Genomic DNA, 115,343 nt, shown 5'->3' with positions numbered 1-115,343 from the left:
GAATTGCGCTTTTCCGACCATTTCATTAATACTTCGGAATCCTAATTCAGCCATGATCTCTCGCATTTCTTCGGCCAAGAATCGGAAGAGATTCACAATATCCTCCGGTTTACCTGAAAATAGTTTTCTCAATTCAGGGTCTTGCGTCGCCACACCAACAGGACAAGTATTTAGATGACATTTGCGCATCATGATGCATCCACCAGCTACTAAAGCAGCGGTTGCCACACCCCATTCTTCGGCACCTAATAAGGTGGCAATGATCAGGTCACGACCAGTTTTCATTTGACCATCAGCCTGTAAAAGCACTCGTGAGCGAAGTTTATTGTGCACCAATGTTTGATGAGCTTCTGCAAGACCTAATTCCCATGGGAGACCAGCATGTTTAATGGAACTGATTGGTGAAGCACCGGTTCCACCATCATAGCCAGCAATCAGTATCACATCTGCATGAGCCTTGGCGACTCCAGCAGCGATTGTACCAACACCAGCCTTAGATACCAATTTGACATTGATACGAGCAGCCCGATTGGCATTCTTTAAATCAAAAATCAATTGTGCTAAATCTTCAATGGAATAAATATCGTGATGTGGAGGAGGGGAGATTAATCCCACTCCGGCAGTAGAATGCCTTACTTTAGCTATCCAATCGTCTACCTTGTCTCCTGGTAACTGACCACCTTCGCCCGGTTTAGCTCCCTGAGCCATCTTGATTTGTATCTCATCTGCCTGAGTCAGGTAATTCGCTGTAACCCCAAACCTTGCAGAAGCGACTTGTTTAATAGCCGAACGCATGGAATCTCCATTTGGTAATTTTTGATAGCGGATTTCATCTTCACCACCTTCTCCAGTATTGGATTTTGCACCAATACGGTTCATGGCAATAGCCAAGGTGCTGTGTGCCTCATGAGAAATGGAACCAAATGACATTGCTCCAGTAGCAAATCGTTTCATAATTGCTTCTGCTGGTTCTACCTCTTCAAGAGGAACCGAAGTGCGATGTTTTGCAAAATCTAATAATCCACGTAAAGTAAACATACGTTCCTTCTGTGTATTGATTAGACTTGCATATTTTTTATAGGATGCATAGTCGTCATTTCGACAAGCCTGTTGTAGTAAATGCACTGTTTGAGGATTCCATAAGTGTCCTTCTCCACGGCGCTTCCATTGATAAAGACCACCTTCTGGCAAGAGTTCTTGTGTAACTCGACTATGTTCAAATCCTCTTTTATGCTTAGCTAATGCCTCTCGGGCTAAATCATCTAGATTAAGACCTCCGATCCTTGAAACTGATCCGCAGAAGTATTTATTCACCACCTCGCTATCAATTCCCAATACTTCAAATATTTGGGCTCCATGATAAGATTGAAGAGTGGAGATTCCCATTTTTGAGAAGATCTTCAATAAGCCATTGCAGATAGCTTTCACATAATTCTTTTTCAATTGCTCCCAATTCAATTCCGTATCCAGATGTCCAGAAGATTTCATGGTACGGATACTTGCTAGGGCCATATATGGGTTTATAGCTGTTGCACCGAAAGCCAATAAGCAGGCAAAGTGATGAACTTCCCAAGCATCACCAGCTTCTACTACTAAGCCTACAGCTCCTCTATTACCGGTTTTTATGAGATGATGATGGACAGCGGATACCGCTAATAAGGATGGAATAGCACAGTGCTGCGAATCTATTGCTCGATCTGATAAGATAATTACTTCGAAACCATCCTTAACAGCATCATCAGCATAGCGGCATAGACGTTCTAAGCCTGCCTCCAATGAGCCTTCCTTTCCATCAGCACGGAAGTAACTTTGAATAGTCTTCGCCTGGAACACCCCAGTATCAATTGAACGTAGTTTCTCCAATTCAGAAGATGTCAATATAGGATGCTCCAAGGTCACACAATGACAGAACTTCTGGTCTTCTATCAGGATATTCCCCGCATTCCCGATAAAAGTTGCCAGACTCATCACCAACCGCTCACGAATAGGGTCGATAGGTGGATTGGTTACCTGTGCGAAGAATTGTTTGAAATAACTGGAAATATGCTGTGGCTGATCGGATAGAATGGCTAAAGGTACATCAGTACCCATGGAGCCAATAGGTTCATATCCTGTTAATGCCATTGGCGTTAATATTGTTTCAATATCCTCTCGGCTATAACCGAAAGACTGTTGATATTTGAATACGGACTCTGGCGACAAATAAGTGAATGTCACTCTAGGCTCTGCCAATTCATCCATGCGGATTTTGTATTTATTGATCCAATCTCCATAAGGCTGTTGTCGGATCAATTCACCTTTAACCTCTTCATCGCTTAGGATTTTGCCAGCTTCCATATCGACTAAGAAGATTTTGCCAGGTTGTTGTCTACCTTTTTTGATAATAGTCGACTCATCGATTGGCAATGCACCAGCTTCAGAAGCTACAATAACGCGGTCATCATCCGTTACAGCATAGCGTAAAGGACGAAGACCATTACGGTCTAGGGTTGCCCCAATGATGTTGCCATCGGTAAAACAAAGTGCAGCAGGACCATCCCAAGGCTCCATTAGTGTGGCGTGATATTCATAGAAAGCCTTTTTCAAAGGATCCATTTGTTCATTGCCATCCCATGCTTCAGGTACTAGCATCAGCATCACATGAGCTAAGCAACGACCGCTATGTAACAGTAATTCCACTACATTGTCTAAACAAGCTGAATCCGATTGTCCTCTATCCACAACTGGTAAAAGGATGTCCATTTCCTCAGCCGTAAAGTAAGGCGAAGAATAAGCCCGAACACCAGCATAAAACCAATTGAGATTACCTGTTAAAGTATTGATTTCTCCATTGTGAGCTAACATCCGGAAAGGTTGAGCCAATGACCATGAAGGAAAGGTATTGGTTGAAAATCTGGAGTGCACCAATCCGAATGCAGATACTACTCTTGAATCTTTTAAATCTGTAAAATAGCTTCCAACTTGGTAAGTTGTCAACTGACCTTTATAGATTATTGTTTTGCATGATAGAGAGGCGATGTAGAGTGGGAGAGGGTATTCTTGTACTTTTTTTACTTTTTGGATAATTAGGCGTCGAAGAACATATAATTTCCGTTCGAAGTCTGCCGTATTTTTTACATCCTGTGGCCGTGCAACAAAGAACTGGACGATCTCAGGCTCGGCACTTAAAGCAGTTGGACCAATACCTTCTCGATTAACAGGGACGGTTCTAAAACCTAAAAATTCCATTTTCCTATCAGTAGCAGCTTCCACTATTATATCCCGACAAATTGAATTCATTTCTAAATCCTTTGGGAGGAACAGCATACCAACACCATAATAGCCTGGTTCCTGAAGTTGAATGCCCAATTGTATACATTCTTCCCACAGAAACTCGTGTGGTAATTGAATCATGATTCCAGCACCATCACCAGATTCTGGATCACATCCACAAGCACCTCGGTGTTCCATGTTTTCCAACATGGTCAAGGCATCTTGTACTTGGGCATGATTCTTTTGCCCTTTAATGTGGGCTACGAAGCCCACACCGCAGGCATCGTGTTCAAATTCGGGATGGTATAGTCCTTCTTGCTGCATGATATTTTGATAATTAGAATTGCTTAAGTTGAGATTGCTAATATATGAATAAAAATCATATAATATTATTAAAATGATAATAATTATTAAATTATATTGATTATAATGTAAATTATGCGCTGATTAATAATTGATATTGTATTTGTTTCGTTATATGGTTAGATAATTGAAATATCATTCGTTACATTTGTTAATCCAACAAACGAATTATGTTAATCAAAGAAATTGAAATTTATAGACTGCGTATTCCTATGGAGCCATTTGTTATTGCAACTGGCGTTATGGATTATGCGCAAAACACCTTTATTCGAATTAAAACCGATGAAGGCTTATATGGAGTAGGGGAATGTTCCGCTTTTCCAATGATCGTTGGGGAAACACAAAACACCTGTATTGCAATTGCGCAGGACTTTGCTAAAATATGGATTGGTAAGGATCCTTTGGCAATTGAGGAACGAATGGCCGAGTTGCATCTCTACATTGCGAAGAATAACACCATCAAATCTGCCTTTGATATGGCATTATATGATTTGGCGGCTAAACATGCCAATTTACCATTGTACCAATTCTTAGGTGGAAAACCACGAGAAATTATTACGGATATAACTTTAGGGATAGCTTCTCCAGAGGAGATGGCCACAAAAGCCAAAGCCTTACATGATGGAGGTGCATTTGCCTTGAAGGTTAAACTTGGTAAGAAGCCTCAAGAAGATATAGCTCGCATGAAAGCTATTCGTCAAGCTGTAGGTTTTGATATTCCTATTCGCATTGATGCTAATCAAGGATGGACTTTCGAAGAGGCTGTAGAGGCTTTACAAGGTCTTGAGCCATTGAAGATTCAATTCTGTGAGCAACCTATGCGAACCTATAACGATCACTTGCTTGCACAGTTACGTACTGAAACCATTGTTCCTATTATGGCAGATGAATCGGTTTATGATCATCATGATGCGGAACGCCTTTGTCGTACAGATTCTTGCGATTACATCAATATCAAATTTTCAAAATCTTCCGGTATTGCTGAGTCCTTAAAGATTCAAGCTGTTGCTGCCGAATACCATATTCCATGTATGATCGGTGGCATGTTGGAAAGTCGCCTAGCATTAGCAGCTAAAGCACACTTTGCTTATGCAGCTCCGAATGTTAAATTCTTTGATTTAGACACCTGTATGGTTGGGCACTTAGTCGATCCAGTTATAGGAGGGATACAATATGATGGTTATTCCATTAAATTAACTGATGGTCCTGGAATCGCTGCTGATATCACACCAGACTTCCTAGAAACCTGTGATAAATGGACAATTTCTTAATGATGATATTACTCCAATTAAACAACGATACTTGGAATCTAGGTACTTCTGAGATCTTGATATTAGGCATTCTTCTGATCATAGTCATCTTTTTCTTGTATATTTTCAAGAAACTATTGAAGCGAAAGTAGCCCACTGGACCTCGCAAATTAGCGTTTAAATAAGTACCTTTGGGAAGATTTATCAGAATATATTATTATGAGTACACAAAGAGGACCTATTTCTCAATTTATCGAGAAAAACTACCTTCATTTTAATGCTGCTTCCTTGGTAGATGCAGCTAAAGGTTATGAAGATCATTTAGCGGCAGGTGGTAAAATGCTAGTATCATTGGCAGGTGCTATGAGTACTGCTGAGTTGGGTATTTCACTAGCTGAAATGATCCGTCAGGATAAAGTAGCTATTATCTCTTGTACAGGTGCTAACCTAGAAGAGGATGTGATGAATTTGGTAGCTCACTCACACTATAAACGTGTTCCAAATTACCGCGATTTAACACCTCAAGACGAATGGGAATTATTAGAAAATCACTATAACCGAGTTACGGATACTTGTATCCCTGAAGAAGAAGCATTCCGTCGTTTGCAATCTCACCTTGAGAAAGCATGGAAAGATGCAGAAGCTAATGGCGAACGTTATTTTCCACATGAATTCTTATACAAAGTGGTTCTTTCAGGTGACCTAGAACAATACTATGAAATCGACCCTAAGAACTCTTGGATTTTAGCAGCTGCTGAAAAGAATATTCCTATTATCGTACCGGGATGGGAAGACTCCACTACAGGTAATATCTTCGCATCTTACGTGATAAAAGGTGAATTAAATGTACATACTGTGAAAACAGGTATTGAGTACATGATTTACTTGACGGAGTGGTACCGTGCGAACTCAGGTGGTAAAGGAGTAGGTTTCTTCCAAATCGGTGGTGGTATTGCTGGTGACTTCCCTATCTGTGTGGTTCCTATGATGTACCAAGATTTAGAGTGGCATGATGTACCTTTCTGGTCTTACTTCTGTCAAATCTCTGACTCTACTACATCTTTTGGTTCTTACTCAGGTGCAGTTCCAAATGAAAAGATTACATGGGGTAAATTAGATACCGAATCACCTAAATTCATCGTGGAATCAGATGCAACTATCGTTGCTCCATTGATTTTTGCGTGGGTATTAGGACAATAGTATAATTATTAAATATCAAGAGGATTAGCAATTAAATTGGAAAAGCCATTACATACGACGAATCCAGTAGCGCTTCAAGCTTTACTGTCGGAGACTATATTTTCCATACCTGAAGAAGGACTTCCAGTTACGGAAGTTATTCACGCTAGTCCTATCCAACATCATATTCAAACTCCTTCTGAGGTAGCAACTAATGCTACCCAGGAGGAGTTTATTTTTAAAGGTGATAAATCCACGGGAGTCTTATTCATCTTACGTTATCCGGAATATCCCTATTTTTCTCCAAAGGCAGAAGAGGCCTTTCTCAAAACCATTGGAGCTTTACAATTGAATGCGGATAATGTGGCTGTAGTCAATTTGGCAAATCCACACAATCCTAATGATTGGAAAAGAATCATGACATTCTTCCAGCCAAAGAAAATTACCCTTCTAGGTGTAGAACCCCTTAGCTTAAATTTGCCAGCTATTGCACATAACTCCTATATGCATGGCAGAATTGCTACTGTTTTTAATACCTTCTCCTTTGAAGAAATGTTTGCTGATGTGCAAAAAAAGAAACTCTTCTGGACGGAATTCAAGAGTTTTATCGGAGGATAATTAATTACTTAGTAAATAGCTTAACTAAGTGATATTCTCAAAAACCTTCCATATCTATTTTACCATTTTTATATAATTCCAATAAGTTAATTCCTCTAATTGGAAACTCTTTCCTGTAATTTGTCGTTATCTATTAAGATTCATTTAGGCATTTAGAAAGATCATGTCTAGTACTTTTATACAAATAGCGATGAAAAATATCCTGATACAATTATTTATCCTTTTACCTTTTTTGTCTTCATGCCAATTAAATGAAAAGGCAGCAGCATCAACAGATTATATAGAAGCAAGTGCTTGGATTTCATATGGTAAGTATAGTCCAAAGGGTAAGATCTATGTCGATAAACGTCTTCAGGAAGTTGATAAATCCAAGGCGAGCTATTACCTAGAGAAAGAAACTTTAGGCCGAGAAATTATTCCACGTTTTGAATATAGGGGTAATACAGGAGACCATCATGAGGATAATAAGAAGTATGAAGACACCCCAATAATTAAGTATTTATATAAGTATAAGGGGATTCAAGATGATAAGATTGCCATTGTTACTACAGCTTCCGAATTGGTGGATGCACCGGGAGAATTTCTGTTTGATGGAAAAGCATTTTCGGTCTATCCCAATGAGCAAGTACATGAAGTATTTCGCTTTGAAGTTGCCAGGATAAATGGTGAGCTTTTGCGGTACGATGATAAAGGTAAATTGCTTGAAACACGCTATTTCGATCAAGGACAAGAATATTGGAATACATTGGAAAAGGAAAGAGTACATCAGGAATTGGTCGGTACATGGACAATGGAGCTGGAAAATGATGGTTCTTTCAAGAAGGTAATCTTGGTGATGGAGCTGTTGGAAACAGGAATGATGAAAACGTATCAAGAGATTTATTATAATGATGCAGATGCTGGGAAATTGCAATGGCGTCTAAGTGAATCGAATGAAAAGGAAGCAACTACCGCTTTATGGATTTATATCCCTTTATCAAATACAATAGGTGAGTTTCAGGTTCAATTGAAAGGAAAGACCATTGAAAATGATAAAGTAACCATCATTGATAAGGATCAAATGAAATTTGAGATTACCTATTTGGCACCTGAATATTCCGATTCTAAAATCAAAGGTTATGATTTCAAGCGTAGGAAATAGATAAAGGTTTTAAATAGAAAAGGCAGGAATTAATTTCCTGCCTTTTCTATTTCCTTCATTGGCTTCAGCACTGGATTTACTTTCTTTTGTAATGTATCTACTGCTGGTGCTTCTTTTATTGGGGTCAAAGGTTTTTCAATTTTCTTTGTTGAATCCTCTTTCCCTTTCTCTACTGGCACTTCTTTTTTCTCCGTTGGCTTACTTGATGTACCTTTTTCCGATGGAAGATCAGGTTTACCATCTCCATCAGCATCTGGAACTGTAGGCGATTTTGATCGCTTCCTGTTCATCATGTCTTCAACCGATTTAGGTCTATCCTCTGGCTTCCAGATAAAGCCCGGAAGCACTTCATTTTCCTGCGTAATAAACTTAAAGGGATAAATCTTCTGGTCTACCTTATGAATCGAATGGTAGTCGATGATTTGTTTGCCTTCCATCTTAATCTTGATCCTGCTACTCCGATCATGGAACATCTCTTTTATTCTATTGGTCTTATCAAAAGTGGTAAACACCAAGTTCTCTGCATTTCCATCGACATAGATGCGATCTATATTATTATTGGCAAAGAAGGCCGTAATCTTTCTTCCTTTCAGCTGATTAAATTTAACCGTGTCTGCTACGGCATTCACCATAAACGCATTATCCTTCAATAAGGCGTTGTCCATCTTATTGTTCTTGATCTGCATGTATATGGTATCCGAGGAAATTTGAGAACCATCTGACCAGATCATCGGTTTACCCATGAAACGGAACATGGAATCCACCATGCCATAATACACCGAATCAGAGACTGCCTGTAGGTCCGATTTATAGACACGAACATTGTAATAGGCACGCACAATCCTTGTCCTGGCCGTATCGGAATAGAGAACAGTAGAATCTTTTATGGTCGTGTCTGCGGATTGGGCAGCTACGATAGCCTTTTTCATAATACTATCCTGTTCTTTTCCGGTAGGCATGACAGCAGTCCGCCTTAATACCGAATCTGCTTTAGTATTAATCTGAATTTGTTTTGCATCCAACGGTTTCGGAGGAGTCTTCTTTTCAGGAGCTGTTACTTTCGGCTTTTCCTGTTTTGGTGTTTGTTTTTTTACAGGATTTAGCTGTGGGGTTTTTAAGGAAGTAGAATCCAATTTTGTCGAATCTCCCGTGGAAATAATATCAACTTCATCAATATCTCCGTAATCAACTTCCTCACTCGTCTCCAAAGTACCTCCATCCCGACTTAATTTAAGGTCCAAAGGTTTATAGTCCTTGACCAAGATCACTTTGGAAAATATCGTGTCAGCCGTCATATAAGCAGTATCTACTTTGATATTGTCCTTGACAGGAGGGCTTAACACCGAATCTGGAGGCGCTGTTGCCACTTGTTTTATACCTTGATTTGAAAGTTCCTTACGTTCTTTCTCCGCTTGTTTCTCTTGTTCTTTTTGAACCTTCTCTTGTTCTTTCTCTAATTTTCGCTTTTCCTTCTTTGTAAGCGGTTTAACCAAGGTCGAATCAGTAGCGGTAGAATCATTATTGCTGGAATCTTGTTGAACCACATATTTGATCAGTGGTCGCGTATGCAACATAATAGATTGGTCCGATTCCAAGTAACGACCAAATTCACCAGAAGCATAAAACTTATCTAAAGTATCAATGAAAAGAACATTTCGGAAGGCCTCACCAATACCTTTATCCCGATCATAAAACAAACTGTCGCCTTTTAAGAAACGACTGCCTTCAGTATACAGGTTATTTTTATTGAATTTGGCAATTCCAAATGCCGTATTGTAACTTCCTTTTTCTGTATAGAGCTTTTCACCTTTACGGCCGTTAATATTCGTGGGTCCAAAGAAAAAAGCATCACGATACATGGTGTTGTACTGCAATGTATCGGTGTAAATAACGGCACTTGGCGTCCTCACAATAACCTTATTTCGGAAATAGGCATCTTTCGTACGCTCAAAGTAATAAGCGTTCTTAGAAGTGATGGTATCGCCTTTTCCGACAATTCTTCCTCCCCCGGTATATGTACCGGTTTGTTTGCCTGTATTGTATGTCAGGTAATTCGTAGTTAAAGTGGTCTCTCCATCAATCATACGCACATTACCAGTTAATACGGCTTGTTGGCTTGAGGCGCTATAGTCCAAGCGATTCGAATAAATGACAGTACCAGAAGGTTGTGTAATAACTACATTCCCTATGGCTTTGAAGTATTCATTACCGATATCGTCTTTGTAATAATCTCCCGAATCAGCCGCCAATTGCGAGCCTTTATGTTCATAAACGGCATTGTAGGCTCTAAAAATCTTCTGATTGATACCACGAGCACTGGAAGAAGAAACCAAACGCATAGGTTCTCCTGCTCCTGGAGGAGGGGTTAATGGATCTTGTCCATAGCTGCTAAGGCAGAATAAGCTCAGAAACAGTAATAATAGGTATCTCACAAGCGCAAAAATATACAATTAATTAGCAAAAAATTGTTAAACAATAATTTTTAATCACAATCAAGAAGAAGTATTAAATACCTATTTTTGAACGATGAGCATTTTGGATCATTTGAAAGCCTATATTTCGCAGCATGATTTAGTGAAAACCACGGATAAGCTGCTCCTTGCTGTCAGTGGGGGTAAGGATTCTATGCTAATGGCCAAATTGTTCCATGACCTTGACTATTCCTGCCAAATTGCTCATTGTAATTTTCAATTGCGGGATGAAGAGTCTGATTTAGATGAACAATTGGTTCGAGCATATGCGCAGGAATTAGGATTTCCAATCCATGTGCAGCATTTTAATACGGCAGATTATGCTGAGGAAAATAAAATTTCCATTCAAATGGCTGCCCGTGAATTACGATATGCCTGGTTTGAAGAACTCAGAGCTTCACAAAATCTGGATTATATCGCCATTGCACAACATCAAAATGATCATTTGGAAACAGTATTGCTCAATCTGACTAGAAGCACAGGACTTAAAGGTTTATTGGGTATTGCTCCTAAAAGAGATGTGATCATCCGTCCCTTATTAGGATTTACAGCAGAAGAAGTAACGGATGCTGTAAAGGAATTACAAGTGCCGTACCGTGATGATCTATCCAACTTTTCTACAAAATATGCACGGAATAAAATCCGATTAGACATCATTCCCAAATTCAAGGAAATCCAACCAGACTTTGAGCAGATCCTAAGCAACAATATTCAGCACTTTGAAGATAGCTATCATTTCATCCAACGAATTGTAGATGAAAAACGAAAAGCGCTTTTTAAACCAAAGGGACAGAGTATTCACATTTCACGTGAGGGGTTAAGTCCTTTCATTAAGGATGATTATTTTTTATTCGAATTATTTAAACCTTTTGGCTTTCAGAAGTCTATTTTGAAGGAAATGACGGCTGTCTGGGATAAGCCTATGGGGCAAGTGTTTGAGGCCGATCAATATGAAATGCTGATGGATAGGGATCAACTCCTACTTAGGCCCCGTGCTAAATCAGAAAAGAAGGAAACGATTCAGATAACAAATCTAGTAGATAAACATTCCTGTTGGGCTGGTACATTGAGTTTCCATACAGATAGGGATTTTGTCAAATCAAGTAATCCTAATCAAGTACAAGTGGATGCCGATCTGATAAAACTACCCTTATCCATTAGAACATGGGAAAAAGGAGATTGGTTCATCCCATTAGGTATGCAGGGAAAGAAAAAGATCAGTGATTTCTTTATACAGCAGAAAGTTAACCGTTTTGAAAAAGAAGAAGTACCTATTTTATGCAATGGGGATGGTGAAATTATTTGGATAATCGGTCAGCGTTTAGATAATCGCTTTAAAGTGACAGAAAATACAAAGAAAGTACTTACTTTAGTATTCTATTAAGAAAGATGACAGAGCAACCTTTATTTCAGGAAAAACAGTACTTAGGTCGAGACATGACTTGGATAAGTGTTCGCTTGATCCTGGCCTTGTTCTGTTTTGTAGCATACTACATTAACTGGGAACACATGGTCTCTCGACAATTGTTCTTTATTGTCGGGGTTGGTATATTGATCGTTTCCATCATCATGTTATACCTTATCAGTTACCGGACTAAGGTTACTGCTACCCATGTTATCTTAAGTGGACTGTGGACCACTTCTTTAGTTAAGATTGACTTAAATTCCATCAGTAAAATAGAGAAAAAGAAGTACTCCAGCTACTTTTTCAATAACCCTGTTTACAATTTGCATAAAAACGGTAAAATCCGTTTCTATTCCGGAGGTAAGGAAGCAGTTTGGTTAACGGATAAGGATGGGTTAATCTATGTGATTGGTTCTCAGCAACCTGCTCAATTGTTCCAGGCAATTGAACAAGCGAAAAAGAATTCTTAAAAAATTGTTAACTGATATTTCCTTGACAATTTGCCTTCCAAGGGTTCTAATTATTTATTAAATTTGAGAAAAAGCATTAGAAATGACATTTATCTATTTCCTTATATCAGTAGTTGTATTTTACTATATTTTTAAATTCGGCATGCGTCTTTTATTGCCTTTCTTCATGAAGAAAGTAGCGGAGAAGATCATGAACGGCCAACAGGGGCAATATGCCAATGAAGGTCCTCAACAAGGACGCTATCAAGACCCTTTCAGCCAATTTAAAAATAGAGACTCAAGACCTGACGGTCGTGTTCAAGTGGATTATATGCCCCCGAAAGCTAAAAAGGGTAAGGGAACTGAAACCGCTGGTGAGTTTGTCGATTTTGAAGAGGTAAAATAAAATAAGCCCATCTAAAAAGAGTATCTTTGCTTTCCTATGTGGTTAAAGCATTTATCTGTATTAAACTTTAAGAATTATACGGAATCCATCTTGGATTTTTTACCAGAAACCAATGCCTTTACTGGGCAAAATGGATCTGGTAAAACCAATCTGTTGGATGCCATCCATTATTTATCCCTCTGTAAGTCTTTTTTCAACCCCATTGATTCACAACATATCAAGAAGGGGGAAGATTGGTTTATGGTACAAGGAGAGTTTGATCGTGAATTGCTGTGTGATACCGTATCCTGCAGTATCAAGAAAAATCAAAAGAAACAATTCAAAAAGAATAAAAAGGAATATGGTCGCCTAGCAGATCATATTGGTCAATTCCCATTGGTGATGATCTCTCCGAATGATACCTCCATCATCATGGAGGGAAGTGAGGAACGGCGCAAGTTTATAGACAATGTCATTTCCCAAACGGATAACCGCTATCTCGATATTCTTATTAACTACAATCGGATCTTATTGCAGAGGAATACCTTATTGAAGAATATTCGGGAGAAGGGTGTTTTTGATTTAGGTCTTTTGGAGGTGCTGAATTTACAGCTTGTGGAATTTGGTGAACAAATCTATGTCAGACGTCAGCAATTCATGGAGGAGTTTCTTCCTCAATTTATGCGCTATTACCAATTCCTTTCCGATGATGCCGAACAAGTAACTCTTGTCTATGAATCGCCATTACAGAATAAAGATTTCCTAGTCCTACTAAACGAGAGCTTAGACAAAGACAGAGCACTTGAACGAACTAGTGTAGGTATTCATAAAGACGATTTGTTGTTCAGCATTCATGAAGGCATGCCACTGAAGAAGTTTGGTTCACAAGGTCAACAGAAGTCTTTCCTAATTGCTTTAAAGTTGGCACAGTATGCCTTTTTTAAGGATAAAAAGCAATTTAAGCCTTTGCTTCTCTTGGACGATATCTTTGATAAACTAGATGAGAATCGGACAAAGAAATTAATGCAATTGGTTTCTGAGGATGAATTTGGACAGTTGTTCCTAACAGATACCGATGCACATAGAATTCGTAGAATTTTTGAAGAAATAGGGCAGCCTATTCGTATCTTTGATATTCAAGGAGGTCAAGTCAATGGGCAAGTATAACAGGGATGATGCATTCCGCCGAAGTGATGATATTACCATCAAGCAAGCGGTAGATAAACTTTTGGAAGTTTATCGTTTGAGAAGGAAGTTCGATGAAACATCAATTGTTGCTGCATGGCCTGAACTGATTGGACAAGCAATCGCCAACCGAACCCAACAAATCTATATTCGAGATAAAAAGCTTTTTGTAAAAGTAGAATCTGCAGTCATAAAGAATGAATTAGCGATGATGCGTAGACAGATTATTGGCCGAGTTAATGAATACGTAGGCCAGGTTGTCATCGAGGAATTTGTAATTCTATAATTCTTTTTTCCGAACCAAACCTATGAAGTATTATCTTTCTGCCCTCACCGGTTTTATTATCTGGGGAACATTTGCTCTTGTACTAAAACCGTTAGGTGCCTATGCTGCTTTAGACATTCTCCTTCATCGAGTTCTCTTTGCTTCCGTTTTCATCGTTATAGCTTGTTTCCTTTTTCGGAGAAAGCAAGCCATCAAAAGTATTCAATACCTGAAAACATTAGCCGGCAAAGATCGTAATAGACTTTTGATCAATATTTTTGCCAGTGCCGTATTGCTGGCCATGAACTGGTTTTTATTCATCTATGTGATGAATGCGGTCTCCGTCAATGCGACCTCTTTAGCCTATCTCATCTGCCCCATACTCACAACCGTATTGGCAAGTATATTTCTAAAAGAAAGGTTAAATAGAGGACAATGGTTTGCCGTGGGCTTAAGTGTCGTTAGCTGCCTTCTAATGGCTTATGGTCACTTCATCGACTTGTTCTATAGTTTTATTATTGCGCTGTCCTACGCGGCTTATTTGGTCTTGCAAAAGAACGCCTCCAAACTCGATAAATTCTTTACGCTGACCATCCATATCCTGGTGAGTACCATTTTGCTATTACCTATACTGGGGTTAATCGATCATTCCGTAGCAAAAACCAATGAATTTTATTCCTTCATACTTATCATTGCGATAGGATATACGATCATCCCTTTGTTTCTGAATATCTATGCACTAAAGGGATTAGATTCATCGGTTGTAGGAATTTTACTCTATGTGAATCCCATTATAGCCTTTTTCCTGGCGATATTTTATTACAAGGAAAACATCAATAGTTTCCAGATTATTGGGTTTAGCTTAATTTTCATTGCGATTATTATCTTCAATGTTGCCTATCTTTATGAAAGACGGAAAACAAGAAGCATTCGCAGCCTATGAGTAATTTTAAAGCACAACTCTTTCAGTTATTTGAATTATCAGAAGATCAAGCAGATTTTATTGTTTCCAAATTCTCAAAGGAATCGTTTAACAAGCAGGAATTATTTCTAGAGGCTGGAAAACAATGTGACCGATTAAGCTTTATTGAATCCGGTTATTTCCGAGTGTTCAAATGGACAGAAGAAAAAGAAGTCACCCAATGGATAGGGGGTGCAGGATATTTTATTACTGACTTGTCCTCCTACATCTTCGATCAACCGGCACTATGGTCCATTGAAGCCTTAAGTCCAGCAGTTGTCTGGTCCCTCAACAAGTCCGATTATCGACAATTAGAACAAGAAATCCCCAACTGGAATGTTCTCGAAAAACGATTTATAGCGAAATGCTTTATGCAATTGGAAAACAGAATCTTCAATTTTATTGCCCTAAGCGCCGAAGAACGCTATAAACAATACTTTGAAAACAATAAGGAACTCTTTAATCAAGTGCCCTTACAGTATATTGCTTCCGTCCTCGGCATGAGCCCCGAAACACTGAGTAGGGTGAGGAGATAGTAGGTTTGAGATCGCTACGCTGTCTGATTTGAGATCGCTACGCTGTTAGATGTGAGATCGCTACGCTGTTAGATGTGAGATATGAGATGTGAGACAGTTGATTAGTATTTAGTATTGAGTAGTTAGTAGTTAGACCTATTGGCGGATAAGATTTATGTTGCGGTTATAAACGGTCGAAGCATGCTTCGACCCTACAGTTATGGACTTAATTGCCAATATTTTCACGATTGTTTGTAGGGGCGATGCATGCATCGCCCGATTTCAAAAATCTAATATCTTGTGTCTAATATCTTGTGTCTGATGTCTCCCCTTCAATTCACCACCACCAATGACTCAATCTCAATCAATAACAACTTGGCAATATTCAAACTCTCTTGCGGATTATTACTCGAATTATGAAACAAATCCTCTATTCTTGCTGCATAATTAATCGGTGCAAATTGAAAACTCATAATCCTATGTACCGCTTTCTTTTCATTTAGCATATACACCTTGTTTTTAGCAAATATCACCTGATTAAAAGCGGAAACCATTTTAAACAGTAAACCATGAAAATAATAAGGATCTTGGTTGTCCAAGTTCTTTTTGGCGAGCATAAGATAAAATTCGGCTTCGAAGGCAAAGAATTGCAATAGGTTATGTTGTAGGTTAGAAGGATATTGTTGTGCAAGGATTTTAAGGTCTGAAAAAGAAGCCTCTCGAGCGAAAATAACTTCATTGTAGGCCAATTCACCTCGGTACATATAGTTCATATAGGCATGTGGATGTCCTGGCTGATAATTCGCTTGAAATGTTCCCTGATTGGTATCCTGAATCACTTGCTTTACACGAGCGATATCCCGAAAGATTAAATCCACGGCAATGGCATTGATTTGCAGCCAAGCACCAAAGTTAACCCAAGGTCCCCAATCTCCTTCTTTGCCTATTAATCCCTTTCGGTGACTATCATCCAATCGGCTTGCTGCAGCATTTAATGCTTCGAAATCAAGAATCGATGCATTGTAATAAATACCCACATCAATATCCGATTGAGGTCCTGCTGTACCCGTAACTCGAGAACCTCCTAATACGATAGCCTCTACTCCGGAAACTTCTGATAAGGCCTCCTTAATTCGTCCTAATATACCCTGTATATCCATCTTATTGCCCGTTAATTCGCTATTGATGTTCAATTTACAAATATTTATTCTTGATAAATGTCAAGTGGCTTAAAATTGATGCTAATTAACTTTGTTCTATGAAAACGACAATAGAAACACAACAGATCATACAAGCACCTATTTCTAAAGTATGGCAAATATTGACTCGATTTGAAGATTATCCTAAATGGAGTCAGTTTATTAAGGAGTTTTATGGGAATCCAACAGTAGGATCCCGAACAGGGGTTCTTTTAAGTCCTCCCGGAGGAAAGAGCATGAAGATGAATCCCATATTCTTAAAAATTGAGAAGGAGCGGGAATTACGATGGCGTGGGAGCCTTATCGTAAAGGGTATTTTTGATGGGGAGCATTATTTTATACTCCAAAAAATAAACGAGAATAGCACCAAATTAATTCAAGGAGAGAACTTCTCTGGAATACTGGTGCCCCTGTTGAAAAAAATGATTATGGGCAGTACCCTAAAAGGATTTGAACTGTTTAATCAGGCTATAAAAGAAAGGGCAGAACAGGGCTTATAAGTACTGATCCAAATCGCCTTTCCCTTCACGAATTACTTCGAAATCACCTGAAGTTAAATCGACAACAGTAGAAGCGACATTATCACCATATCCACCGTCGATTACCAGATCTACCTTATCTTGGTATTTCTCATAGATCAATTCTGGATCGGTAGAATATTCAATGATTTCATCATCATCGTGAATGGAAGTTGTCACAATAGGATGTCCCAACTGTTTCACTAACTCGCGGATAATGTTGTTATCAGGAACACGGATACCGACAGTCTTCTTTTTAGAGCTCAGAAGTTTTGGAACTTGGGAACTCGCATTGAAAATAAAGGTAAAAGGACCAGGAAGTGCTTTTTTCAACACACGGAATACTGTGGTGTCAAAAGGCTTTGTATATTGAGAAATATCCGTTAAATCGTAGCAGATAAAAGAAAGATTAGATTTCTCAGGCTTCAATCCACGCAGTGCATAAACTTTCTCAATGGCTTTTTGGTTGGTTATGTCACAGCCCATCCCATAAACCGTATCGGTAGGATAGATGATGACACCACCTTTACGAAGTACCTCTACAGCCTCTTCAATGGCTTTTGGGCTTGGATTATCATTATAGATTTTTAGTAACATAACTCTTCTTGGTTTGACAGTAAATATTCCTTATAAGATAAACAAAGACCGCCAAAATTAGTTTTTTGACGGTCTTTATCTTTAATATGGTATTTGTTAAAATTCAGCGTTGTTAGGTGTTCTTGGGAATGGAATTACATCACGAATGTTTGTCATTCCTGTGGTAAATAATACCAAACGTTCAAATCCTACACCGAAACCAGAGTGAGGAACTGAACCGAATCGACGTGTATCTAGGAACCATTCCATTTCTTCTGTAGGAATACCTACTTCAGCCATTCTGGTAACCAACTTCTCTAAATTCTCCTCACGTTGTGACCCACCTACCATCTCACCAATTCCTGGGAAAAGGATGTCCATGGCACGAACCGTTTGTCTGCCTTGTGCATCCACTGGGTTCTGCTTCATGTAGAAAGATTTAATCTCTCTCGGATAGTCCGTTAAGATTACAGGTTTTTTGAAGTGTTTTTCTACCAAGTAACGCTCATGCTCTGATTGCAAGTCAGCACCCCATCCTTCAATTAAATATTTGAATTGCTTCTTCTGGTTAGGCTTGCTCTTTAATAAGATATCAATAGCTTCTGTATAAGTTAGACGCACAAAGTCATTCTCCAATACGAAGTTTAATTTGTCTACCAAGTTCAATTCGGAACGTTCTTGTTGCGGTTTGGATTTCTCTTCTTCCAATAAACGGTTTTTCAAGAACTCGATTTCCTCTGGGCAATTTTCTAAGGCATATTTAATAACATACTTCAATAGATCTTCTGCCAAGTCCATATTATCTTCCAACTCGTAGAATGCCATTTCTGGTTCGATCATCCAAAACTCTGCTAAGTGGCGAGTAGTGTTGGAGTTCTCGGCGCGGAATGTTGGTCCGAAAGTGTAAATATTTCCAAATGCTAATGCAGCAAGTTCCCCTTCCAATTGACCAGATACCGTAAGGTTAGTCGATTTACCAAAGAAATCTTCTTTGAAATCGATTTCTCCCTGCTCTGTTCTTGGAAGATTATTTAAATCCAAAGTCGTTACGCGGAACATTTCTCCTGCTCCTTCAGCATCTGATCCCGTAATGATTGGGGTATGCATGTAAACGAAATCACGCTCTTGGAAAAACTTATTGACAGCAAATGCTAATGCATTACGAACTTTGAAAATCGCATTGAAAGTTCCGGTACGGAAGCGTAAATGTGCAATTTCGCGTAAAAATTCTAAACTGTGTTTTTTAGGTTGTAGCGGGTATTTCTCTGGATCAGAATCGCCAATGATACTCACTTCAGTAGCCTTTACTTCCACACGCTGTCCCTTTCCTAGGGATTCAATTAAATTACCTTTTACACGAACGGCAGCACCTGTTGTGATTCTTTTCAAAATCTCATCAGGGGTATTTTCAAAATCGATTACAGCTTGTATATTATTGATGCTTGAGCCATCATTGATTGCAATGAATTGATTGTTACGGAAGGTGCGAACCCATCCTTTTACAATAACTTCTTTTCCAAACTCTTCTGATTTTAATAATTCTTTTATTCGCGTATGTTCCATGTTTATGAAATAATAAATAATGCTCGCTATTAAGCTTACAAAAATAGCCAATTAATTGATTTCTCAACTAAAAATATCAATTGTTAGGCTTTGAATAGGTTAATTTGAAATAAATAAGGGGAAGTTGACACAACTTCCCCTTATTCTTATCGTTTTATTTTACCCAACCCTTTTCCAATACCTCCTTGGCATGGTAGGTTAGGATGGAAGTTGCTCCTGCTCTTTTGAAACTCAATAAGGTTTCCAAGATCACTTGTTCTGATAGCCAACCGTTAGCAATTGCTGCTTTTAACATGGCATATTCTCCGGAAACATTGTATGCTGCAATTGGAAGATCAAAATTGTCATGCAATAACTTGATCACATCCAAATAAGGCAATCCTGGTTTTACCATTAAGAAATCTGCTCCTTCTTCGGCATCCAATTGTGCTTCGATTAACGCCTCACGACTATTCGCCGGATTCATCTGATAGGATTTCTTATCTCCTTTTTTGGGTGCTGAACCCAATGCATCACGGAATGGACCATAATATGCAGAAGCATATTTCGCGGTGTAAGACATCAAGGAAACATTGCTGAATCCATTGGCATCTAGAGTTTCTCTCAAATACCCGATACGTCCATCCATCATGTCTGATGGTGCAATGATATCAGCACCTGATTCTGCATGTGCCAATGCCATTTTCCCTAATACTTCCAAGGTCTCATCATTTAAGATCTCACCGTTCTCCACAATACCATCGTGACCATCTGAACTGTATGGATCCATAGCTACGTCTGTCACGACACAAGCCTCTGGAAATTCCTTTTTAACAGCTTCTATTGCTCGTAAATATAAAGTTCCCTTACGGTAGCTTTCAGTTGCATATTTGTCTTTTAAAGACTCCTCAACGGCAGGGAATAAATCAAAAGCATTTAAGCCTAACTTCATACAGCTCTCTACTTCTCTCAATAGGTTGTCTACCGAGTAACGGTAGATGCCTGGCATAGAGGATACCTCAACTTTTTGATTATCTCCATCAACAATGAAAAGTGGAAAAATAAGGTTGGCCGCGAATAAATGGTTCTCTTGAACCATATCGCGTATAACTGCCGATTTCCTGTTTCTTCTAGGACGATGTAACATGATAATTTATTTAATGTAAAAAGGGGGTGCATTCCCCCTTAATTGTATTTTTTAATGTTTTTTATAGTCTAATCCAAATATAGCTTCCGCTAAACCAATTTCATCGGGTGTAAATGGCAAATGGTATTTCAATCCTAAGTGCGAAATTGCTGCTGCTGTAGAATGTCCGATACAGATGATCTTCTGATCTGGATCTGCTAAATTCTCACGGAAATAAGCTTCAACATTGCTTGGACTGGTAAATACCATGACCTCTGCATTGGTTTTGTCCACATTCTCCTCAATCACCGTTTCGTAAATCGGCATATCAATAACCTTGGTCTCCGGCGTTAAAGCTTTCTGAATGGTCATCAATGAACCCTCTGCTCGAGGAATCAATACCGTCTGACCACTTACCATTTTCGCAAATTCCTTAGCAATGTCCTCTGTTTCAATACCTAAATTATCGCCTGAGAAATCAGCTACACGGTTGAATTTACGTAAGGTGTCTTCAGAACCTCGACCTAAAACAGCAATCTTTGTTTTCTTTAGAATCAATGGCTCCAACTTGAAGAAGTGCTCAATCGCATTCTTACTGTTAAAGAAAATCCAATCCGCACGTTTTAGGATAAAGGAATCTAATTTATTGATGGTTGGGAAAATACGGATCAACGAACGTGCATCAATCTGTATGTTATGTTTGGCTAGAAATCTTCCTAAGTAAGAATTTTCTGCAAGGTCACGTGTGATAAATACCGAAGTTGGTAATGCACGGTCCTTGCTGTATTTTTCAAATATCTTAGCTGCCATACCATCTACTGTTTCCGATTGTAGGAATACACGGTCTGGAAAATCTTCATTGGTATCTGCAATGGAAGTCCAGGATTGGAACATACCTTCTTTTTTACGGCAGTAAGAACCAAGAGGAGCATGACAACCGGCATCGAATAAATTCAATACCTTACGTTCTACGGAAATGGCTTCTGCCACATCCTTATCATGAATGCCTTGTAATAAGTTGAATAGTTCTTGATCAGACTCACGAATCTGAATAGCCAACACCCCTTGAGCAGGAGCAGGGATAATTTCTACTGGAGGGATCTCTTCTAAATGGAAGTCAGAAAGATCCATATTAATACGTGCTATACCTGCTTTTGCCAACATGATAGCATCGTATTTTTCATCCCTTAATTTTTGTACGCGTGTTTGCAAGTTTCCACGAAGGTCATCAAACTCCAAATCCGGACGTAGCGATAGCAATTGTGCCTTTCTACGGTTGGAGGATGTACCAATGGTTGCATTATGTTTTAAGGAAAGTCGTTTACTGATGTCAACACAGTCTTTATGAACAATAAGTAATTCCGAAGGGTCTTCTCGTTCAGATACTGCTGCAATGATTAATCCTGGTGGGTTTACCGTCGGTAAATCTTTGTGTGAGTGAACGGCTAAGTCAATGCCGCCAGAAAGTAACTCTTCTTCAAGTTCTTTCGTAAAAAATCCCTTGCCTTCTAGTTTGTCAAGACGGAGATGTTGGATGATATCACCTTGGGTTTTGATGATTTTCAATTCGGCTTCAACATTAATCTCCGCTAATCGGTCCTTTACATAGTTTGCTTGCCATAAAGCTAATTCACTGCCTCGGGTACCGATAATTAATTTTCTATTCACGTTCAAAGATTTACAAATTAATAATTCGGAGTCAAAGTTAAGGAAATAGCCTATTAGTTCTGCCTTTTTATTGTCAGAATCCCCGAATATTTAAATAAAATGTTTATGATTAATTGCTTTCAGATTCAGCAGATTTTACCAAAATCTCCTTTGCGATTACCATGGGTACTTTAATGTATTTTTTCTCCATGTAATTGATCACCTTATTCAGGATCTCGCGCGCTTGAGGATCAAGTTGTTCCATCTCATTGGCAAATACCTCTGTCATGGCTAACTCGCGAATGGCTTTGATTTGCTCTGGAACTTCCTTCATCGCCACTTCTACACGACGCTGTTTTAGGATTGGTAAAAATTCTTTGATATTCTGATCAATGATCTTAGCTGCATTTTCCAATTCCGAATAACGCTCTTGGATATTTTTCTCCGCAATCTGCTGTAAGCTGCTTACTTCGATGTAATGAACCTGATGCTTAGCGATAATCTCTGCATCGATGTCATTTGGAATGGCTAAGTCAACAATGACCTTCTTATCGTCTTCACCATTTAAAAGAGATTGATATAGGTCATCATGAATGATAGCCTCCGGAGCACCTGTACAGGTGATCATCACATCAAATCCTTTTTTGTAGTTCTTTAACTCCGATAATGGGTAGACCGGCGCCTGTAATTCGGCAGCTAACGTTGCAGCATTCGCAACTGTACGGTTAAAGATGGTGAAATTGCTGTATTTATGTTTCTTCAAATACTTCGCTAAATTCTGGTTTGTCTCACCAGAACCTATAACCAAGATTCTCGGATTATCCTTTAATTTTACTTCACGAAGCTTACGGTAAGCTAATGAAACCACTGAAATAGGGTTTCTTGAAATATTGGTGTAGGTATATACCTCTTTCGCTGTTTTAACCAAGCGGTCCATCATCAGACGTAAGAAGTCTCCAGTAAATCCTGCCGCTTTACAACGATCGTATGCACGACGTATCTGCGCCAAAATCTCTTTCTCCCCAACTACTAAACTCTCCATTGAACAAGAAGTACGGAACAAATGCTCCAATGCTTCCTGACCGGAATAACGAATTACTTGACTCAAATAGTTCTGCATACGTTCCGCTGGAACACAGAAATTCATCTTGTCAAGGAATTGTACTACAAAATCATCGCTTAACTCATGTGGACCATAGAAAACAAACTCAACACGATTACAGGTGCCAATATAGAATATTTCCGGAATGTCTAAGTTGTTTTTTAGGTTAATAAGGCGATTATCCAACTCCTCATTGCATATAACCAAATTCCCCAAATCTTTTAGATCGACATGTTTATGGGTAAACGCTATAACTTTTAAATTCTTCAAAGCTTAATCTTTCGCCAATAATTTTGTACTGCAAATGTAGATTAAAACCTTTGTGATATTGTCAAAAATCTGTCAATACAATGAATTTAGAACGATTATAAATAATGTTAAATTTTTGTTAAATTACAGATTTATAGTTCGTTATAAACCAAAGCGCGAATTTTATGTGATGAGAATCATAATTTGAACGCTCAGTTAATGACGCATATTACCCTTCTGAGCGATAATTTTTTACTGCTCATAGCTGAATTTCAAGACGAATGTTCATATTTGGAAAAAAATTCATACTCATGCGCTTATACAAACCACTAGCCTATTTAGGTTTTATTGTCGTTTTCTTAGCAGCTATATTCTGCCCATTCCTAAAAGTTCCTATTAAAGGCAACTGGAATCTCTATCAGGTGGATTTCTCCCTGTATGTCATCACAAATGGTTTATTGGGATTGTCCGTGCTCTTCTTTTTCATTCGGAAGCTAGCTGCATTCCGATTCGTCGCTGCCGCATTATTTATTTGGACCATCCTTTCCTTAATCCTGGTATACCTACAAATAAATAATTATTTCGGTATCAAATTAATCGATGGCTTATTAGCAAAGACACTTCATTTGAAGTGGGGTTGGGTTCCCTTGATCCTGGGAGCATTGCTTTTGTTTATTTCTGTGCGAAAAACGAAGCATAGCAATGTAGAAAAACAAGAAGTAAAATAGATTTTCAATCTAATTAATAGAAAAAGCCCAATGATCTATTCCATGTCATTGGGCATTTTTATGAGGTATGGGTTATTTCTATAGAACTAGAAACTCCTCTAAAGCACTATTCTAATTTAAGATCCTCCAACTATTAGGTATATATTCCTTTAAGTTTTCTCCTAATTTCCTTTGATACTCTAAGGGAATTTCCTTGGATCTGATATGGATCTTGTTCGGATCTCGTTCGGTCGGAACCGAACGAGATCCGAAGGAGTTCCGAACAAGTTCCGAAGGAGATCCGAAGAAGTGTCGAATAAAACCTCTGTAAGAGACGGTTAGACATTAGACAAAAGACAACAGATTTCGCAATGTCTGATATCTGATGTCTGTTGTCTGTCGTCTCCGAACTCTACTATCTGACGTCTGTTGTCTGTAGTCTCCTAAAAACCACTACCCGCTAATCCTTAAAGGTTATTTCTGTGGTCGATGGGAGATGAAATGGGCTTTCAATTTATCAAGACCAATATTTTCTTCGATTTTATCCAGTTCAAAAAGCCATGCTTTCTCTGGTAATACTTCTGAGTGTTCTTTGGAGTTAATAAGCTCTAATGGTTTTACTTTGATGGTTTTCTCGATTGGCGAATTAGCTTGATAGGATTTTCTGGAAGTACGGATGATTTGGAACTCCAGAGTTGGCCATTTATTGATCGCTGAAAAGTTTGCGGTATAAATCTGGTTATACTCCCTAGCTGGGATGATATTGGCAAATATACCAGTGCGTTTATTTCCATTCACCTCGGTAACCGAGACCAATAGTTCATAAGAAGTCTCATTGACCAAATAGAATTTTACCAAACCTTCCTTTTGTTCCCCTGTCAGCCCAAGGAATATGCCTTTGTCGATGAAAGGAAGATTTTGATTGACCTGTACTGGTTCATCATCTTCTTCCATACGCATGTTTCCATGTACTAAGGTTATTTTACTTTGCATCACTGGGATTTCAAATCCAGTTTCATCCGTTACACCTACTAATCCGTTTTCAAGGAAAGAGGTGATATGTCCTTCGATGGGTTCATCGACAAAACGTACGAGGTCGCCTATTTTATAGTTCATTGTATACTTTCTAAAATGTTGATTAAACGATGTATATCTGCCAGGTTGTTGTATAAATGTAAACCTATGCGGATGCCTGTTCCCCTAGGGAAACATTTTACACCAGAATTTAACAGGTTGGGATAGAGCTGCGGATCGATTTGGATATTGATAACCGAAGATTGAACGGCTCGTTTGGTATGCGGTAATAGCCAACCGCGCTCACCCAGTAATTGATAAGCCTCTTTCTTTAAGGCTTGAAGATGGGATTCGATATTGTTTAATCCGATGTCGGATAAGAAAGTCAAGGAATGTCCTAGGGTCCCATGGGACAGCGTATCTTGGTGTCCCGGCTCAAAATAGGTGCTTAAGAGGGATTTATTTGCCCACATGGCAGCCTGAGGTTTAGGGATGTCCTTCGCTTGTTCCTGTATTAGTTCTACTAACTGATCACTTAAACAGATAAATCCATTTCCAAAACCTGAAAGTAGCCATTTATAACCTGAGGTAGCAACAGCATCAAAGCCTGATTCCGTAAAATTGAATGGCTCAGTACCTAAATATTGGGTTCCATCGGCAAGGATTAATAAAGAAGGATTTTCCTTTTTTAGCTTCTTGATGAAGTTTAGATCCACCTTAAGACCGGATATGTATTGAACAATACTGAGCACCAATACATCGGGTTTATGGAATTTAATAGCTCCGGCAAGATCTTCTTCCAATTGCGTGGAAGGTTTGATCTGTATATAATTCAATTTCCGGTTTACAATGGGATATTGCAGGGAAGGGTATTCTTCTTCCAAAACCAAATACCGATAGCCCTTCGGCAAAAGGTCGATCAGAGTATTATATCCAAAGGAGAAATTCGGAGTCAAAAAAGTCTGCTCAAATTTGGAGTGAAACAGGTCGACGACTTTTTGCTTAACCCCAACGAGGAACTCCAATTGCTTATCGCGTAAATCACTTGCGGTATCAAAGAAGCTGATATCACGTTCCAATCGCCATGTTTTGCTGGTTTTAGGCAGCAAACCATTGCCTGGAGTATTTAGGTAGAGGATATCATTTGGAATATCAAAGTGTTTATTGTAATCCATATGCAGTTGTTTCTTGTTTTGCTAAGATAGATAGAAACTCTTTTTGAGGCATGGATGATGCCCCCATGCTTAATAAATGTTCCGTCGGGAATTGGCAATCAATTAACTGAATGTCATAGGAGCTTGCCAAATGTACTAATGCTATTTTGGAGGCATTAGAGACCTTCGAGAACATACTTTCACCACAAAATACCCGACCAATCAAAACACCATATAAGCCACCGACCAGTTCATCCTTTTCCCAAACCTCTATGCAATGGGCAATCCCTAGCTCATGTAATCGGATATATGCGTCGATCATCTCTTGGATGATCCAAGTTCCCGCTTGATCTTTTCTGCTTATTGCTGCGCAATTCTTGATGACAGCTGAGAAATCTTGGTTGGCTGTTACACGGAATTTTTTTGACTTGATGACCTGTTTCAAGCTTTTTGAAACATGGATGTTTTCACAAGGAATGACAAATCGCATTAATGGTGCATACCACAGAATAGGACTGTCTTCATCGTACCAAGGGAAGATCCCATGTTGATACGCTAAGATTAAACGCGCTGGTTGGAGATCTCCACCGATGGCGAGTAGGCCGTCCTCATCCGCCAAGGACGGATGGGGAAATGCTATTTTCTGTTCATCCAAGAGATAAGCCATACGAATAGGCTCTAGTCTTCGTCAGGTTGTCTAGGTTCCTTGCTGATTTCATCAAACAATTTGTCCATATGCTGAACATACTCATTGGTGTCATCAAGGAAAAATTCCAATTGAGGAACAATACGTGCTTGGTTCTTAATTCTCGTTCCCAGTTTATAACGGATTTCATTGCTCTTGCTCTTTATCTGTTCGATATCCTCTTTTGCCGTTTTGGTGTTTAAGAAGCTAAGGTAAACGCGAGCGATTGCTAGGTCTGGCGTTACCCTTACTTTGGTGACAGTAATAAAGGCGCCAGGTGCCCAAGCGTTGCCATCACGCTGAAACATCTCCGCCAAATCCTGTTGGATAACCCCTGCAAATCGTTGTTGTCTTTTACTTTCTGTTCCCATCATATTACGATTGCAAGATTACCGAATTGTAATCTTGTTGCACAAATATAAGAATTTAGCATGAAGCATGGACCAAGGCATAGGGGCAACTTTTGGAATATTCACCTAAAAATGAAAAAAGGCACCCCGATATCGAGGTGCCTTCCACTTGTTTGAATTGTTTTTTGTTTAGTTATTCATCAACCTTGACAAAGTTCCCCTGTAAATCGAAGTCAAGATCGGTTCCGTCGGTCAATTCAATTTCATAACCATCGTCCTCAATTTCGATGCTGTTGACACCTAAACCTGGGTAGTTAATGGCTAAATAAGCTAAGATCTTCTCCGGAACAAATTCCGAAGGGATGGCTTGGTCATCCTCTACAGCTTCAATTTCTACCCAATTCCCGTCTTTGTCAAATTCAATTTTAATCCCGTTGTCCAAGATTACTTCGAATTCTTTTTTAGTTAGATTGTCATTTACCTTGGAAACCTTTACCACCTTGGCAGTTTTAAACTTTGCCGAGATGAATGTGTTGGCCTTGCCCGGTAATACAATCTCATTACCATCATTGTCTTTGCTACATGAAATTGCAGTGATTGCAATAGCTAATAGGAAAGATAATCCCAATAGAAATTTTTTCATAGTTCTGTTTTTTATAAGTAATTGTTTCAGTAAACCATGCAACCCCAATTTTTTAAATATTGCATCTGTTTATGTTAGCATGCTTATCGATATCAATGCCAATTATGTTAGACTTTTAGAATTTATTGTTTTTAATTATTAGCGTATATTTTATAATATGGATAAATCAATGAATTATAGCGATTAAAGTGTTAATGAATAATTTATTCACGAAATACACACTTGTTAATTGTATGTTACATTAATGTTACACAACTGTATCAATTAATATTCAGTTTGTACTCTAAGTTGGACATTCCCTAAATCATATTTTCTTTAGTAGTCTTGATATGCGGTAAACAAGTGGCGATTTTCGTCAGAATAGGCTTCTAGGTGTTTAGGGACGGCTTTATTAGTGGAATTGGCTGGTGAAAAACTAGTGCATAAAAAAAGACTTGTCGTGGGCATGGTGACAAGTCTTTAATCAAAATTAGTTTATAATTGGATAGAATAATTTCTTTCAAAGTTTTAAGACATTTTGGTCTATCATGTTTAGTTTTGGTGGTTATTAGCGTGAGTGCAAACTCACTTTGGTAATCTTTTCATCTCCCTTTACACCACAAACATAGTCCTTTAAATAGGTTGCTACCAAATGTTTTTTAAAAAAAAGTAAGTGATTACTTATATTATGATTTATCTAAATCAGTCAAAAATTGGTAATAAAGCCCCTTTTTCACAGAGAAGATCAGGTAAATTAATCATTGAAATATTGGAAATTTTAGGCTTTAATGGACTGCTAAAACGCCATAGCTACATTATTTTTATGTTAAATAATTGCTAAGAATGTATTTATATGGAAATACGCATATTTGTCAGCTTTATATTAAAATAAAAGATTTTGGATTGTAATATTTTGTAAAAATATAATGTCAAACTACCTCATTTTTGGTAGGTGAGGGTAGAGGCTTAGAAGATTCAGGGAAAAGATTATTTGAATTTATTCCTTGTAATAACAACTTGAAAATTCTGTTCTAATTGGTACTTTTGTTCGACAAGATTGAGAAAATGAAAATTTGGCAAAAAAATATAGATGTTGACACCTTTGTAGAATCTTTTACCGTTGGTAAAGATCGCGAGATGGATTTACAATTAGCCGGTGCAGATGTATTAGGTTCCTTGGCACATACTCGAATGCTTCATAGTATTGGATTAATGGACCAAGAGGATTTGGATGCGGTACAAGCAGAATTGAAAAACATTTATAAAGAGATACTAGTAGGAGATTTTCAAATTGAAGACTCGGTAGAAGATGTGCACTCTCAAGTGGAGATGATGTTGACCCAGCGAGTTGGTGAAGCAGGTAAGAAAATCCATTCCGGCCGTTCTAGAAATGACCAGGTGCTGGTTGACCTCAAGCTTTATTTTCGTTCAGAAATAGAAAGTATTTTCAAGAATACAGAAGAACTATTCCAAGAGCTGATTTTATTGAGCAATAAACACCAGCATATATTGATGCCGGGATATACGCATTTACAAATTGCGATGCCTTCATCTTTTGGATTATGGTTTGGAGCTTATGCAGAGAGTTTGGTCGATGACCTTCAGCTTTTAAAAGCGGCATGGAATGTATGTAATAAAAATCCTTTAGGATCTGCAGCAGGATATGGTTCCTCATTCCCACTAAATAGAACGATGACCACACAATTATTAGGTTTTGAGGATCTAAACTATAATGTGGTTTATGCACAGATGGGACGTGGAAAAACAGAGCGCATCTTAGCGCAAGCCATGAGTTCTATTGCGGCTACTTTGGCAAAATTTGCCATGGATGTCACTTTATTCATCAACCAGAATTTTGGCTTTATTTCCTTTCCAGCGCATTTGACAACTGGTTCAAGCATTATGCCGCATAAAAAGAACCCTGATGTATTTGAGTTGATCCGTTCCAGATGTAATAAGATTCAGGCACTTCCAAATGAAATAGCAATGATGACCACCAATCTGCCTGTGGGATATCACCGTGATTTACAATTGCTGAAAGAGAATTTATTCCCTTCGTTTCAATCGCTTAATGATTGTTTGGCGATTGCCAAGTATATGTTGGAAAATATCAGTATCAAAGACAACATCTTGGATGATCCAAAATATGACTATTTGTTCAGTGTAGAAGTAGTGAACAATGAGGTGTTAAAAGGCGTGCCTTTCCGTGAAGCGTATAAGCAGATAGGGATTGATATAGAAGAGGGAAGATTTAAGCCAGCTAAGGAGGTGAACCATAGCCATGAGGGAAGTATTGGAAATCTTTGCAATCATCAAATTGAAAGAATGTTCCAGCAAATCAAGCAAGAGTTTGGATTTGACAAAGTTGATCAAGCACTTCGGGATTTATTGAAATAAATCCCATAGCAGGAAACAATAAGAATTAGAAAGGAGGCCTAGGCCTCCTTTGTTATTTTTGTATACTAAATTTATATCTAATCTCACTTTGGAATACTTCTCCTGGATTTAGGATAACGGATGGGAAGTCTGGGTGATTGGGGCTGTCTGGATAATGTTGTGCCTCAAAGCAAAAACCGCCATAGCGTAAATAGCGATGACCAGATTTTCCTAAATCATCCGCAAGGAAATTGCCGGTATAAAAATGTATGCTCGGCTCAGAAGTGAAAACCTCTAGAAGAATACCACTTTCCTTGGAATAGGCACTTGCGATTGCTTGACTGATAGGTTGCTTATTGAGGTAGCAGTGGTCATAGCCATTAGCATATTCCAGTTGCTCGTCCTGCGCATTGATGTCTTGAGCAATAGTCTTTGCTTGTCTAAAATCGAATGCTGTTTCTTCAATGGATTCCGGTTTTCCAATTGGAATTTGGTTTTCATCAATAGGAAGAAATTCATCCGAATTAATCTGGATGAGGTGATTTAGGACATCACCATTTCCTTCACCATTCAAATTAAAATAAGCATGATTTGTTAGATTGAGGACAGTTTGGGCATCCGTTGTTGCGCGGAATTTAATGATGATTTCGTTTTCATTCGTCAATTCATAGGAGACAGAAGTCTTTAACTCTCCTGGAAAACCCTCTTCACCATCTGGCGATACATAGTAGAAATCTACTAACTTTTTGAAGCTCACTTGACGATCCCAAACTTTACGATGGAAACCTTCAATACCACCATGTAGGCAATTGTTGCCATTGTTTAGTGCTAAGCTATATTCCTTACTTTCCAAGTTAAATTTACCTTTGGCGATGCGGTTACAGAAACGACCAACGGTTGCTCCATGGTATTGTTCTTTAGCTTGCAAGTAACCCTCAATAGAGTCAAATCCAAGGACGACATCAATTAAGTTTCCATGCTTGTCAGGAACCAAGGCACTAACTAACCTAGCACCGTAATCGGTTAAGGCAATGGCCATTCCAGCACGATTTTTTAAAGTAATTAAATGCGTATTTTTATGATCTATTTTATGTTCAAATCCTTGTGCTATAGGTAGTTTGTAAGTCGTCATTGCTTGTAGGTGTTAATGTCCTAAAGATAAACAATTAGCTTGTCCATCACAAAGGTAAAATCCTTTAAAAATAAAATTGATTTTCGTAATTTGGTAAAAATCAATCGCATGACAAAAGTTTACGCTTTATTCTTTTTGCTGAGTTTTTTTCTTTTTTTATATGCCGTTTTAGTAGTACCCATAGATTCCGTAACGACTACGCATTTTTTTGGAACAACCTATGTTCTTTCCGAACGAATGGTTTGTTGGATGCTTTCCTTGACCGCCTTAATATTTGCTGTACTTTATTTATTTACGAAAAACCTACTTTACTCCAGTGTTTGGAGCCGCATGCATTTAATCTGTTTTATATTCTTAGCCATTAATATTTGTGCATTTTCATTTCTGGAGCGTCATTATGTGGAGTTGCTTAGCCATAAAAATGGAATGACGGAGGCAGATGTAGAGGCACAAGGTAGTTTTGCGAGGATAAGTGAGTTTTTTATTGGAGGCATGTCCATACTATTGATCATGCAATTGCTTTACCCGTTGAATTTAATCTTGGGTATGATCGTCCGAAAAAGCCAAGGAGAGGGATAAGCTCCGGTTTTAAAAACGTATATTTGCTATCCTTAATCCAAGATTTTTAGATGAACTGGAAACAATTAATTTCTGCTAAGCGCTGGGGTTATGAAGACCGCGTGCCAAATGAGCAATTTGATGCACGTTCGGAATTCCAACGTGATTACGATCGACTAATATTTTCCTCTCCATTCCGGAGGTTACAAAATAAAACGCAAGTATTTCCATTGCCAGGCGCTGTCTTTGTACATAATCGATTGACCCATAGTTTAGAAGTTGCTTCGGTAGGACGTTCCTTGGGACGTTTGTTCTATAATTTGGTAAAAAAGAATAATCCGAATATTGATGAGGAAGCACCCTTCCTACAAGAGGTAGGCAATATTGTTTCTGCAGCATGTTTATCCCATGATTTAGGGAATCCAGCATTCGGACATTCTGGGGAAGCTGCCATCTCTTCGTTCTTTACAGATGGTAAAGGAATGAAATACGAGGAGCAGGTTAGTAAAGAGCAGTGGGCAGATTTAACACATTTTGAAGGTAATGCCAATGCTTTACGAATCTTGACGCATCCATTTAATGGAAAAGATCCTAAAGGATTTGCATTAACCTACACCAGTTTAGCGGCGATTGTTAAATACCCCTGTGCTGCGATTGATGGACATATAAAAGGTTCGCATCACCGCAAGAAATATGGCTTCTTTGATGCAGAAAAAGCAGTGTTTGAAAAGATTGCCACGGAGTTAGGTTTGGAGAGAGATCCTTCAAACCCTGCCGGATATGTTCGTCATCCCTTGGTTTATTTGGTTGAAGCAGCGGATGATATATGCTACAACATTATCGATCTAGAAGATGCACATCACTTGAAGATATTGTCCTATGAAGAAGTGGAGGCTTTATTAATTCCGCTTTGTGGAGATGGTGATTTAAAGGAACGATTAGCCACATTGGAAGATCCTGCCAGTCGAGTATCCCTACTGCGGGCGAAAGCTATCAATACCTTGATCAATGCCTGTGCAAATCTATTTGTGGATCATCAGGAAGAGTTTTTAGCAGGTACTTTTCATAAGCCATTGATAGAAGCTTTGGATTCAGACATTGTTGCACACATGGAATTGATATCCAAGATTTCCGTTAAGAAAATCTATAATGCTTCTGCTGTAGTGCAAATTGAGATAGCAGGTTTTAAGGTAATGAATGCTTTATTAGAAGAATTTGTTCCTGCTTATTTAAAATCGAATAAATCCCTATTCGATAAGAAAGTGGTTGCAATGATTCCATCACAATTCCATAGTCAACAAGAGGATACTTATTCAAAAATTAGAGCAGTTTTGGACTTTGTATCCGGCATGACCGATGTTTATGCCGTTGACCTATACCGGAAGATAAAAGGAATCTCTATTGCGGCTTTAGACTAATCAAGGTAAAGGGTTTATGTGGCCTGTTCCATCTTGAAAAGATGGGATGTAAAGGACATGAGCCGACTTTGCGTCATGATATAGAAAGAATTTAGAATGAAAGTAGTTATTGCAGAGAAGCCTTCAGTGGCTCGTGATTTAGCACGAGTGATGGGGGCGAAGGAAGTGAAGGACGGGTACATCAGTGGAAATGGCTATGCATTTACCTATGCATTCGGTCACTTGGTACAATTATGTACCCCACAAGCCTATGGCTTTCACAATTGGTCCGTTAGTAATTTGCCGATCATTCCACAGCAATTTGTATTGGAAGTAAAAAAGGTGAAAAAAGAAGGTAAGCAGATGGATGATGGGGGAGCCCTGAAGCAGCTGAATACCATTAAATATTTATTGGAGCAGGCGGAAGAGATTATTGTGGCAACGGATGCGGGGCGTGAAGGAGAATTGATCTTCCGAAACATCTATTATTACCTGAAGTCTAATGTTCCGTTTAAAAGGCTATGGATCTCCTCACAGACTGATAAGGCTATCAAAGAAGGATTTGCTAATCTTAAGGAAGGGACAGAATACGATAGTTTGTACATGTCTGCTAGATCTCGTTCAGAATCGGATTGGTTAATTGGGATCAATGCTACACAGGCATTAACCTTAGCGGCTGGAAATAAGGGTTTGCTATCCTTAGGTCGGGTTCAAACACCAACCTTGGCGATGATATGCTCTCGATACCTTGAAAATAAAGATTTTAAACCCCAAGCTTTTTATAAGATTCAAGCAGGTTTTGAAAAAGAAGGAATAAGCTTTAAGGCTACTTCCAATAAAATTGATAAAAAAGATCAAGCAGAAGAAGCGATTTCCAAATTGCAGGTAGGTATGCAAGCGAAAGTGGCTAATGTGGAAGCAAAGGAAACCAAAGAGCAACCACCGTTATTGTTTGATTTGACCTCCCTGCAGCAAGATGCCAATAAAAAATACGGCTATTCCGCTGATCAGACTTTAAGTATTGCGCAGACCTTATATGAGAAAAAGGTCATTACCTATCCGCGTACTGGTTCAAGGTACATTGGAGAGGATGTCTTTGAAAAGATTGAAGAGCTTTTTCAGCATTTGGCGGATAATGCAACGGAAAGTATCGCTGTCATTAGTAAGAATCTAATCGGCGCAAAACTCAACAAGCGTTCGGTTGACGATAAGAAGGTGACGGATCACCATGCTTTATTGGTGACAGATGAGAAACCAGGGCCAATGCCTATGGATCAGCAGAACATCTATAACATGATTGCTAAGCGTATGGTGGAAAGTTTCTCTGAAGTCTGTCTGAAGGATATTACCACTGTTACTATTGATGCTGCCGGTATTGAATTAATTGCAAAAGGTACAGTAATTCGTCAGTATGGATGGCGTTTGTCTGCTGATCAAGTGGAACTTCCTGATGAGGATAAGAATACCGATGATCAGGATAATGAAAACGCCCAATTACCAAAGCTTATCATTGATGAATTATTGGAGGTATTGACTTTGGAGTTAGCAGAAAGAAATACAAAAGCTAAACCTATCCATACGGAAGCATCCTTATTGAAAGCCATGGAAACATCAGGTAAGGAAATTGAGGATGATGAAATGCGCCAAGCGATGAAAGATTGTGGTCTGGGTACTCCGGCTACTCGTGCGGCAACCATTGAAACCCTATTCCAAAGAGACTACATCAAACGCGATAAAAAGAAACTTATTCCAACTGAAAAAGGTTTGGCAGTTTACCAATTGGTTAAAGATCGTTCGATTGCAAAAGTGACTTTAACGGGTAAATGGGAGCAGAAGCTAGAGGAAATGCGCGCCAATAAAGTAAGTTATGATGTGTTTATGAAGCACATTAAAGACTATACAGCAAAAATCACCAAGGAGTTATTGCAATTGCGCATCGCTATTGCTCATGAGGAATTGAAACCCCTGCAGAAGGGAAAGATTAAATGTCCGAAATGTACTCCTGGACAAGTGCATCTTTTTGATAAGGTTGCTCAATGTGATCATTATGCTCGTGGTTGTGACTTTAAGATTTGGCGTACATTAAACGGTGTCTTCCTGGAAGAGAAGGAGATGAAGAACTTGTTGGAAAAAGGAAAAACATCACCCTTGAAAGGTTTAAAAAATCAACAAGGACAGTCCGTAGATGGTAGTTTAGTGTTTGAAAACTTTAAAGTAAATATTGCTTGATTTCCTTAACTTAGGGAAATGGAGAATATCTACCTCTTTTCAGGATTAGGCGCTGACCGCCGAGTTTTTGCCAATTTGGATCTTTCGGGTTTCCAAGTGATCTATGTAGATTGGTTGAAACCAAGACCTGCTGAGGCCTTAGAGAGTTATGTTTTCCGATTGGCAGAGCATTATCAAATTCCAAAACAAGGAGCCAATGTATTGGGAGTTTCCTTTGGAGGTATGTGCATTGCCGAGCTAGCCAAATACTACGATTTCAAAAAGACCATTTTGATTTCTTCGGCAAAAACAAAAGATGAACTCCCTAAGTTATTAGGGATATCCAAATTACTTTCCTTACATAAATTATTGCCCGATGCAGCAACAAGTTCGACTTCGTTGAAAGTACTGTCTTGGTTATTCGGTGCTAAGTCTGATGAGGATAAAAATCTCTTACAAGCCATTTTGAAAGATACTGATCCTGATTTTCAGCGATGGGCAGTGGATAAGATTGTGCATTGGGAAAACACACAAACGCCAGCCAATTGCTTGCACATTCATGGAGATAAAGATCATTTATTGCCTATTCAATATGTGGATTACTCCATTCGGATAAAGGGTGGAGGACATTTCATGGTTTGGAATAAAGCTGCAGAGTTATCCTTTCCCATTAGAAACTTCTTACTTTAGTTTACAAGTGGCTTGTATAGGTCATTCTTGCGTAAATTGTCCCTAAATAGCCATTTATCTTTTTGAATTCTATTACCTTTGCTGCCACTATGGCGACAAAACTCTATAACCCATTTCTGGATTTTCATTTTGACAACAAGACCTGTTTCCTTACTGGTCAAGCATTGGATTCCGATAAGGATCATATTCAAGTCTTTCCAGAATGGATGATGGACTCCTTCGATTTAGCTGATAAGCCCTTTAAAATGCTGGATGAAAGCATGACGACTTATGGTCAATTGCAATTGCCTTGTACGCCAGAAGTGGCTGAGAAGTTTCATGCATTGGAAGCTCGAATTCAAGAAGCTGCTCAGAATGGATATGAAGGGATGAAAGCTATTCCGCAGTTGGAGCTATTTCAATGGATCGGTAAGATGCTATATGGGGTTGTGTTTAATGAAATTCAGGTAGGCATACGACAATCTTTTCTCTCTGGTGAGCAAATGAATTTCTCCCAAGCATTGGTGCAGAAATTTAAAAACTTGCATGCCATGTTGCAGTCGATTTTGGTGCCAATGGAATTTGAACATAAGAATCCATTTAGTGTAGAGGTTTTTCCTGTAGATAATGCCGAAAATACCTTTATGTATCGAGATGAGATCAACACCCTGATTTATTCGTTAAGAATGGGTGATTTTGGACTTATCGCTACTTTACAAGACAATGGAACCCATGCTATTTACCACGAGGAAGTCCTGGAAAAAGTAAAGGGCCATAGGCTTCATCCAATTCAGTTTGAAGAGATCTGTGCGCGATATTTTTATTCGGCTTATTTGTTTAACCGTTTGCCGGAATACACTTATATGGAAGTTCCAGAGAAGGTTTTCGTGGAACCTATGCCATTAAATGATTGGACGATGAAACCAATCTTTGATAATTGGCAGGTTAAAACTTACGGTCAAGTGCTGGAGAATTTCTGGAAGCCTTGGGGATTTACCTTGTTTGAGATTATCAAAAATCCTGATAGTCCGATGAGTTTTATTCAAGATGAGGAAGGGAATTTTAGAAGTTCCATTGATCTTCCAAAGGAATAAGTGAAAAAGACTTTTCGGAGAAATTCGTATCTTTATTAGAAAAAGGAGGGGATATGCGTTATTTGATTATGTTGATTTGCTTGAGTTTATCAAGTTTCGCTTTTGGGCAAAAGACCGATACAGTGGATACAAGGATTGTATTTTCTGTGGATCGCTTACCGGAATTTAAAGGTGGTTCTGCAACTTGGCAACAGTTCCTTTCCAGAACAATAGACTTGAACAGGACTTTAGAGGAGATGGACAGTACCCAATATGTAGATTTTGGAGTTCGTCAAACGGCAATTTTAGAGTTTACAGTTTGTGAGGATGGTTTGGTATGCGATATTAAGGTCTTGAATAAAGATAAGATTAGTCCAGCTTTTGCTGCTGAGGCTGTCCGTGTAATGAAGAAGTCACCAAAATGGCAACCTGCCATGAAGGATAATAAGCCTGTAAGAACAAGATTCAGACAGAATATTGTTGCGGTATTAGAAGAATAAAAAACTGATCTTCTATATTGGCCTCAAGAGATAAAACAACAGAGCCAACAAATTTATGTATTTGTTGGCTCTGTTGTTTTTATACTGTAATGACCTGCTTTCGATAAACTTGGATACTACATCTCAAGTTTAAGGAATCGACCAGTTTCACTGCCTTTTTGTTTTATTAAGCCTTCTGGTGTACCTTGGAATAATACCTTTCCACCATCTTTACCACCTTCAGGTCCCATGTCGATAATCCAATCAGCAGCTTTGATCATATCCATATTATGTTCAATAATCATCATGCTATTACCTCGATCAACTAAACGATTGATAACACCCAAAAGAACATTCACATCTTCAAAGTGTAAACCTGTAGTTGGTTCATCTAGAATATAGAAAGTTTTACCAGTATCTTTCTTAGAAAGTTCAGTAGCAAGTTTTACACGTTGCGCTTCACCACCCGATAAAGTCGTTGAAGATTGTCCTAAAGTAATATAGCCTAATCCCACATCTTGTAGGGTTTTAATCTTTCTATAGATGGAAGGGATGTTTTCAAAGAAAACTACCGCTTCATCAATGCTCATGTCCAGGACATCGGAAATGGACTTTCCACGGTATCTCACTTCCAAAGTTTCTCTGTTATAACGCTTTCCATTGCAAGTTTCACAAGGAACTTGAACATCAGGAAGGAAATTCATCTCGATAATCTTCATCCCTGCACCTTGGCAAGTTTCACATCGTCCTCCTTTTACATTGAAGGAGAAACGACCTGGTTTATATCCGCGAATCTTCGCTTCTGGTAACTGAACATACAATGCTCGGATATCAGAGAATACGCCAGTATAAGTAGAAGGGTTAGAACGTGGCGTACGACCAATCGGTGATTGATCAATCTCAATTACCTTGTCAATATGCTCAAGACCTTCAATCTTAGAATATGGTAAAGGCTTAGCCTTTGCACGGAAGAAGTGATGATTTAAGATAGGATAGAGGGTACTAGTAATTAAACTGGACTTTCCAGAGCCTGATACGCCTGTTACAAGAATTAGTTTACCCAAAGGGATATCTATGCTTACATTCTTTAGGTTATGCCCTTTAGCGCCCTTTAACGATAGCGTATTGCCATTTCCTGCTCTTCTTTCCTTAGGCGTTGCGATTTCTTTGGTTCCGTTCAAGTAATCGGTAGTCAAGGTATGTGCCTTCATCAATTGTTTTGGAGTACCTTGAGCAACCACCTTTCCACCAAAAACACCGGCAGCTGGCCCCATGTCAATCACATAATCAGCATTCATAATCATGTCCTTATCATGTTCTACAACCAATACGGTATTTCCGATATCACGCAGGTTCTTCAACGCATTAATTAGGCGCTCATTATCACGTTGGTGAAGACCAATACTAGGTTCATCCAGAATGTATAAAACATTCACCAATTGAGATCCAATTTGTGTGGCTAGACGAATCCGCTGTGCTTCTCCACCTGATAGTGTTTTTGAACTACGATTTAAAGTCAAGTAATTCAAACCTACATCCAATAAGAAACCGATTCTTGTTTTAATCTCTTTGACAATTTCTGTGGCAATGATATTTTGTCGCTCCGATAAACGCGTTTCAATACCTTGAAACCATTCATTTAATGCAACAATATCCATATCCGCTAATTCAGCAATATTCTTCTGATCAACCTTAATGTGTAAAGATTCTTTTTTTAATCGAGCACCATGACAAGATGGACAGACCACTTGCGTACGGAATTCCTCTAAAGACTGACTATCTTCCTGATATTTGGCACTCATTTCCTCCAACATCTTAAAGATGCCTTGAAACTGAATCTGGTATTCTCTAGCTCCGTAAGAGCCATAAGAAACCGTTAATCCAATAGGTTCTTCACCACCAAATAATAACATGTCAATTGTTTCTTCCGAAAGCTTGTCAATCGCTGTTGTTAAGGAGAAATCAAATTTCTTAGCAACAGCTTTTAAGACAGCAAAAGTCCACGATTCCCGAACGGGACCTAAAGGAAAAATTGCACCTTTCTGAATACTTAAGCTGCGATCAGGGATAACTATTTTTTTGTCTATTTCGTAGATATATCCTAGTCCGTCACATTGCGGACATGCTCCGTAAGGAGAGTTGAACGAAAAGGAATTAGGTTGTGGTTCATCATAGGAGATACCGGATTCTGCATCCATCAAATACCTACTGAAGAACTGCTCTTTATTTTCTTTATTGGCAATCTTAATAATCCCTTTTGAGGTTTTTAAAGCTTGACCAATACTGTCGAATAATCTTTTACGGGAACTAACTTCCACGATAACACGGTCCACAACAATTTCAATATCGTGGATCTTATACCGATCAACCTGCATTTTAGGTGCAATATCTAGTATTTCTCCATCGACACGAACCTTGGTGTAACCCTGCTTACGGATCTGTTCAAATAGTTCGCGATAATGTCCTTTACGACCTTTGACAACAGGAGCCAAGATGTAGATGCCCTCACCGTTAAAGTCATTTAGAATACGGTCTGTAATTTCATCATCAGACATACGCTCCATTTTCTTGCCAGTCACATAGGAGAAAGCTTCTCCAATACGTGCATACAGCAAACGTAAGAAATCGTAAATCTCGGTGATAGTACCTACTGTTGAACGCGGATTCTTGGAAGTTGTCTTCTGTTCAATGGAAATTACCGGACTTAATCCCGAAATTTTATCCACATCAGGACGCTCCATACCTCCTAAAAACTGACGGCTATAAGCCGAAAATGTCTCCATATAACGGCGCTGTCCTTCGGCATAAATGGTATCAAATGCTAGCGAAGATTTTCCACTACCACTCAATCCAGTTATTACTACCAATTGATTTCTAGGAAAGGATACGTCTATATTTTTTAGATTGTGAACTCGAGCACCAAATACTTCTACCTCGCTTTGGTCCCCAAGGTCTACTGTTTTTCGTTGGGCCATTAATGTCGTCATTTGCAAGGGGCAAAGTTACAGATTTTTAGTGGGCTTACGATATGACCTTTTGGTTAATCTTTGATTATGAGAGCAAAATGAAAAGTATTACCTTTATTTAACAAATCTAACTATTTTGAAGAAACTCGACGTCAGTAAGCATGAAAGGGAAATTATTGAGGATGCTTTAAAACATTGGCAGGAACAAGAACTATTGGATGCTGAAAAAGCCAAAGTATTACAGGGTAATCTGGATGATAAAGGTTTTGAATGGGGGATGCTTGCACGTTATGCCTTCTGGATAGCGCTGGCTTCATTAATCTTTTCTGTTGTTTCGTTATTCTCTGACGGCTATCTATCAGATCTGGTGGAACGATTTTATGAAACTCCTAATGTAGTGTTCTGCCTAGGCTTTGCAGCCATCGCTGTATTTTTCTATACCTTAGGTTTTCGAAATAAAGCCAATAATCCGGATAAGAACTTCTCCAATGAAACGCTGATGTTGGCTGGTGCATTTGCAACAGCGGCAAGTATAGGTTTCCTTGGTCAGATTCTGGATCGTAATGAAAACCATTATACCTTGATGTTCCTCTTATCCATCTTGATCTATGGGGTACTGGCTGTAAAGATTAAATCCAAACTGCTTTGGGTATTTACCTTAGTGGCACTAGGTATTTGGTTTGCTACTGAAACCGCTTACCATAGCAATTGGGGATTCAAATTCTGGGGGATGAATTATCCTTTACGATTCACCATATTCGGAGCTTTATTGACAGCATTTGCTTATTTCATCCAACCTAAGATCAAAAGCATTGATTACTTCCAATCCACCAGCTTTGTGGTTGGCTTGCTCTATACCATGATTGCCCTTTGGTTATTATCCATTTTTGGTAACTACAGTGACTTTGACAAATGGTCTTCAGTAAGACAATATGAAATCTTCTATTGGGGATTATTGGGAATAGGGGTTTCCCTAGGCTTGGCCTTATACGGCATGAAAACCAAAGACCATGCTGCTCGTGATATCGGATTTGTATTCTTTATCCTAAATCTCTACACCCGCTTTGTAGAATACCTTTGGGATAATATAAATAGAACCATTTTCTTCTTGTTGTTGGCAGTCTCCTTCTGGTTTGTAGGACGATGGGCAGAAAGCATCTGGAAGAAGAAACCAAAGGTGTGAGACCGCTGCGCTATTAGATATGAGATGTTAGACCGCTTCGCTATTAGATGTGAGATATGAGATAGTAAAGAAATTTCATTAGGTTTTTTTTAGATTGTAAGCTCGAAGTATAGCTGGTCATTAATATATTGCTGCCGTTCTTCGATTTTTGTCGATGCATTCATCGCCCGATCAATATCAATCAAAATCATTATAACATAAAAAAGCCACCTTAAGGTGGCTTTTAATATTTAAAGATATTCTTTAGAATCTTATAAGTGGATTACTTCACCGTATGCATCAGCTACAGCTTCCATAATTGCTTCGCTCATGGTTGGGTGAGGGTGAACTGCTTTTAACACCTCATGTCCTGTAGTCTCCAATTTACGAGCTACAACAACCTCAGCGATCATTTCAGTTACATTAGCACCAATTAAGTGAGCTCCTAGGAATTCGCCATATTTTGCATCGAAGATTACTTTTACAAAACCATCTTTTGCTCCAGCAGCAGATGCTTTACCAGATGCTGAGAATGGGAATTTACCCACTTTGATCTCATATCCTGCTTCTTTAGCTGCTTTTTCTGTGAATCCAACAGAAGCGATCTCTGGTGTACAGTAAGTACATCCAGGGATGTTGTTATAGTCAATAGGATCTACATGTAGTCCTTTGATTTTCTCCACACAAGTGATACCTTCAGCAGAAGCAACGTGTGCTAAAGCCTGTCCTTTAACGATATCTCCGATAGCATATACACCATCGATATTTGTTTTGTAGAAATCATCTACTAAAACACGTCCTTTATCAGTTTTAACACCAACTTCTTCCAAACCTAAGTTCTCGATATTAGGTGTAATACCTACTGCAGATAATACTACTTCAGCTTCGATAGTTTCTGTTCCTTTGTCAGTTTTGATGCTTACTTTACATAAGTCACCTTTGGTGTCAACGGATTGAACTTCTGATTTAGTTAGGATATTGATACCTGCTTTTTTCAGGGATTTCTCTAATTGTTTTGATACCTCTTCGTCTTCTACAGGAACAATGCGGTCCATAAATTCAACGATAGTAACTTTAGTACCGATAGCGTTGTAGAAATAAGCAAATTCTACACCGATAGCACCAGAACCAACAACTACCATAGATTTAGGTTGTTGTGAAAGATTCATTGCTTGGCGGTAACCGATGATTTTCTTGCCATCTTGAGGAAGATTAGGTAATTCTCTAGAACGAGCACCTGTAGCAAGGATAGTGTGTTTAGCAGTATATTCTTTTGTAGAACCATCTTCAGCTTTCACTTCGATTTTACCACCTTTTTTAATTTTCGCAGTACCCATGATCACGTCGATCTTGTTTTTCTTCATCAAGAATTGGATACCCTTACTCATTCCTTCAGCAACACCACGACTTCTCTTTACGATTGCTCCGAAGTCTGCTTCACCACCGTTAACTTTAATACCGTAATCGGCAGCATGGTTTAAGTATTCAAATACTTGTGCACTTTTAAGAAGCGCTTTGGTAGGAATACAGCCCCAGTTAAGACAGATTCCGCCTAATGATTCACGTTCAATAATGGCCGTTTTGAAACCTAATTGTGAGGCTCTGATCGCCGCAACGTATCCGCCAGGACCACTACCAATAACAATAATGTCGTAATTCATAAATATTAAGTGTCGTTATGTTTGCAAAATACAATTCCTCAAAAGTACGCATTTTTTTATTTAGTGCAGTCATTACTTTTTTCTCAAAAACCCGCCTATTTATTCAAATATGTCATTTCGAGGTCACTTCCGCTAGAATCATTTCCTTTCCAAGGTGCATTTCCCTTTCTTTGCGCTGACTAATAGTATCATGTATGTTAAAAACACTTCAAATTTCCGCACTTATTGAAGCGATCTCCGCTATTTTACTGTTTTTTGTTGCTATGCCTTTAAAATACATCTTCCATAACGATACCATCATGCGTCCTGTAGGAATGGCTCACGGTGTGTTATGGATTATTTTTGTGGTATTATTAATCGCATGTTGGAGCACATATAAATGGTCTTTCAAGAAATTCGTAAAGTATTTTATTTTCGGGACTCTACCAGTATTATCCTTTTGGGTAGAAAAAGACCTTAAGAGAGAATTAAATGCACAAAAAGAAGCGGCTTAATCCCGCTTCTTCATATCCTTCTCAATGCCCATGTAGGCATAGGTAATTTCTGTTTTACCATGAGGAGTCGGTACGCCATCCTTATCCAAATTGACAAATACCAATTTATCAATGGAGAGGATGGTCATTCTGCTAATCTTATTCCTCACCACACAACGCATCGTTAATGATGTCCGACCGAAGTCAATAGCCTCAATCCCCAATTCGATAATATCACCCTGCTTAGCTGCACTCTCAAAGTTAATCTCCGAGATATACTTCGTCACTACATGCGGATTACCTAACTGTACAATAGCGTAGATTACAGCCTCCTCATCTATCCAACGCAATAAGGTGCCCCCAAATAATGAACCATTTGGATTCAAATCCTCAGGCTTCACCCATTTCCTAGTGTAAAAGTTCATGTTGTCGTTTTATTAATATTCGATTGCTTTAAGATAAGAAGATGCAAGATAAGTATCAAAAGTTTTTGTATTAACCTGTTGATGCATGTATCAAGCCAATATCAAATAGTTCTTTGCTCCCATTGAAATCAAAACAAAGATTTCCTACATCCCACATCTAACAACGCAGCGGTCTCAAAAAAAGACTCCCGATTGAATCTCAATCGGGAGTCTTTTTTTATTTCACAACGCTTACGCGTGGATTGCTCTATTAGAAGTAGCAGCAAGAGCTGCCTCTTTGAATGCTTCTGTGAAAGTAGGGTGAGCATGACAGATTCTACCGATATCTTCTGCAGACGCGCGGTATTCCATAGCTACCACCGCTTCAGCAATCATATCTGCAGCACGTGGACCAATCATGTGTACACCTAAGATTTCATCTGTATCAGCATCAGCAAGTACTTTGATGAAACCATCGGTATCACCAGATGCCTTTGCACGTCCAGATGCTTTGAATGAGAAGCTTCCTGATTTGTATTTCTTACCTTCTTCTTTCAATTGCTCCTCTGTTTTACCAACAGATGCAACTTCAGGCCAAGTATAAACTACACCAGGGATTAAGTTATAGTCGATATGTGGTTTTTGACCAACGATACGTTCAGCTACATAGATACCTTCATCTTCAGCTTTGTGAGCTAACATGGCACCTTTAATAACATCACCGATAGCATAAACACCTTCAACAGAAGTTTCCAAGTGATCATTTACTGGGATTTTATTTCCACGCTCTTCAGGTTTAATACCGATGTTCTCTAAACCTAGACCTGCAGTATAAGCCGTTCTACCAACAGCAACGATACAGTAATCGCCTTCGATTTCTACAGCTTGACCTTTTGCATCTTCAGCCGTTACAATAACTTTTTTGCCTTTAGTAGCTGCACCAGATACTTTATGACCCAATAAGAATTCCATTCCTAAGTTCTTTTTCAAGACACGTTGTAATTCTTTACCTAAGCCAGCATCCATTGTTGCAATGATAGATTTAGCATATTCTACCACGGTAACTTTAGAACCTAAGCGTGCATATACCGATCCTAATTCTAAACCGATAACACCACCACCAATAACGATTAAGTTCTTTGGAACTTCTGTTAGGTTTAATGCTTCAGTAGAAGTAATGATACGTTTTTTGTCAACAGGTAAGAAAGGTAATGCTGTAGGTTTAGAACCTGTTGCAATGATGATGTTTTTACCTTTGATTTCTTCTGTAGCACCATCTTCTTTAGTGATTTTGATGGTGTTTTTATCTACAAATGAACCAACTCCTTGGAAGCTGTCGATTTTATTTTTCTTGAAAAGGAAAGTAATACCAGCGGTATTTTGGGCAATGACATCGTTTTTACGATCGATCATCTTTTTCATGTCCAACTTAAGGTTGCTTAAGCTGATACCGTGCGCTTCAAAATTGTGCGCCGCATTGTGGTAGTGCTCTGAAGAGTCTAATAATGCCTTGGATGGGATACAACCTACATTTAGACAGGTACCACCAAATGTGCTATATTTCTCGATAACTGCTGTTTTTAAGCCTAATTGGGCACAACGGATAGCGGCAACATAACCACCTGGACCACTACCGATTACGATTACGTCGTATTGCATAGAATTCGGATTTGTTTTATCCGACAAATTTAGTATTTAAAAGCATATTAAGCGAAGCATTTTTCAGATAATAACAGGCAATCGTATGCATGTACCCGTATTTTACAACATATCTAAGTCAAATTTTTACCGCAACAAAAAAGGGGAGCCTTTTTAGCAAGACTCCCCTTTAAGTATTTTATCCTTAGAATGGAATTGTTGGAATTATTCCGCAACAATTTGTCCATTCATAATGCCATAGTGGCCAGGGAAACTACATAAGTAGGTGTAAACCCCTTTTTCTAAAGTGAACGTGATTTTATCTTGCTCACCTGGACCTAACAATTTTGTATGTGCAACGATCGATGATAAAGAGGATTTAGGGATGTACTCGTTGTCCGAAGCAGCAGCAGCCTCAGCTCCAAAAGTCGCTTTGTCTACACCTGGTTTTAATACAACGATGTTATGACCCATTGATTCCTTTGGTTGAGAACCTACATTTTTTAAGGTCAATTCAACTGGCTCACCCGCTTTTACACGAATCAAGTTGATGTTAAATTGCATTTGGTCATTACCTTCAACTGTCCATTGGTTGGAAAGCGTAACATTTTCAATTCCCGGAACAGTTGTTTCTGCAGCTTCACTAGTTTCCGTAGAACTTGCTGTTTCGTTAGTTGCAGTTTCAGTTTTCTTTTCCGAGTTTCCACCACATGATGCCATTCCAATTGCGATGGCTAATGCTGGAACAAAAAATAATTTCTTCATAGCTGATTGTTATATATTTTTAACGAATTTACTATTAATAATCCATTAATGCACTTTTTACCCTCATTAGGGTGTCAAATTCATGTTTTTATTCTTGGTAGTAACCGCAATTATCTTCTGGTATAATTCAATTGGGTCAAATGGTTTCCCAATCACACCATCCGCGCCTGCACGATAAGCTGCCGCTTGTTCATGCTCCAACACCGATGCTGAAATCGTAATGATAGGAATACCATGCTTCTCCGGAGCACTGTGATTCTTTATCTCTTTAATGGCCTCAAAACCACTCATGATTGGCATATGCGTATCCATCAAGATCAAATCGTAATTATTATGCTCCACTTTCTCCAATGCCAATTGCCCATTCTTTACGATATCTACCTCACAGTTCCAACTGCGAAGCATATGTGCCAGCATAAAGGAGTTCAAGTCATTATCCTCAGCAACCAAAACACGCATGTCATTGAACTTAGGGAAACTATTGTATGTTGGAACCTCTTTATTTTTATCCTCAATTTCTTTTGATGACGATTCAAACCAACCCTCAAAATAAAAGGAAGATCCTTCGCCATACACGCTTTCAGCACCAATATTACCATTTAGTAGATTGGCAAGTCGTTTTACAATTGCCAAGCCTAAACCAGTACCTCCGAATTTTTTCGTAATACCATCATCCGCTTGCTCAAATGCCATAAAGATTTTCTCTACGGATCCTTCCTTGATCCCAATGCCCGTATCTTTTACCGTAAATCGAAGGCGATGATTATTGTTTCTCCTCTCCACTTCGGTAATAATCAGATCAATAGAACCCTTTTCCGTAAATTTCAAGCTATTGGAAATAAAGTTGCTGATAATCTGTTGTAAACGCAGAGAGTCGTAACGTATATATTGGGGAACGGATTCCTCGACCTGAATCTGGAAATCCAACTGTTTATGGTTCGCCTTGATCTTAAAGATGCGTTCGATATCCTCGATCATTTTTGTCAAAGAGAAATCTTCGTATTCTATCTTTAACATCCCTGAATCAATCTTCGAGAGATCAAGAATGTCATTGATGATGAGCAATAAAGATTGTGAGGCATTATCAAGTCGTTTCAACCAATCCTTTTGTTCATTAGATAGTTCCGAACTTTTGAACATGTGCATGATGCCCATAATGCCATTTATCGGCGTACGGATCTCATGACTCATATTCGCTAGAAAGATTTCCTTTGATTTACGTGCTTGTATGGCTTCTTCCTTTGTTTTTAGCAATTCCATACGTGACTCTTCCAGTTCCTTATTCTTTTTGATAAGTTCCTGTTGGATCAAGATTTGTTGAACAAAGGATTTAACTTTTGCTATGGTAATTTCCGGGTTTAGGGGTTTGTAGAGGTAATCTACCGCACCACTTTCCAAACCTTGAAGCAGGTATTTGTCTTCTTTGGAAATAGCTGTAACCATGATTGCCATGATATGGCTTGTTTTTGGATTTGATTTCAACAAGGAAACAAATTCAAAACCATTAATATCGGGCATTTGAACATCGACCAAAGCAATGGAGATGTCATCTTTCCAACAGATTTTCAAAGCCTCATTAGGATCCGTAGAACTGATGATATTGATATGCTCAACATCCTGCAGTAGCGCATGTAAGCTAATGATATTTTCTTCCTTATCGTCTAATATCAATATGTTGATTGGTTTCATGTTGTGTATTAAGTAATAGATCTGAAAAAACTGATTATATGTTCGTTGGGAAAAGCTATAGCATGTTTTACCATGGATAATCCACTATTAGGCATCGTATCTATCACGGCCTCTTTTGGATCTTGTACATAACATACAGCTCCTGCTTCTTCTAATAATTTTAATCCTTTTGCACCGTCCGTATTGGCTCCCGATAACAGAAAAGACGTCGTTTCTTTAGCGTACAACTCAGCCAATGATTCAAAGAATACATCGATGGATGGTCGGGAAAATTGTACAGGTTCCGAGATGTCTAAAGAGAAATGCATGCCTGGTTCTGCTAATGTATGATATCCAGGAGGGGCAAAATAAATGTTATTTGCCAGAATAGGATATTTGTCTTTAATGGAAATGACATTACGTTTCAAACGTTTGGACAGACTGCTCTCTATTTTCGTTTCATATTTTGAGTTTCGATGTAGCACGATAATGATAGCGGCTTGGAATTCATCCGGAAGATTTTCCAAAATCTCCACAATTAATTCATAGGCTCCTGCCGAACCCCCAATAGCATATATGTGATTTGCCAATGAATCCATCTCTATTTTATTTTTTGATAGATATTAAATTCCTTGTCTACCACTTTGAAATTTGCCATTACCGGATGTTTCAATATCGTTTCTTTAGTTCCTAAACATAGGAATCCAAACAAAGCTAAAGACTCATAGAACAAATTTATGACCCTTTCTTGTAATTCCAAATCAAAGTAAATCAGGACATTCCTACAGGTAATTAAGTGAAATTCATTAAATACCTGATCGCTTGCTAAATTGTGAGTAGAAAATAAAATGTTCTGCCGGATGTCGTGATTGATAATGGCTGCTTCATAGCGAGCGGTGTAATATTTGGAAAGGCTTTCCTTCGAGTTGTAAGCATTGAAATTGTCGGAGTAATCCTTGAATTTACGTAATGGATAAATACCCTTCTTTGCAATGTCCAAAACTTTACTATTGATGTCTGTTCCATAGATAAAGGAACGATCATATAGGTTGTTTTCCTTTAACAATATGGCTAATGAATAGACTTCCTCACCTGTAGAACAACCTGCACTCCAAATCTTTATACGCGGAAAGGTTTGAAGATAGGGGATAATCTCGGTATTCAAGCGGTTGAAGAATGCAGGGTCTCTGAACATTTCCGTCACATTGACGGTCACTTCTTGAATGAAGAATTGTTGAAATCCAGGGATATTGATTAGAGCATTCTTTAAGTCCACAAAATCCAAACTCTCTAAATTCATTATCCGTTGAATTCTGCGCTTTAAAGAAGACCTTGTATAGCCCGAAAGATCGAAATCTGATACGTTTTTTAACAAAAATATCAATTCCTCAATCTCAGGAAAGGTGATATCATATGTCACTTTTAACTCAGCCATACTTGCATTAATGATACTAATCGATCTAAATCAATTGGTTTACTTACGTAATCGTTGGCTCCAAGTTCAATGGATTTCTCGCGATCGCCTTTCATTGCTTTCGCTGTAACAGCGATTATTGGTAAGTTGTTATATTTTTTGTTTTTGCGAATTTCCTGTATAGCTTCATAACCATCCATTTCCGGCATCATAATATCCATCAATACGATGTCGATTTTCTTCTCCGGGTTATCAACCAATTGCACAGCCTCTAAACCATTGTTCGCAATCTCTATCTTCATGTTGTACTGTTGTAATGATGAGGTCAATGCAAATACATTACGCATGTCATCGTCTGCAATTAGAACCGTTTTGTTCTCCAATACACTTGCACCGAAGTTCTCTTGGGGATCAATCTTGTCCAGATTCTTAATCGGACTATATGCCGGGGTTGCTAATTTATTCAAGAACAAATTAACTTCATCAATCAGTCGATTATTGGATTTGCTGGATTTTAAAACCATGGACTGTGTGTGACGTAAAATACGCTCGGTCTGTTCGGTCGTCAAATCGTAAGCCGTATTGATGATGACAGGCAATTTCTCAAATTCTGGATTTGCCTTAATCCTATCCAACATCTCCAAACCACTACCATCAGGTAACTTAATGTCCAAAATAATGCAGTCTAAATTCTTTTCCTGCTCTAGTTTTTTCATCCCTGATTCAATGGTAAACGCCTGAATCACATTAATGTTTTGCTCAGCGAATGCCTTTTTGATGAGGTCACTTTGAAATTCTTGATCCTCAATCAACAGGATTTTCTTCAGTTCTTTATTGATGTTTATCTGAATATTTTCAAATGCTGAGGCTATACTTTCTTCGGTCACTGGCTTGGACATAAAGCCAATGGCACCAGACTCTAAGAAATCCTTTTTATCAAAATTAGCCGCAGACATCATGTGTATAGGTATGTGCTTTGTGGCGGGGTCATTCTTAAGTGTTTTTAATACCTGCCATCCATCTGCCAAAGGTAGCATCACATCCAATATGATTGCATCCGGTTGTTTCTGCCTAGCCATTTGGATCCCTGCAATACCATCATAAGCATTCATGGTGTGGAAACCAAAACCTGTAGAAAAGCCTTTCAAAATATCGGCGAAATTGACATCATCTTCAATGATCAAGATGCTTTTTCCTTCTGCTTTCTCTTTGATTTCTGTCTTTTCTGAAGATATTGGCTCTGCTTTGATCGCTGGTTTAGCTTCTTTTTTCGATAAATTGGAAATTTCTCTTTCTATCTTAGTTTCCTTTTGTACCTCTTGTTCTTCAGTATTAGGAACTTCGGCCAGATAAGGGATTATTAACGTAAAGGTACTTCCTTCGCCAAGAGCACTTTGAAGTGAAATTCGGCCATTAAGTAAGGAAGATATTTCTCTTGAAATTGAAAGTCCTAATCCGGTTCCGCCGTATTTGCGGCTAGTAGAACCATCTTCTTGGCGGAAAGCCTCAAATATTAATGCTTGTTTATCTTCCGAGATACCGATTCCTGAGTCTCGAACCGAAAACTGTAGATTGCCTGACTGCTGACTAATTGTTAAATCAATTTTCCCCTTCTTTTCCGTGAATTTAAAAGCATTTGATAAGAAGTTTTTAAGCACCTGTTCTAGTCGATATTCATCCGTCACAAAATGTTCTGGAGCCTGCGATATGTCAATATCGAATTGAATGGACTTCTCTTTTGCCAATTCCTTGAACAAGGATTCAATATTTAAAGCAAATGCACGAGTCTGAATCTGTTCCTTCATCATCTCCACTTTACCTGACTCAATCTTCGCCAAATCCAATAACTCATTAATCAATTGCAATAAGTCAGAGCCGGCATTGTGGATAACGGAAGCATATTTTGTTTGCTCTTCGTTTAGGTTCTTCTGCTTATTGTCTTGAAGAAGCTTAGCAAGAATCAAAATACTATTTAAAGGAGTTCGCAATTCATGGCTCATATTTGCCATAAATTCAGACTTATATTTACTCGCTTGCTCGACTTCAACAATTTTCTGCTCCACGATATTATGCGCTTCATTTAACTCTAAGTTCCGGCGTTCCAATTCGGCAGCTTTCTCATTTAGTTCTTTATTAGCTTGCGACAGTTCCTCTTGTTGAACACGAAGCTCCTCTTCAGATGCTTCCAGTAAGTTCGTTTTATAAACCAACTCTTCATTGGTAATGCGAAGTTCTTCTTGTTGTGCTTCCAGCTCTTCTGTTTGTCTTTGGGTTTCGGTTAATAATTCTTCAACCAAAGCATGATTTTGTCTGGAGTGCAATGTTGATCCAATAGATTGTGTTGTACGATCAAGATAATTTAAGATACTCTCTTTTTTATCTTCCGGAAAGGAACCTATTATTTCCAATACTCCGATACAATAATCTTCATTTATAATTGGGAAGATAATAACATCGGCCTCTAAATTTTTTATCGTACCGGTTTGAATATGAGTCCTGTTGAGATCTTGAACGGGCAAGATCTGAGGTTTTTTCTCTTCAGCAACTGCACCAAGAATGCCATCACTCATTAAAAATTGATTGATCGTCTCTTTGTTTTCCAATCCCTTACTGTACCGCAGTGTAAATTGATAGGAGTCAATTTTGCGGACATAAAAGGCTGCTGCATAAAAATTCACAACATCAGCAATAAAATTTACGGAGGTTTTCGCGATGTCCTGTTCGCTCAGAAGACCATTAATTTGATTGTGGATTTTGGATGAGTTCTGTAGTACCCAATTGACATCCTCCAATTGCTTGGTGGTTTCCATCAGATTCTGGTTAAGATCTCGTCCACGTCTACCTGTCTTCCGTAAATGTGCTAGGATACGCATAGTCTGCAAGAGCACCAATAATATCACAAGAAGGGAGAATATGCCAAAAATGACTGTATATCTTCTGGTCTTATCCAGGTTTTTATGACCTTCTGCTACTTTGTCTTTTCGACGTTGAACAACCTCATTGGTGATTTTATTGCTTACTTCAACAATTCTTTCTTGCTCTTCAGCTAATCGTTGTGGGACATTATTGAGGTTCTGAATCACTTGATTTTTTTCTTCAAAAAATGAAGCACTCATAGCTTTTGCATCCGCCAAAGCAGCAATCGGTTTATCAATTAGTAGATCCTTTTCCTCCAGTTTTTTTAAACTATTGGAGATTTGATCTTTAAGTTGATCCTCTACAATGCTGTTTTGTTGACTTTGAAGATTTTTATACTTGGAAAACTTCTGAATAGCAATTTCCCATTGCTGGATCTCATTAAATTTTTCTTGTGAAAGCGTCATATATTCATCTACTTGAGAGGAATATGAATTCTGTTTATCCAAGAAAAACCAAAATGAAAATATAATGATGAGATAGGCAACGATGGTACTACCTATAAACTGCCACCTTAATAAACTGAGTTTGTTCATGTCTCGTTAATAATAGCTTGATATTAAAATCAAAAAACTTGGCTTAGCAACAATAAACGATGTTGTGGATTTCAAGTTTAGATCTGAAGTGCAGCTAACTGCTTTGTTTGTTTTAAAATGTTAAGTAATAAGGCACATAGTACTAGGTTGAAACGCTAAAAATGAAAAACACTATTTTCTAACCTTTCATTCAAAGTATGGAATTTATGCGAAAAATTGCTACAAAATTCTAAATTTTTGTTTAAACTTTTACTTTCATTTCCAAATTTTTTAATAATTAATTGGTTGTTGCGATAAAAACAAAACTTATTCGATAATCCTTGTATCATGTTTATTTAAAATTTTATGGTTTTGTGGAGACTTCGAAATTAGTAAAGTGTTTTTTGATAGAGCAGAATGGCAAGTTGCTTATGGATTCTCGAAATATTTATTATCTTTAGTTACATAAAAAAATTATTAATCCTTATTACATGGAAGCACCTGTTCAATTAATTCTTATTATTATCGGTTCCGTAATTGGTATTTTCGTATTGTTATACCTATTACCCTTAAATCTTTGGTTTACTGCCCAATTATCCAATGTTAAAATCAGTTTATTGAATTTGGTGTTGATGCGTTTGCGGAAAGTATCGCCTGCTTTAGTTACCAATGCGATGATTACTTCTACAAAAGCAGGATTAAAAATTACAAGTAATGAAATTGAGACGCATTATTTAGCTGGAGGTAATGTCAATAAAGTAATCAAAGCATTAATCTCCGCAGATAAAGCGAATATCCCTTTAGATTTTAAATTAGCAACGGCGATCGACTTGGCTGGTCGTGATGTATTTGATGCGGTGCAGTTATCTGTAAATCCTCAGGTTATCAATACACCTCCAGTTGCTGCGGTAGCTAAAGATGGTATTCAGTTAATTGCTAAAGCACGTGTAACCGTTCGCGCGAATATCAATCAATTAGTCGGAGGTGCTGGTGAAGAGACCATCTTAGCACGTGTTGGTGAAGGTATTGTAACTACAATTGGTTCTTCAACCAATCATAAAGAAGTATTGGAAAATCCAGATCGTATTTCTAAAACAGTTCTTGCCAAAGGACTAGACTCCGGGACTGCATTTGAAATTCTTTCTATTGATATCGCTGATATCGATATCGGTGAAAACGTTGGTGCAAAACTACAGACAGACCAAGCAGAAGCGGATTTGAAAGTAGCGAATGCTCGTGCAGAAGAACGTCGTGCGATGGCGGTAGCTACCGAACAAGAAATGCGTGCTAAGGCACAAGAAGCTAAGGCGAAGGTAATTGAAGCAGAATCACAAGTACCACTTGCTATGGCTGAAGCTTTTAGAAATGGTAATCTTGGTGTCATGGATTATTATAAAATGCAAAACTTACAAGCGGATACCGATATGCGTACTTCCATATCAAAACCAAATGGCCCTGAAAAGAAATAATTAGTACCCATCTTAAAAATATAGAAATGCCCATAGCAAAATCATTGCTATGGGTATTTTTCATGAAATCTAACTGCTTGTCTCAAATACCTTCCTTTATCCTTAGATTGTATTTCAGTTTAAGATAGCCTGATTTCTGTAGTGAATTTCTGTGGTCTTTTGTCTGTTATCTGACGTCTCTCATTAGGGTTGAATTCGATACACTTTCGGATCTCCTTTGGAACTTGTTCGGATCTCCTTCGGATCTCGTTCGGTTCCGACCGAACGAGATCCGAAGGAGATCCCTGTCAGATCCTTAGAAATTCCGTAGGGTTCTCGAAGCAATATCAAGCCATATATACAGCAATATCAATTCAAATAGGGAGAGTTCCAAAAGTTGGTATGGGCTGCTTAGCATTCGTTGCTTTAATTTAAGGTGAAAATATTTGCAAATAGCAGATGGAAAATTGGATTTTCTGTAAAAAGAAAAAACCCTGACGATGGGCGCCAGGGTTTGATACTAACCAATTATAAACCTAAATTATGAAAAGACAATTTTAAATTAATTCTACGTTACCGCTGAATTGTTCCACAAAAGTACAGCAGAAATTGGTAACTGCAAAGCATTTGGACAAAAAAGTTGCATGAGCAACCATAATCTGACAATTCTCTGATTTATCTGTTTGAACAGATAAGGGAATGGCTGTTTTTGATTAATTAAAGGGTAAATTGGATCGAAAAACTTTCCTTACATTTGGGAAAAATGCGAATATGATTTTTCAAAAGCTCAAACAAATTAAAGCGGTTATTTTGGATGTTGATGGTGTCATGACAGATGGATCCATTCATGTGACAGAGGAGGGGCATCAATTGCGGACTTTCTATGTCAAGGATGGCTATGCTATGCAATTAGCTATTAAACGTGGTTTGCCAATTTGGGTAATTTCGGGTGGACGATCGGAAGGGGTTCGCAAGCGTATGCTTGGATTAGGAATCACCGAAGTGCATTTAGGTGTAAGTGATAAATTAACCCTTTTGCAAGATTTGATGAGTAAATATAATTTGATTAAGGAAGATTTGTTGTATATGGGAGATGATCTTCCGGATTTTGAGGTGATGCAAGCAGTAGGATTTGCTTGTTGTCCTTCGGATTCCATTGAAGAAATTAAGGAGATTAGTCATTACATGTCGCCATTTGCTGGTGGCAAAGGAGCAGTTCGAGATATCTTAGAGAAGGTTATGAAGCTGCAAGGGATTTGGAGTGTAGAAACCAGCATTAAAAGTATCTAATGATTTTACAAGAACGTTTGAAAACAATCGACGTGATCTTAGGGTCTAAATCACCTCGCAGAAAGGAATTGTTGTCTGATATGGACATAGCCTTCAAAGTTGAAGTTCGCGAAACAGATGAAAGCTATGACCCTAACTTAAGTCCGATTCAAATTGTACAATATATCGCTGATGCTAAATTAGCAGCATTCCCTTCGGATGAATATGCTGATAAATTAGTTATCTGCGCAGATACCATCGTCTTAGATGAAAAGGGAGCAGTGTTGGGCAAACCAAAAGACCTAAAAGAAGCAAAGGAAGTCATTCAAGGTCTATCTGGAAAAATGCACTGGGTCTATACCGCAGTTTCCTGCGCTTACCAAAATCAATTTATTCGCTTTGTAGAAGAAACCCAAGTTTGGTTAAACAACCTTTCTGAAGCGGAAATCGAATATTACGTGCAAAAATATCAGCCATTGGATAAAGCCGGCTCATACGGGATCCAAGAATGGATCGGTAGAATCGGAATAGGAAAGATTATCGGCTCCTATGAAAATGTCATCGGCCTACCAACCGCTAGGTTGCAAGTGGAATTGAAGAAATTGGTTTAGATATGAGACCGCTTCGCTATTAGATGTGAGACCGCTTCGCTGTTAGATGATGTTATTGGGTTGGATTTTTCCGTTTCATGTAGGGGCGATGCATGCATCGCCCGCATAACAAAATTAAATTTTCACAATTTACAACTCAGAGCAAAGTGAAGAGTCTCTACTTCCTCCCCACAAGATCTTGTCATCCTGAATCGAAGATGAAGGAACCTTAAGCTATACACTTCAGAAAAAGTAAATTAGTTGTAATAGATTTAGTTATAGGGCGGTCGAAGCATGCTTCGACCCTACGGTTATGGTGGTTAATTGTACGGATGTTTGTGGGGCGATGCATGCATCGCCCGGTTCCACGTTTTTCAATTATCACATCCAGATACAAAAACATTGTACAGTTTGTAGTTCCTAAGTCTTCGATTTAGGATGACGGATTTGGTAGGGGAGAAACAAAGATTCTTCGCTTCGCTCTGAATTGGAAGTTGCCTATTTTTTATCCAGCCATCCTTATCCAAATACCCCCAATCCAACCCTTTAATCTACAAAAAAAAGACCCATGGTTTTTCCGCCATAGGTCTAAATACTAAATACTTTCTACTAAATACTACTCAATACTATTCTAGCTTACAAGCAGTTTATAGCCTTTACCATGTACATTGACAATTTCGACACTAGGGTCTTCTTTGAGGTATTTTCTTAATTTACTTAAGAAAACGTCCATACTACGGCCAGTGAAATAATTGTCATCGTGCCAGATTTTGATCAATGCCTCTTCACGGGTCAGGACATCGTTCTTCTTCAAACATAATAATCGGAGCAATTCTGCTTCTTTGGTGGAAAGCTTTTGCTGTTGTCCTTTGAAGGAGATAATCTGACTGGTATAGTCGAAGAAGTATTCACCGATTTCAAATTTGTCCGATATTTCTTCTTCCTTGTCTTTGGATGCACGTTTAAGTAGTGCATTGATCCGAAGAAGCAGTTCTTCAACACGGAAAGGCTTCGTGATGTAATCATCACCACCAAGCTCAAAGGCTTGGGTTTTATCTTCCATCATGCCTTTTGCTGTAGCATAGATGATGGGGATAGTTTGATTGATCTTGCGAATATCTTTTCCTAAAGAGAAGCCGTCTTTTTTAGGCATCATGACATCTAGGATGCAGAGGTCAAATTCCTCCTTACGAAAAGCTTCCATCGCTTCCTGTCCATCGACGCAAAGTACGACATCAAACTTTCCTTTTAACTCCAAATAGTCTTTGAGTAACTCCCCCAAATTTGGGTCATCCTCTGCTAATAATATCTTTTGATTCATAAATTTTCAAGCTATATAGTTTAAGATACCTCTTTTTAGGAGTTTCTTAATGGTAAAATCACTTCAAATTGTGTGCCTTTATCTTTTTCAGACTTCACGGTTATCCTTCCGTTTAATCTTTTGATGATATCATTCACATAACTTAGGCCTAGTCCAAATCCTTTTACATTGTGGATATTTCCTGTAGGGATACGGTAAAATTGGTCAAAAATCTTCTCTGCCTGATCCTTCGTCATCCCTATCCCTTTATCAGAAACAGATATCACAATATTTTTTCCACGGTTTAAGGTACGGAAGGTAATTTCAGGTTTCTCCTTGCTATATTTTATGGCATTGTCCACTAGATTATACATGACATTCGATAAATGTAGTTCATCCCCAATCACGATATCTTTTTTGGCATCCAGGTTAATTTCCAAGGTGCCACCGGCTTTTTCCAACTGTAATTTCATGCTTTCCAATACGCCATTTGCCAGCGTATTGATATGCACATTTACCCGTTCAATTTTTAAGTTTTCTTTTTCAAGACGAGCAATATTCAATACCCGTTCAATGTGTGAGCCTAAGCGTACATTTTCATCGTAAATAATGTTAGCAAGTTTGTTGACACGTTTTTCATCTGACGATATCTCTGGATCTCTTAAAGATTCACTGGCAATCATAATGGTCGCCACTGGCGTCTTGAACTCATGTGTCATGTTGTTGATGAAGTCAGTTTTCATCTCGGAGATCTTCTTCTGTCTAAAGATAATCATCAATGTATAGGCGAAACTGCCAATTAATAATCCAAGTAGGGCAAGAATGGTAGGGAATAACCAGTAACCCATGTTGCTGGCAATAATGCTATCCTTATTTGGGAAATAAATCCCCAATTCTCCAGGTGACTTTCCTTGATCACCTTGGAATAATTTTGTTTTATAGATAATCGGGTTATTGATTTTTTCAAAATCTTCATTGTTGATCAGGTGTACTTCTTGAAATACCAAAGGAGAATTTTTAGAAGTCTTTACCTGCAATACGAATGAGGAATTGATTCCACGCTCTGCTAATTCATCTACCAACAATTGCTTAACGATCTGACGGTTTAAGCGTTGCTCTAAGGGACGTTTGGTCAGTTCGAGTCCGAATGCTGCGTCTTGAACAACCGAGCTCTTCTTGCCACTTAGAACAGCCACAGAGTCGAAGAGGCTGGATGCCTTGTCTAGATTAACATTATTCATCTTGACAAGCTCTTTTTCTAATTGAATTATGCTTGAGATTATTTTATTATTCGTTTTTGGTGGTAGAGTTACCCATTGGAAACTGCTTGCACGATCATCTCCTGGTAGAAATTTAGGTATGATGTATCTTGAGGAATCATCACGTGCTCGAATTACAGAGGTTTGTTTCACTGCATCTACTCGAGGGAATGTTCTAATGCTGCCATCTGGCATTCGGATTTTTTCTAACCAAATGAGGAGTTGAGGATTAGCCTTACTCCGAATATAGGTTTCAAAGAAATCATTGTCGATGGGGATGTTCATGAAGTTGCTGTTCAACTCCCTTTCCGCATCATTGAATCTTTGTTCATAGTCAAATAATTCAACTTGCAATTTCTTAATACGCTCTTGGTATTCGACTTGTTTCGCTAAAATAAGTTGCTTCTGTTCTTGTGCTTTTTGATTTTCTATAAATTGTTTTTGATTCTTTCTTTCCTGTTCTTGAGCAAAATCATAGATCTCTTGTTGCTCCAGTTTATTGGCAACGGTAGCTAAAGATGCTTTTACAGCATCGTCAAATATTTTGGATTTTTGTCGGAAAGATTCACGGACAAAGTAATACTGCATTGCCATCACGGCAATAAGCGCGATGGACATCAGCCAAATGATCAATGCAATACTTCTTTTCTTCATTTGTTACAAAAGTAATAAGGGAAATCAGCTAATTTACTCATTTAACACAATTTAACAGCGCATTAAGGCGGTTTTGATCTGCTTGTTGTTAAATTCGTATATTACTTTTACCAAAGAAGCTGAATATGAAACCATTTGTAATAACCATACTTTCCTTGATTTTTGGAATCTCATTGACATATGCTCAAAATAAGGAAAAAAAGCAGGAGAACAAATCCATTAACCTGGATTTGACAACAAAAGCCAATAATAAACTCTTGGCAGGCTCGGAGATCCAACCATTGGAGCTAAAAGATGCAGGTTCGGTAAATGTTCTGAAGCCTGTGGGTGCCATAAAAACGGTTGATAATGTTAATTTGAGACTTATTCCAAATGCATATAACAACAGAAATGGAAAGGATGACTCCATCATCTTGCAAAAGAAATTGGATCCAAAAAGTAGTGTGAAGATGCCGGGGACAGAGAAATTAACTCAGCCAGCTCGAAAAGTTGATACTTTAAAGGTTGTGCCTTTAAATGATATTAAGAAATAAAAATAGGTCAAAAAAATGTACCTTAAAAATGAAAAGCCAACAGGAATTCCTGTTGGCTTTTCTATTAATGATTATTTTTATTCGGTTATTTGCTTGTATAAAAATCCCAAGCTGCTTTGGCAACTTCAGCTATAATTTTGGCACTGTTTGCATCGCCTTCCGAAGACTCGCTCACTAAAACGCTAATGTAGAAAACCTTTGAATTTGGAAGTGTTACGACGCCAATGTCATTCGTTGCAGCAATCTCTCCAGTTTTTCTATTTCTTCCAGAGGTACCTGTCTTGTGCGCCACGATAGTGCCTTTGGGAAGAAGGTTGATAATACGGTCTTGCCCAGTTTTGGTTGCACGCATCGTATCCCATAGGAATTTATAGGATTCAGGAGAGAGTCGGTTCTCTTTATTGACATAATAATCATGCAGTACCTGATTGCTTGCACCTACAGTTGTCCAGTTTTCAAATTGTCGGTCCCAATTGGCTTGCTGAACTTCTTCAGTTAACTTGATATCGAAATTCTTATATCCTAAATCTTTAAAGTATTTATTGACCACTTCTGTACCTCCCAACAATTCAAATAGTATATCACAACCCACATTATCGCTTTCGGCTATGGTATAATACAGTATGTCGCTTAATGGAAGTTTAGTGCCGTTGGGGTATTTATCTTTTATCGGACTATATAGCTCTGTGGTGACTTTTGCCTTGCTGATTTCCACAACTTGATCTAGCTTCAATTTCCCCTTATCAACTTGATCTAAGACGGCGATCCCTAAATGAAATTTATAGGTGCTTTGAAAAGGAAAATGATGGTCTCCATTGAAGATTAAACTGTCGTTATAGGCTTGATTATGAATAGCAATTCCGACTTTTGCCTTGTATTTTTTAAGAATATTTTCAATTTGGGGTTTTAGTTCGGATAGCTTTTGTGCAAAAGATTGTTGCGAGAAAATCATCATGCTGATGAACAGGACAAGGAGACTGGAGTTTCTTTTCATATGTTGGTTTTTATCTAAAATAAAATAACGTGGATAGTGTTCGAAACGTATAATCAATTTATTGAAAATATAAAAAAAAGACGGTCATAGTTTGGATAACTATGACCGTCTTAAATATTCTGTTTTTAAGGTTAGCTAACCTCAGAAACACGAATAGTATTTGTTCTGCCTTTTGCATGAAGTGGGGTAGAAGATGTATTGATTACAATCTGTCCAGGTACCACTAATTGATGTTTTTTCAAAAGACCGTTTACATCTTGAATTGTACCATCGGTACTTTCGTATTTTTCGTAAATGAAGGTATTTACACCCCATACTAAACTCAAGGTACGTAATAGGTTTTTATTACCTGTGAATACATAAATGTCAGCATCAGGTCTGTAGCTGGAGATTTCCAAAGCTGTATATCCAGAAGCCGTCATCACCGCAATAGCTGATGCATTGGTTTTCTCTGCCAAGAAGATAGAAGAACTACAGATGGCATCAGGAATACGTGTTACATTTACTGTTCCAAGGGTTTCTTTTTCGCTATAGTATGGGTAAGAAGTTGCTTCTACATGGGTAATAACCTTCGCCATTGTCTCGATAACGATTTCTGGGAATTCACCAACGGAAGTTTCTCCTGAAAGCATCACGGCATCAGCACCATCAATTACCGAGTTGGCAACGTCGTTAACTTCAGCACGAGTAGGACGTGGTGTAGTGATCATACTTTCCAACATTTGCGTAGCGATAATTACTGGCTTGGAAAGGTTACGACATTTTTGAACGATGATTTTCTGTAAACCAGGTACTTCTTCCATTGGAAGTTCCACACCTAAATCACCACGAGCAACCATGATCGCATCAGTAGCTTCGATAATTGCATCGATGTTCTCAATTGCCTCTGGTTTTTCGATTTTAGCGATTACCTTAGCATGTGATCCTTTTTCTTTGATGATCTCTTTACATTGGTGAATATCTTCAGCCGAACGCACGAAAGACATCGCTATCCAATCTGCACCATGATCAAGAGCAAAGTTCAAGTTGTCTAGATCTTCTTCGGTTAAAGAAGGAATAGAAACTTTTGTATTAGGAAGGTTAACACCTTTTCTCGATGTCAAAATACCACCGTGTACAACCTCACATGTGACAGTATCCTTGTGGTTGGTGTTTAATACACGTAATTGTAGCTTTCCATCATCCAATAAGATGATTTCATTTTCTTTAACATCGTTAGGAAAGTTCTCGTAGGTGATGTAGATTTTCTTTTCATCACCGATTTGCTCATGAGTAGTAATTTCTACTGTAGTACCATTTACTAAGATCGCACCACCCTCTTTCATTTTACCAATACGGATTTTTGGTCCTTGTAAATCGGCTAATATTCCTACGTTGAAAGGGTTTTCTTGGTTGATTTCGTTGATGGTATTGATCACTTTTAAGTGGTCATCTTGGCTTCCGTGAGAGAAATTTAGGCGGCAAACATCGACACCTTTAGCAATCATTCGCGTAAGCACATCTTTTTTTGAAGAAGCTGGACCTAGGGTTGCAACAATTTTGGTCCGCTTTTTTAGTTTATCCATTTGAATAAATTTTAAATTTTTACACTCTATATATCATGACTGTAGATATTTTTTAGGGATATCATACAGTACTTAGGTTTATGTGTAGTTATTACACTATCTAATAATCTGCTAAAATATCAGATTTTCTTTAGATTTCAATGCAGTTGGGTCTATTTCTTTTACAAGTAAGACCTCAGGTATCTCTTTTATACTGTCCATAAGGTAGTCCAGATCTTCGGGATGGATAAAATGTTTTATGATCAGGAAGTAGTCAAAACTTACGATTTCCGGCAATAGGGTAGCCCCTTCGAGGGATTTATTGCTAAGCAGATAATACTCAAATTCGAAAGTTTGATTATGGTATCGATAAATCGTGAAGTGATTTCTCACTTTGGGTTTGTTTTTTTTGGCTTCATAGATAATGTGGTAGTCGAGTTCATTCTGCGGTTTGTCCTTTTTGTTACCGTTATGGTCTTTGTAATCCTCTTTGCCATTAATGAACAGGAGCCCTGTATGTTTATTTATGAAGTGTGCAAGTCGATAATCCCGGAGTGTAGAGCTAATACCTACCAAATTAAAATCTAGTTCTAAATCAAAGTCTGTTTCTAGTTTGAAGGTGATCTTACTCAATTTGGGATTTTGGATTTGTTTGGAACAAAAATAAGGAATAATGTGCGTTATATCGTCTTTTAAGATAAAATTATCATTAATTGTACATTAAGTTTGTAAAACTATTTTTCTTTTGTTATTATTGAATAAGGTTAAAAACTAGGGGTGTTAAAAACCAAACTAGGGCTAGCTTTGTTCTTTATTTGGTTCCAAAAGTCAAAAAGATTTGATTATTGGGGAAATTTATTTTTTCTTTGCACAGATTTATTAAACAATTAAACTAGAAAATCATGTCAGATATCGCATCAAGAGTAAAAGCAATTATCGTTGAAAAGTTAGGTGTAGACGAGAATGAGGTAACACCAGAGGCTTCTTTCACGAATGATTTAGGTGCAGACTCACTTGATACAGTAGAGTTGATCATGGAATTCGAGAAAGAATTCAACGTTGCAATTCCAGATGACCAAGCTGAAAACATCAGTACTGTAGGTCAAGCAATCGCTTACTTAGAAAAAAACGTTAACTAACTAATTTTATTAGGCCAAACATCATAAATGGAGCTTAAGAGAGTAGTTGTAACAGGATTAGGCGCACTTACACCCATCGGTAACACCGTTCCAGCGTACTGGGAGGGTTTGATCAATGGTGTAAGTGGAGCCGCTCCTATCACACATTTTGATGCGTCGAAATTCAAGACTCAATTTGCCTGCGAGGTAAAGGGTTTTGATCCCCATGATTTCATGGATCGTAAAGAGGCGCGCAAAGTTGATCCATTCGTACAGTATGCCATCGCTTCAACAGATGAGGCCGTAAAGGATGCTGGATTGGATTTTGATCAGTTAGACAGGAACCGGATTGGTGTAATTTGGGGATCAGGAATAGGTGGGTTAACTACTTTTACGGAAGAAGTTGCGAATTTCTCTAAAGGAGATGGCACCCCACGATTCAATCCTTTCTTTATTCCAAAGATGTTGGTGGATATCGCCCCTGGGCATATCTCAATGCGTCATGGACTTCGTGGACCTAATTTTTCAGCAGTATCTGCATGTGCATCTGCTACCAATGCAATGATTGATGCTTTTACCTATATCCGTATGGGGAGAGCCGATATTATTATCACTGGTGGTTCGGAGGCAACTGTAAATGAAGCTGGAATCGGAGGGTTCAACGCTATGCACGCACTATCAACCCGTAATGATGATCCAAAAACAGCATCTAGACCTTTCGATAAGGATAGAGATGGTTTTGTTTCAGGTGAGGGTTCCGGCGCTATCATATTAGAGAGTTTAGAACATGCCTTGGCCCGTGGAGCTAAGATCTACGCAGAGATTGTAGGTGGCGGTATGAGTGCGGATGCACATCACATCACTGCTTCCCATCCTGAAGGATTAGGAGCCAAATTGGCAATGACCATGGCGATCCAAGATGCAGGTCTAGATTTCTCTGACATTGATTATATCAATGTTCATGGTACATCAACACCAGTTGGAGATGTTAGTGAGACAAAGGCTATCGTAGATTTATTCGGAGAGAATGCCTACAAATTGAACATTAGTTCAACCAAATCGATGACAGGTCACTTGTTGGGTGCTGCGGGAGCTGTTGAAGCCATCGCATCGATCTTATCGGTACAGAACGATATCGTTCCACCGACAATCAATCACTTCACAGATGATCCAGAAATCGATAATCGATTGAATTTTACCTTCAATACCGCTCAGAAACGTGTTGTAGATGCAGCATTGAGCAATACCTTTGGCTTTGGCGGACACAACGCTTCCGTTATCTTCAAAAAGTATAAAGGTTAACATGGTATTTTATTTTATAAAGGACTAAGACTTTACTGATAGGTAGTTGAATTTTCAACTACCTATTTGTTATTTATTTGCATCATGCCCATCAAACAGGTCTATAACTTATATCTGTCTCCCAGTCGAACTTATGTACGTAAGCTAAAGAATCTCTTGGGCTTTGTCCCAGGGAATATTCGTTTGTATCAAATGGCTTTCCGACATAAATCTGTTGCGACTGTGGTGAAGGATGGTGTGAAAAATAGCAATGAGCGCTTGGAGTTCTTAGGCGATGCGGTATTAGGTTCCGTTATTGCCGAACTGTTATTCAAACTTTATCCGTACAAGGATGAAGGTTTTTTAACAGAGATGCGTTCAAAGATTGTCTCCCGGGCAAATTTGAATCAGTTATCTCGAAAATTGGGATTTAACGAAATGATCGAGTATGATGCTCGTATGATTAGTTACCCCAATAAACAAGGCTCCCTACTTGGGGATGCTTTTGAAGCTCTGGTCGGAGCAGTATACCTGGATCGTGGATACCAATTTACGCGTGAATTTCTCTTAACCCGAATCATTAAGCCACATGTGGATATCCATACTTTGGAAATCACAGAAACAAACTTTAAAAGCCGTTTAATTGAATGGTGCCAGCATAATGGTAAAGAGGTAGCTTTCTTACAGATTGAAAATCCAGAAGGAGAATCGAATAAGCTGTTTTCTGTCAAAGTCGTAGTGGATGGCAAAGACTGTGGGATTGGTCGTGACTTCAACAAGAAAAGTGCTGAAAAGCTTGCAGCAGAAAAAGCTTGTGAGTTCCTGAAGATTTTTGAGGTGGAATTGGCGTGATGAGGTGTTTAGATATGAGATGTTAGATATGAGATAGTAAGGGTGTTATAGCCCTTTTGTTTTTTGTGGGGGGTGGCTTGAATTGATTTAGATTTTTGATGGATTCATTAGAGATACATACAACCTTTAAAATATAAAATTAGCGATTAACGGTAGGGTCGAAGCAAGCTTCGACCGCTTATATAAAAATACCGTCTTAACCTGCATCTCCAATACAATTTTTTTTACCCGGCATATGTCTCCTTTCACACATCTCAAATCTCACATCAATTGCATATCTTTGCCGACATGGCATCAATAAAACCATCATTAGCTAAAGGAACACGTGATTTTACGCCCGTAGAAATGGAGAAGCGTAATCACATTTATAATACGTTGAAGACCATATTCAAGAAATATGGGTATTCGGAAATTCAAACACCTTCATTTGAAAACTTAAGTACCCTTACAGGGAAGTATGGGGACGAAGGGGATAAGTTGATTTTTAAAATCTTGAATTCTGGGGATTATTTATCTAAAGCTCCGGAGAAATTATTGGAGGAAAAGAATTCAGTAGCCTTGATTTCTTCGATTTCGGAGAAAGCATTGCGTTATGATTTGACGGTTCCATTTGCGCGTTATGTGGTGATGCATCAAAATGAAATCTCTTTACCATTTAAACGTTTTCAAATTCAACCAGTATGGCGTGCTGATCGTCCTCAAAGAGGTCGTTATCGGGAGTTCTATCAATGTGATGTGGATGTAGTAGGTTCTGATTCTTTGTTAAACGAAGCAGAATTTATCTTGATTTATCATGAGGCATTGACAAAGTTGGGTTTAAAGGATTTTAACATTAAACTGAATAATCGCAAAATCCTTTCGGGTATTGCTGAGGTAGTTGGTAAACCAGAGTTAATAGTGGATATGACTGTGGCTATCGATAAGTTGGATAAGATTGGGTTAGACGGAGTCAATAAGGAGCTTTTAGAGCGTGGATTTACAGAAACAGACTTATCTGTTCTGCAACCGATCATTGAACTTCGTGGAACAAACTTAGAGAAGGTAGCTTCTTTAAAACAAGTATTGGCAGGTTCTACCATTGGTTTGAAAGGAATCACGGAAATTGAGACAGTTTTTGAATACTTGAGAAAATTGGGACAGGCTCAGCTTCTAGAGAAAGAAGTGGAGTTGGATATTACCTTGGCGCGCGGTCTAAACTACTATACGGGTTGTATTTTTGAGGTAAAGACCAATGAAGTGCAAATGGGAAGTATTGGTGGTGGAGGTCGATACGATGATTTAACAGGAATGTTTGGTTTGAAGGATTTGACTGGTGTGGGAGTGTCCTTTGGTGCAGATCGTATTTTCGATGTACTAGAGGAGCTTAATTTATTTCCACCGAGCAATGCTGAGCGGACAAAAGTGTTGATTGTTAATTTTGATTCTGCATTGGAGGATTTCACCTTGCCTTTGTTGTACCAATTGCGTCAAGCAGGTATTGCAGCTGAATTATATCCAGCAGCAGTTAAGTTGAAAAAGCAAATGAGCTATGCCGATTCCAAGCAGATTCCTTTTGTCTTGTTAATAGGAGATGAAGAGGTGAGCTCAGGACAATTATCATTAAAAAACATGGATTCTGGAGAGCAAGAGAAATTGAACGTAGCAGCACTGATTGCCAAGTTAAGTTAATCTAGGATGAACAATATTTACAAAAAAACGACTTAAATAAGGTCGTTTTTTTGTTTGTTTAAGGCTTCATGATGAAAGGAAAATAGCATTTAAGGAAGCGCAAAGTGAATTATAGCGGTTATAAAGTGTATTTTCTACAAGACATATTGAAATAGAAGAAATGTAACCTAAAATTTATCCGAAATCTCGTTAAAATTGATTAAATTTGTGGTCAGTTTAGTAAAGAAATTCAATACTTAGAAATGAGTTCAACACCTATAACAAAAGAAACCTACCTGGAGTGGTATAGATCTATGCTGCTCATGCGCAAATTTGAGGAGAAGTCTGGACAACTATACGGACAGCAAAAAATCCGTGGATTTTGTCATTTATATATTGGACAAGAGGCAGTAGTAGCGGGCACCATGTCAGTTATTAAGCCTGAGGATTCCTTGATTACAGCATATCGTGATCACGCACATGCTTTAGCAAAAGGCGTTTCAGCGGATGCATGTATGGCAGAATTATTTGGTAAAGCAACAGGCTGTTCAAAAGGTAAAGGTGGTTCAATGCACTTTTTCTCGAAAGAGCATAAGTTCATGGGCGGACACGGTATCGTTGGTGGACAAATTCCATTGGGTGCTGGTATTGCATTTGCTGAGAAGTATCTAGGTACTGATAATGTGAACATCTGTTATATGGGTGATGGTGCGGTTCGTCAAGGAGCCTTCAATGAGACCTTGAATATGGCGATGTTATGGAAACTTCCTGTGATCTTTGTTTGTGAGAACAATGGTTATGCGATGGGAACTTCCGTAAAACGTACAACTAACATGTTGGATATCTATAAAATGGGCTTAGGTTTTGATATGCCTAGTGCACCAGTTGATGGTATGGATGTAGTTGCTGTTCACAATGCAATGGATGAGGCTGTTCAACGTGCTCGTGCAGGTGAAGGTCCAACATTCTTAGAAATCCGTACTTACCGTTATAAAGGACACTCTATGTCTGACCCGGCTAAATACCGTACAAAAGAAGAATTAGAAGAGTATAAAGAACGTGATCCACTATTAGCTGTTAAACACGCTATCGTTGAGAATAAATATGCTGACGATGCTTGGTTTGAGCAGGTAGATGCAGAAATTAAAAAGACCGTTGATGATTCTGTTAAATTTGCAGAAGAGTCACCGTATCCAGCACCTGAAGCCATCTATGAAGATGTTTATGTGCAACAAGACTATCCATTTATAATGGACTAATAATAGATAATTACTTTAACTCATATAGAACAATCCTAAGAAATGGCTGAAGTAGTAAGAATGCCTAAGATGAGCGACACGATGACAGAAGGTGTGATCGCAAAATGGCACAAAAAAGTTGGAGACAAAGTTAATTCAGGTGATTTAGTTGCTGAGATCGAAACAGATAAAGCTACTATGGACTTTGAGTCTTACCAAGAAGGAACATTATTATACATAGGACCTAAAGAAGGTGAAGCCGTGCCGATCGATGCAGTAATCGCGGTATTGGGTGATGAAGGCGAGGACTATGAAGCTTTATTAAAAGAAGATGGCGGTTCTGCTGCTCCTAAAACTGAGGAGAAGAAAGAAGAAGCCAAAGAAGAAAAGACGGAAGAGCCAGCAGCTGAGACTGGAAGTCAAGTAACTGCAGAAGATTTAGGCGTAACGGTAATTACCATGCCTTTATTGAGCGATACAATGACGGAAGGTGTTATTGCACAATGGAACTTCAAAGTAGGAGATACCATTAAATCGGATGATGCTATTGCTGATGTAGAAACTGATAAAGCGACTATGGAAGTTACAGCATACGCTGATGGTACTTTATTATATGTTGGTTTAGAAGCTGGTCAAGCTGCGAAGGTAAATGATATCATCGCGATTGTTGGTCCTGCAGGAACTGATGTAACCCCATTATTGAATCAGAAATCGGCTCCAGCTAAGGCTGAAGCAAAAGATACGAAGGAATCTGCTCCTAAAGCTGAGGCAAGTTCAGAAAAGGCAGCTTCAACTGAGGAAGCAGCTAGCAGTACTTCGGATGATTCACGTGTTAAAGCATCTCCTTTGGCTCGTAAAATTGCAAAAGAAAAAGGAATTGATTTAACTCAAGTAAAAGGATCGGCTGAAAATGGTCGTATCGTGAAGAAAGACGTAGAGAACTTCGTTCCTTCAGCTTCCACTTCATCAACAGCAGCTCCTGCAACAGCAGCAGCTAAACCAGCAGAAGCTGATGTGAAGACTATTTCTCTTCCAACATATGTAGGCGAAGAGCGTTATACCGAGAAACCGGTTAACCAAATGCGTAAAACCATTGCTCGTCGTTTATCGGAATCTTTATTCACTGCACCACACTTCTATTTGACCGTAAGTATCGACATGGACAATGCGATGGCTGCACGTGCGCAAATCAATGAAGTAGCACCTGTGAAAGTTTCATTCAACGATATCGTTATTAAAGCAGTTGCGATTGCCTTGAAACAACATCCAAATGTTAACTCATCTTGGTTAGGGGATAAAATTCGCTACAATGAGCACACGAACATAGGTGTAGCTATGGCCGTTGAAGATGGTTTATTAGTACCAGTAGTGCGTTTCGCTGATGGTAAGAGCCTTTCACACATCTCTGCTGAGGTAAAAGATTTCGCACAGAAAGCTAAAAGCAAGAAGTTGCAACCTTCAGATTGGGAAGGATCTACTTTTACAGTTTCTAACTTAGGAATGTTTGGTATCGATGAGTTTACATCGATCATCAACTCTCCTGATGGTGCTATCCTATCTGTTGGAGCTATTCAACAAGTTCCGGTAGTTAAAAATGGAGCTGTTGTTCCTGGTAACATCATGAAATTGACCCTAGGATGTGATCACCGAGTGGTTGATGGTGCAACTGGAGCTCAATTCTTGCAAACCTTAAAAGGATTGTTAGAAGCACCAATCCGTTTATTAGCATAACGTTTCTGGTCTCAGGACAGCTTAAAATAAAAAAGGGGTAAAGCGATTGTTTTACCCCTTTTTCTATATACGAATTTCTGGTTGAGAGCGTTTGTAAGTGGAGAAGAATTTACCGAAAAACAATTTCCGTTTAGGTTTTAAAAATATTACGCTAGTATTTATTAAAAGTAGCCTTGGATTTATTGTAATTTTTAGTAATAAGTGGTAATTTGTCCAATCATAAAAAAAGCGTAAAGTAAAATAGGAATAGAAGCGTGGTGTTAAAACGGTTGTTAATTTTAATGAATATTGGGGCATACTTTCTGGTGTCCTGCTCATCTCCTGAAGCGAAACAACAAGAGGTTAAAGTAAATCAGGCGAAACAAGATAGTATCAGCCTTGTGTATGACCCAGCAAAGGGTGATCCTCAGATTGATTCCTTTATGCAGAATCTGCATAAAAGGTCTGGATTCAACGGAAATGTCTTAGTGGCAAAGAAGGGCAAGATATTGTATGAAGGTTCATTTGGATGGGCAAATTATCTGTTAAAGGATAGTTTGAATATTGACTCGCAATTTGAATTGGCTTCAGCTTCTAAACCAATGACAGCTTTGGCAACATTGAAATTGGTGGAAGAGGGCAAATTGAAAATGGATCAGACAGTAAATGATTTTTACCCTGATTTCCCATTTCCAGGTATTACAATCAAGCAGTTGTTGTCGCATCGATCTGGCTTGCCCAACTATGTTTATTTTTCCGAAGAAGCATGGAAGGATAGAAAGAAAGCCATGACCAATCAGGATGCTATGAATTTGCTGATTGAGCATAAGCCTAATCGCTATGGTGCTCCTGATGGAAGATTCCATTATAACAATTCCAATTTTATGGTTTTGGCTTCTATAATTGAGAAAGTTACAGGTAAGGATTTTGCTGTCTATATGAAGGAAGCAATCTTTGATCCTGCTGGGATGAAACATACCAATGTTTATTCAAAAGCAGTATATGAAAAGATTCCGACGAAAGTAATTGGTCATGACAAGATTTGGAGACGTTCGGTGGTACAGAATTACCTGGATGGACCAGTTGGTGATAAGGGTATTTACAGTACAGTTGAAGATATGTACCTATTAGATCGCGCGATTCGGGATGGAAGAATACTTCAACAAGCGACATTAGATTCTGCCTATACGCCTAGAAGTGATTCAAAGCGAGGACTATTTAGCTATGGTTATGGATGGAGAACCTTCAGTCCGCCAGGCAATCCAGTTGTTTACCATACTGGCTGGTGGCATGGCTTTAAAAGTTTGTATGTAAGGGATTTGAAAAATGATGTGGTTATCGTCTTGCTTACAAATATGGCAAATGGAAGTTTGAATAACTTAGATAATTTGTATAAGATATTAGAAATACCTATTTTGAGACAAAATGCATATGATGCAAATGGCGAATTTGTTCATTAACAATTATAAGAATTTATGAAAAAAACCTTGATTTTAGGAGCGAGTACTAATCCAGCCAGATATTCGTATTTAGTGGCCAATAAATTGGTGAGAAAGGGTTTCCCGATTGTGAATGTTGGTCGGAAAACTGGGAAGGTTGCTGGAGTAGAGATCGAGCCTGCAGAGGAGATCCATACGGATATTGATACAGTAACCCTATATGTAGGGCCGCAAAATCAATCGGGATACTACGACTATATATTAAAAACCAATCCTAAACGGATTATCTTTAATCCAGGAGCTGAGAATAAAGAATTAGCCGACAAAGCCCGCGAACAAGGGATTGAAGTCGTTGAAGCCTGTACCTTAGTGATGCTAAATACAGGTCAGTTTTAAAAGAAAGAGGGGTGACCCTCTTTTTTTAGTATATAGATTTTAGTATTTAGTAATTAGACCTATGGTGCGATAGGTAGTGGGGAGAGATGTGGTTGTTTATAGTCTAGATATTGGATGCAGAAGTTGTAACTTTTGATCTGGTTATCCTTAAGATTATGTGTTGATCATGGTCTTTTTTTCTTTTTTATTTTTCCTTTCTCTATATTTTTTCCTGTATTGATTTTTGTAGTTCCATTAACTTCCAAAAACTAATTACATATTCCTTCTGTTGTTTTTGAAAAAATAATTTACTAACTATTTGATAGTTATAAAATTGTTTGTACTTTTGCAGTCCCTTAATGGGAGAAGTATGTCTTGAGCGAAGCCCTACTGCTTCGATGGACTTTTAATTAATTTATTTATAACATGTCAGGAATTATTGGTAAAAAAGTAGGAATGACCAGCCTGTTCAACGCTGAAGGGAAGAACATCCCTTGTACAGTAATCGAGGCTGGGCCGTGCGTGGTAACGCAGATACGTACGGTAGAAAAGGACGGTTATTCAGCTGTTCAACTTGGATTTGACGATGCCAAGGAAAAGAACACAACCGCACCTTTAAAAGGACATTTTGCAAAAGCAAACGTTAGTCCTAAGCGTAAACTAGTTGAGTTCAAGACTTTCGAAGACGAGAAGTCACTAGGAGACATTATTGATGTTACACTTTTTGAAGAAGGTGAGTACGTAGATGTAGTTGGTACTTCAAAAGGAAAAGGATTTCAAGGTGTTATGAAGCGTCACGGATTTGGTGGTGTAGGAGGTGCGACTCACGGTCAGCACAACAGACTACGTGCACCAGGTTCATTGGGAGCTTCTTCATGGCCTTCTAGAGTATTTAAAGGTACTCGTATGGCAGGTCGTACAGGTGGAGACAGAGTAAAAGTTCAAAACTTACAAGTATTGAAAGTTTATGCTGAGCAAAACCTAATCGTTGTTAGTGGTTCCATTCCAGGAGCTAAGGGTTCATATGTAATCGTAGACAAATAGTAGAGATGGAAATTAACGTATTTAATTTATCAGGTAAAGAAACAGGTGCCAAGGTGCAACTGCCTGAGTCAGTATTTGGTGTTACGCCGAACGACCATGCGATCTATTTAGATGTGAAGCAATACTTAGCGAACCAACGCCAAGGAACAGCTAAATCAAAACAACGTAATGAGATTGCGGGTTCAACTCGTAAACTACACAAACAAAAAGGTACTGGTGGTGCCCGTGCGGGTTCTATCAAATCTCCATTGTTTAACGGAGGTGGTCGTGTATTCGGACCGGTTCCTCGTGACTACAGTTTCAAATTGAACAAAAAATTGAAACAATTAGCACGTAAATCTGCATTATCTTACAAAGCTCAAGAGAACAATGTTGTTGTATTGGACGAAGTAAATTTCGATTCAATCAAAACTAAAAACTATTTAGCTCTTGTAAATGCATTAAACATCGCTGACGAGAAAACATTATTAGTGTTGCCAGCGTACAACAAAAATGTTTATTTATCAAGCAGAAACTTGAAGAAAGCAAAAGTAATCGTAGCATCGGATTTAAATACTTACGATGTATTGAACGCGACGAAATTGTTATTAACTACAGATTCTGTTAAAACTTTGGAGGAAGCATTCGCTAAGTAATATGGAAATTATTAAAAAACCTATTTTAACTGAGAAAGCTTCATTATTAACGGAAAAAGGAAACCGTTATGCTTTCAAAGTAGATCATAGAGCTAACAAGATTCAAATCAAAAACGCTGTTGAAGCGATGTTTGGAGTAAACGTAGTAGCTGTAAACACTGCAGTTGTTGCTGGTAAAGCGAAAAGCCGTTACACTAAAGCAGGATTTGTTTCTGGAAGAAGCCCGAAATATAAAAAGGCCATCATCACAGTGAAAGATGGTGAAACTATTGACTTTTACAGTACACTATAATAAGAAATGGCAGTTAAAAGATTCAAACCGGTTACCCCTGGTACTCGCTTCAGAGTAGGTGCTGATTATTCAGACGTTACAACTAACGTTCCTGAGAAATCATTAGTAGTTGGCATCAACAAGCGTTCAGGTGGTCGTAATAACTCCGGTAAAATGACTATGCGTTACATCGGTGGGGGACATAAAAAAGCATACCGATTAATTGATTTCAAACGCGATAAAAAAGATATCCCTGCAAAAGTTGCAACGATTGAGTATGATCCAAATCGTACAGCACGTATTGCCTTATTACACTATGCTGATGGAGAGAAGCGTTATATCATCGCTCCAGCAGGATTGACAGTAGGACAGACAGTCGTAGCAGGTGAGAATGTAGCCCCAGAAGTAGGAAACACGATGCCATTGGCAAACATTCCTTTGGGTTCAATCATCCACAACATTGAATTGAATCCAGGACAAGGTGGTTCCATCGCACGTTCTGCTGGTACTTACGCGCAATTATCTGCACGTGACGGCAAATACGCGATCATCAAATTGCCTTCAGGCGAGACTCGTATGATCTTATTAACTTGTGTTGCGACTATCGGTTCTGTATCGAATGCAGAGAAGTCTAACCAAGTATTAGGTAAAGCAGGTCGTAAGCGTTGGTTAGGACGTCGTCCACGCGTTCGTGGTGTTGCAATGAACCCGGTTGATCACCCTATGGGAGGTGGTGAAGGACGTTCATCTGGAGGTCACCCACGTTCACGCAATGGAGTTTTGGCGAAAGGTTACAAAACTCGTTACAAGAAGAAAACATCGAATCGTTACATCATTGAGAGAAGGAAAAAATAATGGCTCGTTCAATTAAAAAAGGTCCTTATATCGATCACAACTTAGAAGGAAAAGTTCTTTCTATGAATGAAACAAACAAGAAGTCAGTAATTAAGACTTGGTCTCGTAGATCAATGATTTCACCTGATTTTGTTGGCCATACCTTCGCAGTGCACAACGGGAATAAATTCATTCCAGTTTATGTAACAGAGAATATGGTTGGTCACAAGCTTGGTGAATTTGCGCCTACGCGTACTTTCAGAGGCCACGCAGAAAAGAAAAAATAATAGGTAATGGAAGCAACAAAAAAACTCAAAAAGTCTGTTTTAATTAAGCAGCGCAAAGAGCAGGAAAAAGCTCAAGTAGGAGGAGCTTCTACTGCCAAGTTATTAAACTGCCCTACATCGCCACGTAAAATGCGTTTAGTAGTGGATCTTATCCGTGGTCAGAAAGTAGAAACTGCACTTTACATCTTGAAACACACTGGAAAAGAAGCAGCGGTTCGCGTTGAGAAATTATTATTATCAGCAATCAAGAACTGGGAAGCTAAAAACGAAGGTGCATCTGTAGAAGATGGTGGCTTATTTGTAAAAGAAGTATCTGTAGGCGGTGGCCGTCAATTGAAAAGATTGCGTCCAGCTCCTCAAGGTCGTGGATACAGAATCCGTAAGCGTTCGAACCACGTTACTTTGGTAGTAGATAGTTTAAATAACGTTAATAACTAATAAATAAAAGAATGGGACAAAAAGCAAATCCAATAGGTAGCAGATTAGGGATCATCAAAGGATGGGATTCTAATTGGTTCGGAGGCAACAACTATTCTGATAAGTTAGTTGAAGACGAAAAAATCAGAAAATATCTTTCCGTTCGTATCGCGAAAGGTGGTGTAGCTAAGGTTGTTATTGAGCGTACGTTGAAACGTATCACCGTAACTATCCACACTGCACGGCCAGGAATCGTGATTGGTAAAGGTGGTCAAGAAGTTGATAAGATCAAAGAAGAGTTAAAGAAATTAACTAAGAAAGATGTTCAAATCAACATTTTCGAGATCAAACGTCCAGAACTAGATGCGAAATTAGTTGCGGAAGGTATTGCTAAGCAATTAGAGGCTCGTATTTCTTTCCGTCGTGCGATGAAGACTGCGATTGCATCTACCATGCGTATGGGAGCAGAAGGTATCAAAGTTATGTGTTCTGGTCGTCTAGGCGGTGCAGAGATGGCACGTACTGAGCAGTACAAAGAGGGAAGAACACCACTTCACACTTTGCGTGCAGATATCGACTACGCATTAGCAGAAGCATTGACAACATACGGTAAAATCGGTGTTAAAGTATGGATCTGTAAAGGAGAAGTATACGGTAAGAGAGATTTATCTCCAAACATCGGTCAAGCGTCAAACGTGAAATCACGTGGTGGAAACGAAGGTGGTTCAGACCGTCGTGAAAACAACCGTGGTGGCCGTCGTGACAACAACCGTGGTGGCCGTCGCGATAACAACCGTGGAGGAAAAAGAGATTAATTAATTAGAAGATTAAAATAAGTCTGTAGAAACAGATTTTAAATAAAATACGAACATGTTACAGCCAAAAAGAACGAAGTTCAGAAAGATGCAGAAGGGCCGCATGAAAGGTAATGCTTCACGCGGAGCGGAATTAGCTTTCGGTTCATTCGGTATCAAATCAATGGAGTCAGCATGGATCACTAGCCGTCAAATTGAGGCAGCTCGTATTGCCGTAACACGTTATATGAAACGTGAAGGTCAAGTATGGATCCGCATTTTCCCTGACAAGCCAGTTACCAAGAAACCTGCAGAGGTACGTATGGGTAAAGGTAAGGGTGCTCCAGAATATTGGGTAGCTGTAGTGCGCCCAGGCCGTATGTTATTTGAAGCAGAAGGCGTTCCATTGGAAATCGCTAAAGAAGCATTACGCTTAGCTGCTCAAAAATTACCGGTTCAAACGAAGTTTGTTATACGTAGAGACTACGTAGAAGCATAATAATCGTCGGTAATGTCACACGTTTAGCCTTACTGCCGTTACCAGTAAGGCATTCTAAACCAAGTGATAACCCGGCACAACAAATTGAAAAATGAAAAATTCAGAAATCGTAGAATTATCAACTGAGGATTTAACAGCACGTCTTGTAGAAGAGAAAGCTGCCTTAAACAAATTGAAATTTGCACACGCTGTTTCTGCTATTGAAAACCCTAACGTGATCAAAGCAGCTCGCAAGACTATCGCTCGTATCTCTACTGAGATCTCTAAGCGTTCTAATGCAGCAAAATCTGAAACAGCCTCTGAGGCATAAAAATTAAGTCGAAATGGAAAGAAATTTAAGAAAAACAAGAATCGGCTTGGTAGTTAGCAACAAAATGGATAAATCCATCGTAGTGGCTGTAGAGCGTAAAGTAAAGCACCCTATTTATGGTAAATTCGTTAAGAAAACTACTAAATTTAAAGCTCATGACGAAACAAATACCTGCGGTATCGGCGATACGGTATTAATTATGGAAACTCGTCCGCTGAGTAAAACTAAGAACTGGAGATTAGTAGAAATTTTAGAAAGGGCTAAATAATGGTACAACAGGAATCAAGACTAAATGTAGCTGACAATAGCGGTGCTAAAGAAGTTTTAGTAATCCGTGTATTGGGCGGAACGCGCAAGCGTTATGCATCTATCGGTGATAAAATCGTTGTTACCGTTAAGAGTGCATTACCTTCTGGAAACGTGAAGAAGGGATCAGTTTCTAAAGCTGTAGTAGTTCGTACGAAAAAAGAAATCCGTCGTAAAGATGGTTCTTACATTCGTTTCGATGACAACGCTGCAGTATTGTTAAATAATAACGATGAACCACGCGGAACACGTATCTTCGGCCCAGTAGCTAGAGAGTTGCGTGAGAAACAGTTCATGAAGATTGTATCACTAGCACCGGAGGTTTTATAATTATGGCACAGAAAACACAAAAAACTACGCACAAAATCAAAATCAAAAGAGGAGATTTAGTGAAAGTTATCGCTGGTAACTCTAAAGGTGTTCAAGGAAAAGTATTGCAAATTTTAGTGGATGCTAACAGAGCAGTAGTTGAAGGCGCTAACCTTGTTAAAAAACACACTAAACCTAGCGCAGCTAATCCTAATGGTGGTATCATTGAGAAGGAAGCTGCTATCAACATCTCAAACTTGGCTTTAATTGATCCTAAAACGGGTAATACTACTCGCGTAGGTCGTAAAGTTAATGCTGATGGAAAATTAGTTCGTTACGCTAAAAAATCAGGGGAGGAAATCAAATAATGACATACGCACCAAGATTGAAGGGCAAATATGCGGATGAGATCCGTGCAGCTCTAAAAGAAAAGTTTCAGTACAAAAGCGTTATGCAAGTTCCAAAACTGGAGAAAATCATTGTTTCCCAAGGTATCGGAGCTGCAACAGCTGATAAGAAATTAATCGATAATGCAATTGCAGAATTGACATTGATTACTGGTCAGCAAGCAGTACCTACGAAATCGAAGAAAGATATCTCTAACTTCAAATTACGTAAAGGTATGCCTATCGGAGCACGTGTAACATTGCGTGACACGACCATGTACGAATTTTTAGATCGTTTGATCGCTGTTTCCTTACCACGTATTCGTGACTTCCGTGGAATCAACGATAAAGGATTTGATGGACATGGAAACTACAACTTAGGTATCATTGAGCAAATCATCTTCCCAGAGATCAACATTGACAAGATCAACAAGATCCAAGGTATGGATATCACTTTTGTTACCTCAGCAAAGAATGACATTGAGGCATTAGAATTATTGAAACAATTCGGCTTACCATTCAAAAACCAAAACACGAACAACAATGGCTAAAGAAGGAATCAAGGCGCGTGAAGTAAAGCGTCAGAAATTAGTAGCAAAATTTGCAGAGAAACGTGCAGCTTTAAAAGAAGCTGGTGATTACGCTGCATTAGACAAATTGCCTAAGAATGCTTCTCCAGTACGTTTGCACAATCGTTGTAAATTAACTGGTCGTCCAAAGGGTTATATGCGTCAATTTGGTATCTCTCGTGTAACATTCCGTGAGATGGCTTTAGATGGAAAAATCCCAGGGGTGAAAAAAGCTTCTTGGTAATTCATAAAAAATTTATACTTTTGCCCGGATAAATCGCGAAAAGCGATTTATCGGGTTTTTTTTGCATTGCAATATTTTTTAACAGATAACAGGTCTGATCCTTAGGTTAGTATCGGAAACCGTTATCATAATTTAATACAATAATGAATACAGATCCAATAGCGGATTACCTTACCCGAGTAAGGAATGCCATCAAGGCCAACCACAGGGTTGTTGAAATTCCTGCATCGAACCTTAAAAAAGAAATCACAAAAGTTCTTTTCGACAAAGGTTACATTGCTAATTACAAATTTATTGAAGAAGGTCCTCAAGGTTCGATCAAAATCGCTTTGAAATACCACCCAATTAGCAAAGTACCGGCTATTCGCACATTGACACGTGTGAGTAAACCTGGTTTAAGAAAGTATGCAAGTGTTGACAACTTACCTCGTGTATTGAACGGATTAGGAATTGCAATTTTATCGACCTCCAAAGGAGTAATGTCTGATAAGGAAGCTGCTGTTCAGAATGTTGGTGGCGAGGTTTTATGTTACATTTATTAATCTAGGAAAAAAACACAAAGATGTCAAGAATTGGAAAAGCGCCTATCGCTATCCCTTCGGGAGTATCGATTTCAGTATCAGACAAGAACCTGATCACTGTTAAAGGGCCTAAAGGTGAATTATCACAACAAGTGGACCGCGACATTACGGTTAAAGAAGAAGATGGTAACATCGTCGTAACGCGTCCTACAGAACAAAAGAAACACAAAGCCTTACATGGCTTATACCGTGCGTTGATTAACAACATGGTAGTAGGAGTAACCGAAGGGTACAAAACTACGCAAGAATTAGTGGGTGTTGGTTACCGTGCTTCAAACACTGGTAATACTTTAGAATTAACTTTAGGATTCTCTCACCAGATTGTATTCGTATTGCCAAAGGAAATCACTGTAACTACAACTGCTGAAAAAGGTAAGAACCCAACAATCACGTTGGAGTCTACTGATAAGCAATTGATCGGTCAAGTAGCGGCTAAAATCCGTAGCTTCCGTAAGCCAGAGCCATACAAAGGTAAAGGTATCAAGTTTGCAGGTGAAGTATTAAGAAGAAAAGCAGGTAAATCAGCTAAAAAATAATAACGATGGCAGGAATTAAATCAGCTCGTAGAGAGCGAATCAAAAAAGGAATTAGAAAACACCTTGCTGGATCGACAGAACGTCCACGTTTGACAGTTTTTAGAAGTAATAAAGGAATTTACGCACAGATCATTGATGATGTAAATGGTAAAACTTTAGTATCTGCATCTTCAAGTTCTAAAGAGTTTGCTGCATCAGGAAACAAAGTAGATCAATCTAAAGCTGTTGGTAAATTGGTTGCTGAAAAAGCGATCGCAGCAGGAATTAGCAAAGTAGTTTTTGACCGTAACGGGTATTTATACCATGGCCGTATTAAATCATTGGCTGATGGTGCTCGCGAAGGCGGTTTAGACTTTTAATCAATTTAGAAAATGGCATTAAGCAATATTAAAAGAGTAAAATCAAGCGAAATTGAATTAAAAGATCGCTTAGTAAGCATCCAACGTGTAGCCAAAGTAACTAAAGGTGGTCGTACATTTAGTTTCTCCGCTATCGTTGTAGTTGGTGATGAAAACGGAATCGTAGGTTACGGATTAGGAAAAGCTAAAGAGGTAACAGAGGCGATCACTAAAGGTATCGACGATGCGAAGAAAAATCTTGTGAAAGTTCCTATTATCAAAGGAACAGTTCCTCACGAGCAATATGGTAAATATTCAGGTGGTTCAGTTTTGATTAAACCAGCTGTAAGTGGTACAGGAGTTCTAGCAGGTGGTGCAATGCGTGCTGTGTTAGAGTCTGCAGGTATCAAAGACGTATTGGCAAAATCATTAGGATCATCTAACCCACACAACGTGGTTAAAGCAACAATTGATGCATTAGCAAGCATGCGTGATGCATACACAGTTGCTCAACAGCGCGGTGTCGATTTAAACAAAGTATTTAACGGTTAATATCATGGCAAAAATTAAGATTACCCAGATAAAGAGCGTTATCGACAGAAGCGAGCGCCAAAAGAAAACTATTGAGGCTTTAGGTTTGAAACGTATCAACCACTCAGTAGAAGTTGAAGCTACAGCAGCTATCATTGGAATGGTTCGTAAAGTGAACCACCTTGTTGCTATAGAGTCAATCTAAGGAATTCTCAAATGGAAGGGATACTCACTATCCTTTCCATTTTGTTAATACTATTTACAAATTGTTATTTCCTGTTTAGTGAGAGCGAAGGGGTAACATAACTTACAAAAAAATGAACTTAAGTAATTTAAAACCAGCAGCTGGTTCAACAAAAAGCAGAAAACGTATTGGTCGTGGTCAAGGATCTGGTCGTGGTGGTACTTCCACTCGCGGTCACAAAGGTGCTGGATCTCGTTCTGGTAATTCGACTAAGATTGGTTTCGAAGGTGGTCAAATGCCTTTGCAACGTCGTGTGCCTAAGTTTGGTTTCAAAAACCCTAACCGTGTAGAGTACGTAGGTATCAACCTAGATGTATTACAAGGTTTGGTAGAGAAATACAACTTGACTTCAGTTGACTTTGATGCATTAAGAACTCACGGTTTAGTATCTAAGAATGATATCATCAAGATCTTAGGTCGTGGCGAGTTCACTGCTAAAGTAGAAGTGAAAGCACATGCATTTTCCGCTTCAGCTCAAAAAGCTATTGAAGCAGCAGGCGGTTCTATCGTAAAATTGTAATACTACATGAAGAAACTAATCACAACCTTAACCAATATATGGAAGATAGAAGAACTACGTAATCGTATTCTTAATACGTTACTTTTTCTTTTAATATATCGTGTCGGATGTCACGTGGTACTACCAGGTGTAAATCCAGACGCACTGGTACAACATAAGGAGGGTGGTAATGACATTCTAAACCTAATCAATATGTTCGCTGGGGGTTCATTCTCTCGTGCGGCAATTTTTGCGTTAGGGGTAATGCCTTACATCTCCGCATCTATCGTTGTGCAGCTATTGGGGATTGCTGTCCCTGCCTTCCAAAAGATGCAGAAAGAAGGAGAATCTGGTCGTAAGAAAATGACGCAGATTACACGTTACCTAACAGTAGCGATTACATTAGTTCAAGCAATTGCTTATGTGAAGACCCAAATCGGTCCTGAAGCTAAAACAATCGCTGACCCGATGTTCTCTATCCTTTCCGCTATCGTTTTGACAGCAGGTACTTTGTTTGTGATGTGGCTTGGTGAAAAAATTACCGATAAAGGTATTGGAAATGGTATCTCCCTAATCATTATGGCGGGTATCATCGCGCAATTACCAGCAGGTATTACCTCTGAGTGGGCATCTCGTATGAGCCCTTCAGGTGGTGGTCCAATTCCATTGTTATTAGAATTTGTTGCTTTATTCTTTGTCGTGATCTTTACGATCTTAATCGTTCAAGGTGTTCGTAAGATTCCTGTACAATACGCTAAGAAAATCGTTGGTAACAAACAGATCGGTGGAGTTCGTCAGTATATTCCGTTAAAGGTAAATGCTGCCGGTGTAATGCCAATTATCTTTGCTCAGGCAATTATGTTTTTGCCTATGTCTTTAACGCAGTTCTTTCCGAATGTGCAGTCAGACTTCTTAACGTCTTTGAGTAACTATACATCCGTTACGTATAACGTTGTATTTGCTTTGTTGATCATCGCATTTACATTCTTCTATACCGCGATTATGGTGAATCCTCAGCAGATGTCTGAAGACATGAAGAAAAACGGAGGTTTCATTCCAGGTGTTAAACCGGGCTATGAAACAAACTTATTTATTGATAACGTAATATCTCATATTACATTCCCTGGTGCAATTTTCGTAGCGATCATCGCTATCCTTCCAGCTATTGCAACCTTGTTTGGTGTGAACAACCAATTTGCACACTTCTACGGTGGTACATCCCTATTAATCTTAGTAGGTGTTGTATTGGATACCATCCAGCAGATTGAATCACATTTATTAATGCGTCACTATGATGGATTGATGAAAACAGGTCGTGTGAAAGGAAGAAGTACAGCAACAACAGTTGAGGGCTACGATCAATCAGCATTATAATTCGGATGTCGAAAGTATATTATAAAACAGTAGAAGAAATTGAGCAAGTGCGAGAGTCAGCAGATGTACTCTCGCAATTGCTTGCTGAAATTGCTGGTTTGGTGAAACCCGGTATTACCACGCTTTCACTTGACAAGTTTGCTTATGATTTCATTAAAGATCATAAAGGAACTCCAGCATTTTTGAACTATCATGGTTTCCCATACTCCTTGTGTATTTCTGTAAACGATCAAATCGTTCATGGTTTCCCAAGTGATTATGTGTTAAAAGATGGGGATATTGTTTCAGTAGATGGGGGGGTGGATCTGAATGGATTCATCAGTGATTCTGCTTATACTTTTGCTGTTGGCGAAATTAGTGCGGAAGCACAACAATTGCTTGATGTTACTAAGGCGTCCTTGTATGCCGGTATTGAACAAGCAGTTGCAGGAAAACGTGTAGGAGATATTTCTTCTGCTGTTCAGGAATACGTTGCTCCATACAAATACGGCATCGTTCGTGAATTGGTTGGACACGGGGTAGGTTTTCACTTACATGAAAAACCAGAAGTTCCAAATTATGGAAAACGCGGTTCTGGTCCTAAGTTGGAAGAAGGCTTGGTGATTTGTATCGAGCCGATGATCAACGCGGGAAAGAGTGGCGTTAAGTTTTGGGATGATGGATGGACGGTAAGTACAGTTGATGGGAAGCTGTCGGCACATTTTGAGCAGATGGTTGCCATCCGAAAAGGTGTCCCAGACGTGTTATTGAATTTTGAAGCAATAGAGAAAGTTTTGGATAAAAAGTAGTTGGTTTTCAATTATTTTTATTTATCTTTGCACTCCTGTTTGCGGGTTAATACATAAAATAATAAGGTATATATGGCTAAACAAGCCTCAATAGAACAAGACGGCATCATCAAAGAAGCGCTTTCGAATGCCATGTTTCGCGTAGAATTAGAGAATGGGCATGAGATCATTGCGCATATTTCTGGTAAAATGCGTATGCATTATATCAAGATTTTACCTGGAGACAAAGTAAAATTGGAAATGTCTCCTTATGATTTAACAAAAGGAAGAATTACATACCGCTATAAATAAGACGTAGTTTCTTCGAAATAGCTTTTTAAAAAATAACTCAAGATGAAAGTTAGAGCATCAATTAAAAAACGCAGTGCGGATTGTAAGATCATCCGTCGCAAAGGAAAAGTTTTCGTAATCAATAAAAAGAACCCAAAGTTTAAACAACGTCAGGGTTAATTTTAACATAATCGCTTAAGATATTATATGGCAAGGATCGCAGGTATAGATTTACCTAAAAACAAAAGAGGTGTTATTGGCCTTACCTATATTTTTGGTATTGGTCGTTCCACTGCTGCTTATATCCTAGAGAAAGCAGGCATCAGTGAAGACGTTAAGGTTCAAGAATGGGATGACGATCAGTTATCAGCTATTCGTACTATCATCAATGATGAAATCAAAGTAGAAGGAGCATTACGTTCTGAAGTACAATTGAACATTAAACGTTTGATGGATATTGGATGTTACCGTGGATTACGTCATCGTAAGCACCTTCCAGTTCGTGGACAACGTACTAAGAACAACTCACGTACCAGAAAAGGTAAACGTAAGACAGTTGCAAATAAGAAAAAAGCTACTAAATAATAAGTAAGAAATGGCTAAAAGTAAAAAAGTTACTAAAAAACGTATCGTAGTTATCGAGCCTGTTGGACAAGCTCATATCAACGCTACTTTTAACAACATCATCGTAACTTTGACGAATAATCAAGGTCAAACAATTTCATGGTCATCAGCTGGTAAAATGGGCTTCAAGGGTTCTAAAAAGAACACACCTTACGCTGCTTCACAAGCTGCTAACGACTGTGGTAAAGTTGCATATGACTTAGGATTACGTAAAGTTGAAGTTTTCGTAAAAGGTCCGGGTGCTGGACGTGAGTCGGCAATCCGTTCATTGCAAACTATTGGTATCGATGTAACAACCATTAAGGATATTACTCCACTTCCTCACAACGGTTGTCGTCCTCCAAAACGCAGAAGAGTTTAATAACATTATTGTTTAAGATAAGATTCATCAGCTATAGGCTGATAGATACTTCAAACAGCACAAGAAATGGCAAGATATACAGGACCTAAGTCCAAAATAGCTCGTAAATTTAGAGAGCCAATTTTCGGCCCAGATAAGGCTTTAGAAAAGAAAAACTACCCTCCTGGTCAACACGGACCATCTAAAAGAAGAGGTAAACAATCTGAATACGCAATTCAGTTGTTAGAAAAACAAAAAGCGAAATACACTTATGGCGTTTTAGAGCGTCAGTTCGCTAACCTATTTGTTAAAGCGGCAGCTAAACAAGGTGTTACAGGTGAAAACTTCTTGAAATTATTAGAAGCACGTTTAGATAACATCGTTTACCGTTTAGGAATTGCTCCTACGCGTTCTGCTGCTCGTCAATTAGTTTCCCACAAGCACATTACTGTTAACGGCAATGTTGTTAACATTCCATCATATAGTGTACGTCCAGGCGATGTAATCGCTGTACGCGAGCGCTCTCAAACTCTTGAGGCTATCACTAATTCGGTAGCTGGAAGAAAAATCAACAAATACGGTTGGTTAGAGTGGAATGCAAATGAGCTAAAAGGTACTTTCTTAAGCTACCCTGAGCGCGTTGATATTCCTGAGAACATTAAAGAAAACTTAATTGTAGAGTTATACTCTAAATAATAATCAATAACAACATGCATTGGCTAAGCTATGCATGTTGTTATTTTTCTCATATAGTAACAAACTTAAAAGAACATAAATGGCAATTTTAGCATTTCAAAGACCGGATAAAGTTATCATGCAGAAATCTACAGATTTTGATGGTACCTTCGAATTTCGTCCATTAGAGCCAGGTTTTGGAGTAACTATTGGTAATGCTTTACGCCGTATTTTATTGTCCTCACTAGAAGGATATGCAATTACGTCGGTAAGATTTTCAGGCGTATCGCACGAATTCTCTACCATTAAAGGTGTAGTAGAAGACGTTACGGAGATCATCTTAAACTTGAAACAAGTTCGTTTTAAGAAAACTGGTGAGCAAGGCGATAGCGAGAAGATCTTTGTAGTTATCAATGGCCAAGATCAATTCACTGCCGGTGATATCACGAAATTCTCCAACAACTTCTCAGTTCTAAACCCTGAATTGGTAATTTGTAACATGGATAGCTCGGTAACTGTTGAAGTTGAGCTAGCTGTAGCTAAGGGTCGTGGATATGTAAATGCGGAAGAGAACAAGGTAACTGATGGTCCAGTAGGTATGATCGCAATTGATTCGATTTATACACCGATCAAGAATGTTAAATACACCATTGAAAACTACCGTGTAGAACAAAAAACTGACTACGAGAAATTGTTGTTAGATATTTCTACTGATGGTTCTATTCACCCAGAAGAAGCTTTGAAAGAAGCTGCTAAGATCCTTATCCAACACTTCATGTTATTCTCTGATGAAAACATGTTGTTAGAGTCTCAAACTAAAGAAGAAACTAAAGTTGTAGACGAAGAGATTTTACATATGCGTAAGATCTTGAAAACTGAACTTGTTGATTTAGATCTTTCTGTTCGTGCATTGAACTGTTTGAAAGCTGCAGATATTCGCACATTAGCAGAATTGGTTACTTACGATGTAGCTGATATGTTGAAATTCCGCAACTTCGGTAAGAAATCTTTGAGTGAAATTCAAGAATTGGTTAAATCGAAAGGTTTATCATTCGGTATGAACTTGGCGAAATACAAGTTAGACGAAGAATAATTTAAATTACAATAATAAGCGACCTGTTGCGTAATTCCTCATTAGTAGCTTAAGAGCACTTGGAAATGAACGGTACGCACAAAAACAATTAAAAAAATGAGACACGGAAAAAAAGTTAATCACTTAGGCCGCACTGACAGTCACCGTAAGGCGATGTTAGCTAACATGGCGACGTCATTGATCAAACACAAACGTATTACTACTACTTTGGCTAAAGCTAAAGCATTACGTAAATATGTAGAGCCTTTGATTACTAAATCTAAAAACGACACTACTCACTCACGTCGTACGGTATTCGCTTACTTAAAAGACAAAGATGCTGTTACTATCTTGTTCCGCGAGGTTTCTGAGAAAGTGGCATCTCGTCCAGGTGGTTACACTCGTATCATCAAATTGGAAAACCGTTTAGGTGATAACGCGGAGATGGCATTCATCGAATTAGTAGACTACAACGAAGTTTATGGCAAAACTGCTAAAACTGAGAAGAAAACTACTCGCCGTCGTGGAGCTACTAAGAAAAAAGCTGATCAGCCTAAAGCTGAAGCTGCTGCTGCAAAAACAGCTACTGACGATTTAACAATCGTTGAAGGTATCGGTCCTAAAATTGCTGAAGTATTAGCAACTGCAGGTATCAGTACTTACGCTGAATTAGCAAAAACAGATGCTGAGAAAGTTAAAGAAATCTTAACTGAAGCTGGATCTAACTTCAACACTGCAGATCCTACTACTTGGGCTGAACAAGCACAATTAGCTGCAGATGGTAAATTCGAAGAATTAGAAAAACTTAAAGCCGAATTAGACGGTGGTAAAAAAGTTGACGAATAATATTCTCGATTTATAGAAAAAGTCCTCTTATTTAAGAGGACTTTTTTATTTTACAGCCTTTTAATCTTCTCATTTTTATTTTATTTGTACATTTGGACTTCTAAACTATTTCAATAAATTGCTCAAATCCATGGAACTTTTTAATGTTTATCCCTTAACTCCAATAAACATCGTTAGAGCTAAAGGATCCGCTGTTTGGGACGAACAGGGAAATGAATACTTAGATCTTTATGGCGGACATGCCGTAATTTCTATTGGTCATACGCATCCACATTATGTGGAGACTATCAGCAATCAATTAAATAAGATTGCTTTTTATTCAAACTCCGTATTGATTCCTATTCAGCGACAGTTGGCAGGTCAATTGGGTGATGTCTCTGGCAAATCTGATTACAGCTTGTTTCTTTGTAATTCAGGTGCTGAGGCCAATGAAAATGCCCTAAAGCTTGCCTCCTTCCATACCAATAGAAAGAAAGTGATTGCTTTTAGCAAATCCTTCCATGGACGTACATCTTTAGCCGTAGCAGCTACTGACAACCCAGCCATTGTAGCTCCGATAAATCAAACTGACAATGTGGTATTCTTACCATTCAATGATGAGGATGCTTTGACACAAGCTTTCGCAGCCTATGGCGAAGAAATTGCTGTTGTTATCATTGAAGGTATTCAAGGAGTTGGTGGTATTCGTGAAGCTTCCATTTCATTCCTTAAATTGATCCGTCAATTATGTGATCAATACGGATCGGTATTTATCGCAGATTCTGTTCAATGTGGTTATGGTAGAACAGGTACATTCTTCTCTCATGATTATTCAGGTGTTGATGCGGATATCTATTCCATGGCAAAGGGTATGGGTAATGGTTTTCCAATTGGCGGTATAGCCATCTCACCTAAATTTCAAGCATCTTTCGGTATGTTGGGTACAACATTCGGTGGTAACCACCTTGCATGTGCTGCTGCAGTTGCTGTTTTGGATGTCATGAAACAAGACAATTTAATGGACAATGCTGCGCAAGTAGGATCCTATCTGATTGAGGAGTTGAAGAAATTTGATAAAGTCTTAGAGGTGCGTGGTAGAGGACTTATGATCGGTATTGAACTTCCGACAGAATTAAGTCATGTGAAGAAAGACTTATTGATGATAAACAAGATTTTCACAGGTGAGGCAAAACCTAATGTTATTCGCTTATTGCCTGCACTAAATATAACCAAAGAAATAGCAGATCGTTTTTTAACTGCTTTTGATGAAAGATTAAAAGCTTAAGACTTATCCTATTATTTATATCTATGAAGAAGTTTTTTTCCGTAGCTGATGTCACTAATTTAAAGGAGATCGTAACTGAAGCATTAGCGCAAAAAGCAAATCCAAATGCTTTAGAAGAATTAGGAAAACATAAGACCTTAGGTCTTGTGTTCTTAAATCCATCCCTACGTACGCGTTTAAGCACGCAGAAGGCCGCCATGAACCTTGGCATGAACGTTATGGTCATGAACATGGATAAAGACGGCTGGGCGCTTGAAACACGCGATGGCGTAGTAATGAACGGTACGACTGTAGAGCACATCCGTGAGGCAGCTGCTGTGATGGGCGAATACTGTGATATCTTAGGATTAAGATCTTTCCCATCTCTGAAAGATAAAGAAGCAGATTATTCTGAAGATTTATTCAACAAATTCATCAAGTATTGTGCAGTTCCCGTTGTTTCTTTAGAAAGTGCAACGCGTCACCCACTTCAAAGCTTGACGGATTTAATCACCATTACGGAGTATAAAAAGAAAGATAAACCCAAGGTTGTTTTGGCATGGGCACCTCATGTTAAGGCCTTGCCTCAGGCGGTGCCTAATTCATTCGCAGAATGGATGTGTAAAGCGCAAGTGGAGGACATGGTCGATTTTACAATCGCACAGCCAGCGGGCTATGAGTTAAGTGAGGAGTTCACGAATGGAGCCACAATTACAACCAATTTGGAAGAAGCATTGCAAAATGCTGATTTTGTCTATGTAAAAAACTGGTCTTCCTTTAAAGAATATGGGGAAGTTTACCCCGTAAATGAAAATTGGATGATGGATAATGAGAAATTAAAAATCACCAATGATGCTAAGATCATGCATTGCCTTCCGGTACGTCGTGATCTGGAATTGTCATCTGAGATTTTAGATGGACCAAATTCCTTGGTAATCAAAGAAGCCAGCAATCGGGTATGGGCTGCACAGGTGGTGTTGAAAAGAATGTTGGAATCCTTGAAAAGTAAGTAATTCATGTCTGTATTAAATATTATAAAAATTGGAGGGAATGTTATTGATGATCCACAGCAGTTATCCCTGTTTTTGGAGAAATTCTCAGCATTACCCGGAAGAAAGATCTTAGTACACGGCGGTGGAAAGATTGCTACGCGTATTGCCCAAGATATGGGCATTGAAGCTAAGATGGTTGAAGGCAGAAGAATTACCGATGCTGCCATGCTCGATGTGGTGACAATGGTCTATGCCGGACTTACCAGCAAGAATATCGTAGCTGAATTGCAGAAAAACGATTGCAATGCTATTGGTCTTTGTGGAGCAGATGCTAATGTGATCAAAGCTGTTAAAAGACCTGTACGCGAAATCGACTATGGATTTGTTGGGGATATCCTAGCAGACTCCATCGATGGTCTTGCTATCAAGAAACTTTTGGAAGCAGAATTTATTCCTGTATTCTCCGCTATTACGCATAATGGACATGGCCAATTGTTGAATACCAATGCCGATACCATTGCATCTTCTTTAGCCGTAACCCTTTCCAATTTCTATGAAGTATCCTTGATCTACTGTTTTGATAAAAACGGGGTGTTAAGGGATGTTTCAGATGATCAATCGGTTATTGAAACCATACGATCATCCGAATTCGAACGATTGAAAGAGAACAAAGTGATTCACGATGGTATGATTCCTAAATTATACAATGCTTTTGAAGCCATATCAAGAGGGGTAAGCAATGTATACATTGGACATGCTAATAACCTTCATCTCTTCCAGCAACGGAAATTCGGAACTTGTTTGATTGCCTAAATCCTACAAACCATGAATAGAATAACCATTATCGGAGGTGGAAACATTGGATTATCATTAGCCAAAGGTCTAGTGAAATCTGGGTATTGCGATGCCCAATCCATCTGCATTACGCGTCGAAATCTAGCTTCCTTGGAAGAGGAAAAAGCTATGGGATTTCAAGTGAGTGATCAGAACAAACTCGCCATTGCCAAAGCAGATTTTGTTGTGTTGGCTATTTTGCCCCAACAGATCAAAAAGGTGATGGAAGAGATCTACCCCGTACTTAAGCCCAACCAAACCATTATTTCAGTAGCATCAGGTGTTACCTGTATGGATATCAAAGAAGTGTTAGGAACGGATAAGGTGGTTATTCGCGCGATGCCCAATACGGCAATTGCCATTGGACAATCCATGACCTGTATTGCGACAGATGAAGCTCCACAAGAAAAATTGGATGAAGTGAGTCGTATTTTTGAATCGGTAGGTTCTGTGGTTGTCATCAATGAGGATCTTATGACTTCTGCTACGGCGCTATGTGCTTGCGGAATTGCCTTTTTCCTGCGCAGTATTCGCGCCGCATCCCAAGGTGGGGTAGAAATAGGTTTCCATGCACATGATGCCTTAAAGATGGCTATACAGACCGCTAAAGGTGCAGCAGACCTGCTCTTACAGATGCAGACACATCCGGAAAGTGAAATCGATAAAGTTACTTCCCCGAAAGGCTGTACCATTGCCGGCTTAAATGAGATGGAGCACAATGGTTTCAGCTCCGCATTCATTAAAGGAATTAAATTATCAGCAAAAAAAGCTGGAGGATTATACAATGACTAATATCAACCAGCTCGTTGCAGAAAGCACCAAATTATTGGAAGAACTCATCCAAATCCCATCTTATAGTAGGGAGGAGGATAAGACGGCTGATTTAATTCAACAATTCTTAAACGACAAGCATATTCCCAGTGAGCGCATTGGCAATAATGTTATTGCTTACAATAAACATTATACCGCCAATAAGCCTAGCATTCTACTAAACTCTCATCACGACACGGTAAAACCAAATCCAGGTTATACCAAAGATCCTTTTACAGCAAGTATTAGTGATGGTAAGCTATATGGATTAGGCAGTAACGATGCCGGTGGATGCTTGGTGTCCTTAATTGCCTGCTTCTGTTATTTTTATAATGAAGAGGAATTACCCTTTAACCTTTGTCTTATTGCATCAGCAGAAGAAGAGGTGTCCGGCAAACAAGGAATAGAGGAGGCTTATAAACATGTTCCAGCTTGTTCATTTGCCATCGTTGGAGAACCAACTTTGTTGGAACTGGCGATAGCAGAGAAAGGTCTAATGGTCTTGGATTGCGAGGCCATAGGTGAATCTGGTCATGCCGCAAGAAATGAAGGCGTGAATGCGATTTATCAAGCTATGGATGATATACAATGGTTTCGTACGTATCAGTTTCCTAAGCAGTCTGAATACCTAGGGCCTGTTAAAATGAGTGTGACCATGATAGAGTCAGGATCACAACATAATGTAGTACCAGCGTCCTGCAAATATGTGGTCGATGTTCGGACAACGGATGTCTACAGCAATCTAGAAGTATTGGAAATCATTCAATCACAAGTGAAATCAACTATACAGGCACGCTCTACACGTTTGAATCCATCGTCCATTCCGCTGAACCATCCAGTTGTTCAATCTGGAATTACTTTAGGTAAGAAAACCTATGGTAGTCCTACGATGAGTGACCAGGCTTTATTACCCATTCCTTCCATTAAAGTAGGACCTGGAGATTCAGCAAGATCACATACAGCTGATGAGTTTATTTACTTGGAGGAGATAGATGCAGGTATTCGTTTTTATATTGCCCTGCTAATCGGAATAAAAGAAATAGAATAACATAAAAAAAAGCGCCTAGGCGCTTTTTTTTATAAGGTGATTTGTCTTTTTATACTTTCCTCTAAGGAGATAATGGTTTCTGTACGTTGAATACCTTTTAATCCTTGTATATCTTCGTTCAGAACTTTTCTTAAGTGAGAAGTGTCACGGCATACGATTTTTGCAAATGCACTGTACTGACCAGTACAATAATGAAGCTCTACTACTTCTTTAACCTGTTTCAACTGTTCTACAGCATCTGCATATTGTGATCCTTTCTCCAAATAAATACCTAAAAAGGCAGTAATATCAAAACCAACCTTCTGCGGGTTGATAATTAGATTAGATCCTTTGATAATGCCTAATTCTTCCATCTTTTTCATGCGAACATGAATAGTTCCACCGGAAACAATCAGTTTTTTCGCAATCTCGGTATATGGGATGCTTGCATCTTCCATCAGGATGGATAAAATTTGGACATCTAGGTTATCTAAATCGTAATTTGAATAGTTTTTCTCCATAAAAATGGTGTTTACTTGTAATTAAAATAGTCTATTTTTAAAAATATCTAAAAAATAAAGAAGTATTTTAAATATTTTGTCTAAAATTATAAATATGTTTTAATAAAATGATGAATTTATTGTCGATTCTTCATCTTTATCCCTTCAAAATAACATGGAATTATAATTAGAAATGAATTGAAGCTCCTCGCCAGAAGGACTTTCTCCTAATTATTCGCAACCGGTATCCATAGGTTATTCGTAATTTTTCAAAAATAATAACATTCTTTGGTATATTAATAATCAATTGATAAAATATTGTCATTTTTTTTAACATTTTTACATTATCTTTTTCCCACAAACTTTTCCTCATTAATTTTGTACTTTCGAATTACCCTATTCAATGCGCTATGAGAGAAGATGATGTAAAGATTTCCCGTAAAAAACCCATTTTTCCAGTTGGCCCTGGTCTTCATAAATATTTGAAGGCATATCAACGAGATGCCAAGTTACCGTTGGCCTATCGGGATCTCCTCAATTTTCATGAGACCATCCCTTCTGTTGATAAAAATGGAGTCGATACCTTATGGGAAATTCCATTATATCCACCTCATGTGCAGGATCAACTCTACGATCAATTGAAAATTGTCTATGCGCAACTGAAGGCTTCTGGAAATACCCGAATTGTTCAACATAAGGTGATCGAAAAAATTGAATTTTGTGCCTTTGGCAATACCCACCCTTTTCGAATCAAAATCGTTAATCGCCTCAATGATGTCTACGATTATTTCTATATCAAACAGGCAGATGCATCCCGTATTTATGGTCTGGAACTGGAGGAAATCCTGTCTCCTAACCAGGTGAACTATATCTACGATTTAGATACCCTTGTTGAAGAACATATTGTCGGCATTCCAGGGGATGTGTTTAGTAAGGATCGCATCTTTTCACCTGACTACAACCAAACCAGGATAGCAAAGGAGTTTGTCAAGTTTAATGAACGGTGCATCATCTCCATGTTGGGCGATATGCGCGCTTATAATTTCGTCATGCAGATAACCCCAGACTTTGATGATTTTCAGTTTAGAATTCGCGCTATCGACTTTGATCAGCAGTTTTACGAAGGAAATATTAAAGTCTATATGCCGCAGTTTTTCAAAGAGAATTTGCCCTACGTAAAAATGTCCATGGAGCACCTCAATGAAAAAACAGTTTTGCAATATCAACAAGAAGAGCGATCATCCATCGTGCATCGGGTTCGAAGTGAAAGGCATCGGATTAAAGACCTTCGTGATGCTTCGAAGACGCAACAATTGTCTACCCCAGAAAACATTCAACGTTTAAAAGAAAGTTATGCGAAATATTACAACAATGAGAAATACCAACAATGTAAATCCATGACGGATATTATTGAGTTAAATGTCAAGAACGTGATTCGCCAAGTTCAGTTATAAGGTGTATTTTATTTTACGCGCTTTTGATTATCCTTGACAAATGCTTCCCAACCTGAATAGGATTTACCAGCAGCACTGCTGTTTTGTTGAAAAGAATGACATACAGCAACCGCCAAGCCGTCGGTAGCATCTAAGAACTCAGGAGTTTCTTTAAAACCTAATAAGGTTTGCAACATCGCTGCTACTTGCTCCTTGCTGGCGTTACCATTTCCAGTTACGGATTGTTTGATCTTTCTTGGTGAATATTCAAAGATGGGGATATCCGAATTTAATGCTGCAGCCATCGCTACACCTTGTGCTCGTCCTAATTTGAGCATCACTTGAATATTCTTCCCGTAGAAGGGCGCTTCTAAAGCTACACAGTCCGGATTGTATTGTTCAATTAAGGCAGAGGTCTTCTTGAAGATGCGCTGTAATTTTAAACCATGGTCATCCAAATGCCCCATTTTAATCACTCCTAAAGTCACCAAACTGATCTTTTTGCCTACTTCCTTAACAATACCATATCCTAACACCACTGTGCCCGGGTCTATACCCAATATGATCCGTTCCTTCGCCTTCTCTTTTTGCATGCTACAATATTACGATTTTCTAAACATTGCAGATTAAAAACAGTTATTAATTAAAAATTCACTAAAATTGTGCTTTCTAATTCCAAATTGACAAAGACTCAGCGTAAATATCTCAATATTCTGATAAAATTGGCCATCGTGGCACTTGCCATGTGGTTTGTCATATCTAAGGTTAGCAATCAAAAAAACTTACAGGAATTTCAGCAGCTGATTAATAAAATCGATCCAACAACCATGCGTATTATTATCGTAGTGGTAGTCCTATTGATGTTTGTTAACTGGTTTTTAGAAGTTGTCAAATGGCAATTCCTGATTCGTAAAATTGAAAAGCTTAGTATCTGGAAAGCCACCAAATCGGTGTTTTGTGGATTAACCTGGGCCATCTTTACCCCAAACCGAATAGGGGAGTATGGTGGACGGATTATGTTGCTTAAACCAGAAAATAGAGCAGTAGGTGCCGTATCCATGGGTGTGGGCTTGTTCGGTCAATTGGTTCTTACCTCCGTTTTTGGAGCATTAAGTATAGCCTGGTTTGTCACTACTTTTATCGATGTACCTGCTTCGGTTGATTTTGGAATCTGGATTCTAGCCATTATTTATGCGCTAGCATTTGTCATCTTGTATTTCAATGTTTCTTGGATTGATTACCTTGTAGGTAAGGTTAAATTCCTCAAGAAAATCAAACCCTTTTTCGCTGTCTTGGAAGATTACACAACGAAAGAGTTAGCCTATGTTTTATGGTTATCCGCTTTCCGATTTGCCATATTTACTTCCCAATATATCATTCTCATGTTGATCATTTTGCCAGACTTGCCTTTGGTTTCCATGGTTCTTATGATCTTTATCATGTTTTTTGTCCAATCTGCTCTTCCAACCTTGGATATTTTTGATTTTAGTGTACGTAGTTTTGTAGCTAGTAATTTGTATGCGTATATTACAACCCAAGAAATCGCGGTCATGGCAATTGTGTCCTTTGTTTGGTTTGTGAACTTGATCTTTCCCGCCATTATCGGTGCTTTTTTTGTCTTAAATGTGAATTACATTGGTGATAATAAATCTTAGTTATTTTTTATTTATCATGACCATGGTCTACGTGGTCCTGGTACTTTATATGCGTAATGGATGGATGAAAATTCCTTATTTTCATCTTAAACCGATAACCTTCAACAGCAAGGTTACGGTGATTATTGCTGCACGGAATGAAGAAGAAAATATAGGTAGAACCTTAGATTGCCTGATGGCACAAGATTACCCTAAGGATCTGCTGGAAATAATCGTGGTGGATGATCATTCCAATGATCAAACCGGTAATATCGTTCGAGGCTATGCTAATCGTGGTGTAGACCTGATTACCCTGAATGAAGGGAATAAGCTGAATTCCTATAAGAAATTTGCTATTAATAAAGCTATTGTTGCCTCTAAGGGAGACATCATTATTACTACGGATGCAGACTGTAGAATGGGGCCACAATGGATCAGTACCATCATACAATGTATGGAAACAGAGGGAAAGGATATGCTTTCTTCACCTGTTTGCTACCATGAAGAGAAGTCCTATTTCGAACGTTTGCAAACCTTAGAATTTCTTTACCTGATTGGCTTAGGAGCCGCAGGTATAGGTAATGGCAACCCAACAACATGTAATGGAGCTAACCTTGCCTATAGAAAGGACTTGTTTCTGGAAATGGGCGGTTTTAAAGGAATAGATGATTTAGCTTCAGGAGATGATGAGCTCTTGCTCCATAAAGTGGCGGAATCCAGGCCACATGTTATCGGTTTTTGTAAATCCAGAGCAGCTATCGTTTATACGGAAGCAAAGGAAAATTTAAAGTCCTTCCTTAGTCAGCGAAAACGTTGGGCCTCTAAAAGCACCAAGTATAAGGATAAGAAAGTGGTGGTTTTAGGTATTGCGATCTGGCTTTTTAACCTGGCTTTTTTGTTAAGTCTCCTGTTGTTTGGAAGGCAAGGCGAGGACGGAAGAACCCTTGTCCTTTTATCTCTTCTCTTTAAATTCCTAATCGAACTGGTGTTTTTATACCCAGTGATGAAATTTGCAAACCGTAGAGAATTACTGTTCAACCTACCATTATTGACTATAATCCACCCAATATATTTGGTTTACATCGGAATTATTGGAAATATAGGAAAATACGATTGGAAAGGTAGAACGGTGAAATAGCCGTTCTAATTTTCTTCTTTCACACGTAATCGAATAGCGTCTTCAGCCTTTTTCACGATTTCCTCTGGATTTAACCCTTCTATATCGATTGGATCCAATACTTCCCAGGTCATATGCGTAAATGGTCTTAGAGGAAAGGAACCATATTCTACCATTTTATATGAGCCATTAATAGCTACGGGAACCACTAAAGCATTGGGGTTTTTCTTTAACAATGTAGCAATTCCACCTACCGAAAAAGATTTCATTTTACCAGTCTTGGTTCTTGTACCTTCAGGAAAAATGAAAGCTGACCAATTATGTTGTTTCATGTTATTGGCCAATTTCAAAATCTCTGCTATAGATTGTTTCGGATCCTTACGGTCAATATTTGCCGCTCCACCATGTTTCAGGTTGAAAGAGATGCTTGGAATACCAGCAGTCAACAATTCAACTTTACTGATGAACTTAGCATGAAATCTTCTCAAAAAGTAAATCATCGGTGGGATATCATACGTACTTTGGTGATTCGCAACGAAAACGATAGGTCTTCCCAAGGGTAAATTTTTATTGTCGATGAATTGTGTACGGTTGAATAAGGTATAGTTACAAGCCACCAATAAACCATTAAGAATATCCACACTTTTTTTATGCGCTGAATAACCGCCGAATTTCAAACATAACCATTGGATGGGATGAAAAATGATAAGCGATAAGCCAAAACAAAGGTAAAATATAGGGGTTAGGAAATATCCAAGTACTTTTCTCATGTTCGATTAAAATTGTGCAAATATACATATTTGAAAATGGTTGGGAATTTTTTGTTTCCATATACAAAGCAATCAACTAGATACTGAAACAATGCCTCTTTTATTCGCCTTCGCATAGGTAAAATTCGCATCTTGAAGATAGTAAATTTTTAGGTTTTTCAAGACAAGCTTTCTTGCACCTTTTCCTTTACACTTTCCCCTTTCTCCTTTCCACTTTCTCCTTTTTCCTTTCCACTTTCTGTTGTCTTTTGTCTGTAGTCTCTTCGTCTCTCACAGGGGTTAGATTCGAGAACCCTTCGGATCTCCTTCGGAACTTGTTCGGATCTCCTTCGGATCTCGTTCGGTTCCGACCGAACGAGATCCGAAGGAGATCCTTGTCAGATCCCTAGAAATTCCCTAGGCGTCTCGAAGCAATATCATCCTATTTACGAAGCAATACCTACTCAAAAACGAGCATATATTAATTGAAATTTGTTCTGTATTGCTTTTCTAATTATAACACAGTAAAAGAATCCCAAAGGTAAGATGAAGAGACTTTTTGGAAAACAAGGTTTTCTTAGCATGAAGAGGTTTGCTTAATGCAAATTATCTTAGTTAATGAAATATTATTGATTAAAATTTTAATATTATTAAAATGATGTTTAAATTTATTAAAAATTATATTTATAAAATGAAATTTCCATTGCATTGTCCAGCCTGTAATCAGGAAATGACCGTTGTTAAGCTACATTGTGAGAGCTGTCAAACAGAAGTTACAGGACGTTTTGCTTTACCCTTGTTTATGCAGTTGGATGCCGATGAACAAGATTTCATTCTTCAATTTTTATTGGATTCCGGTAGTCTAAAGGAGATGGCAAATAAAATGGGGAAAAGCTATCCTACAGTACGGAATAAGTTGGATGAATTAATCGAAAAAGTTAAAAGTTTACAAGTATAAGTTATGCGTTTCGAAGAAAAACAAAATATGATCAGCCCCTGGATATTAATCATCATGGCTGTGGTATTTGGGAGCATTATTTATCCGCATATAAATGATCTAGAAAGCATTTGGAAAGATCCAGGTTTTTATATCTTATTTGTGGTGTTTGGTCTTTTATTTTTGATGAATCTAACTACACGATATGATGAAGAAGGTATTTACATCAATTTTATTCCATTGGTTTGGAATAAGCGGATTAGTTGGAAAGAGATTCAGTATGCACGATTGGAGACCTATGGACTATTTGATTACGGTGGTTGGGGATACCGTATGGGAAAATCGGGAACTGCCATTACAGCAAAGGGGAAATATGGTATGAAGATAGCCTTGATGTCCGGGAAATCCCTGTTGATAGGGACACAACATCCAGAAGAAATACAACGAATTATAAACCATTATTTACCAATTGAAAATGAAAGCTAAGCTCTGGAAGCGAATTTTTTATCCCTTTGAACACAATACCAGTAATGCGTTATTGGTTGTGGGCATTCTGGGGTATTTAGGCTTAAGTCTATTGGGGAGTCAATGGGATTTTATTTCTGATGGCATTATACAGATGCACAGTAGTAAACCAAGAGCACTATGGCAAGTCCTTATCAATAATGCAATCAATAGTTTTAGCTTAAGTGTGCTGTTATTTTTGCTAGCGCGATTGGTTTACAGCAAAACACGATATATAGATGTCTTGACGGTGGTGTTAATCAGTCAACTTTGCTTGCTTATCAATGGGCTGTTGTTGTTTAACCCGGCTCAACAAGCAGCACAAAAAGATTTGATTCCGATCATTCTTAAAGGCGATTTCACGCTGAACGAAATTCAAGTCAATCAGTTTGTTTGGATGACCATATTGGGGATTTTAGCCCTGGTTTTTATCTTTTACTTTTTTGTGCTCTTAATTCAAGGTATGAAAATTGCCATGAATTCAAAGAAAGGCTATCATGCGGTATTTATTATCGTATTTACGCTTTTACTGGATATAATATTATGGATCGTAAGACCTTATTTAGGATAGAAATGAAGAAATATTTACTGTTTTTATTTACACTGTTTGGATGCAGTGTTGGCTTTGCTCAGTCTTTTGAAGGAACTTGGCAAGGAAGTTTAACCATCCAGGGGATGGAATTGCCCTTGGTATTCAATTTGAAATATGATGGGGGATGGACAGGTAACATGCAAAGTCCGAAGCAGTCGAATGCTAAGATGCCCATATCCAAAATCAAAGCTACTGCCGACTCCATTTATATATCGGTAGACCCAATAGGCCTATCGTATGCGGGGAAATTGAGTGCCGATAAAAGCTTTATCGATGGTCAAATTAAGCAAGGAGGATTAAATGCCCCAATGAAAATGGTTAGACAGACGGCAAACAATGCTGTGAAGTCGACAGAACTCAAAAGAACACAAAAGGTGAATGCTCCTTATCCTTATGATACGTTGAATGTTAATTTTGAAAACACAGTGGATAAGGTAACCTTAGCAGGAACATTGACCAGTCCAAAAGAAAAAGGACGTTATCCGGCGGTTATTTTAATATCAGGTTCAGGTCCTTCTGATCGGAATTCAAGTTTCTATGGTCATGAACCATTTAAGGTGTTGGCGGATTACTTGACTCGTCAAGGAATAGTGGTGTTGCGCTATGATGATCGAGGAATAGGAGAGTCAACAGGCGATTATAAATTGGCTACAACTGGTGATTTGAGCAAGGATGCCTTAGCGGGACTGAAATATCTTCGCAAACAGGCAAATGTTGACCCAAAGAAAGTAGGTATAATAGGGCATAGCGAAGGAGGATTGATTTCCTTGTTATTGGCTGGACAACGTGTGGCTGGTTTAGACTTTATTGTTTCCTTAGCTGGTCCAGCGTTGAAAATCGATTCACTAATGATTCTACAAAATGAGGCAGTTGCCAAGTCGGTGAATCAAAAGGTCAGTCTACAAGAAATCCAACGGATTAAGCGGAATTATGAGATTGCCAAGAGTGATATGTCAACTGAGAAAGCCTTTGCAGCAATTATGGCTAACCTGAAAGATATTCCGGGTTCTCAGACTCCGGAGTTTGCTGATCAAATCGGCGTGCTTATTACACCTTGGTATCGTTATTTCTTAAAGATCAATCCAGTGCCTTTTATTCGTAAAATAAAGATTCCGGTATATGCGGCTTTTGGTGGAAAAGACATCCAGGTTACAGCTCCAGAAAATGCCGAAAGCTTAACGGATTACCTGCCTAAGAATAATAAATCGGTTATAAAGATCTATCCTGATGATAACCACTTATTTCAGCCAGCAAAAACAGGTGCTGTAGCAGAATACCCAGAAATTCCGGTTACTCTGGATCCAACATTATTGTCGGATATCAGTGATTGGATTAAAAAACTATAAGCCAATTGGGATTATAGCATATTAAGTTATAAAAAATAAGAAACGGCTCTCCAAAAGGAGAAGCCGTTTCGTTTTTCAAAGGTATTTGATAGGGTGAATGTATTACATGATAATAGGGCAAATACATGCCACAGAATTTGCTAAAGAATAATCAGAAAACTGCTGTTCGCATTTTTCTAAATCATAGAACAAATTCTTTTGTTATTATTTTATTATTGTTGATTTGTTGGCTTTTTGTTTTTCACACTAGGCTAATTTTATATCCTTTTGTTCAATTTCTGTGCCAATGTATAACATAAGGTTTTAGGATGCTGGTTGTGTTGAAACTTTATCTTAATTGTCTTCAAATGGAGATTTAATCTTATAAGGAGACAATTAAAGTATCTTAAAAAGCCTCTTTTAACAATAGGAAATTTGTTTCCACGAAAGTTGAAACCTAAAAAAGAAATAGCGTTCTTTTAAGCTTCTTAACTGAATAGGAAGAGCCTTTTGAATAAATTTTTTATTTAAAATCCTTTTGGTTTATGGTGTTGTATTAGCTACGGGCAACACTTTACCATTATAGAATTTATTGGCATTTTGTGCAAATTCTGCAACATACCTTCCCATTTCAAAAGCTAATGTCCCTGCTTGTAGGTCAGGAAATGCGGCTTCAAACATTTCGGTTTGAGATGAGCCCAATGCTAAGCAATTCACCTGGATGTTTTTATCCTTAAATTCTTCCGCTAAACACTCTGTAAGAATTGCTAATGCGCCTTTACTGCTGGAATAAGCTGCTAGTCCTGGGAACTTGGAAGACCCTTGGAAGCCACCCATACTGCTGATGTTAACAATATGACCACCTTTTGTCATTAAGGGTGTTACATGTTTTATCATGTTCACATGACCCAATAAATTCGATTGAAACATTTGTGCGAAATCCTCTGTACTGGATTCTAGAAATGGCTTATTGATTAAAGCCCCAGCGTTATTAATCAGAATGTCGACATGCTCCATTTTTGATTGGATAAATGGTACCAATGAATTTGGATAGTCATCATAAACGATATCAAATTGTGCCGGGTATAATTTTCCGCCATCGTGGTTTAGGGAACTTGCGATTTCATGAAGCTTACGCAGTTTATCCGCTGAACGTGCTAATGCAATGACGGTATTGTTTTTATTTGCTGTTAGATCTAGCACCGCCTCAAAGCCTATACCTGAGCTGGCACCAGTTATAATGATATTTGCCATATTAATCTTTTTCAAGTTCTTCTTCGACTTCTTTTGCCGAAGGTAATTTATCAGTCCCTAAGCGTTGCGGTCTGAAGAGGTAATATAATCCGCTTGAAGCAACAATTAGGGAAATGATGTAGAAAACAATGGACATGGTCAAGGATATTTCCTTGGTTAACTGAAGGTACTTGGCTAACTCGACCATGGCATTATCCCGAACACCAATAGCTCCACCTACAGAAGGAATAATTGCTGTAAGGGAAGAAATCATAAATATGAATATGTAGGGAGAGAATTTCCCGTCAAAACCTATGGAGTAGAGGATAGCGATAGCCGCAGCTGCCTGAAATCCTTGTACAAATAAGGCTTTAATATGTGTTGTCAGGAAGTTGTGTAAGAACTCCTTAAAATACAAGCGTAAAACATAGAGATAACTCAGCGTGCCGATTAAAAGTACAGAGATGGTCAAGTAATTGGGGATAGCTAATCGGGGCATGAAAATAATCAAAGCGCCAATCACCATGGCTAAGGCCCAAAGACCACTTAATCGGTCAAAGAATACAGCTCCGAGCACCTTGCGACGCGAAATATTGAAATTCTTTTTAAGGAAAAAGATCTTATAGCCATCTCCACCAATGCCACCTGGAAGGAAGAAGTTATAGAGTAATCCTAATTGATACAGTCGGAGGTTATATCGTTCAGGAAGGTTGATACCAATCGCTTTAAAGAAAGAATTTAAGCGAGAGGAGGCCATTAAAATAGAACAGATATATAATATTAGAGCCAACAAGAGGTACCAAGGGTTACTGTTTAGTATACCTACTTTAAGTTCTTGGAGTTGCTCAGGAGTAATTTTTGCACTTACCCAATAGATTGCCCCTGCGGTAATGGCTACCTTCAGCAAGGTTTTGAGTATATCCATTAATTTTTTCTTGTTCATGGATTTGGGCTTGTCAAATTAAAGTACTGGATAGATTCTGGAATACAACATGATTAGATAAAAGAGCAAAAAAGCACCGCTGAGACTGAAAAGCCAGTTGATGTCGGTTTTTTTATACTTCTCTCTGAGCATGAGGACCATCAGCACTAGAAAAATTAAAAATAAAGTTATGGGCGCAAATATAGCCCATTTATGTGGGAAAAATAGGGATATTTTGTTCAGTAAATTAGCATCTTTGCTGAAAGTGAATGCGATTCCTAGGATAAGGATGACAAGTATAAATCGGAGGATCGCCTTGGCAACGATTTTGCTTATGGTATGATTTTTGGATGTGTTGTTCATCAAAATTAGCGGCAATTTTTGTTTACTAATATACATTTAATATACTATTTTAAACTTTGTAATATGCATAAACGTATTTTTTCGTTTTTAACCCTGTTAACCTGTGTGTTAATATTGGGAAGTTGTGGTGCCCCTAAAAAGGGAGGTACTAGCGGAAGTACAGGAACTGAAACTTCTGCTCAAGGTCCGTCTGCTTCACAGTGGCGTACAGGTGTAAAAGGAAAATGGGTTTTAAATTCTGTTACTAGAGAGAATATCCCAAGTTCTTACACCATTAAGAATATTTTTGATGAGGCACCAGTGGATTGTTTCATTGGTTCCGTATGGGATCTTCCAGGTGGAAACCAACGTGGTAGCATTACATTCAATGCTGAGGGTAACCTTTGTGCCAACGGTGCAGTTCGTACCATTGTATGGTCCATATTTAACCCAGGTAAAACTGGAGGACAGCCATCTTTCCAATTCAAAAAGTTATATGCTGGAGACAAAGCAACCAATGTGACTAGCGGATACCGCTTAGACCTTTCGTATGCTGATGAGTCTGCTCTTGAAATGCGTATGCCAATTCCATTGGATAATGGTCAAGGTACTTTATTGTTCAAATTTAGCCGCGTAGCGAACTAATTTGAATTAAAAATGTAAAAAAAATGAAGCCGTAGCTAGAAACTACGGCTTTATTATTTTGTATTCTCAATCGATTGCAGTTAATTTGCGCTATATTATCCGGATATTACCACAAACAATGAGTTCAGAAGTACAAAAGGTTGCTCTTATAACAGGGATTACAGGTCAAGACGGTGCCTATTTAGCCGAATTTTTATTGAAAAAAGGTTATCTCGTGCATGGATTGAAAAGGAGAAGTTCTTCTTTTAATACCGATCGTATTGACCACCTTTATCAAGACCCGCATGAACTGGGTAGAAACTTTGTGCTTCACTATGGTGATTTAACCGATTCCACAAACCTCATTCGAATTATTCAAGAAACACAGCCGGATGAAATTTATAATCTGGCAGCTCAATCGCATGTTAAAGTTAGTTTTGATACACCGGAGTATACTGCTAATGCTGATGGCCTAGGGACCTTGCGTATTTTGGAGGCTGTTCGCCTGTTGGGATTAATCGAAAAAACAAGAATCTATCAAGCATCTACTTCAGAATTATATGGCTTGGTACAACAAGTTCCGCAAAGTGAAACTACCCCGTTTTACCCTAGAAGTCCTTACGCGGTAGCCAAAATGTACGCTTACTGGATTACAGTGAACTATAGAGAGGCTTATGCGATGTTTGCTTGTAATGGTATTTTATTTAATCATGAAAGCCCGGTAAGAGGGGAGACTTTTGTTACTCGTAAGATTACACGTGCTGCTGCCAAGATCGCTTTGGGACTACAAGATAAGTTGTATTTGGGAAATCTTTCTGCACAACGCGATTGGGGACATGCTAAAGATTATGTGGAGGCGATGTGGTTAATCCTTCAACAGGAAAAAGCAGAAGATTTTGTAATAGCGACCGGTGTAACCACTACTGTTCGTGACTTTGTTCGATTAGCCTTTGCCGAATTAGGAATTGTCATTGAGTTTTCTGGTAAAGGGGAAGCTGAAAAAGGGGTGATTATTGATCGTGAAGATGACCGCCTAGCAGAACTTGGTTTGGATCCTGAAAATATTAAACTTGGTCAAACGGTTGTCAAAGTTGATTCAAGATATTATAGACCTACCGAAGTTGATCTTTTAATTGGAGATCCAAGGAAGGCAAATGAAAAATTAGGCTGGAAACCTAAATACAGCCTTGATATGCTAGTTAATGAAATGGTTCTGTCGGATCTAAAGTTGATGAAGAAGGAGGAATACCTGAAGGCAGGAGGCTTTGATACGCTTAATTATTTTGAGTAACAGCAAGTTGGAACAGTATTTGCTACTTAAGTTAAATTATTATTAAAAAAATGTTGCGGCCCCATAATCATGTTATGAGGAGCACCATTAAGAATACGTTTATATTATCATGAAGATTGAGGAACATAAAGTAGGTAGTCCCAAATCAGTAGATGAACCGGTAGGTAAACGGGACAACTCAAAGATCTACTTTTTCATTATAGCCATTGCCGCCTTATTAGCGACGAATATATATTTCTACGTAAAGTTTAAATCATCGGGAGAGAAACTTTATACGGTTACTTTGCAAAAGGAGAATTTACAGACGGAAATTGACCGCATTGAAGCGGAATTAGATAATCTAAAAGCTCAAAATGTAGTACCCACAGAAGAATTGAATGCCGCTGAGCAAGATGCTCGTGGTAAGATTGAGGAGCTTCGCAAAGGTTTAGAAAAAGGAGAGGTTTCGGATAGAGATGTAGAAGCAGCCAAGCAAGATGTAGCCCGGTTGAAAGATCAGGTGGCAAAAATTAAGGATGAGATTACTGGATTGCGCATTAAGAATGAACTTCTTGCAGAAACTAATAGTCAATTAAAAGAGGAAGTTAATTCCAGCAACAATAAAGTGGAAGCGTTGAATTCTGAGCGTAGAAACTTGAATGATAAAATTAGCAAAGCTTCTAACTTAAAAGTATCGAATATTCATATCGCGGGTGTAGAATTGAAAAAGAGTGGCGATGTTGAATTGGAGACGAAGGCAAAGCGAATCGACAAAATGCAAATCAACTTTACCTTAGCAGATAACCCTTTAGCTGCGGTAGGTAAAAAAGATATTTATGTGCGTATTATCAATCCAAAAGGCAATCTGATTGCTGATTCAGAGGATTTGTTTTATGTACATGGTGAAAAACTTCAATATACATTTAAAGAATCAATCAACTTCTCGAACAACGGTCAAGAATATCAAATGACCTGGTCCGATGAAGGACATAAATTCCAAAAGGGCGCTTATACGGTATTGTTGTATGCAGACAATGCTATAATGGGTAGGTCTTCAATTGTGTTGAAGTAAGAGAATTAGAATAAAGATATTGCCCTTTAGGTCTTTTTTTTAAGATACATAAAGGGGATTAACCAGATACAGAAGGTCGATGTTTACATCGGCCTTTTTTGATGTGGGGATTAGATGTGAGATATGAGATGTGAGATCGCTCTGCTGTTAGATATGAGATATGAGACCGCTACGCTGTTAGATATAAATGTATCTTAAGGTGTTTGTGATTTTAGTTGTGCTGTTATGCGGTCGAAGCATGCTTCGACCCTACATTTGGGGGTATTGGCGTAAATAATTTCACGATTGTTTGTAGGGGCGATGCATGCATCGCCCGCTTTATAAACCAATAAAGAATATTTTCTATAAAGTTTGAAGTTCGTTCGGCTAGCCTCACGATGACCCGATCTTGTGGGGGGAGAACGAGACTCTTCGCTTTGCTCTGAGTTGTAAATGGATTGGGTTGTTTAATCGGTCGAAGCATGCATCGCCCGCTTAATCGCCAATAGGTCTAAATACTAACTACTTAATACTAACTACTACCCTTAGGGCTCCGCGGTCTCACATCTATCTACGCCATAATATCCGACTCCTTAAACAGAGGAAGCACGATGGTAAAGGTCGTTCCGATTCCTTGGAAGGTGCTGAAGGTAATTTCACCAGACATGGATTCTACGGTTTTCTTAACGAATGCTAGACCTAGTCCTGTTCCTGAACTTTTTGTGGTGAAGTTCGGTTGGAAAATCTTTGGAATAACATCAGCTGGGATACCCATACCATTGTCCTTCACGATGATCTTTACTTTGCCTTCTTCAGCATTTTCTAGGATGATGCTGATCAGGTGTTTCTTGCGACCAATGGATGCCTCGATGGAGTTCTTGATTAAGTTATTGAAGGTACGCAAAAGTTGATCTCGGTCACCAAAAACAAATACCTTTTCATTGTCTGTATTGTTAATCACCTTGATGTAGGTGTTTTGACTGTTATGGAAGGTATTTGCTGATTTATTAATCTTCTCAATAATGTTAATCTTAGCAAGATTGGTATCTGGCAATTTGGCAAAATTGGAGAATTCAGTTGCAATCCTGGAAAGACTATTGATTTGCTCAATAAAGGAATTGGAGAACTTATGGAATCGTTCTTCAAATCGAGGGTCATTTTCACTATAACTTCTAGAAAGCATTTGGATACCAAGCTTCATTGGAGTCAAAGGGTTCTTAATCTCATGGGCAATCTGTTTAGCCATTTCACGCCATGCATACTCCCGTTCAGTACTCTTCAGTTGCTTGGCATTTTCTTCCAACTTGACGATCATGAAATTGTATTCCTTTACTAAGGCGCCAATTTCATCATCACGCTCCCAATATAAGGGCTCATTTGGCTTATTGCTGAACATGGTCTCGGATAATTTACGTCCGATAAGATTCAATGGCTTGGTGATTGAATTAGCAACCAATACGGTTATAAAACCCATACCTAATACTATGATGGTATAGATGTTCAATAGGGTGTTCAATAATAGATTCTGACTCTCATTTTCCTCTTCTTGGGAGGTAAAATAGGGGATACTTAGAAACACTAAGGTGTTGAAATCCGTATTCTTGATCGCTGCATAAGAGGAGTTGTAATTAAATAGAACAATTCGCTCATTGATGTAAGCATCGGTTTTCTTGACAACATTGAGGGCATTGAAAGCTACTGGGTTGATAAACTTCGATACTAACTTGCTATCATAGATACGAGGTTGTGTTGTGAAATTTAATTTTCCGTTCTTATCATATAGATTAAAGTCCGTCACGGTCGTTTCTGATAGCTGGCTTACAATCTCCCGGATTTGAGATTCGGAGTCAATAGGGGAGGTCTGAAGCCTATTCTCGATCTTTTTAACGACATCGAGTATGTAATTCTGTCGTTGCTGTACCTTAGACTTTTCAAATTGTTGGTTAATACTGATGAAGGATATCAATCCTGATACCACAACGGCAAAGATTACAACACCTACAATCATGGTTTGAATCCGCGTACTATATTGGATTCTGTTAATGATAATCTTGAAATGGTATTTAATGCTGGAGACGTTAAAAGACTTCTGCGCAACTGTCATGATCACATAACGGATCGCATTAAATATCAAGAAGAAGATGTAAAGCGATAAAAATAAGAAGGAGAATATCGCTACGGATTGCCAGAATGTAAGACGAGGCGTACTCACCACTAAGGTAGAATGCTCATCTGGTTTGTAAACCACATGAAAATAACCATTGAAATCTTCTACATTGATATACTGCTGTATCTTTCCGCCGAATTGCTTATCCTTATTCGGGTATGTGAATGAGCCATTTTGTGTTAATAGATTATCATCGCGATATAGGGCAAAGCTTGATGCATTTATATGGTAATTTCGAATGAATTCAATCTTACTATCCACTAGGATTTCCGGATAAGGCAATGCTGTTCCGAATGCTCTGTTTTTAAGGTTTAAGAAGACTTGTACGACCTTATCTTCTTCTCCCTCTAGTGGTATGTCGAATTGTAGGAAATATTCGTGTGTGCCAAGCTCTGAGCGTAATCTATAGAAATGCTCCGTCTGTGGTACTTTGGTTGATTTATTAATTACCTTTTCCCTGTATTCTTCAATTTTGTCATTTGGATAGATACCTAAGGCTTGTCCATTAAAATAGTAATATCCATTGAACTCAAACTTGGAGAGGTATCCACTAAAGTAATTCGCTTTGATGTAATTGTTAATGGAATTGGTGTTGATGTGATCCGCCTGACCCTGCTGGAACATGTAGGAGAAGGACTTCTTCAGCTGCTCGTCATTCAGAATGCGGTTTTCCATATCCACAAAGAGAGCTGTGGCATTCAAGTCATCCTCTGCTTCCAATTGATTCAAGGTAATCTTCATTTCGCGCTCTACCTTGTTATGTATGCTACGCATATAGACCGATGTAGTCATAAATGCAAGGAATACCAAAGTCAAAATAAAGGTGGACATGGTCAGACTCACCTTAACCTTACTATAAGCCCTTAGCATAATAACAGCAGCCAAGAAAATGTTGAAGAAGGTATTGTCACCAATAATCAATGCATTTAGTATAATTGCTGAAACTAAAGCGATTAATTGAATGTTAAGGAAGGATGTCGTATTTGGGAGTATGGATTTCAGTATTCCAACTATAGAGTCGATGAAATACAGTAAAATTACCATATTGATACAGATGATCAATATATTCAACCAGCTATAGGATGTAAACGACAAGAGATTCGTTAAATCAAGTCCGACTGCTGAGCTATTGGTAATTAAAGTAGATAAATGGAAAAATAAGAGATTACTGATGATGTAAATACTTAGAATTCCAATTAATGCAATAATGTTGATAGCTGGGTAGCTGAGTTTTTTGAGCGGTATTTTTAGATATTGCTGAATGGAACGAATATAGAATACTAACCAAACTACAGAAATGGTAGTCATAAAGAAAGACCAAAGATTCGGTAGTATGGGGCTATAAGCATAATATTTGGGGTCAAATAATCCTAAGCTGGACTTGGAACTTAACCAGTTAGTATTTAAATCGACATAACGTGTTAGGGCCAATATAACGGCAAAGAATAGAATGGAAAACCACGGCTGACCATCCTTTGCGACCATTAAACAAATGTTATTAACTAAGATGATGAAGAATATGGATGCGAAGATCCAACACATGAATTGAATATTCATGTACACATTGTCTTGCTTACCTTCTTTTAGTTTGACCGAGAACAGGTAAGATCCATTCTTGCTGTAGACGTTCTTAACAGTTCCTGAGTCATTATATTCGGCGATAGTTAAATTATCTGTCTTGATTAACTTACTGGAGAAGATATTGACTAAATACTCGTTGTTGAATGGGAAATTGGTAATAACGGGTATTAAGGCAATGACGGTTGTTCGGTTGTTTAAGACCTTTCGCTTAAGAACATAATACCGGTTATCTGATTTATGAAAGTTAACATCGGTTTTTAGACCGTCTAGATTGACGGGAACATACGTGTTATTACTCCAAAAGATGGGTTGGTTATCTTTGTAGATGTAGAAGTAAAGTCTGTTTTTGTCGACTTGTTTTTCGGTGATCTCTAAGACTTGACTTGGATAGAGCTCCACATTTGTAAATGCTTTCATGATAGCAGAGTCTGCGAAGATCTCGTCTATCTTATCCTCATAATCGTGGAGGTTATTTGCAATGGTTCTAGTGTCTAATTCCAACATATCGTCCTTTGTGACGATATTATTGATGGTTATGGCCGTTACAAGAAAGGAAACCGTGAGTATTAGCAGCAGAAACCGTATTTTATTACCCATTCTTCATTTTATCTGAACAGTAAATATAAATAATAAAAAAGTCCTCGCAACAATAATTGCGAGGACTTTATAAAAGAAATACACTTTTAACTATGCGTGTACATCTTCTTGACGGAAGAATTTCGCTGTGAAGTATTCACGGTTCATTCTTGCGATGTTAGTTAATTTAATTCCTTTCGGACACTCAGCTTCACAAGCTCCAGTGTTGGTACAGTTACCAAATCCTTCAGCATCCATTTGGTCAACCATAGCTTGAGCACGCTCATAACGCTCGGTCTGTCCTTGTGGTAATAAAGCAAATTGAGAAATCTTAGCTGATACGAACAACATGGCAGATGCATTTTTACATGCTGCCACACAAGCTCCACAACCAATACAAGTTGCAGATTCGAATGCTTCGTCAGCAACACGTTTAGGGATTAAGATATTGTTAGCATCTTGAGGACCACCTGTATTTACATTGACATATCCACCAGCTTGTTGGATACGGTCAAATGATGTTCTATCTACAGCTAAATCTTTTAATACTGGGAATGCTGCAGCACGCCAAGGTTCAATGACGATGGTTTGGCCATCGTGGAATGAACGCATGTGTAACTGACAAGTTGTGATTCCGTATTTAGGACCATGCGGACGACCGTTGATCACTAAGGAACACATACCACAAATACCTTCACGACAGTCGTGGTCGAAATAAATAGGATCCTCTCCTTTACGTGTTAAATCTTCATTTACCACATCTAACATTTCCAAGAAAGACATATCATCAGCGATATCTTTAGCTTGGATAGTTACGAATTGACCCTTGTCGTTTATGTTTTTTTGACGCCAAATTTTTAGCGTTAAATTCAAATGTCCACTCATGATAATTCTATTGAGTAACAATAGGCCCGAAGGCCAATTGCTTATTTATAACTTCTTTGTGTTAACTTAACGTTTTCGAATACTAAATCCTCTTTGTGCAATACCTCAGGTTGGTCATCACCTTTATATTCCCAAGCTGCAACATAAGCGTAGTGCTCGTCATCACGTTTTGCTTCTCCTTCTTCAGTCTGTGACTCTAAACGGAAGTGACCACCACACGATTCATTACGGTTTAAGGCATCAACAACCATTAGCTCTCCTAATTCCAAGAAATCAGCTACACGACCTGCTTTTTCAAGAGACATGTTTAACTCCTCGTTCTCACCTAATACACATGCATCAGACCAGAACTCTTTACGTAGTTCTTGGATTAATCCTTTTGCTTTAGTCAATCCCTCAGCAGTACGAGCCATACCACAGTATTCCCACATGATATGTCCTAATTTCTTATGGATATCATCAACTGTTTTGCTTCCTTTAAGGGCTAACAATTTATTGATACGCTCTTCTACTTCTTTACGTGTTTGCTCAAAAGCAGGATTGTTTTTGTCTACTGGATTGAAGTTTCCAATCTTAGCTAGGTAATCTCCTACAGTGTAAGGAATAACAAAGTAACCATCAGAAAGACCTTGCATTAATGCCGATGCACCAAGACGGTTAGCACCGTGATCTGAGAAGTTAGCTTCCCCTAAACAGTATAAACCAGGTACAGTAGTCATCAAGTTGTAATCAACCCATACACCACCCATGGTATAGTGAACCGCTGGATAGATACGCATTGGTTGCTCATAAGGATTCTCATCAGTGATCTGGTAGTACATGTCAAATAAGTTACCATATTTGGCTTCTACCACATCTTTACCCAAACGTTGGATAGCTTCAGCGAAATCTAAGAATACCGCTACTCCTGATTTACCAACACCACGTCCTTCGTCAACCATTTCCTTCGCATTACGTGATGCCACGTCACGAGGAACTAAGTTACCAAATGATGGATATTTTCTTTCCAAGAAGTAATCACGATCATCCTCTTTAATATCTTTAGGCTTCAATTCTCCTTTACGAAGTTTCTCTGCCATTTCTATTGTCTTAGGAACCCATACACGTCCATCATTACGTAATGACTCAGACATCAAGGTTAATTTTGACTGGTGATCACCAGTTACAGGAATACAAGTAGGGTGGATCTGCGTGTAACATGGGTTTGCAAAGTAAGCGCCACGTTTGTGTGCTCTCCAAGCTGCTGTTACATTACAGCCCATTGCATTTGTAGACAAGAAAAATACGTTTCCATATCCACCTGTACAAAGCAATACTGCATGTCCTTCGTGTGCTTCTACTTTACCAGTAACTAAGTCACGAGTAATGATACCACGAGCTTCACCATCGATTTTCACTAAATCCAACATCTCATGACGAGTGTAAGATTTAACTTTTCCTTTTTGGATCTGACGGTTTAAAGCCGAGTAAGCACCTAATAATAATTGTTGTCCTGTTTGACCACGAGCGTAGAACGTACGGGATACTTGCGCACCACCGAATGAACGGTTATCTAAAAGACCACCATATTCACGAGCGAAAGGAACACCTTGCGCCACACATTGGTCAATAATATTTACAGAAACTTCCGCTAAACGGTATACGTTTGCTTCACGAGCGCGGTAGTCACCACCTTTGATGGTGTCATAGAATAAACGGAAAACAGAGTCACCGTCATTTTGATAATCTTTCGCGGCGTTGATACCTCCTTGTGCTGCGATAGAGTGAGCACGTCTTGGAGAATCTTGGTAACAGAAAGTTTTTACATTGTAGCCTAATTCAGCTAATGAAGCCGCAGCAGATGCACCCGCTAATCCAGTTCCAACAACGATAATGGTAAACTTACGTTTGTTGGCTGGGTTAACCAGTTTCATCTCAAATTTATGTTTTGACCATTTTTCGGCCAATGGGCCTGCAGGTACTTTTGAATCTAACATATTCTCTATATTTATTTAGTAGACCTCGTTTTTCACTCGGTCTTTAAATAATCTATTTTACAAAATAAAAATACAATGGCATCGCCGCAAATAGGATAGGGATGATGATACCAAACACCCAAACACCAATTGCTCTGATGATTCCGTTGTAACGTCTGTGGTTAAAACCAACCGTCTGAAACGCTGATTGGAAACCGTGGATCAAGTGGAATGACAATGCTGCCATACCTAATACATAAAGACCTACCAAAAGTGGATTTTGGAAAGTTACCTCTACTTGCTTGTACAAGTCTTTCGTCTTAATAACTTCGAAACCTGCATCCACATACTCACGGTACTCCGTGTAATCTGCTGGAAGTGCGTCTTGATTGTTAATCTGTCTAGCACCTGTAGCCAATTCTGTTTGGTATTCTACGTAAGGTGTAGTACCAAATTTGTATTGGAACCAGAAGTTTTGCATGTGTGTAACAATGAAAACTAACAATACCGTTCCTAAAATCCCCATGTTACGAGAATTCCACGCGCTGTTTGCTTTGCCGTCGTATTGGTTGTATCCAATTGGTCTTGCTGCTTTATTCTTAGTAGTTAAGATCAATGCGTATACGGCATGAACGATAATGGATAGATAAAGTAGATAGGAAACTACTTTAATCGGGGTAAAGTGGGTCATAAAAAATGCGTATTTGTTGAACGCATACCCCGCATCATCTTTGAAGAGTTGTAAGTTACCAATCAAGTGAA

General features: G+C 38.5%; 115 protein-coding genes (2 of these 115 running past the window's edge). 78 read left to right on the top strand and 37 right to left on the bottom strand.

Going from position 1 to position 115,343, the window contains the following annotated elements; translation table 11 throughout:
* A protein-coding gene (gltB, locus tag ACP6L2_RS16800; protein WP_440510410.1) for a glutamate synthase large subunit crosses the window boundary here: on the bottom strand, nucleotides 1–3,576 show its 5' portion. The gene continues 924 nt to the left of window position 1, outside the view; 3,576 of the gene's 4,500 nt are visible here — the first part of the coding sequence; its start codon is at nucleotides 3,574–3,576; the stop codon falls past the left edge of the window.
* A gap of 209 nt (nucleotides 3,577–3,785) precedes the next feature.
* Between gltB and ACP6L2_RS16795 the strand changes: the two genes are divergently transcribed.
* The 4 genes from ACP6L2_RS16795 to ACP6L2_RS16780 all read left to right on the top strand — a co-directional run bounded on the left by ACP6L2_RS16795 (nucleotide 3,786) and on the right by ACP6L2_RS16780 (nucleotide 7,803).
* A complete protein-coding gene (locus ACP6L2_RS16795; RefSeq protein ID WP_440510409.1) occupies nucleotides 3,786–4,886 on the top strand; it encodes a mandelate racemase/muconate lactonizing enzyme family protein in 1,101 nt (366 codons plus the stop codon).
* Between the two features lie 198 nt (nucleotides 4,887–5,084).
* On the top strand, nucleotides 5,085–6,065 hold the full coding sequence (locus ACP6L2_RS16790; RefSeq protein WP_344675146.1) for a deoxyhypusine synthase family protein: 981 nt from the start codon (nucleotides 5,085–5,087) through the stop codon (nucleotides 6,063–6,065).
* Between the two features lie 36 nt (nucleotides 6,066–6,101).
* Nucleotides 6,102–6,662 (top strand): hypothetical protein, encoded by a 561-nt coding sequence (locus ACP6L2_RS16785; RefSeq protein WP_440510408.1) that lies wholly within the window; start codon nucleotides 6,102–6,104, stop codon nucleotides 6,660–6,662.
* 190 nt (nucleotides 6,663–6,852) lie between these two features.
* Nucleotides 6,853–7,803: a hypothetical protein gene (locus tag ACP6L2_RS16780; RefSeq protein ID WP_440510407.1), complete on the top strand. Its 951-nt coding sequence runs from the start codon at nucleotides 6,853–6,855 to the stop codon at nucleotides 7,801–7,803.
* Nucleotides 7,804–7,832: 29 nt separating this feature from the next.
* Here the strand turns inward: ACP6L2_RS16780 and ACP6L2_RS16775 are convergent, their stop codons facing one another.
* Complete coding sequence (locus tag ACP6L2_RS16775; protein ID WP_440510406.1) at nucleotides 7,833–10,235, bottom strand: OstA-like protein; 2,403 nt, start codon at nucleotides 10,233–10,235, stop codon at nucleotides 7,833–7,835.
* Between the two features lie 94 nt (nucleotides 10,236–10,329).
* Here ACP6L2_RS16775 and tilS point away from each other — a divergent pair, with 94 nt between their 5' ends.
* The 7 genes from tilS to ACP6L2_RS16740 all read left to right on the top strand — a co-directional run bounded on the left by tilS (nucleotide 10,330) and on the right by ACP6L2_RS16740 (nucleotide 15,460).
* Nucleotides 10,330–11,658 (top strand): tRNA lysidine(34) synthetase TilS, encoded by a 1,329-nt coding sequence (gene tilS / locus ACP6L2_RS16770; RefSeq protein WP_440510405.1) that lies wholly within the window; start codon nucleotides 10,330–10,332, stop codon nucleotides 11,656–11,658.
* A 5-nt stretch (nucleotides 11,659–11,663) separates the two neighbouring features.
* Nucleotides 11,664–12,149 carry a hypothetical protein gene (locus ACP6L2_RS16765; protein ID WP_440510404.1) on the top strand — a complete coding sequence of 162 codons (486 nt, stop codon included), beginning with the start codon at nucleotides 11,664–11,666 and terminating at the stop codon, nucleotides 12,147–12,149.
* An 82-nt stretch (nucleotides 12,150–12,231) separates the two neighbouring features.
* Nucleotides 12,232–12,534: a DUF4834 family protein gene (locus tag ACP6L2_RS16760; protein ID WP_440510403.1), complete on the top strand. Its 303-nt coding sequence runs from the start codon at nucleotides 12,232–12,234 to the stop codon at nucleotides 12,532–12,534.
* 36 nt (nucleotides 12,535–12,570) lie between these two features.
* Nucleotides 12,571–13,680, top strand: coding sequence for a DNA replication/repair protein RecF (gene recF / locus ACP6L2_RS16755; protein WP_440510402.1), 1,110 nt, complete (start codon nucleotides 12,571–12,573; stop codon nucleotides 13,678–13,680).
* Nucleotides 13,667–13,984, top strand: coding sequence for a DUF721 domain-containing protein (locus ACP6L2_RS16750; RefSeq protein ID WP_344675136.1), 318 nt, complete (start codon nucleotides 13,667–13,669; stop codon nucleotides 13,982–13,984). The genes recF and ACP6L2_RS16750 overlap by 14 nt, the downstream gene beginning before the upstream one ends.
* A gap of 22 nt (nucleotides 13,985–14,006) precedes the next feature.
* Nucleotides 14,007–14,906 carry an EamA family transporter gene (locus tag ACP6L2_RS16745; protein WP_440510401.1) on the top strand — a complete coding sequence of 300 codons (900 nt, stop codon included), beginning with the start codon at nucleotides 14,007–14,009 and terminating at the stop codon, nucleotides 14,904–14,906.
* Complete coding sequence (locus ACP6L2_RS16740; RefSeq protein ID WP_440510400.1) at nucleotides 14,903–15,460, top strand: Crp/Fnr family transcriptional regulator; 558 nt, start codon at nucleotides 14,903–14,905, stop codon at nucleotides 15,458–15,460. The genes ACP6L2_RS16745 and ACP6L2_RS16740 overlap by 4 nt, the downstream gene beginning before the upstream one ends.
* Before the next feature lie 311 nt (nucleotides 15,461–15,771).
* Here ACP6L2_RS16740 and ACP6L2_RS16735 read toward each other — a convergent pair whose 3' ends face one another.
* A complete protein-coding gene (locus tag ACP6L2_RS16735; protein ID WP_440510399.1) occupies nucleotides 15,772–16,632 on the bottom strand; it encodes a nucleotidyltransferase domain-containing protein in 861 nt (286 codons plus the stop codon).
* Nucleotides 16,633–16,697: 65 nt separating this feature from the next.
* On the opposite strand from ACP6L2_RS16735, the gene ACP6L2_RS16730 reads away from it, so the two are divergent.
* The gene (locus tag ACP6L2_RS16730; RefSeq protein ID WP_440510398.1) at nucleotides 16,698–17,138 is read left to right on the top strand and encodes an SRPBCC family protein; all 441 of its coding nucleotides are present in this window, start codon (nucleotides 16,698–16,700) and stop codon (nucleotides 17,136–17,138) included.
* Here the strand turns inward: ACP6L2_RS16730 and ACP6L2_RS16725 are convergent.
* The 5 genes from ACP6L2_RS16725 to hemA form a co-directional block, all read right to left on the bottom strand.
* Entirely contained in the window at nucleotides 17,133–17,753 is a 621-nt protein-coding gene (locus ACP6L2_RS16725) for an L-threonylcarbamoyladenylate synthase (protein WP_344675131.1), read from the bottom strand. The two genes, ACP6L2_RS16730 and ACP6L2_RS16725, sit on opposite strands and share 6 nt — an antisense overlap.
* A gap of 96 nt (nucleotides 17,754–17,849) precedes the next feature.
* Nucleotides 17,850–19,295 carry an asparagine--tRNA ligase gene (gene asnS / locus ACP6L2_RS16720; RefSeq protein ID WP_344675129.1) on the bottom strand — a complete coding sequence of 482 codons (1,446 nt, stop codon included), beginning with the start codon at nucleotides 19,293–19,295 and terminating at the stop codon, nucleotides 17,850–17,852.
* A 154-nt stretch (nucleotides 19,296–19,449) separates the two neighbouring features.
* Complete coding sequence (gene hemB, locus ACP6L2_RS16715; protein WP_440510397.1) at nucleotides 19,450–20,421, bottom strand: porphobilinogen synthase; 972 nt, start codon at nucleotides 20,419–20,421, stop codon at nucleotides 19,450–19,452.
* 51 nt (nucleotides 20,422–20,472) lie between these two features.
* Nucleotides 20,473–22,068 carry a hydroxymethylbilane synthase gene (gene hemC / locus ACP6L2_RS16710; protein ID WP_440510396.1) on the bottom strand — a complete coding sequence of 532 codons (1,596 nt, stop codon included), beginning with the start codon at nucleotides 22,066–22,068 and terminating at the stop codon, nucleotides 20,473–20,475.
* Nucleotides 22,069–22,177: 109 nt separating this feature from the next.
* A complete protein-coding gene (gene hemA / locus ACP6L2_RS16705; protein ID WP_344675126.1) occupies nucleotides 22,178–23,419 on the bottom strand; it encodes a glutamyl-tRNA reductase in 1,242 nt (413 codons plus the stop codon).
* 290 nt (nucleotides 23,420–23,709) lie between these two features.
* On the opposite strand from hemA, the gene ACP6L2_RS16700 reads away from it, so the two are divergent.
* Nucleotides 23,710–24,126, top strand: a complete 417-nt coding sequence (locus tag ACP6L2_RS16700) for a hypothetical protein (RefSeq protein WP_344675125.1) — start codon at nucleotides 23,710–23,712, stop codon at nucleotides 24,124–24,126.
* A gap of 453 nt (nucleotides 24,127–24,579) precedes the next feature.
* On the opposite strand, the gene ACP6L2_RS16695 is transcribed toward ACP6L2_RS16700, so the two are convergent.
* The 5 genes from ACP6L2_RS16695 to ACP6L2_RS16675 all read right to left on the bottom strand — a co-directional run bounded on the left by ACP6L2_RS16695 (nucleotide 24,580) and on the right by ACP6L2_RS16675 (nucleotide 27,951).
* Nucleotides 24,580–25,221, bottom strand: coding sequence for a hypothetical protein (locus tag ACP6L2_RS16695; protein WP_440510395.1), 642 nt, complete (start codon nucleotides 25,219–25,221; stop codon nucleotides 24,580–24,582).
* The gene (locus tag ACP6L2_RS16690; protein WP_440510394.1) at nucleotides 25,218–26,294 is read right to left on the bottom strand and encodes an aminotransferase class V-fold PLP-dependent enzyme; all 1,077 of its coding nucleotides are present in this window, start codon (nucleotides 26,292–26,294) and stop codon (nucleotides 25,218–25,220) included. Before ACP6L2_RS16690 ends, ACP6L2_RS16695 begins: the two co-directional genes overlap by 4 nt.
* A complete protein-coding gene (aat, locus tag ACP6L2_RS16685) occupies nucleotides 26,281–26,940 on the bottom strand; it encodes a leucyl/phenylalanyl-tRNA--protein transferase (RefSeq protein WP_440510393.1) in 660 nt (219 codons plus the stop codon). Before aat ends, ACP6L2_RS16690 begins: the two co-directional genes overlap by 14 nt.
* Nucleotides 26,941–26,951: 11 nt before the next feature.
* Nucleotides 26,952–27,329: a 30S ribosome-binding factor RbfA gene (rbfA, locus tag ACP6L2_RS16680; protein WP_344675154.1), complete on the bottom strand. Its 378-nt coding sequence runs from the start codon at nucleotides 27,327–27,329 to the stop codon at nucleotides 26,952–26,954.
* Between the two features lie 172 nt (nucleotides 27,330–27,501).
* A complete protein-coding gene (locus ACP6L2_RS16675) occupies nucleotides 27,502–27,951 on the bottom strand; it encodes a PepSY-like domain-containing protein (protein WP_440510392.1) in 450 nt (149 codons plus the stop codon).
* Between the two features lie 1,044 nt (nucleotides 27,952–28,995).
* Here ACP6L2_RS16675 and argH point away from each other — a divergent pair.
* Nucleotides 28,996–30,327 carry an argininosuccinate lyase gene (gene argH / locus ACP6L2_RS16670; RefSeq protein ID WP_440510391.1) on the top strand — a complete coding sequence of 444 codons (1,332 nt, stop codon included), beginning with the start codon at nucleotides 28,996–28,998 and terminating at the stop codon, nucleotides 30,325–30,327.
* 52 nt (nucleotides 30,328–30,379) lie between these two features.
* On the opposite strand, the gene ACP6L2_RS16665 is transcribed toward argH, so the two are convergent.
* Entirely contained in the window at nucleotides 30,380–31,438 is a 1,059-nt protein-coding gene (locus ACP6L2_RS16665) for an aldose epimerase family protein (protein ID WP_440510390.1), read from the bottom strand.
* A gap of 108 nt (nucleotides 31,439–31,546) precedes the next feature.
* On the opposite strand from ACP6L2_RS16665, the gene ACP6L2_RS16660 reads away from it, so the two are divergent.
* From ACP6L2_RS16660 to ACP6L2_RS16635, 6 genes are all read left to right on the top strand, one after another.
* On the top strand, nucleotides 31,547–32,017 hold the full coding sequence (locus tag ACP6L2_RS16660; protein ID WP_440510389.1) for a hypothetical protein: 471 nt from the start codon (nucleotides 31,547–31,549) through the stop codon (nucleotides 32,015–32,017).
* A gap of 50 nt (nucleotides 32,018–32,067) precedes the next feature.
* Nucleotides 32,068–33,414, top strand: coding sequence for a deoxyguanosinetriphosphate triphosphohydrolase (locus tag ACP6L2_RS16655; RefSeq protein WP_440510388.1), 1,347 nt, complete (start codon nucleotides 32,068–32,070; stop codon nucleotides 33,412–33,414).
* 96 nt (nucleotides 33,415–33,510) lie between these two features.
* On the top strand, nucleotides 33,511–35,622 hold the full coding sequence (locus tag ACP6L2_RS16650) for a DNA topoisomerase 3 (protein WP_440510387.1): 2,112 nt from the start codon (nucleotides 33,511–33,513) through the stop codon (nucleotides 35,620–35,622).
* An 18-nt stretch (nucleotides 35,623–35,640) separates the two neighbouring features.
* Nucleotides 35,641–36,291, top strand: coding sequence for an alpha/beta fold hydrolase (locus tag ACP6L2_RS16645; protein WP_440510386.1), 651 nt, complete (start codon nucleotides 35,641–35,643; stop codon nucleotides 36,289–36,291).
* An 89-nt stretch (nucleotides 36,292–36,380) separates the two neighbouring features.
* Entirely contained in the window at nucleotides 36,381–37,364 is a 984-nt protein-coding gene (locus ACP6L2_RS16640; RefSeq protein ID WP_440510385.1) for a hypothetical protein, read from the top strand.
* Nucleotides 37,365–37,417: 53 nt separating this feature from the next.
* Nucleotides 37,418–37,843 (top strand): energy transducer TonB, encoded by a 426-nt coding sequence (locus ACP6L2_RS16635; protein WP_440510384.1) that lies wholly within the window; start codon nucleotides 37,418–37,420, stop codon nucleotides 37,841–37,843.
* 116 nt (nucleotides 37,844–37,959) lie between these two features.
* On the opposite strand, the gene uvrA is transcribed toward ACP6L2_RS16635, so the two are convergent.
* Entirely contained in the window at nucleotides 37,960–40,809 is a 2,850-nt protein-coding gene (uvrA, locus tag ACP6L2_RS16630) for an excinuclease ABC subunit UvrA (protein WP_440510383.1), read from the bottom strand.
* Between the two features lie 115 nt (nucleotides 40,810–40,924).
* On the opposite strand from uvrA, the gene ACP6L2_RS16625 reads away from it, so the two are divergent.
* Nucleotides 40,925–41,971 carry a DUF2157 domain-containing protein gene (locus ACP6L2_RS16625; RefSeq protein WP_440510382.1) on the top strand — a complete coding sequence of 349 codons (1,047 nt, stop codon included), beginning with the start codon at nucleotides 40,925–40,927 and terminating at the stop codon, nucleotides 41,969–41,971.
* Between the two features lie 251 nt (nucleotides 41,972–42,222).
* Here ACP6L2_RS16625 and lpdA (ACP6L2_RS16620) read toward each other — a convergent pair whose 3' ends face one another.
* Complete coding sequence (lpdA, locus tag ACP6L2_RS16620) at nucleotides 42,223–43,611, bottom strand: dihydrolipoyl dehydrogenase (protein ID WP_440510381.1); 1,389 nt, start codon at nucleotides 43,609–43,611, stop codon at nucleotides 42,223–42,225.
* Nucleotides 43,612–43,805: 194 nt separating this feature from the next.
* On the opposite strand from lpdA (ACP6L2_RS16620), the gene ACP6L2_RS16615 reads away from it, so the two are divergent.
* Entirely contained in the window at nucleotides 43,806–44,105 is a 300-nt protein-coding gene (locus tag ACP6L2_RS16615) for a DUF3817 domain-containing protein (RefSeq protein WP_440510380.1), read from the top strand.
* On the opposite strand, the gene ACP6L2_RS16610 is transcribed toward ACP6L2_RS16615, so the two are convergent.
* The 7 genes from ACP6L2_RS16610 to ACP6L2_RS16580 all read right to left on the bottom strand — a co-directional run bounded on the left by ACP6L2_RS16610 (nucleotide 44,102) and on the right by ACP6L2_RS16580 (nucleotide 53,425).
* Nucleotides 44,102–44,509: an acyl-CoA thioesterase gene (locus ACP6L2_RS16610; RefSeq protein ID WP_344675107.1), complete on the bottom strand. Its 408-nt coding sequence runs from the start codon at nucleotides 44,507–44,509 to the stop codon at nucleotides 44,102–44,104. The genes ACP6L2_RS16615 and ACP6L2_RS16610 overlap by 4 nt on opposite strands.
* Nucleotides 44,510–44,740: 231 nt before the next feature.
* Nucleotides 44,741–46,147 (bottom strand): dihydrolipoyl dehydrogenase, encoded by a 1,407-nt coding sequence (lpdA, locus tag ACP6L2_RS16605; RefSeq protein WP_440510379.1) that lies wholly within the window; start codon nucleotides 46,145–46,147, stop codon nucleotides 44,741–44,743.
* Between the two features lie 204 nt (nucleotides 46,148–46,351).
* On the bottom strand, nucleotides 46,352–46,891 hold the full coding sequence (locus ACP6L2_RS16600; protein WP_440510378.1) for a plastocyanin/azurin family copper-binding protein: 540 nt from the start codon (nucleotides 46,889–46,891) through the stop codon (nucleotides 46,352–46,354).
* 66 nt (nucleotides 46,892–46,957) lie between these two features.
* Nucleotides 46,958–48,580, bottom strand: a complete 1,623-nt coding sequence (locus tag ACP6L2_RS16595; RefSeq protein WP_440510377.1) for a response regulator — start codon at nucleotides 48,578–48,580, stop codon at nucleotides 46,958–46,960.
* Nucleotides 48,581–48,588: 8 nt separating this feature from the next.
* Nucleotides 48,589–49,149, bottom strand: a complete 561-nt coding sequence (locus tag ACP6L2_RS16590; protein ID WP_440510376.1) for a chemotaxis protein CheB — start codon at nucleotides 49,147–49,149, stop codon at nucleotides 48,589–48,591.
* A gap of 11 nt (nucleotides 49,150–49,160) precedes the next feature.
* Entirely contained in the window at nucleotides 49,161–49,994 is an 834-nt protein-coding gene (locus tag ACP6L2_RS16585; RefSeq protein WP_440510375.1) for a CheR family methyltransferase, read from the bottom strand.
* Complete coding sequence (locus ACP6L2_RS16580; protein WP_440510374.1) at nucleotides 49,982–53,425, bottom strand: response regulator; 3,444 nt, start codon at nucleotides 53,423–53,425, stop codon at nucleotides 49,982–49,984. Before ACP6L2_RS16580 ends, ACP6L2_RS16585 begins: the two co-directional genes overlap by 13 nt.
* Before the next feature lie 470 nt (nucleotides 53,426–53,895).
* Between ACP6L2_RS16580 and floA the strand changes: the two genes are divergently transcribed.
* From floA to ACP6L2_RS16565, 3 genes are all read left to right on the top strand, one after another.
* Nucleotides 53,896–54,873, top strand: a complete 978-nt coding sequence (floA, locus tag ACP6L2_RS16575) for a flotillin-like protein FloA (protein WP_344675097.1) — start codon at nucleotides 53,896–53,898, stop codon at nucleotides 54,871–54,873.
* A 750-nt stretch (nucleotides 54,874–55,623) separates the two neighbouring features.
* Nucleotides 55,624–56,142 carry a KdsC family phosphatase gene (locus tag ACP6L2_RS16570; RefSeq protein ID WP_440510373.1) on the top strand — a complete coding sequence of 173 codons (519 nt, stop codon included), beginning with the start codon at nucleotides 55,624–55,626 and terminating at the stop codon, nucleotides 56,140–56,142.
* Complete coding sequence (locus ACP6L2_RS16565; RefSeq protein WP_440510372.1) at nucleotides 56,142–56,732, top strand: Maf family protein; 591 nt, start codon at nucleotides 56,142–56,144, stop codon at nucleotides 56,730–56,732. The genes ACP6L2_RS16570 and ACP6L2_RS16565 overlap by 1 nt, the downstream gene beginning before the upstream one ends.
* Before the next feature lie 610 nt (nucleotides 56,733–57,342).
* On the opposite strand, the gene ACP6L2_RS16560 is transcribed toward ACP6L2_RS16565, so the two are convergent.
* Nucleotides 57,343–58,032: a response regulator transcription factor gene (locus ACP6L2_RS16560; protein WP_344675093.1), complete on the bottom strand. Its 690-nt coding sequence runs from the start codon at nucleotides 58,030–58,032 to the stop codon at nucleotides 57,343–57,345.
* Nucleotides 58,033–58,067: 35 nt separating this feature from the next.
* A complete protein-coding gene (locus ACP6L2_RS16555; RefSeq protein WP_440510371.1) occupies nucleotides 58,068–59,924 on the bottom strand; it encodes a sensor histidine kinase in 1,857 nt (618 codons plus the stop codon).
* Nucleotides 59,925–60,049: 125 nt separating this feature from the next.
* Here ACP6L2_RS16555 and ACP6L2_RS16550 point away from each other — a divergent pair, with 125 nt between their 5' ends.
* Entirely contained in the window at nucleotides 60,050–60,457 is a 408-nt protein-coding gene (locus ACP6L2_RS16550; RefSeq protein ID WP_440510370.1) for a hypothetical protein, read from the top strand.
* Nucleotides 60,458–60,542: 85 nt separating this feature from the next.
* On the opposite strand, the gene bla is transcribed toward ACP6L2_RS16550, so the two are convergent.
* The 3 genes from bla to ACP6L2_RS16535 all read right to left on the bottom strand — a co-directional run bounded on the left by bla (nucleotide 60,543) and on the right by ACP6L2_RS16535 (nucleotide 63,628).
* A complete protein-coding gene (gene bla / locus ACP6L2_RS16545) occupies nucleotides 60,543–61,451 on the bottom strand; it encodes a class A beta-lactamase, subclass A2 (protein WP_440510369.1) in 909 nt (302 codons plus the stop codon).
* A gap of 131 nt (nucleotides 61,452–61,582) precedes the next feature.
* Nucleotides 61,583–63,016, bottom strand: coding sequence for a pyruvate kinase (gene pyk, locus ACP6L2_RS16540; RefSeq protein ID WP_344675088.1), 1,434 nt, complete (start codon nucleotides 63,014–63,016; stop codon nucleotides 61,583–61,585).
* A gap of 111 nt (nucleotides 63,017–63,127) precedes the next feature.
* A complete protein-coding gene (locus ACP6L2_RS16535; RefSeq protein WP_440510368.1) occupies nucleotides 63,128–63,628 on the bottom strand; it encodes an IPExxxVDY family protein in 501 nt (166 codons plus the stop codon).
* 269 nt (nucleotides 63,629–63,897) lie between these two features.
* Here ACP6L2_RS16535 and ACP6L2_RS16530 point away from each other — a divergent pair, with 269 nt between their 5' ends.
* The 42 genes from ACP6L2_RS16530 to ACP6L2_RS16325 all read left to right on the top strand — a co-directional run bounded on the left by ACP6L2_RS16530 (nucleotide 63,898) and on the right by ACP6L2_RS16325 (nucleotide 93,205).
* Nucleotides 63,898–64,134, top strand: coding sequence for an acyl carrier protein (locus ACP6L2_RS16530; protein ID WP_079643602.1), 237 nt, complete (start codon nucleotides 63,898–63,900; stop codon nucleotides 64,132–64,134).
* Nucleotides 64,135–64,161: 27 nt separating this feature from the next.
* Nucleotides 64,162–65,415 carry a beta-ketoacyl-ACP synthase II gene (fabF, locus tag ACP6L2_RS16525; RefSeq protein ID WP_344675085.1) on the top strand — a complete coding sequence of 418 codons (1,254 nt, stop codon included), beginning with the start codon at nucleotides 64,162–64,164 and terminating at the stop codon, nucleotides 65,413–65,415.
* Nucleotides 65,416–65,499: 84 nt separating this feature from the next.
* The gene (gene rnc, locus ACP6L2_RS16520) at nucleotides 65,500–66,246 is read left to right on the top strand and encodes a ribonuclease III (RefSeq protein ID WP_440510367.1); all 747 of its coding nucleotides are present in this window, start codon (nucleotides 65,500–65,502) and stop codon (nucleotides 66,244–66,246) included.
* 288 nt (nucleotides 66,247–66,534) lie between these two features.
* Nucleotides 66,535–67,914, top strand: a complete 1,380-nt coding sequence (gene hisS, locus ACP6L2_RS16515) for a histidine--tRNA ligase (RefSeq protein WP_440510366.1) — start codon at nucleotides 66,535–66,537, stop codon at nucleotides 67,912–67,914.
* Between the two features lie 242 nt (nucleotides 67,915–68,156).
* On the top strand, nucleotides 68,157–69,152 hold the full coding sequence (gene pdhA, locus ACP6L2_RS16510; RefSeq protein WP_440510365.1) for a pyruvate dehydrogenase (acetyl-transferring) E1 component subunit alpha: 996 nt from the start codon (nucleotides 68,157–68,159) through the stop codon (nucleotides 69,150–69,152).
* 42 nt (nucleotides 69,153–69,194) lie between these two features.
* Nucleotides 69,195–70,862 carry a 2-oxo acid dehydrogenase subunit E2 gene (locus tag ACP6L2_RS16505; protein ID WP_440510364.1) on the top strand — a complete coding sequence of 556 codons (1,668 nt, stop codon included), beginning with the start codon at nucleotides 69,195–69,197 and terminating at the stop codon, nucleotides 70,860–70,862.
* Between the two features lie 281 nt (nucleotides 70,863–71,143).
* The gene (locus ACP6L2_RS16500) at nucleotides 71,144–72,301 is read left to right on the top strand and encodes a serine hydrolase domain-containing protein (protein WP_440510363.1); all 1,158 of its coding nucleotides are present in this window, start codon (nucleotides 71,144–71,146) and stop codon (nucleotides 72,299–72,301) included.
* Between the two features lie 15 nt (nucleotides 72,302–72,316).
* Nucleotides 72,317–72,676: a CoA-binding protein gene (locus ACP6L2_RS16495; protein WP_344675075.1), complete on the top strand. Its 360-nt coding sequence runs from the start codon at nucleotides 72,317–72,319 to the stop codon at nucleotides 72,674–72,676.
* Nucleotides 72,677–73,081: 405 nt separating this feature from the next.
* Nucleotides 73,082–73,699 carry a 50S ribosomal protein L3 gene (rplC, locus tag ACP6L2_RS16490; protein ID WP_344675074.1) on the top strand — a complete coding sequence of 206 codons (618 nt, stop codon included), beginning with the start codon at nucleotides 73,082–73,084 and terminating at the stop codon, nucleotides 73,697–73,699.
* A 5-nt stretch (nucleotides 73,700–73,704) separates the two neighbouring features.
* Nucleotides 73,705–74,334 carry a 50S ribosomal protein L4 gene (gene rplD / locus ACP6L2_RS16485; RefSeq protein ID WP_344675072.1) on the top strand — a complete coding sequence of 210 codons (630 nt, stop codon included), beginning with the start codon at nucleotides 73,705–73,707 and terminating at the stop codon, nucleotides 74,332–74,334.
* A gap of 1 nt (nucleotide 74,335) precedes the next feature.
* A complete protein-coding gene (gene rplW / locus ACP6L2_RS16480) occupies nucleotides 74,336–74,626 on the top strand; it encodes a 50S ribosomal protein L23 (RefSeq protein WP_344675071.1) in 291 nt (96 codons plus the stop codon).
* Between the two features lie 6 nt (nucleotides 74,627–74,632).
* On the top strand, nucleotides 74,633–75,460 hold the full coding sequence (rplB, locus tag ACP6L2_RS16475) for a 50S ribosomal protein L2 (protein ID WP_344675070.1): 828 nt from the start codon (nucleotides 74,633–74,635) through the stop codon (nucleotides 75,458–75,460).
* Nucleotides 75,460–75,726 (top strand): 30S ribosomal protein S19, encoded by a 267-nt coding sequence (gene rpsS / locus ACP6L2_RS16470; RefSeq protein ID WP_021189653.1) that lies wholly within the window; start codon nucleotides 75,460–75,462, stop codon nucleotides 75,724–75,726. Before rplB ends, rpsS begins: the two co-directional genes overlap by 1 nt.
* Nucleotides 75,727–75,732: 6 nt before the next feature.
* Nucleotides 75,733–76,164 (top strand): 50S ribosomal protein L22, encoded by a 432-nt coding sequence (gene rplV, locus ACP6L2_RS16465; protein WP_344675065.1) that lies wholly within the window; start codon nucleotides 75,733–75,735, stop codon nucleotides 76,162–76,164.
* Nucleotides 76,165–76,175: 11 nt separating this feature from the next.
* Nucleotides 76,176–76,958, top strand: coding sequence for a 30S ribosomal protein S3 (rpsC, locus tag ACP6L2_RS16460; protein WP_440510362.1), 783 nt, complete (start codon nucleotides 76,176–76,178; stop codon nucleotides 76,956–76,958).
* A gap of 55 nt (nucleotides 76,959–77,013) precedes the next feature.
* Nucleotides 77,014–77,436 (top strand): 50S ribosomal protein L16, encoded by a 423-nt coding sequence (gene rplP / locus ACP6L2_RS16455; RefSeq protein ID WP_344675061.1) that lies wholly within the window; start codon nucleotides 77,014–77,016, stop codon nucleotides 77,434–77,436.
* Between the two features lie 91 nt (nucleotides 77,437–77,527).
* Nucleotides 77,528–77,746, top strand: a complete 219-nt coding sequence (gene rpmC, locus ACP6L2_RS16450; protein ID WP_440510361.1) for a 50S ribosomal protein L29 — start codon at nucleotides 77,528–77,530, stop codon at nucleotides 77,744–77,746.
* Between the two features lie 13 nt (nucleotides 77,747–77,759).
* On the top strand, nucleotides 77,760–78,014 hold the full coding sequence (gene rpsQ / locus ACP6L2_RS16445; RefSeq protein ID WP_099370336.1) for a 30S ribosomal protein S17: 255 nt from the start codon (nucleotides 77,760–77,762) through the stop codon (nucleotides 78,012–78,014).
* Nucleotides 78,014–78,382: a 50S ribosomal protein L14 gene (rplN, locus tag ACP6L2_RS16440; RefSeq protein ID WP_002997484.1), complete on the top strand. Its 369-nt coding sequence runs from the start codon at nucleotides 78,014–78,016 to the stop codon at nucleotides 78,380–78,382. The genes rpsQ and rplN overlap by 1 nt, the downstream gene beginning before the upstream one ends.
* A 2-nt stretch (nucleotides 78,383–78,384) precedes the next feature.
* The gene (gene rplX, locus ACP6L2_RS16435) at nucleotides 78,385–78,729 is read left to right on the top strand and encodes a 50S ribosomal protein L24 (protein WP_344675058.1); all 345 of its coding nucleotides are present in this window, start codon (nucleotides 78,385–78,387) and stop codon (nucleotides 78,727–78,729) included.
* Nucleotides 78,729–79,298 carry a 50S ribosomal protein L5 gene (rplE, locus tag ACP6L2_RS16430; RefSeq protein ID WP_440510360.1) on the top strand — a complete coding sequence of 190 codons (570 nt, stop codon included), beginning with the start codon at nucleotides 78,729–78,731 and terminating at the stop codon, nucleotides 79,296–79,298. Before rplX ends, rplE begins: the two co-directional genes overlap by 1 nt.
* Nucleotides 79,291–79,560, top strand: coding sequence for a 30S ribosomal protein S14 (gene rpsN, locus ACP6L2_RS16425; RefSeq protein WP_344675056.1), 270 nt, complete (start codon nucleotides 79,291–79,293; stop codon nucleotides 79,558–79,560). The genes rplE and rpsN overlap by 8 nt, the downstream gene beginning before the upstream one ends.
* 143 nt (nucleotides 79,561–79,703) lie before the next feature.
* Entirely contained in the window at nucleotides 79,704–80,102 is a 399-nt protein-coding gene (gene rpsH / locus ACP6L2_RS16420) for a 30S ribosomal protein S8 (RefSeq protein WP_099365470.1), read from the top strand.
* Between the two features lie 20 nt (nucleotides 80,103–80,122).
* Entirely contained in the window at nucleotides 80,123–80,677 is a 555-nt protein-coding gene (gene rplF, locus ACP6L2_RS16415) for a 50S ribosomal protein L6 (protein WP_440510359.1), read from the top strand.
* Nucleotides 80,678–80,682: 5 nt separating this feature from the next.
* Nucleotides 80,683–81,036: a 50S ribosomal protein L18 gene (gene rplR / locus ACP6L2_RS16410; RefSeq protein WP_344675054.1), complete on the top strand. Its 354-nt coding sequence runs from the start codon at nucleotides 80,683–80,685 to the stop codon at nucleotides 81,034–81,036.
* Between the two features lie 12 nt (nucleotides 81,037–81,048).
* Nucleotides 81,049–81,567 carry a 30S ribosomal protein S5 gene (gene rpsE, locus ACP6L2_RS16405; RefSeq protein WP_344675053.1) on the top strand — a complete coding sequence of 173 codons (519 nt, stop codon included), beginning with the start codon at nucleotides 81,049–81,051 and terminating at the stop codon, nucleotides 81,565–81,567.
* 4 nt (nucleotides 81,568–81,571) lie between these two features.
* Nucleotides 81,572–81,751 (top strand): 50S ribosomal protein L30, encoded by a 180-nt coding sequence (gene rpmD, locus ACP6L2_RS16400; RefSeq protein WP_344675052.1) that lies wholly within the window; start codon nucleotides 81,572–81,574, stop codon nucleotides 81,749–81,751.
* Between the two features lie 112 nt (nucleotides 81,752–81,863).
* Nucleotides 81,864–82,310: a 50S ribosomal protein L15 gene (gene rplO, locus ACP6L2_RS16395; protein WP_440510358.1), complete on the top strand. Its 447-nt coding sequence runs from the start codon at nucleotides 81,864–81,866 to the stop codon at nucleotides 82,308–82,310.
* A 6-nt stretch (nucleotides 82,311–82,316) separates the two neighbouring features.
* On the top strand, nucleotides 82,317–83,663 hold the full coding sequence (gene secY, locus ACP6L2_RS16390) for a preprotein translocase subunit SecY (RefSeq protein WP_344675050.1): 1,347 nt from the start codon (nucleotides 82,317–82,319) through the stop codon (nucleotides 83,661–83,663).
* 5 nt (nucleotides 83,664–83,668) lie between these two features.
* Complete coding sequence (gene map / locus ACP6L2_RS16385; protein ID WP_344675049.1) at nucleotides 83,669–84,451, top strand: type I methionyl aminopeptidase; 783 nt, start codon at nucleotides 83,669–83,671, stop codon at nucleotides 84,449–84,451.
* Nucleotides 84,452–84,523: 72 nt separating this feature from the next.
* Nucleotides 84,524–84,742 carry a translation initiation factor IF-1 gene (gene infA / locus ACP6L2_RS16380; RefSeq protein ID WP_021071231.1) on the top strand — a complete coding sequence of 73 codons (219 nt, stop codon included), beginning with the start codon at nucleotides 84,524–84,526 and terminating at the stop codon, nucleotides 84,740–84,742.
* Nucleotides 84,743–84,784: 42 nt separating this feature from the next.
* Nucleotides 84,785–84,901 (top strand): type B 50S ribosomal protein L36, encoded by a 117-nt coding sequence (gene ykgO, locus ACP6L2_RS16375; RefSeq protein WP_013665024.1) that lies wholly within the window; start codon nucleotides 84,785–84,787, stop codon nucleotides 84,899–84,901.
* A 27-nt stretch (nucleotides 84,902–84,928) separates the two neighbouring features.
* On the top strand, nucleotides 84,929–85,306 hold the full coding sequence (gene rpsM / locus ACP6L2_RS16370) for a 30S ribosomal protein S13 (protein WP_344675048.1): 378 nt from the start codon (nucleotides 84,929–84,931) through the stop codon (nucleotides 85,304–85,306).
* 10 nt (nucleotides 85,307–85,316) lie between these two features.
* Nucleotides 85,317–85,706 carry a 30S ribosomal protein S11 gene (gene rpsK / locus ACP6L2_RS16365; protein ID WP_149524846.1) on the top strand — a complete coding sequence of 130 codons (390 nt, stop codon included), beginning with the start codon at nucleotides 85,317–85,319 and terminating at the stop codon, nucleotides 85,704–85,706.
* 66 nt (nucleotides 85,707–85,772) lie between these two features.
* Complete coding sequence (rpsD, locus tag ACP6L2_RS16360; RefSeq protein ID WP_440510357.1) at nucleotides 85,773–86,381, top strand: 30S ribosomal protein S4; 609 nt, start codon at nucleotides 85,773–85,775, stop codon at nucleotides 86,379–86,381.
* 79 nt (nucleotides 86,382–86,460) lie between these two features.
* Nucleotides 86,461–87,453, top strand: a complete 993-nt coding sequence (locus ACP6L2_RS16355; RefSeq protein ID WP_440510356.1) for a DNA-directed RNA polymerase subunit alpha — start codon at nucleotides 86,461–86,463, stop codon at nucleotides 87,451–87,453.
* A gap of 96 nt (nucleotides 87,454–87,549) precedes the next feature.
* Nucleotides 87,550–88,278 carry a 50S ribosomal protein L17 gene (rplQ, locus tag ACP6L2_RS16350; RefSeq protein ID WP_440510355.1) on the top strand — a complete coding sequence of 243 codons (729 nt, stop codon included), beginning with the start codon at nucleotides 87,550–87,552 and terminating at the stop codon, nucleotides 88,276–88,278.
* Between the two features lie 130 nt (nucleotides 88,279–88,408).
* Entirely contained in the window at nucleotides 88,409–89,542 is a 1,134-nt protein-coding gene (locus ACP6L2_RS16345) for an aspartate aminotransferase family protein (RefSeq protein ID WP_440510354.1), read from the top strand.
* Between the two features lie 23 nt (nucleotides 89,543–89,565).
* Nucleotides 89,566–90,534, top strand: coding sequence for an acetylornithine carbamoyltransferase (locus ACP6L2_RS16340; RefSeq protein ID WP_440510353.1), 969 nt, complete (start codon nucleotides 89,566–89,568; stop codon nucleotides 90,532–90,534).
* A gap of 3 nt (nucleotides 90,535–90,537) precedes the next feature.
* The gene (argB, locus tag ACP6L2_RS16335) at nucleotides 90,538–91,326 is read left to right on the top strand and encodes an acetylglutamate kinase (protein WP_440510352.1); all 789 of its coding nucleotides are present in this window, start codon (nucleotides 90,538–90,540) and stop codon (nucleotides 91,324–91,326) included.
* A 12-nt stretch (nucleotides 91,327–91,338) separates the two neighbouring features.
* Complete coding sequence (proC, locus tag ACP6L2_RS16330; protein ID WP_440510351.1) at nucleotides 91,339–92,139, top strand: pyrroline-5-carboxylate reductase; 801 nt, start codon at nucleotides 91,339–91,341, stop codon at nucleotides 92,137–92,139.
* Nucleotides 92,132–93,205, top strand: a complete 1,074-nt coding sequence (locus ACP6L2_RS16325; RefSeq protein WP_440510350.1) for a M20 family metallo-hydrolase — start codon at nucleotides 92,132–92,134, stop codon at nucleotides 93,203–93,205. The genes proC and ACP6L2_RS16325 overlap by 8 nt, the downstream gene beginning before the upstream one ends.
* Nucleotides 93,206–93,234: 29 nt before the next feature.
* Here ACP6L2_RS16325 and ACP6L2_RS16320 read toward each other — a convergent pair whose 3' ends face one another.
* The gene (locus tag ACP6L2_RS16320) at nucleotides 93,235–93,705 is read right to left on the bottom strand and encodes an Lrp/AsnC ligand binding domain-containing protein (RefSeq protein WP_344675039.1); all 471 of its coding nucleotides are present in this window, start codon (nucleotides 93,703–93,705) and stop codon (nucleotides 93,235–93,237) included.
* Nucleotides 93,706–94,094: 389 nt separating this feature from the next.
* On the opposite strand from ACP6L2_RS16320, the gene ACP6L2_RS16315 reads away from it, so the two are divergent.
* Nucleotides 94,095–95,138 carry a hypothetical protein gene (locus ACP6L2_RS16315; protein ID WP_440510349.1) on the top strand — a complete coding sequence of 348 codons (1,044 nt, stop codon included), beginning with the start codon at nucleotides 94,095–94,097 and terminating at the stop codon, nucleotides 95,136–95,138.
* Between the two features lie 8 nt (nucleotides 95,139–95,146).
* Here ACP6L2_RS16315 and ruvC read toward each other — a convergent pair whose 3' ends face one another.
* Nucleotides 95,147–95,710: a crossover junction endodeoxyribonuclease RuvC gene (gene ruvC, locus ACP6L2_RS16310; protein WP_344675037.1), complete on the bottom strand. Its 564-nt coding sequence runs from the start codon at nucleotides 95,708–95,710 to the stop codon at nucleotides 95,147–95,149.
* 87 nt (nucleotides 95,711–95,797) lie between these two features.
* Between ruvC and ACP6L2_RS16305 the strand changes: the two genes are divergently transcribed.
* Together ACP6L2_RS16305 and ACP6L2_RS16300 are read left to right on the top strand one after the other, a co-directional pair.
* Nucleotides 95,798–96,772 (top strand): lysylphosphatidylglycerol synthase domain-containing protein, encoded by a 975-nt coding sequence (locus tag ACP6L2_RS16305; RefSeq protein WP_440510348.1) that lies wholly within the window; start codon nucleotides 95,798–95,800, stop codon nucleotides 96,770–96,772.
* Between the two features lie 16 nt (nucleotides 96,773–96,788).
* Nucleotides 96,789–97,889 carry a glycosyltransferase family 2 protein gene (locus ACP6L2_RS16300; protein WP_440510347.1) on the top strand — a complete coding sequence of 367 codons (1,101 nt, stop codon included), beginning with the start codon at nucleotides 96,789–96,791 and terminating at the stop codon, nucleotides 97,887–97,889.
* A 5-nt stretch (nucleotides 97,890–97,894) separates the two neighbouring features.
* Here ACP6L2_RS16300 and ACP6L2_RS16295 read toward each other — a convergent pair whose 3' ends face one another.
* The gene (locus ACP6L2_RS16295; RefSeq protein WP_440510346.1) at nucleotides 97,895–98,638 is read right to left on the bottom strand and encodes a lysophospholipid acyltransferase family protein; all 744 of its coding nucleotides are present in this window, start codon (nucleotides 98,636–98,638) and stop codon (nucleotides 97,895–97,897) included.
* Between the two features lie 670 nt (nucleotides 98,639–99,308).
* Here ACP6L2_RS16295 and ACP6L2_RS16290 point away from each other — a divergent pair.
* Genes ACP6L2_RS16290 through ACP6L2_RS16275 form a run of 4 tightly spaced genes read left to right on the top strand, consistent with a single transcriptional unit; the run spans nucleotide 99,309 to nucleotide 101,996 of the window.
* On the top strand, nucleotides 99,309–99,575 hold the full coding sequence (locus ACP6L2_RS16290) for a DUF2089 family protein (RefSeq protein ID WP_344675033.1): 267 nt from the start codon (nucleotides 99,309–99,311) through the stop codon (nucleotides 99,573–99,575).
* A gap of 3 nt (nucleotides 99,576–99,578) precedes the next feature.
* Nucleotides 99,579–100,040 carry a hypothetical protein gene (locus ACP6L2_RS16285; protein WP_440510345.1) on the top strand — a complete coding sequence of 154 codons (462 nt, stop codon included), beginning with the start codon at nucleotides 99,579–99,581 and terminating at the stop codon, nucleotides 100,038–100,040.
* Nucleotides 100,030–100,629, top strand: coding sequence for a hypothetical protein (locus ACP6L2_RS16280; RefSeq protein ID WP_440510344.1), 600 nt, complete (start codon nucleotides 100,030–100,032; stop codon nucleotides 100,627–100,629). The genes ACP6L2_RS16285 and ACP6L2_RS16280 overlap by 11 nt, the downstream gene beginning before the upstream one ends.
* Before the next feature lie 2 nt (nucleotides 100,630–100,631).
* Nucleotides 100,632–101,996 carry an alpha/beta hydrolase family protein gene (locus ACP6L2_RS16275; protein ID WP_440510343.1) on the top strand — a complete coding sequence of 455 codons (1,365 nt, stop codon included), beginning with the start codon at nucleotides 100,632–100,634 and terminating at the stop codon, nucleotides 101,994–101,996.
* Nucleotides 101,997–102,518: 522 nt separating this feature from the next.
* On the opposite strand, the gene ACP6L2_RS16270 is transcribed toward ACP6L2_RS16275, so the two are convergent.
* Nucleotides 102,519–103,229, bottom strand: a complete 711-nt coding sequence (locus ACP6L2_RS16270; protein WP_440510342.1) for an SDR family NAD(P)-dependent oxidoreductase — start codon at nucleotides 103,227–103,229, stop codon at nucleotides 102,519–102,521.
* A 1-nt stretch (nucleotide 103,230) separates the two neighbouring features.
* The gene (locus ACP6L2_RS16265; RefSeq protein WP_440510341.1) at nucleotides 103,231–104,151 is read right to left on the bottom strand and encodes a lysylphosphatidylglycerol synthase transmembrane domain-containing protein; all 921 of its coding nucleotides are present in this window, start codon (nucleotides 104,149–104,151) and stop codon (nucleotides 103,231–103,233) included.
* Nucleotides 104,152–104,556: 405 nt separating this feature from the next.
* Here ACP6L2_RS16265 and ACP6L2_RS16260 point away from each other — a divergent pair, with 405 nt between their 5' ends.
* From ACP6L2_RS16260 to ACP6L2_RS16250, 3 genes are all read left to right on the top strand, one after another.
* Entirely contained in the window at nucleotides 104,557–105,117 is a 561-nt protein-coding gene (locus ACP6L2_RS16260) for a lipocalin family protein (protein ID WP_440510340.1), read from the top strand.
* 118 nt (nucleotides 105,118–105,235) lie between these two features.
* Complete coding sequence (gene gmd / locus ACP6L2_RS16255; protein WP_440510339.1) at nucleotides 105,236–106,387, top strand: GDP-mannose 4,6-dehydratase; 1,152 nt, start codon at nucleotides 105,236–105,238, stop codon at nucleotides 106,385–106,387.
* A 109-nt stretch (nucleotides 106,388–106,496) separates the two neighbouring features.
* Complete coding sequence (locus ACP6L2_RS16250) at nucleotides 106,497–107,438, top strand: hypothetical protein (protein ID WP_440510338.1); 942 nt, start codon at nucleotides 106,497–106,499, stop codon at nucleotides 107,436–107,438.
* A gap of 550 nt (nucleotides 107,439–107,988) precedes the next feature.
* Here the strand turns inward: ACP6L2_RS16250 and ACP6L2_RS16245 are convergent.
* The 4 genes from ACP6L2_RS16245 to ACP6L2_RS16230 form a co-directional block, all read right to left on the bottom strand.
* Complete coding sequence (locus ACP6L2_RS16245; protein WP_440510337.1) at nucleotides 107,989–111,762, bottom strand: sensor histidine kinase; 3,774 nt, start codon at nucleotides 111,760–111,762, stop codon at nucleotides 107,989–107,991.
* Nucleotides 111,763–111,852: 90 nt separating this feature from the next.
* Nucleotides 111,853–112,626: a succinate dehydrogenase/fumarate reductase iron-sulfur subunit gene (locus tag ACP6L2_RS16240; RefSeq protein ID WP_344675151.1), complete on the bottom strand. Its 774-nt coding sequence runs from the start codon at nucleotides 112,624–112,626 to the stop codon at nucleotides 111,853–111,855.
* Between the two features lie 41 nt (nucleotides 112,627–112,667).
* A complete protein-coding gene (locus ACP6L2_RS16235; RefSeq protein WP_440510336.1) occupies nucleotides 112,668–114,602 on the bottom strand; it encodes a fumarate reductase/succinate dehydrogenase flavoprotein subunit in 1,935 nt (644 codons plus the stop codon).
* Between the two features lie 52 nt (nucleotides 114,603–114,654).
* Nucleotides 114,655–115,343, bottom strand: the 3' portion of a protein-coding gene (locus ACP6L2_RS16230; protein WP_344675022.1) for a succinate dehydrogenase cytochrome b subunit. The gene runs 91 nt beyond the window's last position; only the last 689 of its 780 coding nucleotides appear in the window; its start codon lies off the right edge, out of view — the gene reads right to left on this strand; it ends in the stop codon at nucleotides 114,655–114,657.

The organism is Sphingobacterium lactis (assembly GCF_051951495.1).
Taxonomy (GTDB): domain Bacteria; phylum Bacteroidota; class Bacteroidia; order Sphingobacteriales; family Sphingobacteriaceae; genus Sphingobacterium; species Sphingobacterium lactis_A.
This window is presented reverse-complemented; position numbering and strand designations above follow the sequence as displayed.

What these genes read in the sequence shown, in the direction of transcription:
- ACP6L2_RS16270 (WP_440510342.1), bottom strand. Translation starts at nt 103,229, where the DNA reads ATGGCAAATATCATTATAACTGGTGCCAGCTCAGGTATAGGCTTTGAG.
- ykgO (WP_013665024.1), top strand. Translation starts at nt 84,785, where the DNA reads ATGAAAGTTAGAGCATCAATTAAAAAACGCAGTGCGGATTGTAAGATC.
- ACP6L2_RS16275 (WP_440510343.1), top strand. Translation starts at nt 100,632, where the DNA reads ATGAAGAAATATTTACTGTTTTTATTTACACTGTTTGGATGCAGTGTT.
- rplD (WP_344675072.1), top strand. Translation starts at nt 73,705, where the DNA reads ATGGAAATTAACGTATTTAATTTATCAGGTAAAGAAACAGGTGCCAAG.
- tilS (WP_440510405.1), top strand. Translation starts at nt 10,330, where the DNA reads ATGAGCATTTTGGATCATTTGAAAGCCTATATTTCGCAGCATGATTTA.
- ACP6L2_RS16290 (WP_344675033.1), top strand. Translation starts at nt 99,309, where the DNA reads ATGAAATTTCCATTGCATTGTCCAGCCTGTAATCAGGAAATGACCGTT.
- ACP6L2_RS16790 (WP_344675146.1), top strand. Translation starts at nt 5,085, where the DNA reads ATGAGTACACAAAGAGGACCTATTTCTCAATTTATCGAGAAAAACTAC.
- argH (WP_440510391.1), top strand. Translation starts at nt 28,996, where the DNA reads ATGAAAATTTGGCAAAAAAATATAGATGTTGACACCTTTGTAGAATCT.
- ACP6L2_RS16555 (WP_440510371.1), bottom strand. Translation starts at nt 59,924, where the DNA reads ATGAAGAAAAGAAGTATTGCATTGATCATTTGGCTGATGTCCATCGCG.
- aat (WP_440510393.1), bottom strand. Translation starts at nt 26,940, where the DNA reads ATGGCTTATCTCTTGGATGAACAGAAAATAGCATTTCCCCATCCGTCC.
- rpsM (WP_344675048.1), top strand. Translation starts at nt 84,929, where the DNA reads ATGGCAAGGATCGCAGGTATAGATTTACCTAAAAACAAAAGAGGTGTT.
- ACP6L2_RS16610 (WP_344675107.1), bottom strand. Translation starts at nt 44,509, where the DNA reads ATGAACTTTTACACTAGGAAATGGGTGAAGCCTGAGGATTTGAATCCA.
- ACP6L2_RS16725 (WP_344675131.1), bottom strand. Translation starts at nt 17,753, where the DNA reads ATGTTACTAAAAATCTATAATGATAATCCAAGCCCAAAAGCCATTGAA.
- ACP6L2_RS16500 (WP_440510363.1), top strand. Translation starts at nt 71,144, where the DNA reads ATGAATATTGGGGCATACTTTCTGGTGTCCTGCTCATCTCCTGAAGCG.
- ACP6L2_RS16245 (WP_440510337.1), bottom strand. Translation starts at nt 111,762, where the DNA reads ATGGGTAATAAAATACGGTTTCTGCTGCTAATACTCACGGTTTCCTTT.
- rnc (WP_440510367.1), top strand. Translation starts at nt 65,500, where the DNA reads ATGCCCATCAAACAGGTCTATAACTTATATCTGTCTCCCAGTCGAACT.
- ACP6L2_RS16635 (WP_440510384.1), top strand. Translation starts at nt 37,418, where the DNA reads ATGCGTTATTTGATTATGTTGATTTGCTTGAGTTTATCAAGTTTCGCT.
- gmd (WP_440510339.1), top strand. Translation starts at nt 105,236, where the DNA reads ATGAGTTCAGAAGTACAAAAGGTTGCTCTTATAACAGGGATTACAGGT.
- ACP6L2_RS16285 (WP_440510345.1), top strand. Translation starts at nt 99,579, where the DNA reads ATGCGTTTCGAAGAAAAACAAAATATGATCAGCCCCTGGATATTAATC.
- lpdA (WP_440510379.1), bottom strand. Translation starts at nt 46,147, where the DNA reads ATGCAATACGACGTAATCGTAATCGGTAGTGGTCCAGGTGGTTATGTT.
- ACP6L2_RS16240 (WP_344675151.1), bottom strand. Translation starts at nt 112,626, where the DNA reads ATGAGTGGACATTTGAATTTAACGCTAAAAATTTGGCGTCAAAAAAAC.
- ACP6L2_RS16665 (WP_440510390.1), bottom strand. Translation starts at nt 31,438, where the DNA reads ATGACGACTTACAAACTACCTATAGCACAAGGATTTGAACATAAAATA.
- rplO (WP_440510358.1), top strand. Translation starts at nt 81,864, where the DNA reads ATGAACTTAAGTAATTTAAAACCAGCAGCTGGTTCAACAAAAAGCAGA.
- ACP6L2_RS16235 (WP_440510336.1), bottom strand. Translation starts at nt 114,602, where the DNA reads ATGTTAGATTCAAAAGTACCTGCAGGCCCATTGGCCGAAAAATGGTCA.
- rpsC (WP_440510362.1), top strand. Translation starts at nt 76,176, where the DNA reads ATGGGACAAAAAGCAAATCCAATAGGTAGCAGATTAGGGATCATCAAA.
- rplW (WP_344675071.1), top strand. Translation starts at nt 74,336, where the DNA reads ATGGAAATTATTAAAAAACCTATTTTAACTGAGAAAGCTTCATTATTA.
- hemB (WP_440510397.1), bottom strand. Translation starts at nt 20,421, where the DNA reads ATGTTACATCGTCCTAGAAGAAACAGGAAATCGGCAGTTATACGCGAT.
- ACP6L2_RS16295 (WP_440510346.1), bottom strand. Translation starts at nt 98,638, where the DNA reads ATGAGAAAAGTACTTGGATATTTCCTAACCCCTATATTTTACCTTTGT.
- ACP6L2_RS16740 (WP_440510400.1), top strand. Translation starts at nt 14,903, where the DNA reads ATGAGTAATTTTAAAGCACAACTCTTTCAGTTATTTGAATTATCAGAA.
- floA (WP_344675097.1), top strand. Translation starts at nt 53,896, where the DNA reads ATGGAAGCACCTGTTCAATTAATTCTTATTATTATCGGTTCCGTAATT.
- ACP6L2_RS16280 (WP_440510344.1), top strand. Translation starts at nt 100,030, where the DNA reads ATGAAAGCTAAGCTCTGGAAGCGAATTTTTTATCCCTTTGAACACAAT.
- ACP6L2_RS16745 (WP_440510401.1), top strand. Translation starts at nt 14,007, where the DNA reads ATGAAGTATTATCTTTCTGCCCTCACCGGTTTTATTATCTGGGGAACA.
- ACP6L2_RS16760 (WP_440510403.1), top strand. Translation starts at nt 12,232, where the DNA reads ATGACATTTATCTATTTCCTTATATCAGTAGTTGTATTTTACTATATT.
- ACP6L2_RS16730 (WP_440510398.1), top strand. Translation starts at nt 16,698, where the DNA reads ATGAAAACGACAATAGAAACACAACAGATCATACAAGCACCTATTTCT.
- ACP6L2_RS16660 (WP_440510389.1), top strand. Translation starts at nt 31,547, where the DNA reads ATGACAAAAGTTTACGCTTTATTCTTTTTGCTGAGTTTTTTTCTTTTT.
- ACP6L2_RS16585 (WP_440510375.1), bottom strand. Translation starts at nt 49,994, where the DNA reads ATGGCTGAGTTAAAAGTGACATATGATATCACCTTTCCTGAGATTGAG.
- argB (WP_440510352.1), top strand. Translation starts at nt 90,538, where the DNA reads ATGTCTGTATTAAATATTATAAAAATTGGAGGGAATGTTATTGATGAT.
- ACP6L2_RS16750 (WP_344675136.1), top strand. Translation starts at nt 13,667, where the DNA reads ATGGGCAAGTATAACAGGGATGATGCATTCCGCCGAAGTGATGATATT.
- ACP6L2_RS16320 (WP_344675039.1), bottom strand. Translation starts at nt 93,705, where the DNA reads ATGGAGAAAAACTATTCAAATTACGATTTAGATAACCTAGATGTCCAA.
- ACP6L2_RS16765 (WP_440510404.1), top strand. Translation starts at nt 11,664, where the DNA reads ATGACAGAGCAACCTTTATTTCAGGAAAAACAGTACTTAGGTCGAGAC.
- ACP6L2_RS16655 (WP_440510388.1), top strand. Translation starts at nt 32,068, where the DNA reads ATGAACTGGAAACAATTAATTTCTGCTAAGCGCTGGGGTTATGAAGAC.
- ACP6L2_RS16265 (WP_440510341.1), bottom strand. Translation starts at nt 104,151, where the DNA reads ATGAACAAGAAAAAATTAATGGATATACTCAAAACCTTGCTGAAGGTA.
- rplN (WP_002997484.1), top strand. Translation starts at nt 78,014, where the DNA reads ATGGTACAACAGGAATCAAGACTAAATGTAGCTGACAATAGCGGTGCT.
- ACP6L2_RS16570 (WP_440510373.1), top strand. Translation starts at nt 55,624, where the DNA reads ATGATTTTTCAAAAGCTCAAACAAATTAAAGCGGTTATTTTGGATGTT.
- ACP6L2_RS16695 (WP_440510395.1), bottom strand. Translation starts at nt 25,221, where the DNA reads ATGAACTATAAAATAGGCGACCTCGTACGTTTTGTCGATGAACCCATC.
- rplE (WP_440510360.1), top strand. Translation starts at nt 78,729, where the DNA reads ATGACATACGCACCAAGATTGAAGGGCAAATATGCGGATGAGATCCGT.
- ACP6L2_RS16530 (WP_079643602.1), top strand. Translation starts at nt 63,898, where the DNA reads ATGTCAGATATCGCATCAAGAGTAAAAGCAATTATCGTTGAAAAGTTA.
- ACP6L2_RS16260 (WP_440510340.1), top strand. Translation starts at nt 104,557, where the DNA reads ATGCATAAACGTATTTTTTCGTTTTTAACCCTGTTAACCTGTGTGTTA.
- rpsK (WP_149524846.1), top strand. Translation starts at nt 85,317, where the DNA reads ATGGCTAAAAGTAAAAAAGTTACTAAAAAACGTATCGTAGTTATCGAG.
- ACP6L2_RS16675 (WP_440510392.1), bottom strand. Translation starts at nt 27,951, where the DNA reads ATGAAAAAATTTCTATTGGGATTATCTTTCCTATTAGCTATTGCAATC.
- ACP6L2_RS16565 (WP_440510372.1), top strand. Translation starts at nt 56,142, where the DNA reads ATGATTTTACAAGAACGTTTGAAAACAATCGACGTGATCTTAGGGTCT.
- recF (WP_440510402.1), top strand. Translation starts at nt 12,571, where the DNA reads ATGTGGTTAAAGCATTTATCTGTATTAAACTTTAAGAATTATACGGAA.
- rpsQ (WP_099370336.1), top strand. Translation starts at nt 77,760, where the DNA reads ATGGAAAGAAATTTAAGAAAAACAAGAATCGGCTTGGTAGTTAGCAAC.
- hisS (WP_440510366.1), top strand. Translation starts at nt 66,535, where the DNA reads ATGGCATCAATAAAACCATCATTAGCTAAAGGAACACGTGATTTTACG.
- rplQ (WP_440510355.1), top strand. Translation starts at nt 87,550, where the DNA reads ATGAGACACGGAAAAAAAGTTAATCACTTAGGCCGCACTGACAGTCAC.
- rplF (WP_440510359.1), top strand. Translation starts at nt 80,123, where the DNA reads ATGTCAAGAATTGGAAAAGCGCCTATCGCTATCCCTTCGGGAGTATCG.
- ACP6L2_RS16780 (WP_440510407.1), top strand. Translation starts at nt 6,853, where the DNA reads ATGAAAAATATCCTGATACAATTATTTATCCTTTTACCTTTTTTGTCT.
- lpdA (WP_440510381.1), bottom strand. Translation starts at nt 43,611, where the DNA reads ATGAATTACGACATTATTGTTATTGGTAGTGGTCCTGGCGGATACGTT.
- ACP6L2_RS16650 (WP_440510387.1), top strand. Translation starts at nt 33,511, where the DNA reads ATGAAAGTAGTTATTGCAGAGAAGCCTTCAGTGGCTCGTGATTTAGCA.
- asnS (WP_344675129.1), bottom strand. Translation starts at nt 19,295, where the DNA reads ATGGAACATACGCGAATAAAAGAATTATTAAAATCAGAAGAGTTTGGA.
- ACP6L2_RS16560 (WP_344675093.1), bottom strand. Translation starts at nt 58,032, where the DNA reads ATGAATCAAAAGATATTATTAGCAGAGGATGACCCAAATTTGGGGGAG.
- ACP6L2_RS16325 (WP_440510350.1), top strand. Translation starts at nt 92,132, where the DNA reads ATGACTAATATCAACCAGCTCGTTGCAGAAAGCACCAAATTATTGGAA.
- fabF (WP_344675085.1), top strand. Translation starts at nt 64,162, where the DNA reads ATGGAGCTTAAGAGAGTAGTTGTAACAGGATTAGGCGCACTTACACCC.
- ruvC (WP_344675037.1), bottom strand. Translation starts at nt 95,710, where the DNA reads ATGCAAAAAGAGAAGGCGAAGGAACGGATCATATTGGGTATAGACCCG.
- rplX (WP_344675058.1), top strand. Translation starts at nt 78,385, where the DNA reads ATGGCACAGAAAACACAAAAAACTACGCACAAAATCAAAATCAAAAGA.
- rplV (WP_344675065.1), top strand. Translation starts at nt 75,733, where the DNA reads ATGGAAGCAACAAAAAAACTCAAAAAGTCTGTTTTAATTAAGCAGCGC.
- ACP6L2_RS16615 (WP_440510380.1), top strand. Translation starts at nt 43,806, where the DNA reads ATGTTAAAAACACTTCAAATTTCCGCACTTATTGAAGCGATCTCCGCT.
- ACP6L2_RS16355 (WP_440510356.1), top strand. Translation starts at nt 86,461, where the DNA reads ATGGCAATTTTAGCATTTCAAAGACCGGATAAAGTTATCATGCAGAAA.
- bla (WP_440510369.1), bottom strand. Translation starts at nt 61,451, where the DNA reads ATGAAAAGAAACTCCAGTCTCCTTGTCCTGTTCATCAGCATGATGATT.
- ACP6L2_RS16300 (WP_440510347.1), top strand. Translation starts at nt 96,789, where the DNA reads ATGACCATGGTCTACGTGGTCCTGGTACTTTATATGCGTAATGGATGG.
- rpsN (WP_344675056.1), top strand. Translation starts at nt 79,291, where the DNA reads ATGGCTAAAGAAGGAATCAAGGCGCGTGAAGTAAAGCGTCAGAAATTA.
- ACP6L2_RS16505 (WP_440510364.1), top strand. Translation starts at nt 69,195, where the DNA reads ATGGCTGAAGTAGTAAGAATGCCTAAGATGAGCGACACGATGACAGAA.
- ACP6L2_RS16250 (WP_440510338.1), top strand. Translation starts at nt 106,497, where the DNA reads ATGAAGATTGAGGAACATAAAGTAGGTAGTCCCAAATCAGTAGATGAA.
- ACP6L2_RS16340 (WP_440510353.1), top strand. Translation starts at nt 89,566, where the DNA reads ATGAAGAAGTTTTTTTCCGTAGCTGATGTCACTAATTTAAAGGAGATC.
- rplR (WP_344675054.1), top strand. Translation starts at nt 80,683, where the DNA reads ATGGCAGGAATTAAATCAGCTCGTAGAGAGCGAATCAAAAAAGGAATT.
- ACP6L2_RS16495 (WP_344675075.1), top strand. Translation starts at nt 72,317, where the DNA reads ATGAAAAAAACCTTGATTTTAGGAGCGAGTACTAATCCAGCCAGATAT.
- ACP6L2_RS16795 (WP_440510409.1), top strand. Translation starts at nt 3,786, where the DNA reads ATGTTAATCAAAGAAATTGAAATTTATAGACTGCGTATTCCTATGGAG.
- ACP6L2_RS16345 (WP_440510354.1), top strand. Translation starts at nt 88,409, where the DNA reads ATGGAACTTTTTAATGTTTATCCCTTAACTCCAATAAACATCGTTAGA.
- proC (WP_440510351.1), top strand. Translation starts at nt 91,339, where the DNA reads ATGAATAGAATAACCATTATCGGAGGTGGAAACATTGGATTATCATTA.
- ACP6L2_RS16700 (WP_344675125.1), top strand. Translation starts at nt 23,710, where the DNA reads ATGCGCTTATACAAACCACTAGCCTATTTAGGTTTTATTGTCGTTTTC.
- rplP (WP_344675061.1), top strand. Translation starts at nt 77,014, where the DNA reads ATGTTACAGCCAAAAAGAACGAAGTTCAGAAAGATGCAGAAGGGCCGC.
- secY (WP_344675050.1), top strand. Translation starts at nt 82,317, where the DNA reads ATGAAGAAACTAATCACAACCTTAACCAATATATGGAAGATAGAAGAA.
- ACP6L2_RS16690 (WP_440510394.1), bottom strand. Translation starts at nt 26,294, where the DNA reads ATGGATTACAATAAACACTTTGATATTCCAAATGATATCCTCTACCTA.
- rplB (WP_344675070.1), top strand. Translation starts at nt 74,633, where the DNA reads ATGGCAGTTAAAAGATTCAAACCGGTTACCCCTGGTACTCGCTTCAGA.
- rpsS (WP_021189653.1), top strand. Translation starts at nt 75,460, where the DNA reads ATGGCTCGTTCAATTAAAAAAGGTCCTTATATCGATCACAACTTAGAA.
- ACP6L2_RS16550 (WP_440510370.1), top strand. Translation starts at nt 60,050, where the DNA reads ATGAAACCATTTGTAATAACCATACTTTCCTTGATTTTTGGAATCTCA.
- ACP6L2_RS16640 (WP_440510385.1), top strand. Translation starts at nt 36,381, where the DNA reads ATGGCGACAAAACTCTATAACCCATTTCTGGATTTTCATTTTGACAAC.
- rpsH (WP_099365470.1), top strand. Translation starts at nt 79,704, where the DNA reads ATGAATACAGATCCAATAGCGGATTACCTTACCCGAGTAAGGAATGCC.
- uvrA (WP_440510383.1), bottom strand. Translation starts at nt 40,809, where the DNA reads ATGACGACATTAATGGCCCAACGAAAAACAGTAGACCTTGGGGACCAA.
- pyk (WP_344675088.1), bottom strand. Translation starts at nt 63,016, where the DNA reads ATGGATAAACTAAAAAAGCGGACCAAAATTGTTGCAACCCTAGGTCCA.
- rpmC (WP_440510361.1), top strand. Translation starts at nt 77,528, where the DNA reads ATGAAAAATTCAGAAATCGTAGAATTATCAACTGAGGATTTAACAGCA.
- ACP6L2_RS16580 (WP_440510374.1), bottom strand. Translation starts at nt 53,425, where the DNA reads ATGAACAAACTCAGTTTATTAAGGTGGCAGTTTATAGGTAGTACCATC.
- rpmD (WP_344675052.1), top strand. Translation starts at nt 81,572, where the DNA reads ATGGCAAAAATTAAGATTACCCAGATAAAGAGCGTTATCGACAGAAGC.
- infA (WP_021071231.1), top strand. Translation starts at nt 84,524, where the DNA reads ATGGCTAAACAAGCCTCAATAGAACAAGACGGCATCATCAAAGAAGCG.
- ACP6L2_RS16645 (WP_440510386.1), top strand. Translation starts at nt 35,641, where the DNA reads ATGGAGAATATCTACCTCTTTTCAGGATTAGGCGCTGACCGCCGAGTT.
- rpsD (WP_440510357.1), top strand. Translation starts at nt 85,773, where the DNA reads ATGGCAAGATATACAGGACCTAAGTCCAAAATAGCTCGTAAATTTAGA.
- ACP6L2_RS16600 (WP_440510378.1), bottom strand. Translation starts at nt 46,891, where the DNA reads ATGAAGAAATTATTTTTTGTTCCAGCATTAGCCATCGCAATTGGAATG.
- ACP6L2_RS16315 (WP_440510349.1), top strand. Translation starts at nt 94,095, where the DNA reads ATGAGAGAAGATGATGTAAAGATTTCCCGTAAAAAACCCATTTTTCCA.
- rplC (WP_344675074.1), top strand. Translation starts at nt 73,082, where the DNA reads ATGTCAGGAATTATTGGTAAAAAAGTAGGAATGACCAGCCTGTTCAAC.
- rpsE (WP_344675053.1), top strand. Translation starts at nt 81,049, where the DNA reads ATGGCATTAAGCAATATTAAAAGAGTAAAATCAAGCGAAATTGAATTA.
- rbfA (WP_344675154.1), bottom strand. Translation starts at nt 27,329, where the DNA reads ATGGGAACAGAAAGTAAAAGACAACAACGATTTGCAGGGGTTATCCAA.
- ACP6L2_RS16595 (WP_440510377.1), bottom strand. Translation starts at nt 48,580, where the DNA reads ATGAAACCAATCAACATATTGATATTAGACGATAAGGAAGAAAATATC.
- pdhA (WP_440510365.1), top strand. Translation starts at nt 68,157, where the DNA reads ATGAGTTCAACACCTATAACAAAAGAAACCTACCTGGAGTGGTATAGA.
- map (WP_344675049.1), top strand. Translation starts at nt 83,669, where the DNA reads ATGTCGAAAGTATATTATAAAACAGTAGAAGAAATTGAGCAAGTGCGA.